This window comes from Paenibacillus sp. 23TSA30-6 (assembly GCF_014858585.1).
Taxonomy (GTDB): domain Bacteria; phylum Bacillota; class Bacilli; order Paenibacillales; family Paenibacillaceae; genus Paenibacillus.
The window spans coordinates 57,672-173,014 of sequence record NZ_SLTL01000005.1 but is presented as its reverse complement, the minus strand read 5'-3'; the positions used below and the strand labels follow the sequence as shown (position 1 = coordinate 173,014).

The 115,343-nt window shown below is 45.4% G+C and carries 113 protein-coding genes, 1 pseudogene and 2 riboswitches (2 of these 116 cut by a window edge); of the genes and pseudogenes, 45 read left to right on the top strand and 69 right to left on the bottom strand.

Annotated features, from left to right (window positions below; all coding sequences use genetic code 11):
• The 10 genes from E0698_RS06685 to E0698_RS06640 all read right to left on the bottom strand — a co-directional run.
• Positions 1–24 carry the 5' end (the start) of a type II toxin-antitoxin system RelE/ParE family toxin gene (locus tag E0698_RS06685; protein WP_044644232.1) on the bottom strand. Its footprint begins 273 nt before the window's first position, so the window shows 24 of its 297 coding nt (coding positions 1–24); the start codon lies at positions 22–24; its stop codon lies beyond the left edge, outside the window.
• Positions 25–408, bottom strand: coding sequence for an AbrB/MazE/SpoVT family DNA-binding domain-containing protein (locus E0698_RS06680; RefSeq protein WP_044644231.1), 384 nt, complete (start codon positions 406–408; stop codon positions 25–27).
• Between the two features lie 115 nt (positions 409–523).
• A complete protein-coding gene (locus E0698_RS06675) occupies positions 524–1,480 on the bottom strand; it encodes a polysaccharide deacetylase family protein (protein ID WP_192511023.1) in 957 nt (318 codons plus the stop codon).
• A 359-nt stretch (positions 1,481–1,839) separates the two neighbouring features.
• Positions 1,840–3,798, bottom strand: a complete 1,959-nt coding sequence (locus tag E0698_RS06670) for an acyltransferase family protein (protein ID WP_192511022.1) — start codon at positions 3,796–3,798, stop codon at positions 1,840–1,842.
• A 272-nt stretch (positions 3,799–4,070) separates the two neighbouring features.
• Positions 4,071–5,420 (bottom strand): sodium-dependent transporter, encoded by a 1,350-nt coding sequence (locus E0698_RS06665; RefSeq protein ID WP_192511021.1) that lies wholly within the window; start codon positions 5,418–5,420, stop codon positions 4,071–4,073.
• A gap of 160 nt (positions 5,421–5,580) precedes the next feature.
• Positions 5,581–8,133: a DUF2339 domain-containing protein gene (locus E0698_RS06660; protein ID WP_192511020.1), complete on the bottom strand. Its 2,553-nt coding sequence runs from the start codon at positions 8,131–8,133 to the stop codon at positions 5,581–5,583.
• A gap of 438 nt (positions 8,134–8,571) precedes the next feature.
• Positions 8,572–8,991: a hypothetical protein gene (locus tag E0698_RS06655; RefSeq protein WP_192511019.1), complete on the bottom strand. Its 420-nt coding sequence runs from the start codon at positions 8,989–8,991 to the stop codon at positions 8,572–8,574.
• Positions 8,992–9,374: 383 nt separating this feature from the next.
• Positions 9,375–9,887 (bottom strand): hypothetical protein, encoded by a 513-nt coding sequence (locus E0698_RS06650; RefSeq protein ID WP_192511018.1) that lies wholly within the window; start codon positions 9,885–9,887, stop codon positions 9,375–9,377.
• Between the two features lie 613 nt (positions 9,888–10,500).
• Positions 10,501–10,680: an aspartyl-phosphate phosphatase Spo0E family protein gene (locus tag E0698_RS06645; protein ID WP_044644219.1), complete on the bottom strand. Its 180-nt coding sequence runs from the start codon at positions 10,678–10,680 to the stop codon at positions 10,501–10,503.
• Positions 10,681–10,909: 229 nt separating this feature from the next.
• Positions 10,910–12,295: a helix-turn-helix domain-containing protein gene (locus tag E0698_RS06640; protein WP_192511017.1), complete on the bottom strand. Its 1,386-nt coding sequence runs from the start codon at positions 12,293–12,295 to the stop codon at positions 10,910–10,912.
• 179 nt (positions 12,296–12,474) lie between these two features.
• On the opposite strand from E0698_RS06640, the gene E0698_RS06635 reads away from it, so the two are divergent.
• The 3 genes and pseudogenes from E0698_RS06635 to serS all read left to right on the top strand — a co-directional run bounded on the left by E0698_RS06635 (position 12,475) and on the right by serS (position 14,988).
• Entirely contained in the window at positions 12,475–12,906 is a 432-nt protein-coding gene (locus tag E0698_RS06635; protein ID WP_192511016.1) for an AbrB/MazE/SpoVT family DNA-binding domain-containing protein, read from the top strand.
• 35 nt (positions 12,907–12,941) lie between these two features.
• Positions 12,942–13,388 (top strand): annotated as a pseudogene (locus E0698_RS06630) (AbrB/MazE/SpoVT family DNA-binding domain-containing protein).
• A 298-nt stretch (positions 13,389–13,686) separates the two neighbouring features.
• Complete coding sequence (serS, locus tag E0698_RS06625) at positions 13,687–14,988, top strand: serine--tRNA ligase (protein ID WP_192511015.1); 1,302 nt, start codon at positions 13,687–13,689, stop codon at positions 14,986–14,988.
• A 100-nt stretch (positions 14,989–15,088) separates the two neighbouring features.
• Here serS and hmpA read toward each other — a convergent pair whose 3' ends face one another.
• Positions 15,089–16,318 (bottom strand): NO-inducible flavohemoprotein, encoded by a 1,230-nt coding sequence (gene hmpA, locus E0698_RS06620; RefSeq protein ID WP_192511014.1) that lies wholly within the window; start codon positions 16,316–16,318, stop codon positions 15,089–15,091.
• Positions 16,319–16,666: 348 nt separating this feature from the next.
• Between hmpA and E0698_RS06615 the strand changes: the two genes are divergently transcribed.
• Complete coding sequence (locus E0698_RS06615) at positions 16,667–18,202, top strand: family 43 glycosylhydrolase (protein ID WP_443146901.1); 1,536 nt, start codon at positions 16,667–16,669, stop codon at positions 18,200–18,202.
• Positions 18,203–18,448: 246 nt separating this feature from the next.
• Here E0698_RS06615 and E0698_RS06610 read toward each other — a convergent pair whose 3' ends face one another.
• Both E0698_RS06610 and E0698_RS06605 read right to left on the bottom strand, forming a co-directional pair.
• On the bottom strand, positions 18,449–20,398 hold the full coding sequence (locus E0698_RS06610; RefSeq protein ID WP_044644214.1) for an oxidoreductase: 1,950 nt from the start codon (positions 20,396–20,398) through the stop codon (positions 18,449–18,451).
• A gap of 56 nt (positions 20,399–20,454) precedes the next feature.
• Positions 20,455–21,711: an L-lactate MFS transporter gene (locus E0698_RS06605; RefSeq protein WP_044644213.1), complete on the bottom strand. Its 1,257-nt coding sequence runs from the start codon at positions 21,709–21,711 to the stop codon at positions 20,455–20,457.
• A gap of 216 nt (positions 21,712–21,927) precedes the next feature.
• Here E0698_RS06605 and E0698_RS06600 point away from each other — a divergent pair, with 216 nt between their 5' ends.
• The gene (locus tag E0698_RS06600) at positions 21,928–22,464 is read left to right on the top strand and encodes a PadR family transcriptional regulator (RefSeq protein WP_044644212.1); all 537 of its coding nucleotides are present in this window, start codon (positions 21,928–21,930) and stop codon (positions 22,462–22,464) included.
• A 98-nt stretch (positions 22,465–22,562) separates the two neighbouring features.
• On the opposite strand, the gene E0698_RS06595 is transcribed toward E0698_RS06600, so the two are convergent.
• From E0698_RS06595 to E0698_RS06570, 6 genes are all read right to left on the bottom strand, one after another.
• On the bottom strand, positions 22,563–23,273 hold the full coding sequence (locus E0698_RS06595) for a GntR family transcriptional regulator (protein ID WP_044644208.1): 711 nt from the start codon (positions 23,271–23,273) through the stop codon (positions 22,563–22,565).
• Positions 23,274–23,475: 202 nt separating this feature from the next.
• Entirely contained in the window at positions 23,476–24,885 is a 1,410-nt protein-coding gene (locus tag E0698_RS06590) for a glycoside hydrolase family 1 protein (RefSeq protein WP_192511066.1), read from the bottom strand.
• Positions 24,886–24,958: 73 nt separating this feature from the next.
• Positions 24,959–26,287 carry a PTS cellobiose transporter subunit IIC gene (gene celB, locus E0698_RS06585; RefSeq protein WP_192511013.1) on the bottom strand — a complete coding sequence of 443 codons (1,329 nt, stop codon included), beginning with the start codon at positions 26,285–26,287 and terminating at the stop codon, positions 24,959–24,961.
• An 85-nt stretch (positions 26,288–26,372) separates the two neighbouring features.
• Positions 26,373–26,705, bottom strand: coding sequence for a PTS lactose/cellobiose transporter subunit IIA (locus E0698_RS06580; protein ID WP_025684654.1), 333 nt, complete (start codon positions 26,703–26,705; stop codon positions 26,373–26,375).
• A complete protein-coding gene (locus E0698_RS06575) occupies positions 26,698–27,015 on the bottom strand; it encodes a PTS sugar transporter subunit IIB (RefSeq protein ID WP_025684653.1) in 318 nt (105 codons plus the stop codon). Before E0698_RS06575 ends, E0698_RS06580 begins: the two co-directional genes overlap by 8 nt.
• 311 nt (positions 27,016–27,326) lie before the next feature.
• Positions 27,327–27,725: a hypothetical protein gene (locus E0698_RS06570; RefSeq protein ID WP_192511012.1), complete on the bottom strand. Its 399-nt coding sequence runs from the start codon at positions 27,723–27,725 to the stop codon at positions 27,327–27,329.
• 156 nt (positions 27,726–27,881) lie between these two features.
• On the opposite strand from E0698_RS06570, the gene E0698_RS06565 reads away from it, so the two are divergent.
• The 5 genes from E0698_RS06565 to E0698_RS06545 all read left to right on the top strand — a co-directional run bounded on the left by E0698_RS06565 (position 27,882) and on the right by E0698_RS06545 (position 31,135).
• The gene (locus E0698_RS06565) at positions 27,882–28,184 is read left to right on the top strand and encodes a LysR substrate-binding domain-containing protein (RefSeq protein WP_238353886.1); all 303 of its coding nucleotides are present in this window, start codon (positions 27,882–27,884) and stop codon (positions 28,182–28,184) included.
• 144 nt (positions 28,185–28,328) lie between these two features.
• On the top strand, positions 28,329–28,880 hold the full coding sequence (locus E0698_RS06560; RefSeq protein ID WP_192511011.1) for a TetR/AcrR family transcriptional regulator: 552 nt from the start codon (positions 28,329–28,331) through the stop codon (positions 28,878–28,880).
• Positions 28,880–29,251, top strand: a complete 372-nt coding sequence (locus E0698_RS06555; protein WP_192511010.1) for a DMT family transporter — start codon at positions 28,880–28,882, stop codon at positions 29,249–29,251. The genes E0698_RS06560 and E0698_RS06555 overlap by 1 nt, the downstream gene beginning before the upstream one ends.
• A gap of 327 nt (positions 29,252–29,578) precedes the next feature.
• A complete protein-coding gene (locus tag E0698_RS06550; RefSeq protein WP_192511009.1) occupies positions 29,579–30,727 on the top strand; it encodes a WXG100 family type VII secretion target in 1,149 nt (382 codons plus the stop codon).
• A 3-nt stretch (positions 30,728–30,730) separates the two neighbouring features.
• Positions 30,731–31,135 (top strand): SMI1/KNR4 family protein, encoded by a 405-nt coding sequence (locus E0698_RS06545; protein ID WP_192511008.1) that lies wholly within the window; start codon positions 30,731–30,733, stop codon positions 31,133–31,135.
• A gap of 99 nt (positions 31,136–31,234) precedes the next feature.
• On the opposite strand, the gene E0698_RS06540 is transcribed toward E0698_RS06545, so the two are convergent.
• The 3 genes from E0698_RS06540 to E0698_RS06530 are packed head-to-tail and all read right to left on the bottom strand — an operon-like array spanning position 31,235 to position 33,833.
• Entirely contained in the window at positions 31,235–31,657 is a 423-nt protein-coding gene (locus tag E0698_RS06540; RefSeq protein WP_192511070.1) for a hypothetical protein, read from the bottom strand.
• Between the two features lie 9 nt (positions 31,658–31,666).
• Positions 31,667–32,233, bottom strand: coding sequence for a hypothetical protein (locus tag E0698_RS06535; RefSeq protein ID WP_192511007.1), 567 nt, complete (start codon positions 32,231–32,233; stop codon positions 31,667–31,669).
• A gap of 13 nt (positions 32,234–32,246) precedes the next feature.
• Positions 32,247–33,833 carry a DUF4153 domain-containing protein gene (locus tag E0698_RS06530; RefSeq protein ID WP_192511006.1) on the bottom strand — a complete coding sequence of 529 codons (1,587 nt, stop codon included), beginning with the start codon at positions 33,831–33,833 and terminating at the stop codon, positions 32,247–32,249.
• A 146-nt stretch (positions 33,834–33,979) separates the two neighbouring features.
• Here E0698_RS06530 and E0698_RS06525 point away from each other — a divergent pair, with 146 nt between their 5' ends.
• Positions 33,980–35,719: an ABC transporter substrate-binding protein gene (locus E0698_RS06525; protein WP_192511005.1), complete on the top strand. Its 1,740-nt coding sequence runs from the start codon at positions 33,980–33,982 to the stop codon at positions 35,717–35,719.
• 206 nt (positions 35,720–35,925) lie between these two features.
• On the opposite strand, the gene E0698_RS06520 is transcribed toward E0698_RS06525, so the two are convergent.
• Both E0698_RS06520 and E0698_RS06515 read right to left on the bottom strand, forming a co-directional pair.
• Positions 35,926–37,326 carry a helix-turn-helix domain-containing protein gene (locus E0698_RS06520; protein WP_192511004.1) on the bottom strand — a complete coding sequence of 467 codons (1,401 nt, stop codon included), beginning with the start codon at positions 37,324–37,326 and terminating at the stop codon, positions 35,926–35,928.
• A 172-nt stretch (positions 37,327–37,498) separates the two neighbouring features.
• Complete coding sequence (locus tag E0698_RS06515; protein ID WP_238353885.1) at positions 37,499–38,629, bottom strand: hypothetical protein; 1,131 nt, start codon at positions 38,627–38,629, stop codon at positions 37,499–37,501.
• Between the two features lie 259 nt (positions 38,630–38,888).
• On the opposite strand from E0698_RS06515, the gene E0698_RS06510 reads away from it, so the two are divergent.
• Positions 38,889–39,143, top strand: a complete 255-nt coding sequence (locus E0698_RS06510; RefSeq protein ID WP_134911902.1) for a DUF6953 family protein — start codon at positions 38,889–38,891, stop codon at positions 39,141–39,143.
• Positions 39,144–39,185: 42 nt separating this feature from the next.
• On the opposite strand, the gene E0698_RS06505 is transcribed toward E0698_RS06510, so the two are convergent.
• A complete protein-coding gene (locus tag E0698_RS06505) occupies positions 39,186–40,151 on the bottom strand; it encodes a WYL domain-containing protein (RefSeq protein WP_192511003.1) in 966 nt (321 codons plus the stop codon).
• A 109-nt stretch (positions 40,152–40,260) separates the two neighbouring features.
• Here E0698_RS06505 and E0698_RS06500 point away from each other — a divergent pair, with 109 nt between their 5' ends.
• Entirely contained in the window at positions 40,261–41,220 is a 960-nt protein-coding gene (locus tag E0698_RS06500; protein ID WP_192511002.1) for a Gfo/Idh/MocA family protein, read from the top strand.
• Positions 41,221–41,282: 62 nt separating this feature from the next.
• Here E0698_RS06500 and E0698_RS06495 read toward each other — a convergent pair whose 3' ends face one another.
• The 16 genes from E0698_RS06495 to E0698_RS06420 all read right to left on the bottom strand — a co-directional run bounded on the left by E0698_RS06495 (position 41,283) and on the right by E0698_RS06420 (position 58,468).
• Entirely contained in the window at positions 41,283–42,299 is a 1,017-nt protein-coding gene (locus E0698_RS06495; RefSeq protein ID WP_192511001.1) for an asparaginase, read from the bottom strand.
• 228 nt (positions 42,300–42,527) lie between these two features.
• On the bottom strand, positions 42,528–43,295 hold the full coding sequence (locus E0698_RS06490) for an amino acid ABC transporter ATP-binding protein (protein ID WP_192511000.1): 768 nt from the start codon (positions 43,293–43,295) through the stop codon (positions 42,528–42,530).
• 4 nt (positions 43,296–43,299) lie between these two features.
• Positions 43,300–44,016, bottom strand: a complete 717-nt coding sequence (locus E0698_RS06485; protein ID WP_192510999.1) for an amino acid ABC transporter permease — start codon at positions 44,014–44,016, stop codon at positions 43,300–43,302.
• A 30-nt stretch (positions 44,017–44,046) separates the two neighbouring features.
• Positions 44,047–44,856 (bottom strand): transporter substrate-binding domain-containing protein, encoded by an 810-nt coding sequence (locus E0698_RS06480; RefSeq protein WP_192510998.1) that lies wholly within the window; start codon positions 44,854–44,856, stop codon positions 44,047–44,049.
• Between the two features lie 140 nt (positions 44,857–44,996).
• Positions 44,997–45,806, bottom strand: a complete 810-nt coding sequence (gene nikE, locus E0698_RS06475) for a nickel import ATP-binding protein NikE (RefSeq protein ID WP_149094334.1) — start codon at positions 45,804–45,806, stop codon at positions 44,997–44,999.
• Positions 45,807–45,844: 38 nt separating this feature from the next.
• The gene (locus tag E0698_RS06470) at positions 45,845–46,675 is read right to left on the bottom strand and encodes an ABC transporter ATP-binding protein (protein ID WP_192510997.1); all 831 of its coding nucleotides are present in this window, start codon (positions 46,673–46,675) and stop codon (positions 45,845–45,847) included.
• A gap of 19 nt (positions 46,676–46,694) precedes the next feature.
• Positions 46,695–47,525, bottom strand: coding sequence for a nickel ABC transporter permease subunit NikC (gene nikC, locus E0698_RS06465; RefSeq protein WP_192510996.1), 831 nt, complete (start codon positions 47,523–47,525; stop codon positions 46,695–46,697).
• Positions 47,525–48,469 carry a nickel ABC transporter permease subunit NikB gene (gene nikB / locus E0698_RS06460; RefSeq protein WP_192510995.1) on the bottom strand — a complete coding sequence of 315 codons (945 nt, stop codon included), beginning with the start codon at positions 48,467–48,469 and terminating at the stop codon, positions 47,525–47,527. Before nikB (E0698_RS06460) ends, nikC (E0698_RS06465) begins: the two co-directional genes overlap by 1 nt.
• Before the next feature lie 46 nt (positions 48,470–48,515).
• On the bottom strand, positions 48,516–50,141 hold the full coding sequence (gene nikA, locus E0698_RS06455; RefSeq protein WP_192510994.1) for a nickel ABC transporter substrate-binding protein: 1,626 nt from the start codon (positions 50,139–50,141) through the stop codon (positions 48,516–48,518).
• A gap of 142 nt (positions 50,142–50,283) precedes the next feature.
• On the bottom strand, positions 50,284–51,060 hold the full coding sequence (locus tag E0698_RS06450; RefSeq protein WP_134911893.1) for an ABC transporter ATP-binding protein: 777 nt from the start codon (positions 51,058–51,060) through the stop codon (positions 50,284–50,286).
• On the bottom strand, positions 51,057–52,085 hold the full coding sequence (locus tag E0698_RS06445) for an ABC transporter ATP-binding protein (RefSeq protein ID WP_238353884.1): 1,029 nt from the start codon (positions 52,083–52,085) through the stop codon (positions 51,057–51,059). The genes E0698_RS06450 and E0698_RS06445 overlap by 4 nt, the downstream gene beginning before the upstream one ends.
• Positions 52,082–52,897 (bottom strand): nickel transporter permease, encoded by an 816-nt coding sequence (gene nikC / locus E0698_RS06440; RefSeq protein WP_134911892.1) that lies wholly within the window; start codon positions 52,895–52,897, stop codon positions 52,082–52,084. The genes E0698_RS06445 and nikC (E0698_RS06440) overlap by 4 nt, the downstream gene beginning before the upstream one ends.
• Before the next feature lie 15 nt (positions 52,898–52,912).
• Complete coding sequence (nikB, locus tag E0698_RS06435) at positions 52,913–53,842, bottom strand: nickel ABC transporter permease (protein ID WP_192510993.1); 930 nt, start codon at positions 53,840–53,842, stop codon at positions 52,913–52,915.
• 15 nt (positions 53,843–53,857) lie between these two features.
• Complete coding sequence (locus E0698_RS06430; RefSeq protein ID WP_192510992.1) at positions 53,858–55,441, bottom strand: ABC transporter substrate-binding protein; 1,584 nt, start codon at positions 55,439–55,441, stop codon at positions 53,858–53,860.
• A 206-nt stretch (positions 55,442–55,647) separates the two neighbouring features.
• Positions 55,648–55,851: riboswitch (cobalamin riboswitch) on the bottom strand.
• Between the two features lie 698 nt (positions 55,852–56,549).
• Positions 56,550–57,857, bottom strand: a complete 1,308-nt coding sequence (locus E0698_RS06425; RefSeq protein ID WP_025686240.1) for a nucleobase:cation symporter-2 family protein — start codon at positions 57,855–57,857, stop codon at positions 56,550–56,552.
• Entirely contained in the window at positions 57,851–58,468 is a 618-nt protein-coding gene (locus E0698_RS06420; RefSeq protein WP_192510991.1) for a xanthine phosphoribosyltransferase, read from the bottom strand. The genes E0698_RS06425 and E0698_RS06420 overlap by 7 nt, the downstream gene beginning before the upstream one ends.
• Positions 58,469–58,626: 158 nt before the next feature.
• Positions 58,627–58,730, bottom strand: a riboswitch (purine riboswitch).
• A gap of 291 nt (positions 58,731–59,021) precedes the next feature.
• On the opposite strand from E0698_RS06420, the gene rhaB reads away from it, so the two are divergent.
• From rhaB to rhaD, 3 genes are read left to right on the top strand one after another with little or no spacing between them, the layout of a single operon-like run.
• Complete coding sequence (gene rhaB, locus E0698_RS06415) at positions 59,022–60,473, top strand: rhamnulokinase (protein WP_192510990.1); 1,452 nt, start codon at positions 59,022–59,024, stop codon at positions 60,471–60,473.
• A 42-nt stretch (positions 60,474–60,515) separates the two neighbouring features.
• The gene (rhaA, locus tag E0698_RS06410; protein WP_149094341.1) at positions 60,516–61,772 is read left to right on the top strand and encodes an L-rhamnose isomerase; all 1,257 of its coding nucleotides are present in this window, start codon (positions 60,516–60,518) and stop codon (positions 61,770–61,772) included.
• A gap of 50 nt (positions 61,773–61,822) precedes the next feature.
• On the top strand, positions 61,823–62,668 hold the full coding sequence (gene rhaD, locus E0698_RS06405; RefSeq protein ID WP_192510989.1) for a rhamnulose-1-phosphate aldolase: 846 nt from the start codon (positions 61,823–61,825) through the stop codon (positions 62,666–62,668).
• 88 nt (positions 62,669–62,756) lie between these two features.
• On the opposite strand, the gene E0698_RS06400 is transcribed toward rhaD, so the two are convergent.
• Entirely contained in the window at positions 62,757–63,734 is a 978-nt protein-coding gene (locus E0698_RS06400; protein ID WP_192510988.1) for an AraC family transcriptional regulator, read from the bottom strand.
• Positions 63,735–63,966: 232 nt separating this feature from the next.
• On the opposite strand from E0698_RS06400, the gene E0698_RS06395 reads away from it, so the two are divergent.
• Positions 63,967–66,582 (top strand): glycosyl hydrolase, encoded by a 2,616-nt coding sequence (locus tag E0698_RS06395; RefSeq protein ID WP_192510987.1) that lies wholly within the window; start codon positions 63,967–63,969, stop codon positions 66,580–66,582.
• A 74-nt stretch (positions 66,583–66,656) separates the two neighbouring features.
• Positions 66,657–68,516: a beta-glucoside-specific PTS transporter subunit IIABC gene (locus tag E0698_RS06390; protein WP_192510986.1), complete on the top strand. Its 1,860-nt coding sequence runs from the start codon at positions 66,657–66,659 to the stop codon at positions 68,514–68,516.
• A 90-nt stretch (positions 68,517–68,606) separates the two neighbouring features.
• Here E0698_RS06390 and E0698_RS06385 read toward each other — a convergent pair whose 3' ends face one another.
• On the bottom strand, positions 68,607–69,800 hold the full coding sequence (locus E0698_RS06385) for an acyl-CoA dehydrogenase family protein (protein WP_192510985.1): 1,194 nt from the start codon (positions 69,798–69,800) through the stop codon (positions 68,607–68,609).
• Between the two features lie 283 nt (positions 69,801–70,083).
• Here E0698_RS06385 and E0698_RS06380 point away from each other — a divergent pair, with 283 nt between their 5' ends.
• Both E0698_RS06380 and E0698_RS06375 read left to right on the top strand, forming a co-directional pair.
• Positions 70,084–70,977: an AraC family transcriptional regulator gene (locus E0698_RS06380; protein ID WP_134911884.1), complete on the top strand. Its 894-nt coding sequence runs from the start codon at positions 70,084–70,086 to the stop codon at positions 70,975–70,977.
• 226 nt (positions 70,978–71,203) lie between these two features.
• Positions 71,204–73,507: a GDYXXLXY domain-containing protein gene (locus E0698_RS06375; protein WP_192511063.1), complete on the top strand. Its 2,304-nt coding sequence runs from the start codon at positions 71,204–71,206 to the stop codon at positions 73,505–73,507.
• A 224-nt stretch (positions 73,508–73,731) separates the two neighbouring features.
• On the opposite strand, the gene mmuM is transcribed toward E0698_RS06375, so the two are convergent.
• The 4 genes from mmuM to rlmN all read right to left on the bottom strand — a co-directional run bounded on the left by mmuM (position 73,732) and on the right by rlmN (position 77,804).
• Positions 73,732–74,679 (bottom strand): homocysteine S-methyltransferase, encoded by a 948-nt coding sequence (gene mmuM / locus E0698_RS06370; protein WP_192510984.1) that lies wholly within the window; start codon positions 74,677–74,679, stop codon positions 73,732–73,734.
• Positions 74,680–74,934: 255 nt separating this feature from the next.
• Entirely contained in the window at positions 74,935–75,867 is a 933-nt protein-coding gene (locus E0698_RS06365; protein WP_192510983.1) for a dihydroorotate dehydrogenase, read from the bottom strand.
• Entirely contained in the window at positions 75,848–76,549 is a 702-nt protein-coding gene (locus tag E0698_RS06360) for a dihydroorotate dehydrogenase electron transfer subunit (RefSeq protein WP_192510982.1), read from the bottom strand. Before E0698_RS06360 ends, E0698_RS06365 begins: the two co-directional genes overlap by 20 nt.
• A 157-nt stretch (positions 76,550–76,706) precedes the next feature.
• Positions 76,707–77,804: a 23S rRNA (adenine(2503)-C(2))-methyltransferase RlmN gene (gene rlmN, locus E0698_RS06355; RefSeq protein WP_192510981.1), complete on the bottom strand. Its 1,098-nt coding sequence runs from the start codon at positions 77,802–77,804 to the stop codon at positions 76,707–76,709.
• A gap of 282 nt (positions 77,805–78,086) precedes the next feature.
• Here rlmN and E0698_RS06350 point away from each other — a divergent pair, with 282 nt between their 5' ends.
• On the top strand, positions 78,087–78,956 hold the full coding sequence (locus E0698_RS06350) for an AraC family transcriptional regulator (RefSeq protein ID WP_192510980.1): 870 nt from the start codon (positions 78,087–78,089) through the stop codon (positions 78,954–78,956).
• A gap of 239 nt (positions 78,957–79,195) precedes the next feature.
• Here the strand turns inward: E0698_RS06350 and E0698_RS06345 are convergent, their stop codons facing one another.
• A complete protein-coding gene (locus E0698_RS06345; RefSeq protein WP_192510979.1) occupies positions 79,196–79,642 on the bottom strand; it encodes an AbrB/MazE/SpoVT family DNA-binding domain-containing protein in 447 nt (148 codons plus the stop codon).
• A gap of 2 nt (positions 79,643–79,644) precedes the next feature.
• Entirely contained in the window at positions 79,645–80,121 is a 477-nt protein-coding gene (locus E0698_RS06340) for an AbrB/MazE/SpoVT family DNA-binding domain-containing protein (protein WP_192510978.1), read from the bottom strand.
• Positions 80,122–80,297: 176 nt separating this feature from the next.
• Between E0698_RS06340 and E0698_RS06335 the strand changes: the two genes are divergently transcribed.
• From E0698_RS06335 to E0698_RS06320, 4 genes are all read left to right on the top strand, one after another.
• Positions 80,298–81,695, top strand: coding sequence for a helix-turn-helix domain-containing protein (locus E0698_RS06335; RefSeq protein WP_192510977.1), 1,398 nt, complete (start codon positions 80,298–80,300; stop codon positions 81,693–81,695).
• 222 nt (positions 81,696–81,917) lie between these two features.
• Positions 81,918–82,247 carry a hypothetical protein gene (locus E0698_RS06330; RefSeq protein WP_192510976.1) on the top strand — a complete coding sequence of 110 codons (330 nt, stop codon included), beginning with the start codon at positions 81,918–81,920 and terminating at the stop codon, positions 82,245–82,247.
• Between the two features lie 645 nt (positions 82,248–82,892).
• On the top strand, positions 82,893–83,729 hold the full coding sequence (locus tag E0698_RS06325) for a DUF4878 domain-containing protein (protein WP_192510975.1): 837 nt from the start codon (positions 82,893–82,895) through the stop codon (positions 83,727–83,729).
• Positions 83,713–84,111 carry a hypothetical protein gene (locus tag E0698_RS06320; protein ID WP_337916175.1) on the top strand — a complete coding sequence of 133 codons (399 nt, stop codon included), beginning with the start codon at positions 83,713–83,715 and terminating at the stop codon, positions 84,109–84,111. Before E0698_RS06325 ends, E0698_RS06320 begins: the two co-directional genes overlap by 17 nt.
• Here E0698_RS06320 and E0698_RS06315 read toward each other — a convergent pair.
• Positions 84,091–84,363, bottom strand: coding sequence for a hypothetical protein (locus E0698_RS06315; protein WP_192510974.1), 273 nt, complete (start codon positions 84,361–84,363; stop codon positions 84,091–84,093). The two genes, E0698_RS06320 and E0698_RS06315, sit on opposite strands and share 21 nt — an antisense overlap.
• A 5-nt stretch (positions 84,364–84,368) precedes the next feature.
• On the bottom strand, positions 84,369–84,662 hold the full coding sequence (locus E0698_RS06310) for a type II toxin-antitoxin system Phd/YefM family antitoxin (protein ID WP_192510973.1): 294 nt from the start codon (positions 84,660–84,662) through the stop codon (positions 84,369–84,371).
• Positions 84,663–84,979: 317 nt separating this feature from the next.
• On the opposite strand from E0698_RS06310, the gene E0698_RS27305 reads away from it, so the two are divergent.
• The 3 genes from E0698_RS27305 to E0698_RS06295 all read left to right on the top strand — a co-directional run bounded on the left by E0698_RS27305 (position 84,980) and on the right by E0698_RS06295 (position 86,694).
• The gene (locus tag E0698_RS27305; RefSeq protein ID WP_192510972.1) at positions 84,980–85,381 is read left to right on the top strand and encodes a MerR family transcriptional regulator; all 402 of its coding nucleotides are present in this window, start codon (positions 84,980–84,982) and stop codon (positions 85,379–85,381) included.
• Positions 85,382–85,393: 12 nt separating this feature from the next.
• Complete coding sequence (locus tag E0698_RS06300; protein ID WP_192510971.1) at positions 85,394–86,245, top strand: SDR family NAD(P)-dependent oxidoreductase; 852 nt, start codon at positions 85,394–85,396, stop codon at positions 86,243–86,245.
• A gap of 92 nt (positions 86,246–86,337) precedes the next feature.
• Positions 86,338–86,694, top strand: coding sequence for a VOC family protein (locus E0698_RS06295; protein WP_149094358.1), 357 nt, complete (start codon positions 86,338–86,340; stop codon positions 86,692–86,694).
• 105 nt (positions 86,695–86,799) lie between these two features.
• Here the strand turns inward: E0698_RS06295 and E0698_RS06290 are convergent, their stop codons facing one another.
• From E0698_RS06290 to E0698_RS06280, 3 genes are all read right to left on the bottom strand, one after another.
• Entirely contained in the window at positions 86,800–87,231 is a 432-nt protein-coding gene (locus tag E0698_RS06290; RefSeq protein ID WP_192510970.1) for an Rrf2 family transcriptional regulator, read from the bottom strand.
• 86 nt (positions 87,232–87,317) lie between these two features.
• On the bottom strand, positions 87,318–87,764 hold the full coding sequence (locus E0698_RS06285) for a GNAT family N-acetyltransferase (RefSeq protein ID WP_192510969.1): 447 nt from the start codon (positions 87,762–87,764) through the stop codon (positions 87,318–87,320).
• A 198-nt stretch (positions 87,765–87,962) separates the two neighbouring features.
• Entirely contained in the window at positions 87,963–88,730 is a 768-nt protein-coding gene (locus tag E0698_RS06280; protein ID WP_238353883.1) for a YheC/YheD family protein, read from the bottom strand.
• Between the two features lie 167 nt (positions 88,731–88,897).
• On the opposite strand from E0698_RS06280, the gene E0698_RS06275 reads away from it, so the two are divergent.
• The 4 genes from E0698_RS06275 to E0698_RS06260 all read left to right on the top strand — a co-directional run bounded on the left by E0698_RS06275 (position 88,898) and on the right by E0698_RS06260 (position 91,498).
• Positions 88,898–89,443 carry a glutathione peroxidase gene (locus E0698_RS06275; RefSeq protein ID WP_192510967.1) on the top strand — a complete coding sequence of 182 codons (546 nt, stop codon included), beginning with the start codon at positions 88,898–88,900 and terminating at the stop codon, positions 89,441–89,443.
• 133 nt (positions 89,444–89,576) lie between these two features.
• Positions 89,577–90,155: a TetR/AcrR family transcriptional regulator gene (locus E0698_RS06270; protein ID WP_192510966.1), complete on the top strand. Its 579-nt coding sequence runs from the start codon at positions 89,577–89,579 to the stop codon at positions 90,153–90,155.
• A gap of 29 nt (positions 90,156–90,184) precedes the next feature.
• Complete coding sequence (locus tag E0698_RS06265; RefSeq protein WP_192510965.1) at positions 90,185–90,925, top strand: SDR family oxidoreductase; 741 nt, start codon at positions 90,185–90,187, stop codon at positions 90,923–90,925.
• Positions 90,926–90,961: 36 nt separating this feature from the next.
• The gene (locus tag E0698_RS06260) at positions 90,962–91,498 is read left to right on the top strand and encodes a Crp/Fnr family transcriptional regulator (RefSeq protein WP_192510964.1); all 537 of its coding nucleotides are present in this window, start codon (positions 90,962–90,964) and stop codon (positions 91,496–91,498) included.
• Here the strand turns inward: E0698_RS06260 and E0698_RS06255 are convergent.
• The 8 genes from E0698_RS06255 to E0698_RS06220 all read right to left on the bottom strand — a co-directional run bounded on the left by E0698_RS06255 (position 91,431) and on the right by E0698_RS06220 (position 98,286).
• Positions 91,431–91,955, bottom strand: coding sequence for a DinB family protein (locus E0698_RS06255; RefSeq protein ID WP_192510963.1), 525 nt, complete (start codon positions 91,953–91,955; stop codon positions 91,431–91,433). The genes E0698_RS06260 and E0698_RS06255 overlap by 68 nt on opposite strands.
• Before the next feature lie 66 nt (positions 91,956–92,021).
• Positions 92,022–92,966 (bottom strand): helix-turn-helix transcriptional regulator, encoded by a 945-nt coding sequence (locus E0698_RS06250; RefSeq protein ID WP_192510962.1) that lies wholly within the window; start codon positions 92,964–92,966, stop codon positions 92,022–92,024.
• A 109-nt stretch (positions 92,967–93,075) separates the two neighbouring features.
• On the bottom strand, positions 93,076–93,432 hold the full coding sequence (locus E0698_RS06245; RefSeq protein ID WP_134911862.1) for a nucleotide excision repair endonuclease: 357 nt from the start codon (positions 93,430–93,432) through the stop codon (positions 93,076–93,078).
• 157 nt (positions 93,433–93,589) lie between these two features.
• Positions 93,590–94,330 (bottom strand): YheC/YheD family protein, encoded by a 741-nt coding sequence (locus E0698_RS06240; protein WP_192510961.1) that lies wholly within the window; start codon positions 94,328–94,330, stop codon positions 93,590–93,592.
• Positions 94,331–94,346: 16 nt separating this feature from the next.
• Complete coding sequence (locus tag E0698_RS06235) at positions 94,347–95,459, bottom strand: 2-aminoethylphosphonate aminotransferase (RefSeq protein WP_192510960.1); 1,113 nt, start codon at positions 95,457–95,459, stop codon at positions 94,347–94,349.
• A complete protein-coding gene (aepY, locus tag E0698_RS06230; protein WP_192510959.1) occupies positions 95,456–96,616 on the bottom strand; it encodes a phosphonopyruvate decarboxylase in 1,161 nt (386 codons plus the stop codon). The genes E0698_RS06235 and aepY overlap by 4 nt, the downstream gene beginning before the upstream one ends.
• Positions 96,616–97,515: a phosphoenolpyruvate mutase gene (gene aepX / locus E0698_RS06225; RefSeq protein ID WP_192510958.1), complete on the bottom strand. Its 900-nt coding sequence runs from the start codon at positions 97,513–97,515 to the stop codon at positions 96,616–96,618. Before aepX ends, aepY begins: the two co-directional genes overlap by 1 nt.
• Before the next feature lie 42 nt (positions 97,516–97,557).
• Positions 97,558–98,286 (bottom strand): YheC/YheD family protein, encoded by a 729-nt coding sequence (locus E0698_RS06220; RefSeq protein ID WP_192510957.1) that lies wholly within the window; start codon positions 98,284–98,286, stop codon positions 97,558–97,560.
• 277 nt (positions 98,287–98,563) lie between these two features.
• On the opposite strand from E0698_RS06220, the gene E0698_RS26655 reads away from it, so the two are divergent.
• From E0698_RS26655 to E0698_RS06210, 4 genes are all read left to right on the top strand, one after another.
• Positions 98,564–98,917 carry a glycoside hydrolase family 55 protein gene (locus tag E0698_RS26655; RefSeq protein WP_238353882.1) on the top strand — a complete coding sequence of 118 codons (354 nt, stop codon included), beginning with the start codon at positions 98,564–98,566 and terminating at the stop codon, positions 98,915–98,917.
• A 2-nt stretch (positions 98,918–98,919) separates the two neighbouring features.
• A complete protein-coding gene (locus E0698_RS26650; protein WP_238353881.1) occupies positions 98,920–99,345 on the top strand; it encodes a hypothetical protein in 426 nt (141 codons plus the stop codon).
• Positions 99,231–99,728 (top strand): right-handed parallel beta-helix repeat-containing protein, encoded by a 498-nt coding sequence (locus tag E0698_RS26645; RefSeq protein ID WP_238353892.1) that lies wholly within the window; start codon positions 99,231–99,233, stop codon positions 99,726–99,728. Before E0698_RS26650 ends, E0698_RS26645 begins: the two co-directional genes overlap by 115 nt.
• A 111-nt stretch (positions 99,729–99,839) precedes the next feature.
• Positions 99,840–100,463, top strand: a complete 624-nt coding sequence (locus tag E0698_RS06210; RefSeq protein WP_134911856.1) for an acetate uptake transporter — start codon at positions 99,840–99,842, stop codon at positions 100,461–100,463.
• 78 nt (positions 100,464–100,541) lie between these two features.
• On the opposite strand, the gene E0698_RS06205 is transcribed toward E0698_RS06210, so the two are convergent.
• A complete protein-coding gene (locus E0698_RS06205) occupies positions 100,542–101,528 on the bottom strand; it encodes an aldo/keto reductase (protein ID WP_192510956.1) in 987 nt (328 codons plus the stop codon).
• A 284-nt stretch (positions 101,529–101,812) separates the two neighbouring features.
• Here E0698_RS06205 and E0698_RS06200 point away from each other — a divergent pair, with 284 nt between their 5' ends.
• Complete coding sequence (locus E0698_RS06200) at positions 101,813–103,351, top strand: FAD-dependent oxidoreductase (protein ID WP_192510955.1); 1,539 nt, start codon at positions 101,813–101,815, stop codon at positions 103,349–103,351.
• A gap of 148 nt (positions 103,352–103,499) precedes the next feature.
• Here E0698_RS06200 and E0698_RS06195 read toward each other — a convergent pair whose 3' ends face one another.
• A complete protein-coding gene (locus E0698_RS06195; RefSeq protein ID WP_044646380.1) occupies positions 103,500–104,129 on the bottom strand; it encodes a YfbR-like 5'-deoxynucleotidase in 630 nt (209 codons plus the stop codon).
• A 170-nt stretch (positions 104,130–104,299) separates the two neighbouring features.
• Here E0698_RS06195 and E0698_RS06190 point away from each other — a divergent pair, with 170 nt between their 5' ends.
• The 5 genes from E0698_RS06190 (at position 104,300) to E0698_RS06170 (ending at position 109,361) form a co-directional block, all read left to right on the top strand.
• Positions 104,300–104,995, top strand: coding sequence for a response regulator transcription factor (locus E0698_RS06190; protein WP_134914533.1), 696 nt, complete (start codon positions 104,300–104,302; stop codon positions 104,993–104,995).
• Complete coding sequence (locus E0698_RS06185; RefSeq protein ID WP_192510954.1) at positions 104,988–105,992, top strand: sensor histidine kinase; 1,005 nt, start codon at positions 104,988–104,990, stop codon at positions 105,990–105,992. Before E0698_RS06190 ends, E0698_RS06185 begins: the two co-directional genes overlap by 8 nt.
• Before the next feature lie 102 nt (positions 105,993–106,094).
• Positions 106,095–106,856: an ABC transporter ATP-binding protein gene (locus E0698_RS06180; RefSeq protein WP_149094368.1), complete on the top strand. Its 762-nt coding sequence runs from the start codon at positions 106,095–106,097 to the stop codon at positions 106,854–106,856.
• Positions 106,846–108,786, top strand: a complete 1,941-nt coding sequence (locus tag E0698_RS06175) for an ABC transporter permease (protein ID WP_192510953.1) — start codon at positions 106,846–106,848, stop codon at positions 108,784–108,786. The genes E0698_RS06180 and E0698_RS06175 overlap by 11 nt, the downstream gene beginning before the upstream one ends.
• Before the next feature lie 179 nt (positions 108,787–108,965).
• The gene (locus E0698_RS06170; RefSeq protein WP_134911849.1) at positions 108,966–109,361 is read left to right on the top strand and encodes a hypothetical protein; all 396 of its coding nucleotides are present in this window, start codon (positions 108,966–108,968) and stop codon (positions 109,359–109,361) included.
• An 85-nt stretch (positions 109,362–109,446) separates the two neighbouring features.
• Here E0698_RS06170 and E0698_RS06165 read toward each other — a convergent pair whose 3' ends face one another.
• From E0698_RS06165 to E0698_RS06150, 4 genes are all read right to left on the bottom strand, one after another.
• The gene (locus tag E0698_RS06165; RefSeq protein WP_238353880.1) at positions 109,447–109,698 is read right to left on the bottom strand and encodes an aldo/keto reductase; all 252 of its coding nucleotides are present in this window, start codon (positions 109,696–109,698) and stop codon (positions 109,447–109,449) included.
• Between the two features lie 377 nt (positions 109,699–110,075).
• Entirely contained in the window at positions 110,076–111,035 is a 960-nt protein-coding gene (locus E0698_RS06160) for a radical SAM protein (protein ID WP_149094371.1), read from the bottom strand.
• Between the two features lie 118 nt (positions 111,036–111,153).
• Positions 111,154–112,362: a spr1629 family repressor/antitoxin gene (locus tag E0698_RS06155; RefSeq protein WP_149094372.1), complete on the bottom strand. Its 1,209-nt coding sequence runs from the start codon at positions 112,360–112,362 to the stop codon at positions 111,154–111,156.
• A 39-nt stretch (positions 112,363–112,401) separates the two neighbouring features.
• The gene (locus tag E0698_RS06150; protein WP_149094373.1) at positions 112,402–113,145 is read right to left on the bottom strand and encodes a spr1630 family ClpXP-sensitive toxin; all 744 of its coding nucleotides are present in this window, start codon (positions 113,143–113,145) and stop codon (positions 112,402–112,404) included.
• A gap of 279 nt (positions 113,146–113,424) precedes the next feature.
• Here E0698_RS06150 and E0698_RS06145 point away from each other — a divergent pair, with 279 nt between their 5' ends.
• Positions 113,425–113,988 (top strand): NAD(P)H-dependent oxidoreductase, encoded by a 564-nt coding sequence (locus tag E0698_RS06145; protein WP_149094374.1) that lies wholly within the window; start codon positions 113,425–113,427, stop codon positions 113,986–113,988.
• 84 nt (positions 113,989–114,072) lie between these two features.
• Here E0698_RS06145 and E0698_RS06140 read toward each other — a convergent pair whose 3' ends face one another.
• A complete protein-coding gene (locus E0698_RS06140) occupies positions 114,073–114,432 on the bottom strand; it encodes a winged helix-turn-helix transcriptional regulator (protein WP_134911845.1) in 360 nt (119 codons plus the stop codon).
• A gap of 263 nt (positions 114,433–114,695) precedes the next feature.
• On the opposite strand from E0698_RS06140, the gene E0698_RS06135 reads away from it, so the two are divergent.
• Positions 114,696–115,172, top strand: coding sequence for a DsrE/DsrF/DrsH-like family protein (locus E0698_RS06135; protein WP_149094375.1), 477 nt, complete (start codon positions 114,696–114,698; stop codon positions 115,170–115,172).
• A gap of 138 nt (positions 115,173–115,310) precedes the next feature.
• Positions 115,311–115,343, top strand: partial view of an aminotransferase class V-fold PLP-dependent enzyme gene (locus E0698_RS06130; RefSeq protein ID WP_192510952.1) — the 5' end (the start) only. The gene runs 1,476 nt beyond the window's last position; 33 of the gene's 1,509 nt are visible here — the first part of the coding sequence; it begins with the start codon at positions 115,311–115,313; its stop codon lies beyond the right edge, outside the window.

The following is a 115,343-nucleotide window of genomic DNA, read 5'->3' as shown; positions in this document are numbered from 1 at the left end:
ACCTAAGTATGTGACTGGAAGCATTTAATCCTCCACCACATCGCCAAATAGTTCATCCGTATCATCATCGCCAGATTTAAAATTACGGGCAGCCTCTCCGGATTCAGCAATTAATGACTTTACAGCCCCGTGAAGCTCAGCCTGTCTTTCACGGAATTTTTGAAGCAGTTCCTGATCCTTGTACCCTTCCTTAATGAGATCAGCTAAGATAAGATCTGAAAAATTGTCATTCGCAGTATTTTCACGTACAGGACGAATAATGATGTTATTTCCTTTGATCCCGAATTCCACTTCATCCTTAATTCCAGCCTGTTCATACAGTTTTTGAGGTATTGTGACTTGGCGTTTTTGCGAGACACGCGCACGTTTCCATTCCACTCGTTCCACCGCCTCATTAGCTATTACCATAGTATACTCCCCCTTTTCCACCCATTCTATTCCGAGAAACAAATTTTCTTTGTTTCTTTACTTCTCTACTTATAGTATAGGTAGTTTTCGAAAAGGAAGCAACCTAAACATATATTCACTTCATAATCTTAAATTCATATCCCTGCTTTTTTAAATATTCTATGATTGTCGGCAAGGCTTTTGCTGTTTCTTCCTTACCATAGGTATCATGCATTAATATCACGGCTTTTTCTCGACCCTTAACAGTCTTTATGAATTGGTTTATGAGTCCGTTCGCTTTCTTGGATCGTCCCTCTGCATCTTTAGTTAATACATTCCAATCCACTTGGTGGTAATCCTTTTTTAGTAAAGCTGCATCTAATGCGCCCATACCCTTGGGATCGTTTTTCTTCCACGTCATATGACCTCCGGGGAATCGGATCGCTCTTGTCGAAAAATCCGGACCCAGAATACTTCTTAAGGTTTGGTTGTTCTTTTCAATATCCTGCATAACGTTGTTCGTACTTACAGCCTTGTGAGGATATAAATACTTATAGTTGTGTGAATACGTATGGTTCCCTATAGCGTGACCTTCTGCAACAATTCTTTTGATGATGTTCTTCGTATGTTCATTCTCATCTGCTTCCTTGCCTACGACAAAAAAGGTTGCCTTAACCTTCTGTTTTTTAAGAATATCCAATATTTGAGGTGTCACAGTCACGGATGGCCCATCATCAAAAGATAAATAAGCTACTTTTTTACCATCGGCTCCATCAGGCATCTGCCCCAGCATTTGTTGGTTTAAATATTTTTCGACAAAGGCTACGTCTTCCACTCCGGCCTCGTCTTTATGTGAAGCTGCTTTACCATTCGATTCGGCAGTCGGTTTACCTGTTGGTTTGGCATTGGATACGGTATCTGTTTTTTTAGCTTGCTCCAGTGTTTGGGCTGGTGGTTTGCTATCTGACACCTTTAGCACAATGAGCGTAATACAACCGATCACGAATAATAAAATAGCAACGAATAGCAATCTTCTTTTGTTTCTCTTCAAGCGATGCTCTCTTGTCCTGCTATGTGTGTAACTCTTTTCCATTAGCTTATGTACCCCCACCACAATTAATATTTCCCGAAATCAGGCATGTTCGTCTAGGTAACCTTACCATAAATAAGTAGAATGAAAATTTAAAAATTGTAGCCAAATAGCAAAGAGTTGTTACCCTTTAGGCTTCAAAAATCACAAGTGGAATTCCCTGAAAATTGTCATATTCCGTCGATCCTTGTCACACCAACAAAAACCCGCTTCACTACCCGATTTCTAAAATTAGGATAGTTATGACGAAAATATAAATAACAATTCATATTTAAGATAGAGGGAACCAACTGAAATAGCTCAATAGAATAAAAAGGAGCCGTGATATTTGCGCATCACAGCTACCTGACAACGATTGCTATTTAAGATTGCTTCGTCAAAGCCTGAGCCAACAAAGATGCATAGGCTTTGGCGCCTTTGGGCTTCAAATGAACTCCGTCATGTTCAAAATACGAGTTTTTGCCCGAGCTGGCTCCGTACCAGTCGATCATCGTAATCCGTGTATCCTGGGACGCAGCTTCTGCAAGATGCCTGTTCACGATGCTCTCCCACGGACGCGGGACACGGGTATTCACGAGGATAATACGCTTCGCATCCTTCAGACTGGCGAGCAAATCGGTCAATTGATCCTTGGTAAAAGCGCCGTTTGTGCCCAGCTCAATAATGACTGTCTTCCCCAGCTGTCCATTCTGTCTCAACTGCTCCAGCACAGCAGGCGCTTCCGCCATCTGTCGTCCGATGCGCCCGTCTACAACAGCGCCTGGAAAAGCTTGCTGAATGTACGCCTGCACATCCAGCATAACAGAATCCCCAATCGCGGTCACACCTGAGCCATCATCTGCTTTGGGCGTAGCTTGTTGAGTCGAAGTATCCGACTGAACCTTAGCCCCATCCGTAGTGCCAGCTTTAGTCTCCGTATTCTTTGGCGTTTGGGCTAGAGCCTGGGCCTTAGTTTCGTCCTGCACGTTGTTGCCCCCGGATAATTGCGGCTTGGCTTTCGGCTCCTTCGAAGCCACAGATACGGTTCCGTGAAGCGGCGGCATCGCCTTCGTCTTCCCGCTTGGATTCTCTTCATTCGCCGCTGCTGCCTGCGTGGTTGCGTCAGTAGACGCCACGTATAGGTGAATGGTGCCTATAAGAACTCCTATAAAAAGCATAGATGCCGCGGTTGCAGGCAACCACCTCCACCGTGCCTGTCTGCGAACCGCTGTACGGATTCCTGCAACCCAGCGACGGAATCCTCCGTGACGGATCGGTTCCTCGATATATTTAAAGGAGAGGGAAGCCAGCAGTACCGTTGCTAATAGTTGTAAAATGATTCGCAGCACATGCACACCCTCGGTATCCACCTGCGGTGTCGTCAGGGTGATAACCGGAACATGCCACAGGTATAGCCCGTAGGAACGGGCACCGATCCAGCGCAGCGGCTTGAGTCCAAGCAGCTTCCCCAGATGGCTCACCGGATGCGCTAACACTGCGACCACAATAGCAGTGACCAAAGCTATGCCCAATAAGCCACCCCGATACAAAGAAGGGTCATATTCATTTGAGGCCCATGCCCAGTGACACAGCAGTAGCAGGCTTACAGCCCCGATGCCGTCCAACAGCAACCGTGCCTTGGCAGATGCTTGCCCTTTCAGCTTGCTACTAGGCCATACCAAGGCAAGCGCGGCACCGATCAGCAGGGCGAATCCACGCGTATCCGTGCCATAATACACCCGGCTGGGATCAGTTCCGGGCACGTAAATTACTGCCATCAGCAACGCAGAGATCAACGCCAGGCAAGTTACCCAGCCTGCGAGCACAATACGCTTGGGCATATATTTCAGCCCAAGCGCCAGCATTAACGGCCACAGGATATAGAATTGTTCCTCCACCGCCAGCGACCACAGATGTCCAAGCGGCGAAGGTGGACCAAAGCTTTCAAAATACGATACCTGATGAAAAATAAACCACCAGTTACTCATATATACCAATGCAGCAGGTACATCTCCGCGCAAGGCCGTAAGCCGTGACGGATCGAAAAGCAACGAGCACAGGACAATGACGGCTACAACCGTCAACATGGCAGGCAGCAGCCTTCTGGCCCGACGCAACCAGAAATCTTTCATTTTAAAACTATGATATGTATCCCACTGACTGACCAGAATATCTGTGATTAAATACCCCGATAACGTAAAAAAAACGCCTACACCCAACAAGCCTCCCGGCAACCAATCCGGATTCAGATGATACACAATGACTGCGATGACCGCCAGCGCTCTTAACCCGTCCAATCCCGGCATATAACGACGTTGTGATGGCAACGGATTAGACTTCATTTCAGCCGCCATCCTTCATGCAAATTCAAGCTCCCTGTCTGTTTCAATGCTCTTCTGCCCTTTCCCTCTCCTGCACATCGTTTTGTGCGATGCTCTGTAGCCTTTTCGTTCATTATATAGAACTTCATATTCGTAATGATTTCATTGAAGTTAAAATTAATGACAATGTTTTTATTATATCACTCCTTTCCACAGTTAGGTAACCACTGATAGGTATACAAAAAAAGGCATCCCTTCCCTTCGGAAGAAAATGCCTTTTTATTGATTTGAGCTTAAAATTTAATGATGCCTGAGGTATGCAGGAATACCAATAACATCAGGACTGGTGCAACATACCGAAGACCAAACAGCCATATGCGGAACCAGAAGGGTTTAAGATTCGCCTGCTCACCCGCAGTCTTCCAGTAGTAGCCTGTGAATATAACAATCAACAAGCCGCCTAATGGCAAGAAGATGTTGGAAGCTGTGAAGTCAACGAAATCGAAGAATGATTTACCGCCAACTTTTAATTCCGGAACCAGTCCCATGGACAATGCAGAAGGGATACCCAGCAACAGGCACAGGACAGATACGACGATAACCGAGCGAACCCGGCTCCAACGGAACCGCTCCATAACATAGGCTACGGGTACTTCCAGCAAGGATACCATAGAACCTAATGCAGCAACCGCCAGCAGTACGAAGAACAAACCGCCGAAGAAAGCGCCGAAAGGCATGGCAGAGAACGCAGCCGGTAAAGCAATAAAGACCAGAGACGGCCCTTGAGCCGGGTTAATACCAAAGGAGAAGGTTGTAGGGAAAATAATCATACCTGCGATAAACGCATAAATTAAATCCCCGCCACCAACTGCCAGCATGGCTCCACCCAGCGATTGGCGACGATCCACATAAGCACCGTACGTGACCATAATCCCCATCCCCAGTGAGAGCGAGAAGAAGGCATGTCCCAAAGCAACCAATGCAGACTCTATACTAAGCTTAGAAAAGTCAGGATTCAGAAAGAAGGATACACCCGCACCAGAGCCTGGCAGCATAAGAGCATTTATCATTAACACGAGCAACAGAATAACCTTGGCAGGAATCAAAATTTTATTGAACTTTTCAATCCCGTTCGATACCCCAAGGGTAACCACGACTGCCGTAAATGCAAAAACGACTAACAGCCAAACCAACGGAGCGTAGCCGGAAGAAAAGGAAGCAAACTGTCCAGCAAAATCCTTATTTGAAAACAAATTTCCGCTAAATGCCTCTACAGCATAATGCAGTGTCCAGCCTCCTACAATGGCATAGAACGATAAAATAACAAACGGCACGATAACAAACATGATGCTCATCTTGCCCCAAATCGGATGACCGCCTACTTTTACCATTGCAGAAGCAGCACTTCCTCGGCCCGCTCGACCAAGCGCCAGCTCAGCCAGCAATACAGGCAAACCAACCAGCAACAGGCAGACAATAAACAACAAGAAAAATGCAGCTCCGCCATACTGTCCAGTAATATATGGGAATTTCCAAATGTTACCTAGTCCTGCCGCACTCCCGATCGCTGCCAATATGAACCCGGCTGACGAGAAGCGTTCATTTTTATCGTTCAGGCTATTCTGCCCCTTGCTCAAATTCATTATATCCCCCTCATTCTCTCTACTTCCGCAAACATTAGCATGCGTACATGAATAATTTTTACTCATTATAGCGTAAGTAGGATGTAAGGTCATACAATATTTTTCACTATTATCAAATTTATTTTCATATTGTCGGATATCTACATAATCCTACAAAAAACTACGTTTCTCCTTCAACATCCTTCTTTATAATGGCCTCTCCCATGCGATTCGATACTTTTTGATAAATATACGAAATCGCCAATAATACCACACCAAAAGAGAAGTAAGCTACGATGGTGCTTCCTGTCGTTAACAGATGCAGGTCATACAGCAGCAGCTTACCTGTCGACAGCAGGGTCAATCCCAGGCCGAATCTGCGAATATAGACTACCCGCTTGAGGAAGCCGTATACGATATACAGAATCGCCAGCAATAGATACACCAGACTGAATGCGAGACCTGCATCCCCCAGACGGAACTGAACTCCGAGGAAGGCAGTAATAATGCCCAGCAAATATACACCCATAATGACCGGATACAACTCTGTGCTTCTATAATGGCGTGTCATCAAAGCGTTCAGGAAATCCCTGCTGCTGAAGAAGACCAATACATTGAAGGCGACAAGCACCACCAACGCTACATAATCAGCAACCGTATTTTGCGCGTAATTTTCATGCAAGGTCGGCACCGCTACGGTAACCAACAATCCCAACGCATAGCCTATGATGTATAGAACCAGGCTGTAGTATTTAATCACCCGATCGTACAGCAGCTTCACCTTAGGCAGGAAATAAGCCAAAATCAGCGATACGCAGGTGTACAGCAATACCTTGTACAAGGTATAGTGTGAAAATCCGTCCGATACGACGATGTCATACCAATGCCCGGCTTCATACAAGAGATAGCAGTACACGTTCACCAAAGCTACATATTTAAACCCTTGCATAATACGCATTTCGTACAAACGATTGGTTTTGAAAGCATCCGGGCGGCTGAATTGAATCGCATAAAAGACGGTAACGATCAGCATACCCAGCGTAATGAGCGTATATTTAAGACCAAAATAGTCCGTCTCAAATCCGGACAGCAGATATATAGGAAAATCGACGAAAAAGAAGGCGCCCAGACACAGTAATAAAATGCCCCAGCCCGCCCGCTCCAATTCCTTCAATCGATAACGGTTTCCATACAACGTCAGGAGAACGGACTCGATTAGCCAGCCCATCGACAGCCATTTCACTCCAAACTGGAACGGAATCATCAGAATGGCGAAGGTCAAGGAGGTGGCATAAAACAATACCTTTGTCTGTTTCTCTTCCGGAATAAATCTGCTGACCCATTGCGCCAAGCCCCCATACACCAGGCAAAAGACGAGTGCCAGCAAGCCTTTGTAATCATCCAGGCCCGCATCGTCGAACAGAGAGTACAGCACGGTACAGCTTACGACTGTGTTCAGAGCCAGCAGGGAGAAATCCAGCCAGGATAGCTTTTCTTTTAATCGGAACGGCACCCAGAGCGTCATCCCGAGGTACATTGCAAATGTAATAACTGCATACAACATGCTTGCAGTCGTGCTATCCGACAACCATACCAGTACAATCATCAGGGGTGTATTCAGCAGAAAGCTGATATATTGCACGACGACCCAGCGTTTGCGGAAGGATACAAGCAGAATCAGCAGGTTCAGCAGGAACAGGTAGCCCATGGCGATGTAAACCGAGTTCCCTTCCAGCCCGTTCGCCGCCATATAGGAAAACAACGGGAGATACCCCCCTACCAATCCAAAAGAACAAATCGTTCGGGATTCATACCTTAACGACAGCAGCACAGCGGTCACCGTCACCAGCACGGATAGACCAATGCCCGTATACATCCCTATAATTTCCAGTAAGAAGTAGCTGTAAAAAATCGACCCGTACAGCACCGAAATACCGCCGCCCAATATTCCGAGCGCAAAGGTCTGCTTCTGTTTGCGGTACAACCACTCGCCGCCGCCCAGCATCAGCGCTCCTAACAGAAAGAAGGCTACGCCCTTCATATTTCCTGTAAACCAGTTGGAATATGAATATTTAAAGGCAGCTCCTACACCTAAAATAATGAGCAAAATCCCCAGCTTGTTGATCCAGTTCAAGCCCAGCTTCATTTCGAACTGATTCTGCTTCATGCGCTTTTGCATCGTTTCTTCGCTGATCTCTTCTTCTTGAAGCTGGTCCAGCCCGTTCGCCGTATGATGAAGCAGATTTTGCTCAGCCTCTTGGAAACGTCGGCGCTGCTCCATGATCCGCTCACGGATCTCCTCCGAGAACTGCCGCAATCTGGCGACGATCTCGTCCTGATCCTCTTTAAGCTCATGAGTGCTTTGCTGAATAAGCTGGTCTACACGATTTTTAGCCCCGTACTCAAAGGCAGTCAATCGGTTCGTCCCTTCTGCTGTTCTGGAAGCAAAATAGGTTTCCAGCTTTTCACGCGAGATGCGGATCATATTGGCCTTCTCGCTCAGCATTTGCTCCGTCAGTGCCGTGCGCAGCTTTCCATTTTCCTGCTCGATATGTTGTACCCGCTCTTCCAGACGAAGGCAGCGGGCCTGAACATCCTCAAATTTCTTCCGTAACACCTCATTCTCCAGAATGACATCCGAGGCTTCATAGTCCGCAATTAACGTCTGATATTCCTTAAGCAGCTTGTTCTGCTCTTGGCGGATCGTATGTAAACGATCTTTAAAATCCTTCATGTTTCCCTCCATCACTGTCCATTTTGGTAATCATTACATTTTACATCAAATTAAAAAAGCATTATAGAGACTATAGCCCATTTTGGACGCTGAATTGAGGCTATTCTTCCAGTTTCATCATCGCAAATGAAGTAGAATGGATATACATAAGAAATAAAGCCTACCTCTTCTCTTCGTAAACATGAAATCGGAATTGAAAGGAGAAATATACATGTATTCAATAAGTGGCACTATAGCCTTGATCGCAAGCATGTCCATGTTTTGGCTTTTATACGATTTGAGAGTCACCCATTCCACAGGATTTAATGATGCTTTTTACTTATTCCCACTGATCTTAATTTTTCTTTGTATTTATTTTTATTGGAAGGATCATGATGAAAAAAGTAAGTCATCCAAAGAAATAAAGTAGAGTGTATAGTTCAGATTTATCTAAGCGTTCTAGATTTCCACAAAAAAAGGAAGAACCCCGTAGGATTCTTCCTTACACAGTAGCAAAGTTCCATCTTTTTTCTTGTAGATGATCCTCTCTTGCGTCTCCTCGTTTGTTGGTTGACCATCCAGGGTTAGCATAGATCTAGTGCCAAATGACCATTCTTTATCAAAAGCAACGATATTGTTTCCCTTCGTGTTCTCCAGGAAATTAAATGGTGCTGGTTGGAGTTCTTGAGACATATCACTGAACAAATCACGGTATTGTTTATAGCTAAGCGATGAACTTTTCTTGGTATCATCCACTTGTACAGTTGGAGAAGGAACATTGGGTTTGCTGCTATCTTGTTGTGCAGAATCGTTACAGCCCGTGACTATGAGTATACACAGGAGAGCAGATGTGAGAAAAATAATTTTTACTTTTTTCATCTTAATAACCTCCTGAATTTAAAACAGACCCTTAAATTGGTATAGTGATTTCGCCACCTTGAACCTGGGTCTGTTTATTCTCCCGATTTAATATTCCTCTGTGAATCACGAAATTTCTAAAGAAAAATCCTACACCTGTTGAACAAATCGCACTAACTTAATATTAAAAAGGCGGCCCCAATGAGGCCGCCTCCTGAATACAATTTACTTGTTATTCTTCCTTAACATAAGTAGCGTCATATGCAATAATTACTTTGGTTTTATCTGTAGCCTCTGGAACATCGTAAACTACTTCATTTTGACTGAAGTGTTTTTACAAACAATCCATCCTTCGTTTTGGTCCTGTCAGGATGATTAAGTTGTTCTACAAAGTAGCCGTTAAGCTATCTGATATCCGCAGGCCGTGAACCGGCAATTCCATTGAATTCCGCATTAACGTTATAATCGCCACCACGCCATTGAAGAGTGTAGCTTCCTGAACGCAAACCGTCTGTGTAACCTTCATCAGTACTTCTCCAAGTAATTGAACTGCCAGGCGAGATTCTTGTTCCAGAGATGTACTCTTTACCTGAATCATTGTGCAATAAACTTACTCTAACTGGATAACTAGAGTTATTTTTCAGAGTAAGTTTAACATGGCCATATCCTCTAGGAACATCAAAGGAACTTTGGACAGTTGCACCTCCTTGTACTCTACTGCCGAAAGTATTTCCGACGTTTTGAGGAGTTACTACATGGTCACCAGTAGTTGTTGTACCAACATCTTGGGTCGCCGTAGTGGATATATTCGCAGAATCAGTTACTTCTGAATCCGCAAAAATTGCACTTGATATGGCAGCAGCCCCCAGCAAACTAACAGATAAGGCTGATGCAATCAATAATTTGTTCTTTTTCATAGATTATTTCTCCAAATAATATTATTTTATAGAAACTTTTATTGCATAGAAACTCACAAAAAAAGCGACTAACAACGCTAATAAACATGTAAGTATGTAATCTTATGTAATCGAGCAAAAAGTAGAGTGAAGAAAATTGCATGTGAAATCACATTATAAATATATTGCATTATTATTATATTTTTTTATCAATGGTAATTATTTCAATAATAATAATATCACACGATTTCTGTTTTTCTACGCAAATGTTCAACAATCCACTATAAATGAATCCCCTCTCCTAGATAGCTAACCTTACAATGCTTTTAACAAGCTTGCATTGCCATTTCCTTTAGGTCAAAGGATAGATTTTATTGGTCATTGGTTGGTTTTTGAAATTAATATGTGCATTAACTCTTACCTTATCACTCCAAATTAATTACATTTTATGACATGTTATTGTATTTTTCTTTTAAAAAAGCCATTATATAGAATGATTATACTAGTTAGATGAGAGGAGGAATAGTTTTGCATAAACGGCATCTGTTTTATTTACTTGAACGAAACCAGGCGTCATGCTAAGGCAAGAAAAACAATGTAGGTGATGTGGCTCTGAAAGCATGAGGATGTTGGGTTATATCAGTTGGGTCAGCTTCTTGGTCTGAAACATACGGTTGTACTGATTAATCAGTTCATCCAAAAACATAGACTGTTCAAGCACACAGGCATGTCCGAAACCATATTGTTTGTACAGATCATGCAATCGTTGCCGGGCATCTTCCAACTGTTGATTTAACGTTTCATCTGTATTCATAGCGCATTCCCTCCTAATGTATCTCATTTTAGGATGGAATGTGGAAATATGAATGGCTATTTTAGCAATCAAAAATCAGCATAATATAACAAAAAAAGACCAGCGGCTAGGCTGGTCAATGGTAATGAAATAGTGCTCGGATCAAGCTGTACCAACGTGGTCTTGCGGTTTGAATGTACCCAGGGTAGGATCTTTAGGCTGAACTGGTAGCACGAGTACCAGTACAAAGCTAATTGCTGCCAAGAGCAAAGCCATCTTTTTGATCATTTTCTTTCCACACCTCCTGGTAAGTAGAATGAAACTGAGCCAATATTTCAGGAGCGGCGTATGCCCTGAAGCAGTCAAATAAACCTGCACAATTGGCAATAAGTAGTACATGATTAATTGTACCAGCTTTTTCTAAAGCGTCTATTAAACATTTGAAACCATATGAATATCTTCCTTTATTAAGGCTGTACTTAGCCATCTTGTACCAAAACCGTGCACGCTGTTGCAGTAAAAATGGATCAACAGAAGATGGTTCCTGATATGCTGCAATTTTAGATTCAAAGCGCTGGAAAATATGATCCACATCTATGTTATAACGATTGGCTGCTTCAATGACGTTTAAGAGTTCGTTAAAAATATGTTTCTCACCAGCTATATATTCAACGTAATCCGGCAGGATACTCACATCTCCCGACATCAGCTTATTTACGTACGTATTAATTTTCACCCATCGCTGAAATTGCCCCATCCAATGGAGTGTGTCCGGGTCAGTTTCCTTAACCCAGCTTAGATCAGCATAGCCTTGAAGATGTACTAATGCCTGCTCATGATCTCCTTTTGCATCACAAGCATGAGCACACATCAATTCGGCGTAAGCTATGTATACAAAAAGCGGCCTACTTAGCTTCTTTTGTGGTTCTTTTTCCTTGCGCTCAGAGTTATGAACCATGCCATAGTATATTATCCCTAGCTGTCCCATCTGCTTTGCATACTTATATACCTTGTCCCACTGGCTCAATGCTCTGTACACATTCGCTAAATCTTTCAGCGCATCTAGCTGATCCATCTCATGCAAGCGATGAACAAACGATTCAAATTTGGCGGCGGCGTCCATATTGCGATTCTGATCCTTTCCTATCGCAATGGTGAACAAGCGATAGTGGCAGATCGCAAGTCGTTCCGAATGCTGCTGTTTTTCGCCCTCGGCGATGTTCTCGTATAGGTAAGCCGCTGCTTCCCGATAATCTTGTTCATAACAATCCTCTGCTAATGCAAAGAGATAAGGAAGATAGCCCAGATTATCCAGCAGCACACTTACTACTTTTTGCAAACAGTCTACGCGCTGAAACTGCACACAGCGGTACAAGAACGGGCTAATTCTTTTCCAGTTCAGCGGTGCATCTATCACACTTTCTTCAATATATCTTTCATAGAAATGGTCTGCTGGTAAATTCATTCCTAACGTAATGCGATCCAATTGGTGCACCGAAATGGTACGATTACCCGTTATAATACCGCTCACCGTACCCGGATTCATGCCAGCAATGTGTCCAAACCCGGTCATGCTCAAGCCTGCTTGTTTTAGGTATCTTTCTAATTCTGCTCTAATCTTAGGTGTGATTTCCATAAATAAACCACCCTTTCAGCGTGAACTTTAATATGATACACATTTTTTTTAAAAATATATTTTGGAAACTTATAATATGATAAAAGTTTTACCTACTCCTGATGGTACCACATTTTGGAATAACAATAAATACTTCTATTTTATTGCTTTTTATCTTGGTAATAGGAGGTCTTTTGGCAATGCCTCATGTAAAAATGACAAAAAACTTAGACCCTACAGGGCGCTTGGTCATTCCCAAGGAAATCCTGTATACATGCGATATTTTTCACGGTCATTCTATTGAATTTTTTGCAGATGAAAAGACGGGTACGCTATTACTACAAAGATACTACGGGCAGTCTTGTCATTTTTGTCTCTCTACTGAAGAATTAAGTGGTTTCAAAGGCTTTCTCATATGTAAAAATTGCAACTATATGCTCAAGACCGTATCTATGCGTGTACAAGCCTTTCAGCCCAAAGAGATCATGGCCCAGCTTCTTTTAGATCTATATGAAAGCCATCCACATGCTACACAACAGCAATATGCTGGCATGTTGGGTATCCCAGAAGCTCGCATAAGCCAGCTCATACAACAAGTGTTCGATCAGGCAAGTGTCCAACTGGAGGAATGAGCTTTGCCAAGACAGATGAAGAAGGAGGACATCATATGAAGAATACAGGTATGACTCGATCTTTAGATCAGTTAGGCCGAATCGTTATTCCTAAAGAAATGCGGATGTCTATGGGTATCGATGTTGGCGATCCTTTAGAATTTTATATGGATATTGAAACGGGTTTTTTAAGTATGCGAAAGTATATCGGGGTCGCCTGTAACCTATGTAATGCTGACGAAGATCTGACCTATTTTAGAAATTCACTTTTATGTAAAAAATGTATACAAGAGATAAAAGGAAATATAGGCGTTAGTCGCACTCCTGCTCCAATGGTTAAGAAACCTGCGTACTAAGGAAAGAGAGTCAACCAATCATCACAACGATTAGTCGAGCGTCTAAGAAAAATGGTACATGAACATCCCCATGCCAAGCAGGGCGAATATGCACAATGGCTTGGCGTGTCGCAAGGCCGTATATCGCAGCTTAAAAAGTTGTTGTAGCTTGATTAACCTGCCAAAAATCCGTATACTAACAAAAAAGCAAACGACATTACGCCCGTGAAGAGCATCCAACTCGGAGGCGTTTACGCCAAGGAACATACATGAGTGTACAAGATGAACATGTATTCCTAAGTAAACCGGACACCCGCCCGTTACAGCGGAGCAAAGTGGATTGGATAGTCATGACATCTGTCATGCTGTCCGGTCAATTTGGGTGGCACCGCGAGATCAAAGCGCTCCTCGTCCCATGTGGATGAGGGCGCTTTTTGTATTTTTATCCGAAAAGGAGTGCGGTGTCATGTTGGATATCAAGTGGATCAGAGAACATCAGGAACGGGTTCAGGCAGTAGCAAATGGAAAAGGAATACAGGTCTCGGTTGCAGAGCTGCTCACCCTGGATAACCGGAGAAAGCAGTTGCTTCAGGAAGTGGAGCAACTCCGTCAGACGCGGAATCAGTGTAGTCAGGATATTGGCGCGCTGATTCATGCCGGGAAGAGCGATCAGGTGGAAGAAACCAAGCGGCGGGTCAAAGAAATTAACGGACAGTTAGACCGTCTGGAAGCCCCGCAGCGGGAAGTGGAGGAGCAGTTTCAACAGCTCATGCTTCTGGTTCCTAATATCGTTTCGCCTGATACACCACGGGGCAGATCGGATGAGGATAATGTAGAACTGGAGCGGGTCGGTACGGTTCCCGATTTGGGATTTGAGCCACGCGATCATATGGCGCTCGGTCAGCTTCACAGCCTGATCGACGTTCCCCGCGGCGTCAAAACAGCCGGAACCCGGAACTACTACCTGACAGGAGCCGGAGTCACGTTGCACCGGGCAGTACAGCAACTTGCTGTGGACCTGCTGACCGAACGGGGCTTTCAACTGCTGGACGTTCCGCTGATGGTACGCGCCGAGGCGATGCACAGCACTGGCTTCTTCCCGCTCGGGGTGGATCAGACGTACCGTATCGCAGGAGAGGATCAATGGCTCGTCGGTACCTCGGAGGTTCCGCTTGTCTCGTATTACAGCGGTGAAATCGTGGACGTTACGGACCCCATCCGGTTGGCAGCCGTGTCGGTATGCTTCCGTAATGAGGTCGGCTCGGCCGGTAGAGATGTACACGGACTGTATCGTGTTCACCAGTTCGCCAAGGTCGAGCAGGTGGTGATCTGCGAAGCCAGTCTGGACGCTTCGGAGCAGATGTTTCAGGAAATTACGCGCAATGCGGAAGACCTGCTTCAACTGCTGGAGCTGCCTTACCGCAAAATGGCCGTCTGTACAGGCGATATGGCGCAAAAAACTTACAAGCAGGTGGATATTGAGACATGGATGCCTAGCCGACAGGCTTACGGCGAGACGCATTCGTCGTCCCAATTGCTTAATTTTCAGGCGCGGCGTTCCAACATCCGCTACCGGGATGTGAACGGCAAGCTGCAATATGCCTACACGCTCAACAATACGGCAGTCGCTTCACCCCGTATTTTGATCCCGCTGCTGGAGAATCATCAGCAAGAGGACGGATCGATCCGTATTCCGGAGGCTTTACGCCAGTATATGCCACATCGTGCAGCATTTCTGCGACCTCCCGGTCAGGACGGAACAATCTGAGGATTACCGACATTTATGTAACACGAGCAGCATTAATATAAACTCCAAACGTGATGATCAACAAAGGCGAAGGAAACTATCCTTCGCCTTTTTAAACTTCTCACTGCGCTTCGGCTTCCCACGCTCTGGCAGGGCCAAAAAATTCATAGTGGATATCCGAAGCAGGGATATTCCACTCCTTCAAAAGAGCATACACCGATTGCATGAATCCCTCAGGGCCGCAAAAGTAATACTGCGCATTACGTTCCGGTATCACGGATTGCAACCAGGCCAGATCCAAACGGCCTTCCTTGTGAAAAGCCTGTGCCAGCCGATCCTGCTCGGTTGGTCTGCTATAACACCACCGAACTGCGGCCTGTGCATGTGTGGCGACCAGCTTTTCCACCTCATTACGCAGAGCATGGTTATCCCCGTTGACTGCTGCATGGACAAAGGTGACAGAGCGATCCGGGGCAGACTTCACCAAGGAAGCCAGCATACTGACCATCGGTGTTAGCCCGACCCCACCGCTGATCAGTACGACAGGTCTGCGATCTGCCCGATCCAGCGTAAAATCACCCGCCGGTGCAGATACCTGAAGCACATCACCCTCTTGCACCTGCTCATGCAGATACACGGATACTTTACCTGCCGGACGGGACCCTACTTCATCCTCGCGCTTTACGGAGATCCGGTAGTGAGGTTGGCCCGGTGCATCCGAAAGACTGTATTGACGAATGTGGGTATTGTGTTCGCCCAGAATTTCCATCTTTAAGCTGATATATTGCCCAGGCTCGAATTCAGGCAGCACCTGTCCATCCTGCGGCACCAGATAAAAGGACGTAATTTGGTCGCTTTCCTTGACCTTTTTCTGCACAACAAAGCTCTTAAAGTCTGACCAGCCTCCCTGCTGCTGTCCAGCCTCCTTGTACATTTCAGCTTCCACGTCTATAAATACATTAGCGATCACACCATAGGCCTCGGCCCATGCGGCGATGATCTCGTCTGTAGCCGCATCCCCCAACACGTCCTTGATCGCAGCGAGCAGATATTTTCCGACGATAGGATAATGCTCAGGCTTAATTCCCAAACTGCGATGCTTGTGTGCAATCTGCCGCACCACCGGAAGGATTTCCTCCAGACGATCAATGTGCTGTGCAGCCGCATATACAGCATTGGCCAGCGCCCCTTGCTGACGTCCTTGCTTCTGGTTAGCGTGATTGAATATATTCAGCAGCTCGGGATGAGCCTCGAACATCATTTGGTAAAAGCGCTTGGTGATCGTAGTTCCATGAACCTCCAAAACAGGTACAGTCGATTTTATCGTTGCAATGGTTTGCTCACTCAGCATCTTTGTATCCCTCTTCTCTCCAAAATAAGATGAACAAAGGGTGTTTCAACATATGCACCCCATTGTTAACCCTCCATTTACAGCCCAGTATACCCACATAAAGTAACCATTTATGTGATTGCAGTCACTTTAAATTTGAAATAATTTGCGAACGTGTCAATGACAAAGCGCACAATCATAAACATTTCAGAATATAATCAATGACCTTCCCCCTTTACGGTTTCACCATTCTAAAAACTTCAATTTATTCCACTTGTAAACGCTTCCAATTAAGGTAAAATTGAAGATGAGGTGCCGGACAAGCCCTTCTGGCCCATCCTATCCGCATTAAGGGAGGCAGATGATATCGTGGAGTTAATCAATAGAAAATGGCTGGGCGCATGGATATGCATCATACTTGCAGTGGTCGGTACAGGGCTTCAACCGAATGCAGCACATGCCAATACGACAGGTGTGACCCATGCAACCTATGGAGTCGAAGCGCTGAATGGTTTGGATACCATTCATGCTGATGCAGCACTATCGCTGAACGCAGCAGCAAGCACTGCCATTACAAATGGAACGGATTGGAAGGATACCGCAGGTAATCCGATTCAGGCGAACAGCGGCAATATTCTAAAAGTAGGCTCTACTTATTATTGGTACGGCGAGCATGCCGAGAACTGGAAATTTGAAAAAGTGAACGTATATACCTCAACCGATCTGAAAAATTGGTCCTTCCGCAGCAGTATTCTCACCAAGGATTCCGCCCCTGAGCTGAATTCCAGCAAAATTGAGCGTCCCAAGGTCATTTATAACAAAGCAACCGGAAAATACGTGCTATGGGCTCATTATGAAAATGGCACCGATTATTCGCTAGGTCGCGTAGCTGTTGCTACCAGCGATACACCAGACGGAACTTTTGCCTATCAAGGCAGCTTCCGCCCGCTGAATTATGAATCCCGCGATATGACCGTATTCACGGATACGGACGGCAGTGGCTACCTCGTTACCGCTTCTCGCAAAAATGGCGGCGCCAACGATACGATGGCGATCTTCAAGCTGACCGACGATTATATGGGCGTGCAATCGTTTGTTGGTTGGATTTTCGAGAATGGTTACCGTGAAGCCCCTGCTGTTGTAAAAAAGAACAACACCTACTATCTGTTTACCTCACAGGCATCCGGCTGGTATCCGAATCAGGGTGCTTATGCAACCGCCAGCTCCATGACGGGAAGCTGGTCTGCTCTTTCACCCTTCGGTGACCCGGCAGCCTACGGCTCGCAGATTCACTCCATCGCCACCATTACAGGCAGTGCAGGAACCAGCTACATCTATATGGGCGATCGTTGGAATCCGCTCAATCTGAGCGACCACAAGTTTATATGGCTACCGCTGACCCTGAATGACTCCAGCAAAACGGCAACGCTGAACTGGTACAGCAGTTGGGATCTGGATGCCGCGACAGGCAACGTGATTCTGCCTTCGCTTGTGAATCACGCGCAAGGCAAAACGGCGACTGCTAACTCAGTCGCATCCGGCTCTCCGGCTTCGCTGGCGAATGACGGCAACGCCCAAACCTCATGGAAGGCCGCATCTGCATCCTGGCCCGCCTGGTGGCAGGTTGATCTGGGCAGCACGAAGACAATCAGCGAAGTGGATATTTCCTGGTTTATGTACAAAGGATCTGAGGCGTATTATAAATATAAAATTGAATACAGCGTGGATGGAACTAACTATTCCACCATTGACCGCACTGGTAATACTTCGTATGGTTTTACCAGCGACAAGGTTAACTTCCAGGCACGCTATGTACGAATTAATCTCGTCAATGCGGTGTTATTTAATAACCCGAACAACTGGTATACCCCGACTGTGCATGAAGTAAGGTTGCTTGGTAACTAACTTTCGCGTCTGGAATATTGCCTTAAACCCTTGAGATCGTAAGACCTTACGGGCAAATTCACCAAAGGCTATGCCATGCTGACCATCCATACAATCTGTAATCTTAAAAAAATATCGCACAACTCTTGCGCAATGTTGTACCCATTGCAGGAGTTGTGCGATTTGTGTTGAACCGCTATGTTCGAGTGCCTCTCTTAAACTTCCAGAAGCGTCCCAGGCCAGGTGGTGACAGTGAGTCGCAGGTCATTAGATATCAAGCGCTGCATGATATCCTTGATAGATTGCAGTCGTGATCGTAGATGCCTTCACACAATCTCCGATTTGTGAAACATAAGGTGCACAATCCATTAACTCATCTACTACGTTTCTTCTTGCTCGTTGTCCAAGCGCACAAATGACTGAAGTACCTGGAACAAGATGTTCTTCACCATTTGAATCAGCGCAAACAACACCTTCTTTTGTAACACATAGCCCTTTAAATCCTAAATGAACTTGAATGTTATTCTTTTCGATTTCTTTTAGCATAATGGGACGATGTCTAATATTAGCATCTGGAGCCAGCTCTGCTCTCATCTCTACCAGATGAACAGTCTTACCTTCCTGGGCAAAGTGAATGGCTGCTTCACAGCCTGCCAGACCGCCTCCCAATACGACTACGCTATCGCTGACTTTGTCCTTCTCCAGGTAGTAGTTATTCACAATAACTACGTTATCACCATTCAATCCAGGAATCGGAGGAACAAGCGGTGCGGAACCAACCGCTATAATTAACGCATCCACATTTTCTTTCTCCGCATACTCTTTAGTAACAGGTGTATTCAAGCGAATCTCAACGCCAGCGTCTTTGGCCAGTTTTCCGAGAGTAACACCTAACTCATACATCTCATATTTAAAAGGAATCGCCTGTTCTCCCCTCAAGATACCACCTATCTCGTCAGACTTCTCACATAGAATGACTTTATGTCCCCGTTTAGCTGCAGTAAGAGCTGCATAAAGTCCGCCTGGGCCTCCGCCGGCTACTAGAACCTTACGTGGATTAGGGGAAGGATATATTTCTGTTCCATCCATTTCACGACCAATTAATGGGTTAACCGTACAGCGTCTTGTGGATGTTTCTGCACGTTCAGCCATACAGGTGAAGCATCTCAGACATTTAATAATGTCCTCGTCGCGGTTACTCATCACCTTTTTTGGAAGCTCTGGATCAGCCAGCAGTGCGCGAGCCATTTCAACAACATCCGCCTGGCCGCTGGCAATGATTTCTTCCATTTGAGCTGGGTCATTTAATCCGCCGACCGTTGCAACCGGAACACTTACATGCTTCTTAATCTCTGCTGCAAGATAAACGTTACTTCCATGAGGCAAGAACATCGAAGGATGTGTGATACCAAAGCCTGTCTGATAAGTTCCAGCAGATACATGGAGCAAATCGACTCTTGATTCGATTAATTTAGCAATTTCTATACCTTCTGTCAGGTCATAGCCGCCTTCAAATAACTCCGAACCACTCATTCTAAACTCGATTGGGAAGCCAGAACCCACCGCTTCACGGACACTGTCCAGAACCTCCTGTGCAAAACGCACCCTGTTTTCCAAAGATCCGCCATACTTGTCTGTTCTGCGGTTGAAATAAGGAGAAAAAAACTGATTAATCAACCATCCATGTCCGCCATGAACCATAATCATTTCATAACCTGCTCTCTTGGCAAGTCCAGCACATCTACCATAAGCTGCTACGATATCATCAATTAGTTCTTGCGAAAGTTCCTTTACTTCTCTGCCGTCCGGGCGTACTCCGGGGCTGGGTCCCCACTGAGCAAGTCCTTGTTTCTTATTTTTGTCAGTCAGATAAGTTCCCGCATACTGTCCAGAATGAGACAATTCCACACTGGCAATTGCCCCGTGACGGCGAATAGCGTCTGCAGTATAGGTAAAACTAGCAAGAGAATCTACTGTCCCCAGATCCAGATGGTACATATGGGAAGCTTCCGTTTCGGGATGAACTACAACTTCACTGACCGTGACTGACGCAGCACCGCCTTTGGCTCTTAATTCATAAAAAGCTGTAGATTTCGGTCCAATAGTGCAGTCAGCTGTAATATCTGTACCTCCCATAGGAGAGCCAAACATTCTATTTCTGAAAGTCACATTTCCAATCGTGATTGGTTTACATAGGTTTGGATATTTTCTTTGCATGATTTCATTCTCCTTATCTGTATTTATTTGCTTTCTTACGTTTAATGGATAGCTTTCTAATTCTTATCCACAGCCATCTTCTGATTTTTTCGGGCAGCCAACTTATATACAAATGTTAGAACAAGTCCTGTTATGCCAAGTACGGCCGCAATGACAAAAGCTCTCTGATAGCTACTGTCTGTGCTGTAAACATGACTCATAATGGATGGGCCAAAGTATCCTGCTGTTGCAAATCCAATAAACATAATTCCATAATTCACACTATTATTTCTCACACCAAACTGATCGGCAGTAAATCCAGGAAATACCCCCATCAGTGCACCAAAGCATAAACCAATAACTGAAATACCAATATAGAATGTCAACACACTACCTTCGCCTGAAAAATAAAGCAATGTGAGTCCTATGACCGAAAAGACAGAAGAAAATGCCAGGGTATTGATTCGACCGATTTTGTCCGAAATATAGCCTGCAACGATTCGTCCGCCCGTGTTAAACAATGCCAATACGGAAACAACTGTCGTAGCGGCTGCCGCAGACATACCAATCATTTTCTGAGCTATAGGAGAAGCTTGTGATGTACACATGAGTCCGGCAAAAGCACCACACATTAATAACAAGATCATGATATAAAACAGAGGGCTTGAGAGCATGCCTTTCCAGTCTTTGTCGTTCTGAATAGAACGGCCAACATTTACAGTCTTGGGTGTCCATCCTGCAGGGACAAAATCAGATGGACATTTCTCAATGAAGAAAGAAGCAGCACATACAATAATAAGAAATGCTATACCGATGATAATGAATGCTGATGTCACACCAGACCTACTGATTAAACTATTGGCAATAGGAGGTATAATAACTGAGCTTATTCCATAAGCAGCCGTTGTTATACCGCCAACTAATCCTCTTTTGTCAGGGAAAAACTTAATAGAGTTGCTAATTGTACATCCGTAAACCATTCCCGTTCCTAGGCCGAGTACGATACCGTAAGCCAATACCAGGTAACCTACAGATGTTGCAAATCCTGATAAAATCATACCGCCTCCAAACAGCAAGCCCCCTACAAAGATCACTTTCTTGGGCCCGAACCGATCATTAATCCAGCCACCTGAAATCATCGTGATAGGACCTACCGAATTTGTAATCGTAAATGCTATAGCCAAATTCCCCGGTGTTAAACTAAGTCCTGTTACGCTACTCAAATATTCTGCCATTGGGGCAGAAAATACACTCCACGCGTAAATTGATCCAATACACAGATTAATAAAGCAGCTTGCAATCAGAATAATCCATCTCTTTTTTGTAAGTTCCACTAAGATCTTCTTCTCCCTCGTTGTTGTATTGTGAAATCATTCACATATTTCGAATTAATATTAACACGCACTTTCGAATATATCAACAGAAACATGTATGTATTTATATGATTTGTAGAACGTGTTTTTGAATATATGTATCAATTTTATTGTGGACTCGCTAAATATGTTATACTTAACCAATAAACGACGAATATGTATAAGGAAGAGAGCCTTATGAGAACTTTAAAATATGCCATCCTAGGCTTGTTAAATAAAGAACCTATGACTGGTTATGATATCGGTAAAGAATTCAGTAGAGATTTAGGCGAGTTTTGGACTGCAAAGCACAGTCAGATCTATCCAGAATTAAAAAAGCTGCTTAATGAGGGACTTATCGTCTACGAAATCCAAATTAGCGGAGAGATTTTAGAAAAAAAATTGTATTCGATTACGGAGGAAGGCAAAGAAGATTTTTTACAATGGTTAAAAAAAGCAGAGCCTATTGAACCGACTCCCAAAGATGTGTTTAGGCTGAGAATGTATTTTTCTAATCATCTGGATGTAACAACCCGATTAGATCTGTTGGAACATCAGCTGCTTCAACATCAAGATAGGCTGGAACATTTACGCAAAAATAAAGAACGCTATGAAACTATTCCTCCTCTTGATAGTGATAACTTTGGCGATTATCTTGTATTAGATGGTGCTATTTTACGCGAGACTGGAATCATACAATGGTTAGAAAATTTTATTTCTTATTGTAAAAAATAGAACGTCTCCTTTTCCCCTAAATGGTTAACCAAAAGAAAGCATAAGGATCCGAGATCTGTAGCTCGAATCCTTATGCTTATTCTTTTATTCTTTACTTATCAACGCATCCGGTTCACTGTGGTAAACACAAATTTGTCGTACCGATGTCGTGAGAAAGAGTATTCAAACGGAATACCCGTATCCAGATATCCCACCTGCTCAATTTCCAAGATTGGATCATCCGCTGCACAGTCCAAATGCTCCCGATCCAGTTCTGTCGACTTGGACGCACGGATTGTACGATGTGAACCGACAATATTAAGGCCCAGCTCCTCCTTAATATGTTTGTACACCGAGCCATACAGCACCTGCTCGGTAATACCGCTTATCAGCTTCGTGGGCATGTACGTGCGCTCGATAACATAGGGCTCGCCCTCTACAACACGCAGACGGATGAGGTGATATACAGGAGAATTGGCATCAATAAATAGATGAGCCGCTACTTCCTCGGATGGAAATTGAACGTCAAAGGCTACGATTTTATTTTTGATTTCTTTTCCGCGCAGGACGTTGGTTAAGCCCAGCATTTCATTCACGACGACGTTAACAGGACCATTGTGAACCGATTTGACGATAAAGGTCCCGTGCCCTCTTTTACGATTCAACAGTCCTTCCATCACCAATGTATCCAATGCCCTCTTAATCGTCATCCGACTCACCTGAAACTCATTTGCCAGCGAGATTTCATCGGGGATCGGATCATCACCGCTATAGGTTTTATCCATAATCCGCTGTTTGACTTCTTGCGCAATCCGCTCGTATTTATTCATCAGTCTACCACCTGTACTAAAAATTGTTTTATGTCAGCATTTTACCAAAACATCGGTATCGCTGGTTCATTTTGTTCTGCAGGCGGGACGTTAAGGTATTACGGTATAAGTAAGTATACCGAACATTACACTTTCTCACCAGCGGCATACGGCATAGTCCATTTTCGGTGATGAAGAAAAAAAGGCGGTCCAGAGGACCACCTTAAAATCCGTTATTTTCGATCACCTGCTTGAACCAGTGCCCACTTTGTTTAACGGATCGTTTACCTCCGTCCTGCAGGTCGACAGATACAAAGCCATAGCGGTTTTTATAGGCGTTCGACCAGGACCAGTTGTCCATAAACGTCCACAGGTGATAGCCTTTCACATTGGAGCCCTCCGAGATCGCTCGTTGAACCCATTTTAGATGCTCACGGATAAAATCAATGCGATAGTCATCGCGGATCATACCCTGTTCATCCCTGAATTTTTCCTCACCCTGAACGCCCATTCCATTTTCTGAAATGAAGCATTCGATGTTACCATAATTTTTTCTGACATTAGTCAAAATGTCGTATATTCCCTTTTCGTAGATTTCCCAGCCCCGCATCTCATTCATCTTGCGACCAGGCATAACGTAATAATCGAAGTAACGTTCGGGCACAAAAGGCGCGTCCGGGTTCGGCAGACTTTCGCGGGCCTTGACTCTGCGCGGCTGATAATAGTTAATGCCCAGCAGGTCAACCTTACCCTGACGTATAATCTCCCGGTCCCCTTCTTCCGTTACTGGTAAAAAATCCTCTTGGCGTAACAGCTCCACGAGCAAAGGATTAAATTCTCCCGTCACAGATGGGTCTAAAAAGGAACGGTTAAAGAACGCATCGCATATTTCAGCAGCCTGCACGTCTGCCGGATGCTGACTACGCGGATAGGTTGGCGTCAGGTTCAAAATAATGCCAATTTTGCCCTTATAGCCTCCCTTTCTGTATGCCTGAATGGCACTGGCGCTCGATAACAGGGTATGATACCCCACCTGTACAGCTTTACGGAAATCCACTTCATTCGGGTAGTGGAAATCGTACAGATAGCCGCCTTCCACCGGGACAATTGGCTCATTATGCGTAAACCATTTGGCTACACGATCCCCGAACAGCTCGAAGCAGGTATTGGCGTAATCCACATAAGCTTCGACCGTATCCCGATTTACCCAGCCTCCCTTTTCCTGCAAGGCCATCGGCAAGTCAAAGTGATACAAATTCACGAACGGCTCAATATCGGCCTGACGCAATTCTTCTATCACTGCATTATAGAATTGAACCGCCTGCTGGTTTATAGCACCTCTTCCCGCCGGAAACAGGCGCGACCAGGAGATGGAAAACCGAAATGAATTATGGCCCAGCTCCTTCATCAGTGCAATATCTTCTTTGTAGCGTGTATAAAAACGGGACGTATCCGCAGGACCGACCCCGTCATAGAAACGGTTCGGCTCCTGCTCAAACCAATAATCCCATATGTTCGGTCCTTTGCCGTCTCCCTCCACGGTTCCTTCTGTCTGGGTAGCCGAAGCTGAGGAACCCCACCAGAAGTCGGATGGAAAAAGGTATGAAACGGTTTGCTTCTCTGTATCTTTCATTTCGGTATGATTCACAGCTCTACTCCTCTCTCTTTTCCAATGAACAAGCTGCTAATCCAGCAGCTCATTCACGTTACATTCCAACAGTTTGATCCTTGCCTGCAATGGCCGCCTGGCTTAGCTCCTCTTCCTGTTCTTTACGAACATTTACCCGGTCGATAATTTTCAGGAAAGGGAACCAGATGATAAAGACGACAACCATATTAAACAGTTGCAGCACTCCGCCCATCAGGGAACCCGTCCCCATCATTCCGCTAAAGAACAATGGCATCGTCCAAGGAACCTGTATCCCATTAGGTGGAGGCACAATTCCGGTAGACATGGCAAAGTAAGTAATCAGCGTAACGATCATGGGTGAAATCACCCAAGGAACAAAAATCAGCGGATTCATCACAATCGGTAGACCGAATATGACGGGTTCGTTAACATTGAACAAGCCCGGTCCAAGGGCCAGCTTACTGACCTGCTTCATTTGCTTGCTCTTAAGGAAGAACAGAATCGAAAGTACCACGGCCAGGGTCATACCTGTACCACCGATACCTACTGTATAAATATCCACAAACTGCTTAGTGATAATATGCGGCAGCTCCAAACCTTTGGAGTACGCTTCATAGTTTTCCAGTGCCAGCGTATTCCAGATCGGGTCCATGACCGAGTTGATAATAATTTGACCATGTAGCCCGAAGAACCATAAAAGCTGAACAAAGAAAACGGCAATCAATGTAGGGATAATGCCACTGCCCAAATGCACCAGCGGTGCCTGAACGGCATGATAAATCAAGTCATGCAGATTATTGTGAAGCGTCAAAGTGACCACTACGTTGATGATTAAAAATATTCCTAGCGTAATACACGCAGGCAGCAATGCGGCAAAAGACTTGGCAACCGCTGGCGGAACCCCTGGTGGCATTTTAATAACAATCTTCTTCTGCGTCACCTTTCGGTAAATCTCAGCCGCGATAAAAGCGACGATCATCCCGAGGAACATGCCCTTGGCCCCGATCCGGTCGACAGGAATGACCCCAGCAATCGTGGCACCGCTTTCTTGAGTCAGTACGAACGGAGTCAGCATCAGGAAGCTGGCCAAAGCGATCATGCCGCCAAATATCGGCTCTACCTTATAACTTCGGGATAGATAATACCCGATCCCGACGACCACAAACATGGTCATGATATTCAGTGTTGCATTAGGCGCAATATTCAGCAGATTCTGAAAAGTCGTCAGATTGCCCTCGCCCATCCACCCTTTTAGAAACGGCAGATTAATAATAACGACGATAATAGAGCCGAAAACCGTTAATGGAAATGACAACATAAATGCATCACGCAATACAGTAAGATAGCGGTTATTGTTCAGTTTACCGGCAATAGGTATTAAAATTTGGCTTAATTTTTCAAACAAAGCCTATTCCTCCCCGCAAAGTAACTTGCATTAGGTTTGTTGTGAAATTCTCATGTCCCTAATTTCACAAATTCTTGTGTACAGATTATAAATTTCTGGATTTGAAAAGCTCTAGCAGCTCTTGAACCAGATCCTTCATAGTGACCGTGGACATGAGATGATCTTCCGCATGCATCAGAAGGAGCGACAAAGGAGTTGGGGTTCCTCCGGCTTCATTCTTCACCATTTGAAAATGGATATCATGCGCAGCCCGCAAATCCTGCTTCGCCTGCTTAATGAGATCGTCTGCACCTTCCGTGTTCTCATTCCGGTATTCGCTCAGTGCTTGAATCACTTTACTGCGAGCGCTTCCACTATGAAGAATGAGTTGGAAACTAATTTGCTCTTCCGTCAGATCGGCTATATTGACTTTATCCATTTTTACGCTCCACCAGCTTCAAAGCCTGTTCATAGACTTTCTTGCCGTCGACCAGTCCGTACGCCATCATGTCGATCACTTCTACATGGATGCCGTATTGAGCAGCTTCCTTTTGCAGCTGTCCTTTAAGAAAGCTCATTTGCGGTCCGATCAATACCGCGTCCGCCTTAGCCATTTCTTCTGCTGCCTGATCCTGACCTACTGCCCAAATTTCAGCCTCGTCTCCAATAGACTTGGCATAATCCTGCATTTTGGTAACCAGCAAACTTGTAGACATACCCGAGCTGCACGCCAGTAAAATATTTTTCATGATTGTTCCTTCCTCTCAAGGTCTAATTGGATGCTAACTACTAGAAACCGCTTACAGCGTAATTATAAATCCGTTTTTTTAATTTGTCTATACATTTAAATTATATGTATAGACTTTTTTTAAAATGACAATTCGCCCAACTTTATTTTCGTAAAATTAACGCGTTGATCTCTTTTCTTTGCATAACCCAGAGACGTACACGGATGACGAAATTACAGGATTATTTTTAAGTACTTGCAAGATATAACTGCAAATTTAGATAGGAGCGGGAGCAAGCGTTGGCTTGCTCCCTTTCTGTTTTTTTGGATAAGTTAGGAAGCGTCATACTTGGAAGCAAATCTTTTTCGATCTTTAACAATTTCGTTCTGATATGCATCTTGATACTCTTTATACTCATCTGTTTTGGTTAGTGCATTGACAATGCTTTCTTCACTAAGCGCTTGGATACTGTTTTTCGAAAAGAAATCAGTATTTACCTCTATGTTAGAATTTGGCCCTGATACTAACAACGAACCATCGGGCTGAGTCGCAGCAGTAAATACGTATGCCTTTCCTTTTTGTGGGAGAGAGTCATCTTCATATAAAAGATATGTGCTCTTATCTTCACTCAGTCCCCCAGATTTTTGAATAGGTATGGAAACATCTTTCTGTAGATTACCTTTTATATTATCAAGCACTTTAATGGAATAATTCGTATAGGGACTTGTCATTCTTCCAGTCTCCTTCCATCACCTGAACATGATTATCATGAGAGATGATGTTCCCGCCAAAATGCCCAAAAACACCGACAAACGGAGGATATCACGGGAACTATACAATCAGCGGAAGTGAGATTCTTTGTGCTTATCGTTTGCCTGCACTGTTTCATGCCTTTCGCACTCAATACCTTGGTATTCGATTCAATTTCTGTCCGATCTCCAATATTTTTATTAACGGAAAAAGGCTACACCTATCGAACTTTATTTGATCGATCCATCGGGAGACGCGGGATAGATGGAATCACAAGCTTGGAGTTTTGTAGTGCAGAAGCGATTAAACACTGTGCCATGACAGGTATGGGCATTGCTTTCCTACGGGACATGGCTGTAAAAGCGGAGCTGGAGCGGGGCGAACTGGTCTCTCTGCCTTGGGAAATGCCGATCTTCAGATCGTTACCCAGATGGGGCTGAAATGATGTGCTTCCAAGGCTTCTTTCTTTTTAACTGATATGTATGAAATACATAGAGCAAACTTGGCAAGTACTAAATCCATAACAATAATTCAATTGAAATAAAACCGTCTGGACGGTATAATAAAAATAGGTGATGATAAAAATGAATACAATCAAAAAAGAATTAAAAAAAGAATTAATTCTTAAAGCTGCTTCAATGATTGTGCATGAACAAGGAGTAGAGAAATTAACTTTAGAAGCCGTTGCTAAGAAGGCGGGAATAAGCAAAGGAGGATTGCTTTACCATTTTCCCAATAAAGATGAACTGATTTTGGGTATGGTAGAGCAACTGTCGAACAGCTTTGTAACAGAATTTCATATGAGAGCAGAAAGTGACATTCATTCCAAGGGAAAATGGACTCGTTCTTATATGGATACGTCGACATTTGGGGATAAGGATGTAAGTGGCCTGTATACTGCTCTCTCTGCAGCACAATTTACTAACCCTCAGATGTTAAAACTGCTTCAGGATGAGTATGCCAATATCCAAAATAAAATCGAAAACGATGAATTGGATCCGGTTCGTTCTACGATGGTCCGATTAGTTATCGATGGTTTGTGGTTTGCGGAAATGTTCGGGTTAGCTCCTCCAAATGAAGAATTTAAGCAAAAGATTATTGAAGAACTAAAGACATATGTAAAGGAGAATGAATAATGGCTTATCTTTTTCTGGTAATTTCCATCGTTGGTGAGCTTGTTGGAACTTCAATGCTTAAGGCTTCAGAAGGTTTTACCAGACTGTATCCAACTCTATTGACTATTGTTGCGTTTGGTATCTCTTTCTTTTTTATCTCTTTAACCCTCAAAACGCTTCCTTTGAATATGACTTACGCAATTTGGTCAGGCGTCGGAGCCGTTGCTACAGTGCTTATCTCTGTACTCATTTGGAAAGAAAAAATCAATACAGGAAGCATTATAGGCATTGCTTTAATTGTTATTGGCGTGGTGGTACTGAACTTATTTGGTGCGGGACACGGAGAGGCAAAAGATACAACAGAAACAACTAGTCCAATCGTTCAAAAATGAGATAAACAGGGGTTCGAAGGAACCTTCAATCAACTCGCCGATTACTTGGCAGAAATTTGATCGGTACAACGTAGTTTGGAAACTTCTTTACTGTGAACGACCCTGTGTGTCTTGATTATCTCAAGATATACAGGGTTTTTTGTACTTAGGACTTTGTTCTCTCTCCGGCTTTGCAACCATGCAGTGACTCCTTTAGGACTAAAGCCTCTAAAGCTATTACAAATATAGTAGTACATAAAAGGCAAATTTAGGATAATTGAAGGATACTCCCACTCCCCTCTTCTGATAATATTATTCCCATCTTATTCTAAAAGAGCGGAGAAACGTATGAGTAGAATCAGGGTTTCACCTGATCAATTACTGCATATATCCAAACAAATTGATCAGGGCAGACAACAATTAGAGAGTATGCGCACCCAGCTTACCCTACAGATCCAGTTTATTCAGTCCTTTTGGGCGGGGGCAACCAAGGAGAAATTCTTCCATGATTTTTATCTGTCACAGCCTATCCTGGATTCAGCTCTAGGAAGTATGACCAAAGCATCCCAAGATCTTATGGCTAGTGCTGAAAAATTCCGACAAGCAGACGCTGAACAAGGGAATACGTCCGGGGCTATTACGGGTATTCCTCCACTTGCGGCTTCCATGGCGATGATGACTACAAAGGGGACAGGACAAAGTAAAGCAGCCTACAACTTTGATGAGTATGAAAAAAAATTAGTAGGGAATATGTGGGTTCTCAGCAAAAATGGACTTACCGACCAGAAAGCAGCCCAAGCCACTCTCGCTTACAATGAAGCGCTCAAAAATGGAGACATCAAAATCGACAACGGATCAGATGATGTGGACATTATTCAGGAGCAGACGAAAGCGGCAATGGAAGGTTATAATCTTTGGACGGGAGAAAAAATACCCAAATGGCAAGCGGCTTTTATTATTATTGGAGGTATAGCGTACAACTTTCAAGGCATTAGAGGTTCCCATGGTGTTAAGCTAAATAGGAATCTAAAGCTACCCTCGCGATCGTTTAGATTGCCAAAAGAGCCGTTTAAAAACTCGGGTAAAGGTATACCAGAAACTCACCCTTCAAAACCAATTATGCCACAGGAAAATGGGGCAGCGGGGGCCAGTAATGGTGCTGACTTCTATAAGCTAAATGGTGGACTGGAAAAAAAAGATTTCATGACAATTCACTCAGAAAAGCATTTATATAATCCTGATGAAATATCGACGAAGAAAAAAACACAGTTCGGAAAAGATATAGATGTCATCAAGTTAAGAGAGGATACTGTTAAGAACCCTGATAATATAAAATACAATGATGAACAAAATACAATTTTGTATAAAAAAGAGTATGGTTTTAATATAAGCACACCAGAAACACCAACAGGAAGTCATCGAGTGTACATTAATCTCAATCCTAAACCTAATAAAACGAATAGAAATTCACAGTTCCCATTTTTTAAAGGAGAATGATATATGCGTAATACTGAAGAACTAGAGAAATACTTAAATATAAAAATTCCTGAATCATATATTAAGTGGTTCTCTGACACAAAAGAATATAGGGATGAACATAATATTATACTAAAAAGCGATCATGGAAAATTTATAATTAAGCAGTGGCTTGATATGAAATATTCAGGCTCAGACAGCATTGGAGAAGTATATATGGACAGCAGGGAACAACTTTTAGATGGTGTTGTTCCCATTGCTTTCACTGAGTTAGATGATTATGTTTGCTTATTTTATAATAAAGGTAGACAGCATGAACCAAGTATAATTTTGTGGGATTATGAATTGGCACTTGAAGAATTAGAAGAAGGATTATTTCACTTAGCAGATGATTTTCATGAGTTTACTAAAATGTTAATTTGCAAGTAATGTTTATTGCGATTTTTCTATTCACGTACGATTAACCTTCAAAAGCCTATTCCAACCTGAATCATGAGTTAGGAATAGGCTTTTGAAGAGAAACTACCCTCACTGCTCATAAATCACATTCCCCTGCTTATCCCGAATTTCTAATCTGATCGCTCCAGTATCACCGTTCGAATGGTTGCTTACCAAAATGTACGATGTTTTGCCAGGATGCATGGTTTGAGTCTGGGTATGCTGATTCGGGAAAATGGCAGTAATCGTTTGGCCTTCTGTACGAATATGCTCATCGTGCAAAAACAAAGCCACATAGGAGTAGCCGTTCCTTCTACCAATCGTCTGCGTGGGTCTATCTACGTCATGGACTAGCGTGTAATCTAATGATTGAGTGTTTTCTGCATTCGCCACTTTCGGAATGATTGTTTCAGGAATAGCTGTATACCTATCCTCAGTAAAATAGTCTGATATCCATACCATTATAGCGATGCCGATGAACAGGATGATCCAATTACGATTCTTTTTAATCATGGTTACCCCTCAAGCCTCGCTCCGCCCGTTCAGCCACTTGAACCAGTGCAACAGATGGCTGAATCGGTATTCATGCTGCGAAGCGTAGGTCCATACTTCTGGCTCTTCACCGGGTTCCTTCCAAACCAGCATGGAAAAGTGGCCTTCCTCCTCATTGGCGACAGACAGGAGTGAAAGGCGATCATCCCCAAATCGGTATGGGGCCGATTCCACCCAATAGTTCCGCATGTCGCTGATCCAACTGCGAAACCGCTCTGTACCTGCGATCCGTAGCACGTCATCCGGCAAGAGCATATGCTCCCCCATGTCCTTCCAGTACCCGGCATAACGGTAGCGTGCTTCCAGCATCGGACTGAGCGGCCGGGCTTTGCCGGGAGCCAGTGTGGGCATACATGTGACGGGAACGACCGGACCGATGCTCTGGATAGCATAAGAGCGGGCCTCCCCCTCACCCAAGCCGAGATACATAGCCTCCGCGAGAAAAGCGTTCCGTCTTCCAACAAACTGATGCTGATACTGTGACATTTCATTTTGTAGCTCCAACACCATACCCTGCACTGCATCTGTTCCGATCATTCCCAAGCACCTCTCATTCCAAAATATAGTCGTGCAGCTTGCGCTGTGCCCGATATTCAGCCCAATTGAACGCAGGCCATGCCGTTTCTTCCCTCGTCATGCTCGTCAGGCGAGCTTGTAAAAATCCATCCATCGCTCCGTGTTCCTTACGGCTAAATTCAATCAGCAGCGGAATAGCATCCGCCGATAGCCCACTCAAATATTCCTTATCGATCACCGAGGTAGTGCGATACCGTTCGAGATTATTTTCAGCAATCCGTACATCAATGCCCACATAATTCACGACGACATAGGCCACCAGAGCGAGCACAATATAATATTTCGCCAGCGGAAGCTGACGGACATGAATACGCACCGCTGCAATGAGCAGCAACAAGCCCAGAAAAATCATAAACGCGTGTACCAGATAACGGGTATACGTATATCCGTAGGCCTCTTCGTACATAACCAGCCGGGTATAGCCCGAATACAGCATTACACCCGAGCAGCCCACGAGTACATACAGCAGGCCGTTGTTCATTTTTAGCAATAGATTTGAGCCGAATTCAGTCCACTTTAACACACTGATCATCAGGACAAAGTTGATACCTGTCACCATAACCAGCTCCCCGAAGCCCCTTCTCGCATATTCTGCATACGAGGTTCCTTCGGGCAGAGCGCCTTCCCATGCACCAAACAGATATCCAAACTGCAACACGACGAACACAACATACACCAGATTCATAACGATCAGCACCGTAGCGGTAATCACAGGATCAAACTTGATCGCGACCGGCTCGTGGTAAGGCACTGCTGATTTGTTAATCATCACTGAAGAGTGACCATCATACTCGGCGGTTTGACCATTCGTGCGCTCGTCTAACCCATGCCATGACTGAACTTCTCTCTCCGTATTACGCGGAGCAGGCTGTACAAATCCCCACAAATAGCAGAAAAAACAGAAGGTAAAAAAACAGGTCCAGATTAGCCGCAGCATTCCGCTACCAAATGACAGCGTGCCGATCCATGAAGGTATACCCGATAACAGTTCCTCGAACATCCCATCCGCTGATGCCAGCAGAGATATAATGATGAACAGCAGCGGCAGGGCGATCAGCAAACCGACTATCACTTTCCCCAATACGCGCTTGCGCTCATCTTTTACATTCCTAAAGGCTGCTGTCTTGAACATCCGAAACGGAGTCACAATATGCCGCAGATTTTGATAAAACAAATGGCTTAACGCCTGCCCGATGATACCGGGTTCCGACCAGCTATGTCTCTTCTCCCCGAGCAGCATCACCATATGTACACTAATCAGAGCAGGTAAAGCCAATGCATTTAGCACATATAGAACTGGATTATCGAACAACACATATGTCAGTGACAGCAGCACAACCACGGCAAACAGCAATCGCCCCATCCACGAGTCAAGCTGGATACGATCCCGGTTATAGACATACATATAGGTATAGAACAGAATGACAAAAATCGGCAGAGACACGCCCAGTGCATGCCCGTAAAACAGATATTGATGAACCAGTGCCAACACAATCGCGGCAGCAAAGGCGGACAGAAACGACGGTTTCGGCAAAGACGTTCCACTCAACTTGTCATGCATGGTAAATACCTCCACAAATATGCTTTATAACCCTTATTGTAGATGATAAAATAAGAAGATAAAGAGAAATTAATCGACGTTAAATTTCCTATTTTATATATACGACTGCACTTTAATCATCCACAGGGGAAACGGAGCAACCATTTATGAAACTTCATGCCCAATTTTTACGGCTTCACTCGCACACTGCTGACGACAGGGACGAGAACCTTACGATAGAGACTACACTGGATGAGCTGGCGGCTATTTTTGACTGTACCCACCGCAACGCCTTGATGATCATCCAGAAAATGGAGCAACATGACTGGATACAGTGGACTCCCCGCCGAGGCAGGGGCCGCCGCTCCAGCCTGCGTTTCCTGATTCAGCCGGAGGACATTGCGGTGCAGTCCATGATGCAGGCTATCGACCGCCACGACATCAAACGCGCGCTAGATGAAATCCGGACCCATTCGCGTTCATCCACGATGCAGGAGCATTTGCAAGGCTGGCTGCTGAACTACTTCGGGCATCATGCAGAGGTTCGCAGCGATCAGCAGCAGATCGACACACTGCGTCTGCCCATTCGCCAGCAGTTGTATACGCTGGACCCACTGTACATGAACTGGCTCGCGGAGTCCTTCGTATCCAGCCATGTCTTTGACGGGCTGGCCCGCCGGGCAAACGAGAGCGGTGAGATTTTACCGGGACTGGCGCACGCTTGGGAAGTAGATGCTACCCGTACGCAATGGACCTTTTTCTTACGTAAGGAAGTGCTGTTCCATAACGGCAAAATACTGACTGCCGAGGATGTCGTCTATACCTTTGAGCGGCTGATTCGCGCGCCAGGACGGAGGCTGTACCATTTTATCGTTCGGCAGATCAAGCAAGTACAGGCGCTAAGTCCGACAATGGTACGTTTCGAACTGAAGGAACCGAACGAGCTGTTTCTCTCCTTCCTGTGTACCAGTCGTGCCGCCATCGTACCCCGTGAGCTGAATCAGGCGGGTGAAGCGGCCTTTGGTATCCGCCCTGTTGGCACAGGGGCTTTCAAGGTCACGGAGATGAACGAGAGCTTATGCATACTGGAGGCATTCGCTCCTTATTTTCAAGGCCGCGCTCATCTCGACCGGGTGGAAATTGTTCAGCTCCCGTGGGCGGCCAAGCCAGAATCGGCGGCAGATACCACAGATACGGCTTCGCCTTTTCATATCATCCACAATCCCATATTGGCCGGGAACACGGATACTGCATGGAGTCAGATTCACTCAGCGGCTTCAGTGCGTAAATTTATCACATGCAATACGCATAAGGATGGGCCGTTACGTAACCCGAAAGTGCGCGCCCGAATTGTCGCGTGCCTGGATCATCGCAGCCTCCCTCCGATGGTGAATGTTGCCGACGATTCGTATGAACCCCCGGCAACATTGCAAATTGCGACCATTCCCGAGTATAGAGCTGATGCAGACCGGGTCGCGGCCCAACTGGAATCGTGCGGGTATACCTGTAACATCGTGGCCGCATCCATGAATGAATTTAAAAGCTCCTCTATCCGTATGGAGTCGGACCTGATCATCTTTTCTCTGTTTCGTGACCGTGATGAGCAATTGCGCCTGTTCGATCTGTATCTCAATGTATCCGGGCATGTCGAGCCGCATAGCCGCGTTGATATCGAAAGACTGCTGCGAGATATTGCACGAGAAGCGGATCATACGGTCAGAGCGCGTCAATTCGAGCATATCGAAACCCGACTTATTCATGAGCACCAGCTCCATATCTTATATGAAAAGCCAGTTCAGACAGCATATCTTCCTTCCGTGCGCGGCGTTTCCTTCAACAGTCAGGGGTGGGTGGATCTGCGTCATGTCTGGTTCCCGCCTGCTCAACCGCAAATATCCAAGCCTTAATGGAAAAGACTTCATTCGCGAGTGTTCCGCCACAATAAAAAAGGTATCCTCTTTTACAAGAGAATACCTTTCATGTGCTACCCAGCCTAATTTAAGCAGAAGTATCCCGGGATGAAAATGACCAGCCACCCATCCCGTGACTGTGAGCTCCGCTAGGATCCTCTACAGGGGGAGCAATGGGTGAAGAATTCAGTATGATAAAAAAATTAAACGCGAGCAGAATAAAAATGATCTTTTTTATCATTAAAGTGATCTACCTCTCTAAGTAAATTTTTATATTCCTCCGTCTCCTCAGGCGAGGCAGTATGCCGGAATTTCTCAAATAAACCTACACATTTAATCGTTACAGGATTACCATTCAGCACCACGGAATAGGACAGGCTTTCCAACAGAAATTTCATACCTTTCGCATAGCGCTTATTATCGAGATCGTAGCAAGCCAGCTCCGCCAGAAAACGCGCATAGAGATCGACTGATACCTGCTCCGTATAGGTGCCCACCTTGGTATGGTGATCCGCAAATGCGGCAATTTGTTTCTCGAAACGTTGCAATACATCGTCCACATTAAATTCATAACGGTTTGCGGCCAGCATGATTTTGAACAATCCCATCAGAATCTCGCCTTCGTTTCTTTCCAGATAGGCCACATACTGTGGAATGACGTCCAGTTTACCGGACATAAGCCGATACAGATATCCGTTAGCCTCAGCCCAGTTGCTACACTGTTCCTTCAAGCGGCGTGCTTCTTCCGTATCCTCCTGCACCCAGCTTAGATCAGCGTATAGGGAGACATATTCCAAAGCCTTTTCGTAATCCCCTCGTTCGTCACAAATACCGGCACGCAGCACGTAAGAATATACAATATACATAAACAAAGGACCCTTTGTTTGCTTGTCACGCTCTTTTTTTCTGTTTTTTCCATATTTTTGTTCATACTGCACTTTAGCCCTGCGACACATTTTATCAGCTAATGCTTCTACTTTATCCCAACGCCGCAGCGAAACATAAGTATTAGCCAAATCTTTTAATGCATCCAGTTGATCCACTTCACCCAATCGATCTACAAAGCTTTCAAAGTGTGTGGCGGCCCATAAATTTTCGTCCTGATCATCACCGACAGCGATGGTAAATAACCGATACTGGCAGAGGGCCAGACGCTCGGAATGTTGATACTTCTCGCTTTCCGAGACATTTTTATAGATGATAGCCGCTGCCGCAAACTTGCCTTCTCTGAACAATTCTTCTGCCGTCTCAAACAAGGCCGGAGCGTAAATCAGATAGTCCATCATGAACTCCACAACTTGTTCCATACAATCCAGCTTGTTCAGCTCTGCACAGCGGTACAAAAATGGGCGAACCCGCCGCCAATTCGGTGCCGTATTCCGTATAAATTCTTCAATGTACAGCTCATAGAGACTTCCCTCTTCAAGCCCCATGCCTGCCGCGATCCGATCCAATAGCAACATCGCAATCGGCCGATTGCCGTTGATAATGGCACTAATCGTTCCTGCGTTAATACCCGTGTTCTCCCCAAACTTACTAATCGTGATTCCTTCACGTCTGATATACTGTTCCAGCTCTGCACGAATCGTGGTTGTTTCCTTCAAATCAGGCACCCCCAGGGATTACTTGTATGTTTACAATTCAAAAAAAGAAAATTCCCGTGAATATTCCCTTAATTATACAAAATAAAACCTACTTCGCCAACTGTATAATTCATTTACTTAAAATATATCTGGACAGAGTCAACCGTTTCCTGAAATCACACGAATCACAAGCTTAACGATATGGATTGGTCAGGTAGTTCTTAGAGTAAGGTCCCTTGTCCTTGAACAAAGCATCGACGAATGATACCGGATCTGTAAGGATGGTACCGCGTCCTAAATCACGATAGCCTTTAAAGCTCCAGCCCCATGGCGCACTCGCTGCGTCTTCTTTGCCGTTATCTCCCTTAAAGGTGCCATAGCTTGACCACAATTGAATAGAAAAATCATTTCTGAGCGGCCACAGCGTATGCTGTAATGCCTTCAAGCCATAATTTATGCGTTTGGACTCGTCAAAATCAGATAAATAATTTTTCCAATAATTTTGATCCTTGCTGTTTAAATTTTGTGGTTGCACACCAGCTCCGCCCCATTCAAAAATGTAGCCACTATTCCCTTTGGCACCCTTGCCGTCATATGCCCGCAGCGCATGTCCCACATCTCCCTGAGGCTCAGTAATCGGTGCGTTATTTTGTGCGCTATAGACACGTACATGCTCACCGCGTTGATCCTTAATCGTCGTAAATCCATAGTCATAGTAGACGGAATCCTGTCCCGGCGAGTAACGGATAGCCTGATTAGAAGGTGAATACATACCCAGCTTGCCGTGGCGCTCTGCCAACAGCAGCTCCAGCTCGCCATTCGGAAACTGTGAGCGATCCACAACGGAGCCGTCTTTTCTGGTCACCCCCGGTTTACGGACGACCAGCAGCATCCCTTCCATGTCATTCTCGTGGTCTCCCAGTCCATCCCCAATCGGTCCGGCGACACCCTCCGGATCATTACGGGCGTAAAACACATCATATCCGATAAAATAATGGGTTTCCGTCTCTGCCAGAGACCAGTATAACCATGGATACAAAGGATTCTTTCCACTGGCGTAATTGTCGATATTCTCCCAGTTGTTTGTTCCGTTCCAGTCACCGTCAAAATCTACCGCTGTCGGAATATCCGTATGAGGCCCGTTGCCGACATCCTGATACAAAACAGGCGACCAGTAACCGGCGATATTCCCTTGCTCTCTGTCACTCATGGCAGCTTCAGCTTCGGGAATTGCCACCGTAGAGATCAGCAGAGTGCTCACCGCTGCAATTATCATTTTGCGGCCCAAGTTTTTTACGGACAAGCCGACAGTTCTTCTCTCCATCTTACACACCCCTTATAACATATAATTCCAATACAGCCTAACAATGATTACTATTCTAAAATATAAAAAACTAAAAACATATAGTTCATAGTATTTATTTCATAGATGTATATTTATGAATGGGGCTACTGCCGACAGATTTGGTAATTTCGTAATTTGCGTATACTATATGGAGAGTGAATGGAAAAACATTTATCTTACCATAGGTCAATATAACTATAATATGGATTATTATGGAACAAGGGAAAGGATACGACACATGGACAAAACAGACAATACCCCTACAACAGAACAGCAAATTGCAGCATGGATGGTCGCACAAATCCGTGAAGTGGGAATCTTGAAACAAGAGGACGCGATTGCATATGTACGCTCTGAGTATGGAGAGCAGTATGTGTTTATAAGTGAGCACGGTCATGTATCTCTCGAAAAGGAAATCAAAAAAGCGTTTCGTAAGCTTCATGGCGGCAAAATCGCCTGGGATCGTGACGGATTCCTCTGGGCCTGGACGTAACAAGCAAAAGCATCTGCCATAGGCAGGTGTTTTTTTGATGATTTATACATATATCTTCTGGAGTTGACTGATTTGCCCTTTCACAAAATGCCGGAGGGTTGCAGGCTCTACGATTTCAACCCGGCCAATCCAATCCATTGCTTCACGACAGGCCGCTTCATAGCTGTACATGTTTACGGTCAGAAGCAAATGGCTTCCTTCCTGTGCGGACTGGAGAATTTCCAGCCTTTTCGCTACGACTCCAGCTTGCGCCTCATTCGTCCGGAGCACAACCGGATAGTATTCTTTCTCTCTGCAAAGCTGCTTAAATGCTGCTTCTTGCTTCATCCAGTGATTTTCCAGCGAAAAATCCACAGGAACCTCAAAGAACTCCGCAGACGGCTTAACCTTAACCGCCATGATTCGCTCGCACTTAAAGGTTCGAATCTCCTGCCCTGCTTCACAAAAGGCAATGAGATACCAATTCCCCTTTTTCACCACAAGTCCATAGGGATGTACATGCCGGGAAGAACGGGTTCCGTCCGCTTTACGGTACTGAATGGTTATTTTATAAGACCCCCACACCGCAGCTCTCACGACCTCAAGGCAGGGAATCGCTACGCGCTCCGTCCACCAGGGCGTATCATCAAAATAAAACCGCGCTTTGGCCTTCCGAATATCCGACTGATAAGAGTGCGGCATGGTCTGTTCCAATTTGAGCAGCGCATTTTTTAGCTTCAAGCCCGATTCCGTTGGCCCGCCCGTATAAATGCCCATACCTGTTAAATACAGCTGAATGACATCACCGCCATTCAACTGTTTAAGGTTCGCCGTATAGCCCTCCATCAAGTAAATTCCGCCCTTCGGGCCAGTTGCGGTAACAATCGGAACCCCGGCTTCAGCCAAAAGGTCGATATCCCTGTAAATTGAGCGTACAGAGGTTTCCAGTGCGGATGCCAATTCCTTGGCCTTCATTCTTCCTCTGGATTCGATACATAATAAAATCGCGATCAAACGATGCAGTCTCACAATCATACCTCCACCATAGATGGTTAATCTGAATTGAACAGATAGTACAAAGATTGTTGACACCCTGTTGGCAATAATAGAAGCGTATCATAAGAAGTAAAGGGGTGTAATGGATGATGAATATTGGAATATTGGAATATTGGGGACGGGATTCGGTACGTATCATGCGTCACTTTTAAACAACCATGCCCAGGTGAACAGAATCGTCGTATACGGAAGAAATGAAACCAAACTGCACAAGCTGAAAAAGGAGCTAAACGTAGAGGTTACACAAAATATAGAGGATATTCTGCTTGATCCATTCGTAGACATCGTTGATATATGCCTGCCCTCTCATGCACACAGGTCACATGCCGTTGATGCGTTGAAGCACGGAAAGCATGTATTTTGTGAAACACCGGTTTGCCTTAATCTCGAAGACGCTCTCCTTATACAACAGGCTGAGCAGCAATATGGTAAAAAGGTTCTCGTCAACCAGTTCATTAAGTTTGATCCTGCCTATACCTTTCTATATGATGCTCACTGTCAACAAAAATACGGGAAACTCATTTCCTTGTCCTTGAAAAGAGAAACGCCTCCCCTATGGGGGGATCTTGGGCTAAGCGCTATCCCTACCCAGTTCATGATTCATGAACTCGATTTACTCACATGGCTGTTGGGACCCTGTGACCCGTGCGCGGTCTGGGGTACAGAGGTTGCTAATCCTGAACAGGCACAGGTTCAGGCCTATTTTCAGCATCAGGATACGTTCACAGAAGTCATCGCTTCTTCCCATATGCCGGGAGGCTACCCGTTCACGGTGGCCTATGAAGCCTATTTTGAGAAAGCCAAGCTCGTATTTCATGAAAGTGACGAAAATGACCTCATACCCACCGCATTATACGAGTACACCGCATCCGGTCAACAAAAGATCAATCTCGAACCCACCAATCCATACGAAAAAAGTCTGGATCACGCACTTGAATGTTTTGGCGGACATTCGGAATGTATGATTCCACTGGAGCAAGCCATACACTCATTAGAAATGGCTATTCAGATTCAAAATAGACTGGGGCAGGCTCAGCGTTAGCCGAGCGCCCCTGTCACCTGTCCTGATTACCTGTTCCTGTTGCGGAAATCAGCCTTCCTTCCTTACAGGGAGGCTGTATCCGTAGGCAAAGAAACCTCATCCGCATAGTTTGTGGCCATAATTTTTGCTACCCCGGCAGGGTCAGTGGTGTGGCCTAACGCCCACATCATTTTAGTTACAAGTGCCTCCGTCGTCATGTCATAACCCGGAATAACACCCTTTTCCAGCACTTTCTGCCCCACCTCGTAAATCGTCAGATCGCCGCCTTCATAAGGACATTGGGTGGTCACGACGATACTCATGCCATCCTTCATTAATTCCTCAATTTTACTAATCAGGCTTCTTTCCTTGAAGGGCACGCCACCCATGCCAAAGCCCTCAATCACGATCCCTTTATAGCCCAAGCCCTGAATGGCATCAAAAATCGCCGGATTCGTCCCCGGAATCAGCCTGAGCAGAAATACTTCTGAAGCATACCCGTCATTGTACGGATGGCGAACGGTACCGCGATTCGCAAATACGCCCTCTGTATAGATCACCTTCCCATCTTCCACGAGGCCGATGTACGGATAGTTAATACTCTCAAAAGCGTTATAGCTGCGCGTTCTGATTTTGGAGCTGCGGCTGCCATTGATGATTTTGCCGTTAAATACGACAAATACCCCCGCTACCTCGCCACAGGCGGTCAAAAACGAGTCGATTACATTTTTTTTGGAATCGCTGTGCTCGGCCAGAATGGACACCTGTGACCCCGTCACCACGACCGGCTTGTCTACGGTTCCCAACATGAAGCTCAAAGCCGAAGCTGTATAAGCCATCGTATCCGTGCCATGGGCAATGACGATGCCATCGTACTGATCGAGAGAACGATGTACCATTCGGGCGATGGAAGCCCAGTCCTCCGGTTGTGTATTCGTGCTATCAATGCTCATCAGATTATGGGCATCAATTTCACAGATTTCCTTCAACTCCGGAATTTCCGCCAAAATATTTTCAGCCGATTGGGTTGGCGTCAGGCCATTTTCCTGATAAGAGGAAGAGATCGTCCCCCCGGTATTAATGAATAGAACCTTTTTCATGTGCCCATGTTCCTTCCCGATTACATCTTCACTTTATTGTTCTTAGAATTTATCATGAATAAGTGTGATAAGCTACTTTGCAATGGTAAAGAAAAGAATTGTTCCACGTGGAATTAACCTCTAGCCTTACCTTTGCCATCTAAAATGAATAAAAGCACGGCAGGCAAGCGCAGGTTTTACTTTCTTCCTGCGACTTGCCTGCCGTGCTTTTTGCTATGGGGGGCACTCTTACAGAGATACGGGTTGCTCCTGTGGTGCTCTCTGTACCAACGCTTTGCCCAGGAACTGCCGTGTCCGTTCTTCCTTCGGATTGGTGAAAAACTGCTCCACCGGGCCTTGCTCCACGATCACACCATGCTCCATCAGCACGACCCGATCCGCGACATCCCTCGCAAAGCCAAGCTCATGCGTGACGATAATCATCGTATTGCCTTCACTCGCTACCTTTTGAATGACCGACAGCACTTCATCCACCAGCTCGGGGTCAAGCGAGGACGTCGGTTCGTCGAACAGCAGCACTTGCGGATTCAGCGCCAAGGCGCGGGCAATTGCCACACGCTGCTGCTGTCCACCCGAAAGCTGGGCAGGGTAGTAGGTCATGCGATCCTTCAACCCGACCTTTTCCAGAATGCCTTCACTGATCTCCCTCGCCTGCTTGCGGTCCAGCTTTTTGACACTGGTCAGGCCGATCATGACATTGTGGAGGGCATTCAGGTTTTTGAACAATTGATATTGTTGGAATACCATCGCCGTTGCCGTACGCAGTCCGAGAATGTCCTTTTTCCCCGCCTTGGCTGCATCCACCTTCACACCGTCGATCTCAATGACACCGCTGGTCGGCTGCTCCAAAAAGTTGATGCTGCGCAGCAATGTGGACTTGCCCGATCCGCTTGGCCCCAGAATAACCACGACTTCTCCCTTGCCTACGGTCAGGTCTATACCCTTCAACACATGATGCTGTCCAAAATGCTTATGAATTTGATGAAGTTGAATCATGCCCTTACTCACTTCTTTCGTAAATTCGAATACGCTTCTCCAGCACGACAAGCCCGCGCTCAATAATGATGCATACCAGCCAGTAGATCAGAGACACCGCAACGTATACCTCAAAAAAGGCCAGCGCACGTGCGCCCATAATTTTGGCCTGTCCCATCATATCGACAACACCAATCATAAAGATAAAAGACGTATCCTTCACCGTACTGATCAGCGTGTTCCCCAAATTGGGCAAAGCCACCGTCAACGCCTGTGGCAGCACAATTTTAAGCATAATCTGTGTTTGGCTCATACCGATGGAATTGGCAGCCTCAAATTGCCCCCGATCCACCGAATTAATCGCCGCTCGGAACGTCTCCGACAGATAACCCCCGAGATTTAGTGAAAATGACAACAATGCGAAAACCTCGGGTGGAATCACGTAGATATTTAATTGCTGTAAGAAACCATATTCGCTCTGAAAATAATATAAAAACTTGGGTATTCCATAATATACGAGAAATAACTGCACAATGAGCGGCGTTCCCCGAATGTACGAGACATACAGCGTAGACAGTTGCGCCAATACAGGCACCTTGTATATCCGAATTAACGCCGTTGCCAACCCGATAATCGTACCCAGCAGCATGGACAAAAATGCAATCCATAGCGTAACGGGGAGATACTCCACGATCCGGGGAAGGCTTTTCAGCATATAATCAAGGTCAAACAGCTTTTCCATATGAACCCCACTTTACCCTTTGCATTGTTGTTACTGAGGGATATATTCCCCGCCTGTCCATTGTTCGGACAGTTTTTTCAACGTTCCGTCCGCTTTCAGTTCTTTAATAATCGGGTCAATTTTCGCTTTCAGCTCTTCGCCCTGCTTATCCTTTTTGAACACCAGATTGATATCATCCGTTTGCACAGGATCACCTGCCGCTTCGACCTGCAAGCCTTCCTTCTTGATCGTTGCTGCCGCCATAACCGGATCATTCACATAAGCATCCACCCGGCCATTTTGCACGTCCTGAAGGTTGTCAGATGAAGTGCCCGTGTCATTGTATTTCAGAATAATTTTGTTGCCGTTCTTCGCATTATACTGCTCCAGTAATTGAGTGTAGGAATCCCCTACGGAAGCAGCTACCTTCTTGCCTTCCAAATCCTTGAGAGAGTGGATATCCGTTCTGCCTTTTTTCACAACAATGACAGATTGAGCCTGGAAATAAGATTCATCCGAGAACAAATACTTTTGCTCACGCTCAGGATTTTTGGCGACTTCATCCGCTACGACCTGAATTTTGTTCGATTCCAGCGCCAGGAAAATTCCGTCCCAGCCGGAAGGCACAAACTCAAACTTATAGCCGTCCAGCTTCTTGTCAATCTCCTTGACCACTTCCACATCGTACCCGGTCAGCTCATTTTTATCATTCGTAAAAGCGAACGGCGGGTAGTCATTTTGTGTGCCAACATAGATCACCTTATCCCCAGACGCCACTTCCTTTGAGGAGCACCCACTCAAGGCTCCGGTCAATAACACGAGAGATAGGCCAATCGCTGCAACAAAAGCAGATTTCTTCATATGTGATATCCCTTCTTAATCCAAGTAATTTAGTATGATTTTATATTATAACGGGTTATTCAAATAATACAACAGCTAAATTTAATTTCAATTACTTATCCATATGTTGCACACAAAAAAGGACCCTTGCGGGTCCGCTGTCATCCATGAAGCGGAAGACGGTCTGCTGGATGTTCAGGCAAAATGGACGAGATCAGCCGTTGCACAGCCGGATGAGTGGATTCAAAAATCCGGTCCTTCTCGTCACAGCGCTCGATCAATCTTCCCTGCTCCATCACAGCAATCCCATCACAGACAGCATAAGCCGCCCGAATATCATGCGTGATGAACAGATACGACAATCCAAACGAAGATTTCAGCTCTCCCAGCAGGGATAAAATGTGCATCTGGTGAACCATATCCAGGCTGCTGACGGACTCATCCAGAACGATGAGCTTCGGTTTGAGCGCAATCGCCCGTGCAATGTTGATCCGCTGTAATTGTCCGCCGCTGAATTGATGCGGATATTTATTCCGATCCTCCGGCTTGAGACCGACCCGTTCCAGCAGGTTTTCGACCGTTCTCTTTTGCTCCTGCACCGATAACCGTTCGTAATTGTCCAGAGGCTCTCCGATAATCTGCCCGGCGGTCATCCGGGGATTTACGGCCGAATAGCAGTCCTGAAATACGACCTGCATATCCCGTCGCAGTCCCCTGCGAACTTGTTGGCTTCCATTATAAATGTCCTGCCCCTGGAACAGCACCTGACCCTCCTGCGGCTTCTCCAGCCCCAGAATGACCTTGCCCAGCGTGCTTTTTCCCGCTCCGCTGGTTCCAAGCAACCCCAGGCAAAATCCGCTCTCTATGGTAAGCGACACGTCCGCCAGCACAGGGGGGCGTGGTTCGGAGCGACCCAGCCATTTGCGCCTTCCATAGCTATGAGTTACTTCCTTCACTTGTAGCACGCGCATTCGCTCCCCTTTTGAAAGTGTAACCGTCCAACAGGCGACTAACCGCCTGCCTGATTTATGCCCCGAAGGGACAACTTGGGTCTGGCATGCAGCAGCATTTTCGTATATTCATGCTGCGGGTGGTCGAACAACTGATGAACCTCCGCCTGCTCAACGATACGTCCCCGCTGCATGACGGCCACTTCATCCGCCATTTGGGAAATGACGCCCAGATCATGCGAAATCAGCAAAATGGAAGTGTCGTATTCCGTACGCAAGCGATCCAACTCTCTAAGCACCTGTAGCTGATTTACCACATCGAGCGCCGTCGTTGGTTCATCCGCAATAACCACTGCTGGTCGCAGGCACATGGAAATAGCGATCATGACCCGTTGCAGCATTCCCCCGCTCAACTGAAACGAATAACACTTCATCAGCTTGGTCGGATCAGGCAGATTCATGTTTTCCAAAGCCGTTATGGCAAGATCACAGGCCTGTCGTTTGGTTAATCCGGTGTGCGTACGGATCGTTTCCATAAACTGAGCTCCGATCGTATACACTGGCGTAAAAGCGCTCATCGGATTTTGCATAATAAACGCGATTTCCTTGCCGCGAATACGCCGCATCTCCTCGGCTGCCATGCCGTTCAGCTCGCGCCCGTTCAGGCGGACACTGCCTTCCACGTCCATCGTCTGGCGATCCAGCAACTGGAGCAGCGCGTTACAGGTCACCGTTTTGCCGCTTCCACTCTCGCCGACAAGACCCAGAACCTGTCCCTTTTTCAGCTCAAAATGGATCGGCTCCAGCAGAGATACCGTCCCTGCATCGGTTTTGAGCTTCACCTGCAAGCGGCTGACCTCCAGCACCTTCGACTTCGCCCCGTCATCCATCGTTGTTCTCACTCCTGTTTTACTGACGTTTGGCAATTCCGTATCGGTCGGACAGCGCTTCTCCCAATAGATTGAAGGCCATCACCACCACCAGAATCATGACGCCCGGATAGATCATTAATTCCGGATGACTGCGGATGTATCCCGTTCCCTCATGAATCATCGCTCCCCATTCAGGAGTCGGCGGTTGGATGCCCAGACCGAGGAATGACAACGCGGAAATATCCATGATCGCCCAGCCCATCTCCAGCGTACCCATGACCACAATCGGCCGCAGCACATTCGGAATGATATGCCGCCGGATAATGGCCCCTGAGGAGGACCCGCTAATCCTTGCAGCAGCTATAAAATTCCGTTCTTTCAGACTGACGACCATGTTGCGGCACATTCTGGCATAATACACCCACTGCACCATCATCAAGGCAAGCAGCACCTGCATGAGGCCCGGCCCAAAAATACCAACAATCCCCAGCACCAGCACCAGATTCGGAAACGCCATAATTCCTTCGCAAAACCGCATCAGCACACTATCGACCCAGCCGCCCAAATAACCTGCAACCGATCCAATCACGACACCAATGCTAAGCGAGGACAGGAAAATTAATGTCGCAAAGCCAAGCGAAATCCGTGCTCCATACAGCAGCCGGGACAGATTACACCGACCCAAATGATCGGTTCCCAGCCAATATTCTTTTGAAGGTCCTTCCAGCTTGTGCAGTAAATTGACTTTAACCGGATCATGGGGAGCCAGCCACGGGGCCAGCACCATAATGATAAAAAGAACCACTAGCACTATAGAGCAGACCACGATCACCTTTTGACCCTTGAACATTGTACGCAACCTTATCATCACTGCTCTGCTCGTCCCTTCGATGAAATTCGGGGGTCCATATACAAATGCACCAGATCAACGAGCAAATTGCATACGATGAACAGGCATGCCGCCAAAAACACATAGCATTGTATGACGGGAATATCCCGGTTAAATATCGCTTCCACAAAGTAACGGCCAAACCCGGGCCATGAAAATACCTGCTCGACAATAATCGTTCCGGTCAGCAGCTTGCCCAGATTCATGCCCATACCCGTAATCAGCGGGGCAATGGCAATTTTGAGCACATGCTTGAGCATAATCACCCGCTCACGAATTCCTCTGGTTCTCGCATACTGGACATATGTTTCCTGAAGCTGCTCCAATACACTGGAGCGCAGCAGGCGCGTATATAGAGCAATCAGAACCAGCGACAGGGTCAACGTAGGCAGCACCAGATGCTGCCAGGTTCCCCTGCCCTCTACAGGCAGCCAGTCCAGCCGAACGGAGAAAAAGAAGATCAACAGATATCCCAGCCAGAATTGGGGAATAGACGCTCCAAAATATGAAATCCCTCGACTGAGCATGTCGATCCAGCCATTTTTACACATCGCCGCCAGCACGCCCAGCGGGATACTCACCACGATAGATAGCACCATACTGCTCAGCGCCAGCTCGACGGTGGCAGGCAGCCGAACCTTCACCTCATCCCACACCGGCTTGTTCGTCAGATATGAAGTACCAAAGTCCAGCCGACTGATTCTTTGCAGCGTCTGTATATACTGCGTCAGCAAAGGCTGATCCAGCCCAAACTCATGTCTTTTCTGCTCCAAAATTTCCGGAGTTGGATAAATATGAGCAGCCGTCAAATAGGCCTCGGCCGGATCAACCGGTGAAATATGAATGAGTGCAAAGGTAACGAGGGTGGCAAAGAGAACAATAGGAATGACCGCTACCATTCGCTTCCCGATATAGCTGATCATGAGTTGTCCTCCTATCCTGTAAACTATCGTTACCCTTCGGTTTCAACTACTTCCCGATTTCAATTCCCTCAAACGGATTTTCATCCCGATTGGCCGGGAATACAAAATTCGTAATCTTTTTCTGATATACTGCGGTTTTCTTAATATACGAAATAGGCACAATGGCAGATTGCTCCTGAAGGGTTTTCAGAATCGAAGCATACAGCTCCTGACGCTTGGTTTCGTCTGTCGATGAGAGGGCTTCGTGTACTTGCTGATCCAGATCCTTCTTCATCGGAAGAGCGCTCAGTACCTCGGAAATCCCAAAGCTCTTCTTGGCAATGACATTAATAAAGGAATGCGGATCATAAGGCGCACCATAGTTGTACCAGAAGTACAGATCAAACTGATTGGATCTAAGGCGTTTGATTTGAACCGTAAGCTCCAGTCCGGTCAGGTTCACTTTGACACCCAGTTCTCCCCATTCCGCCTGAATGGTTTCGGCCATCGCCTTTTGGACCGGATCGGTCTTATCAAAAATCAGCTCAAAATCCAGCTGTTGTCCGTCCTTCTCCCGTACCGTGCCGCCTGCGGGCAGCTTCCAGCCAGCCTCATCCAGCAGCGCTTTGGATTTTTCCACATCATAGTCAACGGGCTGTAAGTCCACATTTGTATACGGATAGTTTTTGGATAAGACAGTATCCGCTTTTTCCTCCAGCCCCGAGGTCACGCCTTCCACCATCGCCTGCTTGTTAAAGCCATGCTGGAGCGCCAGACGTACCCGAAGGTCTGCCAGCTTAGGATTGGACGAATTGAGCAACAAGCTTCTTGTGCCGACAGGCTCAGACAGCTTGGTCACATAATTATTCGTGTCGCGAAGCTGCTTGAAAGCATCCAGACTGATGACGCCCTCTCCGTAAATCAGGTCCAGATCGCCTTTCTCAAAGGCCATTACACGCGTTTCGCCATCGGGAATGATTTTTACGATAATTTTATCCACCTTCGGTGCGGTTCCCCAATAATTCGGGTTACGCTTGAAGGTAGCATATTCGTCTTGTTTGTATTCATCCAGCATCCAAGGTCCGGTACCTACCGGTTTCTTGATGCCTTTGGACGTATCTCCATCATCCGGGAACCCGGCTTCACCCAGAAAACGGAACGGGCGAACGACAGACAAGTCCTGAAGCAACGGATAGTATGGCTCTTTGAGCGTCATGCGGAAGGTGCTGTCATCTACGGCTTCGGTTTTGTCGAGAACACCAACCACCCCAAGCCAACTGTGCGTTTTCTCATTTTTCATAACAGCGTCAAAGTTCTTTTTGACAATAGCTGCATTAAATGGCGTTCCATCCGAAAATTTCACACCTTGGCGCAGCTTGAACGTATATATTTTGCCGTCCTTGGAAATGGTCCAGGATTCAGCCAAAGCAGGCTCCAGCTTGCCTCCTTGCTTGTAGCTGACCAACGGCTCATAAACCATGGATTGTGCAAAAAGTTGGGAAGGATTGTATACGTGAGGATTCATCGTACCAATGTCACGCGGCCACGATAGCGTGATCGACTTTTCATTGGCAGCTCCGTCAGTAGAGGTGGATGCAGGTGTGTTCTCCTGCTTCGCGCAGCCCAAAATAACGGATAATAAGAGGAGTGCCACCAACATAAGGGTGGCAGTCTTGCGGTGTCGAACGGACATCAATGTATTTCCCCTTTTCTATATATGTGATAATGATTATCATAATCATATTTAGAATAGGTACCACATCCTATTTTGTCAACAATATTCGGCAAAGGAAGCCTATATTTATTTTAAATTTGTAGAATATGAAAGACATGGATCATTCCGCCAACGTCTGAAACAGAGTACGCGTGTACTCATGCTGTAACAAGTCTTCATCCCATTCCTTGAGTACTTCCACGATCTCCCCTTGAACCATGACGGCAATCCGATCACAAAACTGACGCGTGGATTGAAGATCATGGGTGATAAAAAGATAGGATAGCTGGCGCTCCACCTGCGCTCTCTTGAGCATGTCCAGCACAGAAGATTGCGTTGTCGTATCCAGATTGGCGACCGATTCGTCGAACAAGATGATATCCGGTTCCACTGCCAGTGCTCTGGCAATACACACCCGCTGCTTTTGCCCGCCGCTTAGCTGCGATGGGTATTTCTCCAGACAGTCCGCAGTCAGCCCCACCGATTCCAGCAAGGATAGGCAAATATTCAGTGCTTGCGCTTTTCGTTCAGGAAAATAGTTGCAGATCGGCTCCTCCAAAATATCTCGGATCGTCATGCGGGGATGCAGCGAGGAAGACGAGTCCTGCGCGACCAGCTGGATTCGTTTGTACAGATGGATATCCTTTATCCTCCCGATGTGAATCGGCTGGTCATCCAGCCAAATCTCACCCGAAGTCAGCGGTTCCAATCTCAGAATACATTTTGCCAGCGTACTCTTGCCGCTTCCGCTTTCACCGACCAATCCCAGACACTCTCCACGTTGCAGTTCCAGACTCACCTGCTTCACAGCCTGTTCGGTATCCTGCGTTTTGGACCAGCCCTTTCTCCGTTTGCGGACAGGATAGGCTTTGGTCACTTGCTTTAATTCCAGTATCATTCGCGTATCCTTCCTTCCGGGCTCATCTCCAGCACACGATCCGCCACACGGCTCACACCCTGACGATCATGAGAAATTAGCAAAATGGTGAGATCGAAGTCCTCTCTCAACTGCTGAAACAATGCCAGAACCTTATCCCGGTTGATAACATCCAGCGCCGTGGTAGGCTCGTCGGCAATAAAAAGGCGCGGACCGGAGCTTAGCATCGCAGCCAGCAGTACCCTTTGACACATCCCTCCGCTTAATTCAAAAGGGTATGAGGACAAAATATGCTCGGGGTCTGCAAACCCGACCTTCCTCAATAAAGAGCACAGATAAGCCTCCTGCGCTTGAGTAACGCGGCCTCTGGCCATCTGTGCAATCCAGCTCAGCATTTGCCGCACCTGGGGCAACAAGCCCTGAGGGGGGGCTTGCTGCGGTGCAGCAAGGGAGGGAGCGGCATCCGCATGCCCCTTCTGGTCGGGTGGCATCCAGCGCCGCCCGTGCAGTCTGAGCGTGTCCGTCAGTTGTGTGCGGACGGTACGGATTGGATTCAACCCGCTCAGCGATTGTTGAATGAGCAGGGCAATGTCCTCGCGACGCAGCCTTTGCCAGCACCGTTCATCGAACGGGACGATATCCTCCCCGTTGTAGTGTATATGCCCCTGCGTAACGCTGATTCCCGGCTCCAACATGCCCGCGATCGCATGCGCGATCAGACTCTTGCCGCATCCGCTCGGCCCGGTTAGAGCCACAATTTCCCCCGGATATACGGAAAAGCTGACATTTCGGAGCAGCGGTTGATTACCGCTTATCGGCATTATTTTCCCATTCGCGCCCGGTTTTCTACCCGCGCCCACACCTGTTGCTGCGCCAATATGTGTACAAGATCTTGCCCCTATCCCTGTTCCCTCGCCTGCTTCTGCACTAGTTTCTGTCCTAACGGATGTTCCTGTGCCTATGCGGCATATCTCCAGATGTTCCACGTGCAACAGTGGCTTGCACCCTGCCATATCCCATTTCATATGCCCTGTCCCATCCTTCATTTCGCCGCCCCCTTTTCCGAAAAACGGTCTCCGAGAAGCTGGCACGCAAGCACAAACAGCATAATCGCCAAACCCGGAAAAATCATGACATGCGGTGCCACCTGAAAATACGACGTCGCATCATGCAGCATCACGCCCCACTCCGGCTTAGGCGGCTGTACACCCAGCCCAAGAAAGGAAAGTCCGGCAACCATAAGCACGACTCGTCCAATGTCCCAGACCGCGTACACAAGCAGCTGTGGCAGTACCTGCGGCAACACATAACGTCTCAGCACGCGCACATGTGAATTACCGGATAAACGGGCATATCGGACATAGTCCTCCTGACAGGCTTTTTGAACAAGGGTGCGAATATACCGAACATATCCCGCCCACCGTACCGCAATAATCGCTAAGGTCATGTTTACAAAGCCCGGACCCAAGATACCCACAATCGCCACCGTCAAAATGATATCGGGAAAAGCCAGCACGCCGTCAATGGCCCGCATGACTAACTGGTCCACACGCCCGCGTACATAGCCAATGAGCAAGCCTATCGGCAAACTGATACACAAGGTGGTCACTGTAATCGCACAAGCAATCAGTACGCTGGTCCGAATCCCGTAAATCAGGCGCGACAGCACATCTCGCCCCAAATGGTCTGTACCCAAAGGATATTCCCGGCTGGGCGGCTCCAAGCGCTTCAGGAGATCGACATTGAGAGGATCATGAGGGGCAACCCATGGAGCAAGTAGCCCGAGCAATACGATCAGGCCCAGCATTACGCCTCCCGTCAGCAAGCTCCCTTTGAAGGACAGCCGCATGTTTTTCATTTTCAACTTCCTCCCCTAACGCAAACGCAACCTCGGATCTACAGCCGCTTGAACCACATCCACCAAACACTGAACACCTACGATTAAAAATGCAGCAAAAATGACATACCCCTGGATCACCGGATAATCCCGCTGCGTAATCGCATCTATAAAATACTTGCCCAAACCCGGCCATGAAAAAATCGTCTCTACAATGACATTACCCGCCAGCATAAATGACAAATTTGTGCCTAACAGCGTAATGATCGGCAAAATCGCATGCCTGAATATCTCAAAAAACAGAATATGCTTGCGGGAAAAGCCTCGGGCCTTCGCCGCCTTCACAAAATTCCGGTCACCCAGCTCCAGCATTTGGGCACGCAGCACACGGGCTTGCACAGCCCCCAAACCTGCCCCAAGGGTCAGCGCTGGCAGTACCAAATGAGTCCAATCCTCACGACCCATGGATGGGAGCCAGCCCAAACGAACGGAAAACAGGTAAATCAGCAGAAAGCCAAGCCAAAAAGAGGGAATGGACGATCCCAGCAGTGCAAACAGCCTTCCCAGACGATCGAGCCAACCACTGGATTTTACTGAGGCGGCCAGTCCCATTCCAAGAGTCAGGACCGTCATGACGGCAAAGCCCGCCGAAGCCAGCTCCACAGTAGCGGGCAGTCTGTTCCACAGTTCGGTTAGCACCGACTCCTTGGATACATAGGAGGTGCCCCAGTGCCCTGTGAACACATCCCGCAGCCAGTTCACATACTGAATATGGAGCGGCTCGCTCAAGCCCAGCTCCTTACGCAGCGCCGTCAACGCCTCCTCAGAGGCAGGCACATTATGCGCGGTGAGCAGAATGGTAGCAGGGTCGCCGGGAGCCAGCCTCATCAGCACAAACGTCAGCGTGGATACAACAAACACAATGATGACCAGTTGCGCCACACGTTCCAGAATAAAACGAATCATAGGGTATGCAGCCCGTTATTCCGCAATATCGGATTGCGCCGTAATGTAGTAATACTCAATCGGATGCGGTGTAAAGCCCTCTACCCCTTTTTTCACTCCAAATACATTATCAGGGTGAACAATAAACGACTGCGGCAAATCGGTATTAATGATATCCAGCGCTTGCAGTGTCACAGCATTACGTTGCGCTGTATCCTTCGCCAGCTTCAAGCTGCCAAGAAGGTTCTCCAGCGGTTTGGAACTATAACGGCTTACATTGGCTTCGCTTTTAGAGGAATAAAACATGTCCATAAAATATTGCGGCTCCCCCGTATGGGCAGTCAGCATGCTGTACATGGCAAAATCCCAATCGTTTTTGGTCAGTGCCTCGTCGATATTTTCCACCTTGCGAATCTTCACCTGGATGCCCTCCTTCAGCAGTTGGCTCTGAATCACCTCAGCCATCACCGAAAGCTCTGGACGTTGAGGAAAGGTCAGCAACGTAACTTCGAACGGCTTGCCTTGCTTGGTCCATGTGCCTTGGGCATCCTTCTTCCAGCCATCCTTAGTCAATAGCTGCTCGGGCGTTCCGTCCAGCGCTTTACGCTCGACCTTACCGAAGGGGAGAATGCTCGGGAATGGGCTGCTTGCCTCCGTACCATAGCCTCTCATGATCGCACTCACAATGGATGCACGTGGTATCAAGCTGTCCACTACTTTGCGGTTCGCGGCATCCTTGAACAGAGACGACTCCATGTTATACACGATCATATGGGTGCGCAAAGAGGGAGCCGACAGCACTTGCAGCTTATCGTTCTTTTTCAATACCTCCGCGTTATCCACCGGAATATCGGTCGCTACATCTACTTCGCCGGATTGCAGCGCCAGCAGGCGCGAATTGCCGTCCGTAATGAACTTCATCGTTGCTTCAGCCAGCCGGGCCTTCTCGCCCCAATATCCGTCATAACGCTCTACGACCAAGGATTGATCCTTGTTGAACGCTTTAATTTTAAAAGCACCTGTCATCGCAGGGTAGCTCTGCTCATCCTTTATAGACGCTACATCCAGCACAATCGTCGATGGATCCGCCAGATTGGACACCAGCGCCGCATTCGGCTGGTTTGTCGTAATTTTCAACACCAGCGGCTCGGTTACGTCAATTGACTTTACATCTAGCAAATCCTTTGCCAGATGGCTTTTCTCAATGGAGCGCAGCAGGGAAGCTTTTACACTTTCCGCGTCCATACTCTTTCCGTTATGAAAAGTGACCTTATCCTGCAAGCTGAACGTCCAGACTGTGGGGCTATCCTGCTTCCATTCCTTGGCCAGCCAAGCCTCAGGCTCCAGCTTTTCATTCAAACGGACAAGTGTCTCGCCTGCGCCAGAACGCATAACATCCCAGCTATTATCGCCATGCGGGTCAACGCCTGACGGCTTCCACGTATACGCCATCACCAGCTTTTTGTCCGTTGTGGACTGTTGTGCGAATGTGTTTTCGCCCTTGTCGGAGCTGTCCGCCGTCTTATTAGTTGTGGAGCATCCCGCAAGAGCCATAACTGCCAGTAGCAGCATCACCCCTGTGCATATGGACCATGAACGCTTTTTACGATTGCTTATCATCCTATTTATCCCCCTCTATCTTGTCATTCACAAATACCTAACGCAAAAAAAGCATCCCGGACCGCCTGATCAGCAGTCAGAAATGCTTTCATTATAAAATGCCAAAGCTCACCTCAAAGCACCTCTAATCATAGAAGGGATCGGATCGGTTTCAGACATTCCGTAAGCAGCACGCCCAACCACCTCCCCAGCATCCCGTGGGTCTGACAGTGATGTTAAAACAGGCAGGTCTCCTGACTTCAGGCGTATCTTTCAGGCCTTCCCGGTTCTTCACAGTTCCAGTGGCTATTCCGAAAGCTACAGCAATTCCCTGCTGATGCCTGTATACAGTGGCGGGTCCGTGTCGGAATCTACCGAACTTCCCTTTTAAGTGAGCACGTACAACAGCCATCTACATGATCTCAACGAAACCCTGTAGATAGAAAGTCCGGCTCACACCTGTTTTCTTCCTTTATTCTTTTTCATTACGATTTAGGACTATCTTATTTTGTTGTTACAGGCTTGTCAACAAATGTCGCATAATAATTTAAATTTGAACGATACGGCGAGAATCAAGGCTATGACTTTGCGTTGCATGCACGCAATGGACGTGATAAAATTAGGTATAGAGATACCCATCGTGTCCGTATACTAAAAAGAGTCTTCGCCGCTACCAACGGCAAAGACTCTTAGGACTTGAAAGGCTGTGGATCACCACGGCGCGCTAAATGCTTAGCTAAACCCACCGTTAGGCGCCTAACCTAATTACGCGGTGGGTTTTCGCTTGTTCCGAAATTTCCGACGTAGCCAGCGATAAAGTTTACGAATACTAAACACCAGGCTTAGTAACGTAACCATCCAACGCAACACATCGTAGCACGACACAAGGTTGACCATCGGCTTCACCCCCTTTCGGGAAGCTGCGCCGTGGTCCGAAAACATCCACCACTATTCAAAATCCATAAGATGGATTATACCACGCCTCTGCCTACCACTCTAGCAAATTCTTCTAATAGAATCTCAAATCCCCATCTTCATACAGGAAGAGGGCTTTATCAATAACTCTATGCCAAAAAGCCGGAAAAAGAGGCTTACGACCTCTCTCCGGCTGTCTTTCTAATCCTAATTATCAAACCTTCTGCGGAACCTCCGACACTGTCACACCTTTGACCGATTCGGCTTGTTTTTTCGTTAAAACGATGTTCAAGACAATCGCCGTGATCGAGCCGGATACGATGCCGTTTTGCAGCAGCATTTTGGCAAAGCTCGGCAGTTGGTCGAACATTTGGGGCAGCACGGCAGAGCCGAGGCCCACCGCAATGCTGCATGCCGCAATCAGCAGATTGCTTTCCTTCCTCAAGTCCACTTCTGACAAAATAGACATGCCCGACGCAGCAACCGAACCGAACATAACGATCATCGCCCCGCCCAGCACAGCATTAGGAATCACTGTCGTCAAGGCAGCCAGCTTAGGCAGCAAACCAAGAACAACCATAATACCACCCGCAGCAAAAATAACGTTCCGCGACTTGACGCGTGTCAGCGAAATCAGACCTACATTTTGCGAGAAAGCCGTGTAAGGAAACGCATTAAAAATACCACCAAGCATAATCGCAAGTCCTTCGGAACGCAGACCATTGACGATTTGCTTCTGCTCCACCTTTTGATCAATCGCCTTGCCTACTGCCAAATAAACGCCCGTAGACTCGACCATGCTGACAATGTTAACGATAATCATCGTACATACTGCCATAATGCTAAACTCAGGCTTACCAAAATAAAACGGCTGCGCAACACTCACCCAAGACGCTTGCGCCACTGGAGCAAAATGCACCATCCCCATCGCATAAGCAACCACCGTACCCGCAAACAGACCGATGAGCACGGAAATCGAGCGTAAAAAGCCTTTTGCCAACCGATTCACAAGCAAAATAACCAGCAAAGTAACTAACGCCAGCAACAAATTACGCGGCTGTCCAAAATCCGCGCTACCCTGACCCCCTGCTACGTTATTCATCGCCACCGGAATGAGGGACAGGCCGATAATCGTAACAACCGAGCCCGTAACCACCGTCGGGAAAAAGCGTAGCAGCTTGCCATACAACGGTGCCGCGAGCACCACGAATATACCTGATAAAATAATGGCTCCGTACGCGGTTGCCAAATTCGAGGTCGACGCAATCGCGATAATCGGACCCACCGCCGTAAACGTACAGCCCAGGATGACAGGCAATCTACTGCCGAAAAACCGCGTGCCCATAATCTGTAATAACGTAGCAATCCCGCAAGTGAACAAATCGGCAGCCACCAGATAGGCCATCTGGGCTGGCGTCAGGTGCAATGCTCCCCCTACAATGAGAGGTACGGCAATCGCTCCAGCGTACATCGCCATCACATGCTGGAAGCCCAGCGCAAATAACTTTTGTTTGCTTAACATCCCACATTCTCCTTAACGGAAGGAATTACCGCACCCGCTTCTTCTATAAAATGAACCTCGCCCGGTGCCATGGAAACGATACGCGCAAGAGAGCGTACGGCGATGCCTCTTTGTTCCAGCAGTCCACGGCCTTCCTGAAAGCTCTTTTCGATCACGCAGCCAACCCCGGCCAGCTCCGCTCCTGCTTCCTTCACAATATCTGTAAGTCCGACCAATGCTGCACCGGTCGCCAGAAAGTCATCCACGATCAGCACATGGTCGCTGGCATCGAGATATTTTTGGGAAATACTTACCTGATAGGTTTCCTGCCGTGTAAACGAGTGAACCTCAGCGAAGTATACCTGCTCGTTCAGCGTGATTGCCTTCTTTTTCTTCGCGTAGATGAACGGAACACCCAATGCAATGGCTGTTGCCATAGCAAACTGAATACCGCTTGCTTCAATCGTAAGCACCTTCGTAATGGGGGCACTGCTAAAAAGACGTGCGAACTCCTTACCAATCTCCAGCGCCAATGCTGTATCCACCTGATGATTCAAAAATGAATCTACCTTTAATACCGTGTCGGATAAAATCTGTCCCTCTTGACGAATACGTTCCTCCAAAACTTTCATGATGCGGGTATCGCTCCTTCTTTACTTTAAAATAGAATAAACCTGCCAAAACCAAAAAAAGGACAGGCTCCCTTGAGTTGTTTCTCAAGTGAAGCCTGTCCCTGGGGTTGTAATCCCTGACGGATGAGCGCACAAATAAATGCCCGCATTTCATCCGAAGCCGATGCGCTATCACTCATAGTCAGACGATTACAGTGGTCGTCCGGTAGAAACTTTTGGGCCATATCCCCAATATTATACGAGTCATATGAAATTGATATCTTGTATACTACACCCTCTGGCGGGCGGTTTCAAGACTATTTTTCATACAGACAGCGGCACTTGAAGAACATTCCATAATTCTAACATCGCAAAACAATTTCCTCCTCCAATTAAAGTACATATATTGTAGAAAACAGATACCGAAACACGTAAAACCATACAAAACAACATTATATTTTATTTATAATTTGAAAAACAAAAATAAAACCATAAATTATATTTCCGTTTGTGTTGACTACAAAGATAAACGGAAGTAGTATTGAATTAGTTAAGAAATAAAAGGAGATTGGTTATGGATAACTATCTTGCTGTTGATATTGGAGCTTCAAGCGGAAGGCTCGTGCACGCAACTCTGCAAGACGGTCTGCTTCACTTGCAAGAGCTTCATCGGTTCAACAACTCCTTTACCGAAAGAGACGGACATGATTACTGGAATGTCGACGATCTGTTGGATGAGATTATTAAAGGACTGCAAAAAGCCAAACAAAAAGGGATTCATGCCTGTATGATCGGCATCGATACATGGGCTGTAGATTATGTACTGCTTAATAAGGAAGGCCATCGCATTCATGAGATATACGCTTACCGGGATGCACGCACCCTTCATGCACCCGACAAGCTGCACCAGCTCATTAGCCGGGAAGATGTATATGAGAAAACAGGCATTCAGGAACTGAACTTTAATACGCTGTATCAACTGTTCGTCCATGACCGGAAACAGCTTGCCCAGGCGAATAAAATATTGATGGTACCCGATTATTTGTACTATCGCCTTACAGGCATCATGGTCAATGAAACGACGAACGCATCTACCATGCAGCTTCTAAATGTGAACACCCGAGAGTTTGATGAGGAGCTGCTGTCCCTGCTCCAGCTTCGGCGTGATCAATTTTTGGAGCTTGCTGAGCCTGGTCAGGTGCTGGGTACTATTTTGCCGGAGCTTGTTCAGAAGCACGATCTTCCAGACTGCCAATTCATCCTCGTGCCTACGCATGATACAGCTTCGGCGGTTGCGGGTGTTCCATCACGACGGGAAGAATCGTGGGCTTATATTAGCAGTGGAACGTGGTCGCTACTGGGTATGGAACGATCTCAAGCCTTGAATACCAAGGCAGCCATGCAGGCGAACTACACCAATGAGTGGGGCGCTTACGGCACATACCGTTTTCTGAAAAACATTATGGGCCTATGGATGATTCAGGAGGTAAGAAAAGAGGGCGATTCCGCTCATAGCTTTGCCGAATTGGCCCAACTGGCTTCGGCAGAAACGCCGTTTGCCAGTCTCGTTCTCTGCAACCTGCCCGCATTTTTAAACCCGGATAGCATGACCCTTGAAATTCAACGGTTTTGCGAGGAAACGGGGCAGCCCATTCCCCGAACTCCGGGTTCGCTCGCCCGCTGTATTTTCGACAGCCTGGCCCTAAGCTACCGGGATGCCTTGTATGAACTACAGCGTTTAACAGACGAAACCATTACCCGACTGCACATTGTCGGCGGAGGCGCTAATAACGAATTGCTGTGTCAGCTAACAGCCGATCTTTTGGGGATTGAGGTTCACGCAGGCCCTTCGGAGTCTACGGCCATCGGTAATATTGTCGTGCAGCTCATCAGCATCGGCGCTCTTGACGATCTCCAAGCTGCTGGCAGCGTCATTGCCCAATCCTTCCCGACCCAGTTATATCAACCGAGGACGGTGGATGGGATTGAAGGGCTTCTGGATCGCTGGGAGAGTCTCAAGAAGTAGACAGCGTCCTCTATTCAGATATCTCGATAAAGGAGTAAACCCATGAATCAAGCCATTGAAGCCAGTTATAACGAAGCAAAAAAGCTGTATGCCCGCCACGGTATTCAGGTGGATGACGTTTTACAGAAACTTTCAGAGATCAAAATATCATTACACTGCTGGCAGGGAGATGATGTTCAGGGCTTCCTATTCAAAGACAAACAGCTTAGCGGGGGCATTGCTGTAACGGGCAGCTACCCGGGTAGAGCAGGTACACCGGATGAATTACGCCAGGATTTAGAGAAAGCCCTGTCGCTCATTCCGGGCCAACACAAGGTCAATCTGCACGCCATCTATGCGGATACTACAGAACAAGTGGATCTGGATCAATTGGAGCCGCGCCATTTTCAGAACTGGGTAGACTGGGCCAAACAGCAGGGATTGGGGCTTGATTTTAACCCCACCTTGTTCTCCCATCCCAAAGCGGAAGACGGCTTCACCCTGAGCCACAAGGACCCGGAAATTCGTAACTTCTGGATCACACACTGCAAAAAATCGCGCAGGATTGCAGAGCATTTTGGAAAAGAACTCGGTCAGCCATGTGTTACCAACCACTGGATGCCGGATGGTTACAAGGATACCCCGATTGACCGCTTGGCTCCAAGAGAGCGGCTGCGGGATTCTCTGGACGAGATTTTCAGCGAAAAAATCAGTGAAGAATACAACATAGACGCAGTTGAAAGCAAGCTGTTCGGCATCGGTTCGGAAAGCTATGTCGTCGGCTCGCATGAGTTCTATATGGGCTACGCGCTGACGCGGGGCAAATCCATTTGTCTCGATTCCGGTCACTTTCATCCGACCGAAGTCATTTCGAATAAACTGTCTTCCGTGCTGATGTTCACCGATCAATTATTGCTCCATGTCAGCAGACCCGTCCGTTGGGACAGCGATCATGTGGTGACCATGGACGACGAATTACTCGACATTGCCCGTGAGCTGGTTCGCGGAGATTTGCTTTCCCGAACACATATCGGCCTTGATTTCTTTGACGGCAGCATTAATCATGTGGCTGCATGGGTCATCGGAACACGCAACACGATCAAAGCGCTGCTTCGCGCTATGCTGGAACCGATTGAAGCATTAAAGCAGGCAGAAGAGGAACGGGACTTTACCACTCGTCTTGCCCTGGTCGAAGAATTTAAATCGTATCCGTTCGGGGCCATCTGGGATTACTATTGCGCTCAAAATAGTGTCCCTGTTCGTGAAGAATGGCTGGCCGAAGCAAAAAACTATGAACAACAGGTACTGCTGAAACGGTAACTACTGCATTGATAATTTATATTTATATCATCCAAAGGGAGAGATCATCCATGACTACTGTGCTGGAGAATCATAAAGAACGAAAATCGGGACTGGATATCCCATTTATTCGCGAGATGGCGGAAATTACGCAAAACATGTGGAAATTCGGCTGGGATGAGCGTAACGGAGGGAATGTCAGTTATATTCTGGATGAAGCAGAGGTAGCCAAATATCTTGATATCCATCATGTTATTCGTACGATCAAACCTGCTTTTCCTGTGAATGAACTGGCAGGCAAATATTTTATTGTCACTGGATCAGGTAAATATTTTAAAAACGTAATCTCTGATCCGGAAGCCAATTTAGGTGTCCTTCGTGTCTCGCAGGATGGCGAGCAATTGGAAGTCTTGTGGGGCCTCAAGCATGACGCGGTACCTACCAGCGAATTGCCGTCTCATTTTATGAGCCATATCGAACGATTGAAGGTGGATCCTAACCATCGTGTTGTGATCCATAATCATGCCACCCATGTCATTGCCATGACCTTCATTCATAGTCTGGACGAAAACCAGTTTACCAAAACACTGTGGGAAATGTGTACCGAATGTATTGTCGTCTTCCCAGACGGGATCGGCGTAATCCCTTGGATGGTACCGGGCTCCAGCGAAATCGGCCGCGAAACGGCAAAAAAAATGAAGGATCATCACGCTGTATTATGGCCTCATCACGGTATTTTCGGAACAGGCAGCTCCATTGATGAAGCGTTTGGCCTGATTGAAACGATTGAAAAAGCGGCGCAAATTTATATGCTCATTGCTAAGCATGATATCCAGCAGCGGATTACGGATCAGGAATTGGCGGATCTGGCTAAAGCCTTTAACGTTATTCCAAAAGAAGGAATCCTGAACATATAAACATAGGCTAACCTCATAGCTCACAACCTAAAAGGCTCCACGGCTTGTCTTAAACCAGCCATGGAGCCTTTGTCATGCCTACGGGATATCACACTTTATGCTGCTCTCTATATTCATTCGGAGTTACGCCGAAATAGTCTTTAAATTTCCGGTAAAAAAAGCTCAGATTATCATAGCCTATATCGGCCGCAATATGATAGACAGGTGTATCCGTATTGGAAAGAAGGAGCGAGGAACGCGTCATTCGGTGGATCAAAATTAATTGTTTAAACGATCGTCCGGTCGATTTTTTAAGCAGCGCACTCAGGTAGTTCGGATGGAAATTAAAGTGCTCTGCTGTAGAAGCAAGCGTACACGTTTGGAAGTTCTCTTCCAGGTAGTGAAGAATCTCAATGACGGATGGATGGGAAGACGATTTGGCATGCTTCTGGTTCGTATCAAATTGGAATACGCGCAATAATTCAGAAAAGATCAAGACCATATAACTGTCGATCATCTCTTCAGAACACAGGGATTGATCATAATATTCACACAGAAGTTCCCGCATAAACAAGCCGAGCTTTCTACTGTTTTCGGAATGAAAAATAATGTATCTGTTGTGCGTCTGATTATCCGAAATTGCATTCACCAGAAAGTCCGTAATCATGCTGCGACTGGACAAGCGGCTTAGAAAAGAAGTTGAGAAATATTCTCTGCTCATTGAAATGTTCACAATAATATCATTCTCGCCTGTCGCCAAAATCGCATGTGGCGCTCCGGTATCTACAATACAAATTTGGCCCTCGGTTAATGTCACCGTCTGATCGTTGATGATCTGTGTACACTGCCCCGAATAGACATAATTCATTTCAATATCATTGTGGATATGCATAGGAACCTCAGCAAATCGACTGTGCTTTGTAATCTTGATTTTGCCGCCCTCCAAATAAAACACAAACACTTTTTGGCCGTTATATTCAATCTGTTTAATGCTGTTGTATTTCTCGGACAGATACGGATGTTCTCGATAGGCTTCCTCACTTGCCGTCAATTTACGCAGCTTGCAATCCAATTCATCATGCTCCATTAACCCCATCACCCCTCCTATTATTATAACCTTAAGTTTGGACAGTCAACAACTTGTATTTCGGTATTAATAACCCTAAATAAAAGCGTTATCATGTGAGTATAGAAAGAGAAGTTATCATTTATATCTAAAATATTACAATACACATAAAAGTACACTATTAAGAATATTATCTTCGGCAAAATAGTAGTATTCCATAAAAAAAATTATCAATATTCCGGGGGGGATATCCATGAAAAAAATAGAAGACGTGCTCGCCGGTCGGCAAGACAACTATATACTTCCTTTCTTTTGGCAGCATGGTGAAGATGAAAGTACGCTGAGAGATTATATGGAAAAAATGCAAAGTACGGGCATTCAAGCTGTATGTATCGAGTCACGGCCGCATCCTGAATTTGTCGGGGACAAATGGTGGCGGGATATGGACATTATTTTAGATGAAGCACGGAAACGGAGCATGAAGGTGTGGATTTTGGATGATTCCCATTTCCCAACCGGATATGCCGTCGGAAAAATCAAAAGTGATTTTCCACATCTGCAAAAAAGCTTTCTGAAAACACATCAACAGGATTTTGCAGGTCCGCTGAAACATGCCAGTTTTCTGGTCAAATGGGCAGCCTCGAACCCGGGGGATCGGATTATCGGTGTCATTGCTGCCAAGAAACAGAACATGGATGAGGTTGACGCGGATACTTTGATTGATATTAGCCAGCATTTGCATGATGGCAAGGTGTACTGGGATTTGCCGGAGGGAGAATGGCGAATCTTTACACTGGTGCAGACTTTTTACGGTGGAGAGAAGGAAACGGAAGGCTACCTGAATCCGATTGTACCGGAAGCGACGCAGATCCTGATTGATACGGTATACGAAGCGCACTGGCAGCATTATGAGGGGGACTTTGGTTCCACTATTGCAGGCTTTTTCTCCGATGAACCCCGTTTTGGGAATATGCATGGTGCGTTCGGTTCCATCGGGAGATTCGATATGGTGCTGCCGTGGCGTGACGATATGCTTGATCTGCTGAAGCCGCAGCTATCTGGAGAGGTTCTTCGTTTGCTACCTTTGCTGTCCGTAGATGGGGGAGCACAGGCTCATAATGTCCGTTATGCATACATGAATCTGGTTAGCCAACTGTATGCCGATAACTTTACCGGCAAGCTTGGCGGATGGTGCCGTTCGCATGGGGTCGAATACATTGGTCATTTGATCGAGGACAACAATGCTCATGCGCGACTTGGCTACGGAACAGGTCATTTTTACCGGGGATTGTGGGAACAGGATATGTCCGGTATTGATGTGGTACTGCATCAAATTATGCCGGGCATGGATCGTGGAACCTTCAAATCCTTTACCTCAAAGGGCTGGGATGGAGAATTTTTTCATTATGGACTGGCGAAAATGGGGGCTTCCCTGGGGCATATAGATCCTAAAAAGAAAGGCCGTACGATGTGCGAAGTATATGGCGCTTATGGCTGGGGAGAAGGACTCAAGCTGATGAAATGGATCACGGACCATATGCTGGTTCGGGGAGTGAACTATTTTGTTCCGCACGCCTTTTCGCCCAAACCGTTCCCTGACCCGGATTGCCCCCCACATTTCTATGCAGACGGGAAAGATCCGCAGTTCAGATACATGCACATTCTGATGCAGTATATGAACCGCATGAGTCACTTGCTGACCGACGGCATCCATATCGCTCAGGCAGCAATCCTGTACCATGCAGAAGCAGAATGGTCAGGGGATTATATGCTGTTCCAAAAGCCGGCACGAGAGCTGACTCAGCATCAAATTGAATTTGATATTGTGCCTGCTGATACGCTGGTTGACGCAACCGTCACAGATGGACAGCTCGTTGTAAACAGCGAACGTTTTGCATGTTTAGTCATTCCTTATGCTGAAGCGCTCCCCTACTCCCTGTTAAACGCATTAGGAGACGGGCTAGATCAAGGACTGCGCGTATTCTTTGTAGGAGGCTTCCCTGAGCGCTCCAGTGAGGGCAGCGGTGCAGGAACAGTGCTGGACAAAATCCGTCAACACCAGAATTCCAGACTGGTTTCATTGGAAACTGTAGCTGAAAAACTGCGTGATGAAGGCATCTATGAAATAAACGTATCGGATCACCAGCCGTATCTGCGCTATTATCACTACCAGCAAGCGGACGGAGATGTGTTCATGTTTTTTAACGAGCACCCCTATGAGTCTATGACTTCATCCATTGATATTCCATTGTCTGGCAACGTATATGTTTATGACGCTTTGGCGAACCAGCTTGTACAGTTGGATTCGGGTGTCCATCCCGCCGGAACGACTCTGTCTCTGACACTGAGTGCATATGAATCCAAAGTTTTTATATTCAACAGCAGGTTGGATGGGAAAATGGTATCCATTTCAACTCCAGCACTCAGCTTGTCCAATGTAACAGCAACGACAATTGAAGGAATTTGGAAGGTGTCCTTTGCCTCCGCGGAGCAATATCCTCACTTTGGCGAACAGATTGAACTGAAAGAGCTGGTTAATTTGGCGACCCCGAACCTGTATCCAGAGTTCGTGGGGACGGTGAGATACCAGATTGATTTTGAGGTCACAGCTATGCCAAAACAAGCGCGATTAGCACTCGGAGACGCATATGAAATTGCTGAGGTCTGGCTGAACGAGCAGTCGCTCGGAAGCCGAATCTGCCCTCCCTATAATTTTGATGTCACAAAAGCACTGGTGACAGGTATAAATACGCTGGTCATTGAGGTGACGAATACACTGGTCAAAAAGCAAGCCGACTTCCTTTCACAGTATCTGTTACAGGAGCCTACTGGCTTGATTGGACCCGTTCAGTTAACGATGCAGCCATGATGTGATGTTCATAACCCTGGCTCTTTCGAGATCGGAAGAGCCAGGCATTAAAGAAGTATGCTGGAGGGGTTAAAATGGATAAGCAGAAATTAGCCAAGGATATCCTGGAGGGCGTCGGCGGCGAGGAAAACGTCGAGAGCGTCGTTCATTGCATGACCCGGTTACGTTTCAAACTGTACGATGAAAGCGTACCCAATAAGGAAAAAATACAGAAATTGAAGGGCGTCAAGGGAGTTACCCTAAATGGCGGACAATATCAGGTCATTATCGGTAACGAAGTAGCCGACGTCTATGAAGAGCTTGTGAAGTCTGCTCAATTGGGTTCAGGGGATAAAAGAGGTTCATCTGCTCCCAAGAAGAAGCAGAATTGGTTCAATAATATTCTGGAGACGATCGCGAGCTGCTTTACACCATTGCTTCCTGCACTGGCTGGAGCCGGGATGGTCAAAGCGCTACTGGCTATTCTCACCACACTCCATGTACTTTCCGAAGACAGTGGTACTTACCAGATATTAAACGTTATCGGAGACGGCATATTTCATTTCTTGCCTATACTGCTTGCCATAAGCGCTGCCAGAAGGTTTAAATCCAACGAATTTATAGCTGCCACGATTGCCGCGGCGATGCTCCATCCCAATTTACTGGATTTAAAAAACGGCGGTGCCAGCACGATTGATTTTCTCGGCCTGAACATCCCTCTGGTGAATTACGCTTCTACGGTCATTCCGATTTTGCTAACCATCTGGTTAACGTCTTATGTCGAAAAATTTGTTTACAAACGTACACCTAATGTACTAAAAATCGTATTAGCACCATTGGTAGTGCTTTTGGTTATGATTCCTCTAGCCCTGTATGCCATCGGACCTGTGGGTACGTATGCAGCTCATGGAGTGACAACTGCCATTAATTTCTTGTTTAATACGTCCGGACTGTTGGCCGGGTTTATTCTGGGTGGCTCCATTCAAGCCCTCGTCATCACAGGCATGCACTACGGACTAATCCCAATCATTGTGCAATCCCTGGCTGTGAATGGCTATGATTATACAATACCGGCAACATTTATGGGGGTTATGGGGCAAGCAGGTGCGATCTTAGGCGTTCTGCTACGCACCAAAAACAAAGAATTGAAATCACTCTCCGGCTCTTCTCTGCTCTCCGCCTTGTTGGGGATTACGGAACCCGGAATTTATGGAGTCACACTGCGACTGAAGAAACCTTTTTATGCAGGCATGATCGGCGGGGCCATTGGTGGAGCTATTCCCGGAGCTGTAGGGGCCAAAGCGATTACGATGGCTCCAAGCGGTTTACAATCCCTGCCTATCTTTGCTGGCCCGACATTTGTTTATGTGATTATTGGTATCGTCGTCAGTTTTACCATCGGGGCCGTTGTATCTTATCTGCTTGGATTTAAAGAGCCTGACAATGCGGAAGACGAAGGTGACAATGAAAAGAATACTTTAGAAGAGATGAAACCGCTATCAGGAGAAAAAGTGCTATACGGTCCTCTGAACGGAAGTATCATTGAATTAAGCGAAGTTAGTGATCCCGGTTTTGCCGCTATGGGTAAGGGATTGGCTATCATTCCAGATCGCGGACGGGTCGTTGCTCCATTTCAGGGTACAGTCGCTACCATAGCTAAAACGAAGCATGCGGTAGCCATTCTTGGGGATCATGGTGTTGAAGTGCTCATTCATGTAGGCGTAGACACTGTGAAGCTGAAGGGTGAATTTTTTACGACGTATGTTCAAGCAGGTGATGAAGTACAGACGGGAGATGTACTGCTGGAGTTTGAAGCGGGCCCGATCAAGGCTGCCGGATACGACACCACCACCTCTATCGTCATTACGAACAGTGATGAGAACACCGAGATTTTGAATAATGCCGGGACAACAGCCGTTGAACGCGCTCCATTTATGACGGTTGTTGCGAAATAACCCGGTATGCTGAGAAACAATAGAAAACAGGACTCCTGTGCTGGTGTGCATAAGGAGCCCTGTTTTCGTTTCGCTACCTATTTTTTTAATTCATGACAGTTCCTTGGATTCGGATGCTTCACGAATGGCCCGATCCGTCAACTGGCTCAGGACAGCGTCCTCCATCGGCGGGTTATGCAGACCGAAGCGCACATTACGGTACATCAGTTGTAGCGGATGGGACAGCGACAGGCTGTGTACCCCGACGATTTTCATCGCCAGATCCACTACAGACAAAGCTGTTTGCACAGCAAACACCTTGGCTGCGCCGAGATCCGGGTTCGCCTGCTCGGGAGGCACCGTGGCATTCGGCTGCCAACGCGCAGCTACGCCATATAACAGGTGCCGGGCGGCTGTCAGCTCCAGCTCGATCTGTCCGAGTTTTTGCCGGATATGCGGCAATTCGATGATCGGGTGCGGCAAGCTATTCGGCTGATAGCTGGAAGCAAATTGAATCGCCTCCTGACGCGCAGCCAGTGCGATCCCCAAATAGACAGCCGGAATATTGAGCAAAAAGAAGCCGGGCTTCGCGTTTTTGCGGGATGGCTGCCGCTGGTGTACCCTTGCGTGCTCGGGAAGCTGTACATCCTTCAGCACAAGATCATGACTGGCTGTCGCCCGCATTCCCACCGTGTTCCAGGTCGGGTTAATGGATACCCCCGGTGCTTCCTTCGGAATCAGGAACTCCGATACGCCTCCGGTTTCAGTATCCGAGGCAGACACGATGAAGTAGTCCAGCGCGGTTGAAAGAGACGTGAACGCCTTGGTCCCGTTGAGGACAAAGCCCTGTTCTGTCCGTTCTGCCAAGGTCTGGGGCTTGCCCCCACGAGTCGGGCTTCCAGTGCCAATCTCCGAATCGGCACGGTTCACCAGCGCCCCCCGTTCGACTACTTCACGGCATAACGCAGCGTATTGTTCCTTCTGCCAAGGACGATCCTCGGACAAGCCGAACAGGATAATATGATGCCAGCCCAAAGCCAACGCCATCGCAGCGTCAACCTGAGCAATTCTTTCCTGGTATAACAGAAATTCAGTCAGGGATGCCCCCTGTCCTCCATATTCGCGGGGAACGGAGAGCGTATGATATCCGATTTCCTTTAGATCGTGAAGCAGGCTTACGTTAAGCTCGTTCGTTTCGTCCGCCTTACGTGCCGTCTCGTGATGGCGCTCCACAATGGTTCCAATCAGCTTTAGCTTGTCCACTTGCTCTTTTGTTGTAGCGAATCCATATTCTAATAAAGACAATGAAGCCCCTCCTTTTGCCTAGAAGCTTATCCGATATAGCCTAAATAAGATTTTCCATAGAGTTTATCATTTAATAGTATCAAGCTTTCAAACGGTGCGTCTATGCCAATTTGTGATTTACTTTCCTCAGCATGTGATCAAATTGACAAAAAAACAGCACCCTCCGGAAATGGTTTTGATTTTATAACCCCAAATTCCAATGAATTAACTTGTAATTATCCATTCCTTTATATACAATAAAATCAAAATCCCCTTATCTCCACCAAAGGAGAGGTGACATGTTGTGAAAAGAGTAAAGAACGAAGATCACTTCGACATCGTGGAAGACCATTATTTCACAGCTACTGAACTGGAAAAATCCAGCGCGATATGGCCAGTCAGGCTCGGTATGGATATTTCCAAGACCAGCTGTCATGTCGGCCCCAAGGCTGTGCCTTATTTCTATTTAATTTTTGTGCTTGACGGTCAGGCTGAGTTTATTTATAAGCAAAAGAAATATCATGTGCAGAAGTCTGACCTATTCTGCTTCTTCCCACATCTTGCACATGAATACTACACGGATCAGGAGAACCCGTTACAAAAGGTATGGATTGCTTTTGAGGGACCCAAATCTCTTGCTTTACTGGAGCGAATCGGGATTAAACCCTGTACGCCTTTTTTGGCCAATGCAGTAAGCGAAGAAGTCATTGGACTCATCTCGAATTTGTTTTCCATTGTAAATGACAGCAGCAGACGTGACAGCGATCTCGCGCGTCTTATTACACTGCACCAGATTTTCGAGGAGCTGTCCCGCAACACATCGGATACAATGCGCAACTATGTATGCTCTGACTATTGGCTACAACAGGGGAAAGATTACATTGATATGCACTATTGTGACCGCATTACGATTGAACAGATTGCCGAGCATGTAGGCGTGGATCGCGCGCATTTTTCACGCAAATTCCATTCCACCTTCCTGATTTCCCCCGCCAAGTATTTGCAAAACCTCAAGATCGATGAGGCCAAAAGATTGCTGGAGCAAACGACTTACAATTTGTCGATCATTGCCCAGTCCATCGGCTACACGGATATGTCCACTTTTTCCAAGGCATTCAAGAAAACGGCTGGAATTCCGCCGCGTGAGCATCGGTTCCGGCATCAAGCCCGGCAAGAGTTCCGTACCGCCAACGCTTAATGCACAGTACCGTATGGCGTAGGTTCCATCACTCTTTACCACCCTGTTATTTAGCATAAAAAGGATAGCACGAGTACGCTGGCATGGAGTTCAGTAGCGATACAGGAGAACAACCCTCTACGGTGGCTCTCCTTTTTTTTATGACCTGATCCTAATTCCTACTTGGTTCTCAGACCTTTCAACGTTATAATAGGCATCAAACCAACAGGAAAGGTACGTGAAACGAATGCTGCGATTCAATGCGATACGTACGGGCTATCTGCTGGGCATCTCACTGGTACTGGCCGCGATTATTTATTTTTTCGCCTCCAATTGGGGTGGACTGGATCGGACGGTCAAAATTGTGCTGGCTGCTGCGCTTATCGTTCTGTTCTATGGCTTGTCCTTTGTATTTGCACGTATACGCGCTATTCCCGGTCAGCAAGTCTTACTGTCGAATATATTTCTGGTGGCTGGCTGTATAGCCTTTGGCATTTCCGTGGCGTTGCTCGGTCAAATATACAATTCCCACGCGGACAGTTACGGGTTGTTCTTGATTTGGTCGGTTCCGGCTCTGCTGTTAAGCTGGATTACCCGCTACAATCCTTTTTATATGCTGTCTTATGTGCTGATTCATCTCGCCTTGTGGCTCTACTTTTACCCTACGATGCAAAGCGTGCCTTACAGCGAACTGGAATCGTTGTCCATTGCCGGAGTGTTCGCACTGGTCAATCTGATGTTGTTTCTATTGACGTTCCTCCCTCGTCTAAACTCTGGACCGCTGAAATATATGAGCTTTATCGTTTTCCATATTGCCGTGCTGACGATGACTAACTCTTTTGCATTGGATGGATATGGTCTCGTTATGAACATACCCTGTATCGCTGTAATCGCTATTGGATTTTATGTGTTTATCAAGGTCCGACTGAGTAAAACGCTGCTCACCTTGAATGCATTGGCGGCCTCCGCTTTTGCTGTCTTTAAATTTATCGAGTTGGCAGAAGCGTACTCTTCATCGCTGTTCTTTGTCTTTGGGTTGATTTTTGTGACGCTGCTGTTGACGGGTAATGTATGGTTTTTCCGTTATTTGAATCGTTTGGGGAAAACACCGCCGGAAGCTGGGGAAATATCCAACGAGAACAAAGGGGATATCGCAAAATCCGATACGGAGACAACGGGCATCAGTACATCAAAGACTGAGACAACCGTTCCCGAAGAACGTAGCAGTGAATGGATCAGCAAAACCGTATCCCGTGTGATCAAAGTGGTTGGAGTGCTGATTGGAAGTATATCCCTGATCGGACTGATTAACATTAGCACGAATGTAAACCACACCGAATATGTACTGTTGGGTGTGTCGTTGCTGCTTATGATTTCGATGATTGTCATTCCGGAATCCAAGCTGGATTCTGTAATACGTTATACCCTGTTGACGATCAGTTTTATTACAGGCTGGGTAGCCATTTTATGGTCAGATATGACGTTGCTTTCGGTATTATTTCTGATCGTTTCCATCGCCGGATGGTTTCGTTCCAAAGGGAAAAGGCAACTCTTTTTCACCTATACCTTTGTAAACCTGAATTTGGCGACCATTCTATTTCAGCAGTTTCAGGAGTGGGATTCTTGGAACTGGTCCTTTGAGTACATTATCCTTTCTCTTTTCTTGGTCAATGCTGTGCTGAATGCAGCAAGTTATTTTATACCCAAGACGGCATCGCGGAAACACCTTCGGGATAGCTCCTTATTTTTCAGCCTGCTGTTTATGTTGTGGGCGACCTTTTTCGAGGATGTCATTCCACACTCTTATGTGCTGATTAACATTCTATATTTCGTTATCGTTACAGGCATGGTCTTTGCTTTCATCCGACTAAAACAAAGATCGGAGGCCATCACAAGCGTAGCGTTCTGGTTTATTTTTATTGGCTTCAAGTACTATGATTTGTTGTGGACGCTACTGTATAAGTCCTTTACGCTGGCACTGCTGGGTGTCATTGCACTCGGAATTACGTGGTGGGCAGATCGGCGGATGGCCCATAGCGGCAAGACAGCGTTTGATGCTGACCACCGCAGCTTTAGCTTTATGCGCTTAAGCCCGCTCCTGATCGCCGTAGTCATCGTACTACAGCTCGGTGTGATCGGCTATCAGACCGTGAGAAGTGAAACCCTGCTTGCCACAGGCGCTTCCATCAAGCTCAAACTAGCCCCTGTAGACCCTCGCTCTCTGTTACAAGGCGATTATGTCATGCTGAATTACGATATCTCTACCCCTTTTTCGCAGGACAATTGGAATCAGGGCAAGGTTAAAGTCGTTCTCACGCCGGGTAGCCAAGGAGTATATATCGCTGATCGACTGTACCAGGATGGTGAAAAGCTTGCCAATCATGAGGTCATTCTGAACGGGCAATGGGATGGTTCGCGTATTCAGTACGGTATTGAGAATTATTTCATCCCTGAGGGAACCGGTCGTAATGTTGAACAGAACGCTCATTATGCCTATATTCGGGTAAGTCAGAACGGGGATGCGTTGCTGGAACGGCTGTCAGACAGCTAACCGGAGATCGTCGAGCTTATCGTACTATCGTGCCAGGTGGGGTGCTGTCCTGCTGTTGTACGTCACTCCTGCATGATGCGAAGACCAAGTCGTCATTACAAAAAACAGGCTGAACCAAGCCCCTCCATTGCTGGAGAGCCACTTGGTTCAGCCTGTTTACTTTTACAGTACAGTCGAAGGACGTCCCTTATGAATTGCCTTCTTCATCCTTCGTTCAGCCCCGCCTATGCGTCTCTCGACCAATTCGCAATCCCTTGGATATCCTCCGGCTGAGTCCGGCAACAACCGCCAATCAGACGGGCTCCTGCTTCATACCATTGGCGAGCACTCTGCCCGAACGTCTCTGTACAACTCGTACCGTGCCATGTCTTGGTAACCGGGTCATATTCCTCTCCCAGATTGGGATACACCACCACAGGCTTATCCGTATAACTGCGCATTTCGTGGATGAGCGATGGAATGTACTGCGGCAAAGTACAATTAATACCTACAGCAGCCACTTGCTCATGTTCATCCAGCCATTCGGCGCACGCGGCGGCAGACTCCCCATTGCTGATGTGCTGCCCATCCTTTGCACTAAAGCTGATCCAGGCATACGTGCCGGGAAATTCCTTTAGCAATCGCGCGATAGCCTTGGCTTCGACCAGACATGGTATTGTTTCACAGGCCAAAATGTCCGCGCCTGCCTCAATGAGAGCCTTCATTCGCGGTCGGTGAAACTCGACAAGCTGTTCCTCGCTCAGCGTATAATCACCGCGATATTCTGAGCCATCCGCCAAAAACGCGCCGTAGGGGCCAACGGAGGCCGCGACTAGCGGCTTGGGGCGATGCTGTTGTTTTGCACCGGCCGTAATATCTGCCCAAAATTCATCCCGTGCCTGTACGGCAATCCGTACTGAGGACTGAATCAACTCCAACGCTTCATTTTCGCTTAAACCCCGTTTGACGTAGCCTTCAAAGGTAGCCTGATAGCTCGCAGTGATCGCGCAGTCTGCACCCGCTTCAAAATAGTCTCTATGCACACGCTTGATAGACTCCGGGTGCTCATGGAGTATTTTAGCCGACCATAAGCTGTCGTTCAGATCATGCCCGTGACGCTCCAGCTCCGTAGCCATTGCGCCATCGAGCACGATCAGCGGAAATTCGTCCAGTATATATTGTATCGGATTCATAGGTTCCTCCTGCTTGTTTCCTCTATTTAACCCACTGATTAAGTTGGAATTAATTCTTTATATTATAGCCTCTATCTGAAATAAAACAATATGCTGAACAAGGAAGAACTAATTCTCCATTTCGTTCATTTTGAATAAGTGAGATATTGCTCACTAGATACACATGGATGTTTCGGTAAAATAAACATAAAACCCCCTTGTCTTGAACAGACAGGGAGGTTCTATGTACTTTCATTATGAAAATGAGGAAGTATTTTATACGATTCCCCGTATCTCATCCAGCGTCTGCACCTTTTCCCGCTGCATCCATTGTTCAAGACCGTAGACCAGCTCGGCCCCTGCGTGCAAGTGGACAAAATTGTACGTTCCCACCTGAATCGCAGCCGCTCCTGCCATCGTAAATTCGATAATATCCTCCACCGAGCTGATGCCCCCCATCCCGATCACCGGAATGGATACTGCCTGCGCCACCTGATGAACCATGCGCAAGGCAATCGGCTTGATCGCCGGGCCAGAAAGACCTGCATACGTATTCGTAAAAACACTGCGTCGCCGACGTATATCAATTTTCATCGCAGAAAATGTATTGATCAGCGAGACACCGTCTGCGCCTTCTTCCTCGCACATGACCGCCATCTGCGTAATATTCTCTGCATTTGGGGACAGCTTCACGACCAGCGGAAGCGCCGTTACATTGCGCACCTGCCGTACCACGTCCCGCGCCACCTCCGTCTGGATGCCAAATTGCATTCCGCCCTGCTTTACGTTGGGACAGGAAATGTTCAGCTCTAGCATATCAACGCCTCTGCGATTCATCGTGCGCCGTTTTTGCGCATTTTCCGTAATCATGGCTACGGCCTGAACGTACTCCTCCAGATTGGAGCCACCCACGTTAGCAATTACAGCCGTATTCCAGCGCGTCATGTCATCCAGCTCATCCTTCAAAAAGGCCGACACACCCGGATTTTCCAGTCCCACACTATTGAGCATACCGGATGCTGTTTCATGTATGCGTGATCCGGTATTGCCAGCCTTCGGATGAAGGGTTAATCCCTTGCCGACGATGCCGCCCAACAGTTCAGGAGAGTAAAATTCCGCATACTCACGTCCGAACCCAAATGTACCGGATGCCATGATGATCGGGTTCTTGAACGGGACGCCCGCAATATTACACGCCATGGAGATCATCAAAATCCACCTCCTCTATCGGGAATACAGGCCCTTCCTTACACACCCTCTTATTACCTCCACGGGTATGCATGGTGCAGCCCAAACACGCGCCAATACCACAGGCCATGTGTCTTTCTGTTGATATATATAAACGGGACGGCGAGCCTGCTGCTTTCACCGCAAGTGCTTGTAGCATCGGAGTCGGCCCACAGGAAAACAGATTCACATAGAGATGGGGATCGACCTTCTCGACGATGCTCCCCCCTACACGAACGTGTACAGAGGCTGCCACAGCATCAAAAGCTTCCACCCCAAAGGCTTGCTGCGCAAACCCCAGATAAACATGTGCATGCGGATAATGCTTTGCAGCCAGCAGCAAGGGAGCCGTGCCCATACCACCGCCGATTAAGGCCAAGCTACCTTCTACCTGAGGAAAGCCATTGCCGAAAGGCCCTTCCAACTGAACCTCCTGCCCCGGCTGCAACCGGGAAAACAAACTTGTCCCTTCTCCCACAACCCGATATAAAAAGGAAATGTCCTCTTCCCCGATATCGTAAATGCTAATAGGTCTAGGTAGCAATGGGTACCCGGTTCTGGTACGCAGCATGTAAAACTGGCCCATTTCCCCTTTAAAGGTTCCCTCTATTTTCATCACATAAATGCCCGGAACGAGCGCCACATTCGAAATTACGTTAGCCATATAACCCCTCCACTAACCACTCACTATAACGTAAAAACAGCCATGATTACGTGACTATTTTCACATTTATAGGCTGAGTTAGGTTTGAGTGCTTTTCTTTCTCCTCCATAATCCAGGCATAAAAAAGCGTACTCCTGTTAAAGAGTACGCTTCTGTATTAACTAATCGCCTCGCGTTCCGGATTGCGACTACCTTTTGCATCCTTGCGGATTTGCTTGCTGCGCAACTGTCCGCAAGCCGCGTCAATGTCGACTCCATGCTCCAGCCGAACACTACAGCTAATGCCTTGTTTTTTCAGAACATCATAGAAGCCCGTAATCGACTCCGACTCACTCCGCTGGTATTGGCTATGCTCATCTACGGGATTGTATGGAATCAGGTTTACATTTGCCAAATTGCGACGGTGGCCCACCAACTCAGCCAACTCCAGCGCATGTTCCTTGGTATCATTAACATCCTTCAGCAAAATATACTCCAGCGTAATCCGACGATTTGTTTTATCCAGATAGTAATCAATCGCCTCCATCAGCTTCTCAATGGGAATCGCCCGATTGATCTTCATGATGCGGGTGCGAGTCTCATTATTCGGCGCATGAAGGGAAATCGCCAGATTGACATGCAGATCGGAATCGGCAAATTCAATAATTTTATCGGCAAGTCCGCTCGTAGAAACCGTAATATGTCGCGGACCAATCGCAAGCCCTTTATGATCCTTAATGACTCGGATAAAGTCGGACAGGTTCACGAAGTTATCAAACGGCTCACCAATCCCCATCACGACGACGTGACTGACCTGGTCGCCCGGACGTTCCTGATCCAGATACAACTGCACCTTCATAATCTGCTCGACGATTTCACCGCTGGACAGGTCACGGCTCTTCTTCAACAGCCCGCTCGCGCAAAAGCTGCACCCGATGTTACAGCCCACCTGCGTTGTCACACATACAGACAGCCCAAACTTGTGCCGCATCAATACTGTTTCAATCAGATTTCCATCCTGGAGACGGAACAAGAATTTGACCGTCCCATCCGCCGACTGCTGCTTTACGTGTTCTTCCAATGTTTCAATCGGAAAATGTTCTGCCAACAGGCGGGTACAATTTTCATGAATCTCCGTCATCGCAGCAAAATCAGTAATTCGTTTCCGGTACAGTGCGTCCCATACCTGCAACGCCCGGGATTTCTTATGTCCACGCTCGATGAGCCATGCTGTCAACTGATCTAGTGTTAATCCATAAATGGATTCTTTTTTCATGTTCGATCCTCTTTTCAAAACGTTAAAATTCGTCTCAGCCATCATTGCATCATAGCATGTTTAAGCAGTCTTCGCTATTTAAACGCTTCTTTCATTGTCCCAAATTTTAATTATGAACACAAGGGGGCAGGCGAAATGTATCCTCTAAAATTTCAGTATGAAATTCCGACTTGAAACAGAGTATCCGTCCCATTAAACTAGGCGACAGAGCCTGTTCAACAAGAGCACGCAAAGACAGGATTACGGACACCGCTAATGATATGATTACAACCAAGGAAGGTGATGCGGTTGGAATGGTTACTTCGGATCAAGAACGCACTGGATCTGATGGAAGAAAGAATGCAGCAGCCGCTGGATATCGACGAAATTGCAAAGGCAGCCTATTCGTCTCCTTTTCATTTTCAACGTATGTTTCATATGCTTACCGGCGTCACGGTAGCCGAATATGTACGTAAACGTCGATTGACCTTGGCTGCACAGGAATTGAGTCTTTCTACCACCAAAGTCTTGGATGTAGCGTTCAAATACGGATATGATTCCCCCGAATCTTTTTCTAAAGCGTTCCGTAAGGTACACGGTATATCTCCCTCTGAGGCCAGAAGCCCTGGGGTGAACCTGAAAGCCTTTCCACGCATTACCTTCCATCTATCGTTGAAGGGAGATCAGGATATGGATTATAAAATCGTAGAGAAAGCGGCCTTTACGGTCATTGGCAAGTCCATCCAAGTCACAACGAAAGACGGTGAAAATTTCCGGGAAATCCCGAAATTCTGGGACGAGCTGAACGCGGATGGTACATCGGATCGGATTCAAGCCTTGGGAACAAGCGAGGATATCCTCGGTATTTGTTTGGATTTCAAGCATGGGGAAGAGAAATTCACGTACCTGATTGCCGCAGAGGGCACCGAAGACGTAGCCGCTTCCAACGGATTGGATGCCAGAACGATTCCGGCTGCAACCTGGGCCGTGTTTACATCCATCGGCCCTTTGCCTCATACGATTCAAAAGGTATGGCAAAGAATTTTTCAGGAATGGTTCCCGGCCAGCAATTATGAGCATTCAGGCGGCCCGGAGCTGGAGGTATATATGATGGGGGACTCGCGGGCTGAGGACTACCGATGCGAGGTATGGATTCCGGTTATGAAAAAGTAAACCCATAACAAAGCTGATAAACATCTATAAGCAAGTGCGAGACAAAAAAACCACCAGGAATAGGTTCGAGAGCCTAGCTATCCGGTGGTTTTTCATACTGTATGAAATTCTCGACGTGTCTGCTACGCAAGCAGGCATTTTTTTGTTGTATACGATTGCTCGGAAAATGATCGAAAATGGATCTCCGGTCAGCTCATGGGCATCCAGGCTTTGTCCAAAATCCTAACGATATCTTATACCTACAATAACTTTTTGAGTTGAGATATACGGCCTTGCGAAACGCCAATCCATTTGGCGTATTCGCTTTGCTTGGCATTGGGATGTTCACACATCAATTCCCTTAGTTTTTCGATCAAGCTTTGTGTCGGCTGATACGTTCGTTTTTCTCTTTGTCTTGGCTCCTTAATCTTGGGCACTGGTATTGTACTAATGCCTATATTCCCCTTCAATTCAGTTATGCAGTTCGTACATAAAAGCTTGCCCTTGAAATAGGTTAGATGTTCAATTGAGCCACACAGCTTACAAGAAGTGCCGACATACTTTTGCAGACCAAAGAAGCTCCCTTCATCATCCACAAGAAATTCAACAGCATCACCAACCTCCAAGTTCATGGTTACGCGCATTTCTTTGGGGATAACGATCCGAAATAACGTATCTAGAGAGCGTATCATACCTGTATTTTTCAATGCTAACCTCTCCTTTTGAGTATGGAAGAATTGATGCCCGGATTGGACTTAATCTCTTTCTCATTATTTTTGTTCTGTGTAATTGTTTGACAAAGATTCCTTAAACGAGCTATTGGTATGCGTAACATATCAGAATATTCCTGTTGTGTCGCATCAGGGTACTTTTCTAGCAAAACCAAAAGTAGTTGGGTCATCACCTCTTTTGGTTGTTGATTCTGTTTATCCTTTTGAGTAGCTATCATTTGACTTTTACATTCATTGCATATGAGAGAATTTTTAAAGGTGCTTAATACTTCGGTTGATTGGCAAAATTTACAGGCTTGGCCGATGTATTTACCTAGTGATATTGTGCTCGCTTCTGCATCCATAAAAATTTCCACTGAATCGCCTGGTCTAATATCAACCGTATATAGTATTTCTTTAGGCATTCCGAATCGTCCTAGCGAGTCTACCTTTCTTGTCATTGCTATATTTCTCATTGACACAACTCCTATTACCAAGATAAAAAGCAATAAAATAGAAGCATTTATTATTATTCCATAAGATGGTACAATTAAGGAAAGGTAAAACCTTTATTATATTATAAGATTTCCAATTAAATTTTTTATAAAAATGAGCATCATATTATAGTTCAAGTTGGAAGGGTGGTTTATTCATGGAAATCACACCTAAGATAAGAGCAGAAATTCAAACATATCTGAAAGAAAAAGGCTTGAGTAAGACTCAATTTGGGCACATCGCAGGCTTGAATCCTGGCACGATAAGTGGCATTGTGACAAGCAACCGTTCTATTTCCGTTTACCAATTGGATCTCATTACTGCGGGCATGAATTTACCACCGGATCATTTTTATGAACGGTATGTTGAAGAGTGCATTGTAGATGAACCGATTAACTGGCGAAGAATTCGCCCCTTCCTGTACCGATGCGTGCAGTTTCATCGGCTGGATTGTTTGCAGCGAGTGGTAAGTGTTTTAATGGATAATTTAGGATATCTTTCCAACATTTTTGAATTGGCCGAAGCTTCTTTCCAAAAAGGGTATCTGGACGCAGCCGCTTACCTGTATGAAAATGTAGCCGAGAGTGAAAAGCAGCAGCATTCGGAACGACTAGCCTTGTCCCATTATCGGTTGTTTCAGATTGCGGTAGGAAAGGACCAAAATCTTAACTTGAATGCAGCGAATAAATTTGAGACGTTTGTCCATCGCTTACATGAAATTGAACAACTGGACGCCTTAAAAGATTTAGCAAACGTGTATAGATCATTAAGCCTGTGGGACAAGGTTTATGAATTCGCATATCAAATGGGTCAATTAGGACAAATTCAATATGACTTGGTTCATAACTCCAAGCGAGAAGGGAGAGAGCCTCAAAAAAGTCCAAGTAAGCCGCTGTTTACCTACATAGCTTATTCTAAGCTGCTGTGTGCTAATGCTTGCGATGCAAAAGGAGATCATGAACAAGCATTAGAACACATTCGCGGTTATGCTGATCTGAGTTGGGCAAAGGAGAATGACCCTGATTCACTTTATTGGAAAAATCAATATCAGCAATGGGCGAAACTCAATACGTACGTAAACAGACTTATGTCTGGAGATGTTAGTGTCCTGCCGGATTACGTGGAGTACATGGCCGGAGAACAAGAGATTTTTGCCGAACTACTAAACGTTATTGAAGCGGCCAACCAATACAATATAGATGTGGACCATATTCTACAGCGTTTTGAGCCCCAAATTGCAGCTTATGAGGAAGTATCCTCTACGGGCACATACTCACAACAATTTCTACCGCTACAGTATGCACGTTTTTGGTACAAAATGGCTAAGTACAACCTAAATAAAGGTAGATATTCATATGGTTTCAAATGTTTAATAGACGCTTTAGAAAAAGCTGGTACAATAAATCATGTACTACTTATTGCCAATTGTGCAGGCTTATTTGACTGCTTCAGGGCATATGCGGCTCCTGAAATATTGGCTCAGTACCATTTTATTTACCAGGAGGTGTGGGCAAGAAATGAAAAAAAGGATGGCTTTAATCTTATTGACAGCTAGCTTCTTGCTGGTGTGCGTAGCACCAGCTCATAATTCAGATTTGGGAATATTCAAACCGCAAGATCACGTTGGTGGAATGTGATCCAAAACTAATTCTTTACTATTGACCAGCTTTTACGGCTGGTCTTTCTTTGTTTCATTTTGGCGAATCCTGAATGAAAAAATGGTGATTCAAATTTTCACATTTCATCCTAAAATAAGACTCATTAGGAGGGAATGTGAATGAATACAGATGGAACTTTGAAGCAGCAATTGGAAGTTGTCTCAATTGGTTTAGCCAATCACAATGATTTCAGTTCATATATACAGGCGATACATACAAAGGAATCTCTATATGGCATCAGAATATCATTAGAGCCACATAACCCACATTGTTCTTCTTTATCTATTTTATGTAGGATGATGCCTTGTTCTGTTGAGGATAATGAGAAAGCGTCCTGCTTTACAATGCCTAATTCCCTCCTTATATCCATCGGTATAACAACTCTTCCCAAGGTATCTACTTTTCTAATCCATCTTGATGTATGCAAAAACAACCCTCCTATCACTTAACGAATATTATTCTATAAAATGTCTTATTTTATAGTTAAATACATTCTCATTCAAAAAATTAACATGTACAAAAATGTAATGTAACTGTTCAATCACAAATCCGTATGTTGGCTGGATTTTCCTGACCATACACCCAGTGATCAGAAGGCAAAGCACTCGCACGATGACCATGCTAAAAAGCAGCTCACCAAATGGAGCTGCTTTTTGTTGTGTCAGATTTCACCACATACAAGAATATTAACCCTATATATTGAATTTTTAATATAGAACAAACAAATGGGCATTGTGGGTGATGAAAGTTATGAAGAAATCAAAATATTACTATGTTTACATAGATACATTTATTGGTTTTATTACTGATCTTTTTGAAAAGTTTTTTTAAATTTTCTTTTTAATTACAGTTATCACCAAAGGTATTCCATATTTTACAAAGAAATGTTAAGGTAACAAGTGATGTTTTTGAATGAAATGTCATTTGTTATATGCGTATGACAAAGGTGGGTGATATTCATGTTTTAGGACAACATGAAACTTATGTGTTTTTGTGAAAGTTGAGGAGTCTATTTGGGTAAAGTTCCAAAACATTAACATGGTGTAGTGTATGACGTAAGGTATTTATGTAAAAAAAGAGAGGATGGAAGATGAATGAAAATTTCGAGTTTTAATGGTAAAATTAAAAAGACAATGTTATTGATTCCTTTGTTTGCGATCTCTGTTTTTCCTGGTTTTGCGGGTGCGGAAAGCGTTTCTAATGAAGAATTAGCCAAACAATCAATAAAAAATTATGTAGAAGCAGCACAATCTGGCGATGCTTCGGAAGCTACCAAATGGGTAATAGATACGAGATTTAAAAGCGAACAGGAACAATTGAAAGAGTATAAGGAATCATTAAGCGATAACCCATTCTCTGATGTCAGCATCAAAAATGTCGTTTCAGATTCTGATGACACCTATACGGCTACGGTTGAATTAACTAGAAAAGATGATGGTTCAATCAATACAGTCACATACCCAATCGTTAAAAAGGACGATAATTGGAAGGTTTTGGTGGGTGGACAAGAGACAAAAAGTAAAAAGGTTGAAAAATTAATCCAGTCTCAATCAGAAGAGAATAGTACCTCGTCTGTCAAACCTCTATCTATTGAGCTTACAAGTTATGGGGATGAATTAGTCAAATCAGGTAATTCCATATATAGTAATAGTCAGTTTAACATGACTGAGGACAGAGCAGGTATTACGGGGTGGCAGCAAATTCCTGGAAGCGTGTCAAAGGCTTCTGTACGGTATAGTATTGTGAAAAAAGGCATTTTTAGTGATGATGCTTACGGGCAGGTATTCCAAACTGGCTTCAATTCTTGGAATGGAGCGGCTTTTTATAATACTATATACACAGGTCGGCAATATTCTGGTGTGTACTTAAAAGTTACAAATGAGGAACTTGGTAATACCGTGCGAGTAAGAGGACATGTATACGGAAATTAAAATTAGCATGCAAGGGGATCTGAAGATAGGAAATAGTTCTTCAGGTCTTCTTGCTAGTTTATTATCTATGGAGGTCACACAAATGGTTTTGTTAAAAGATAGTTCTACTAAAGAAGTAATTAGAGAGCAATACGAACAGTTATGGAGTGAGCTTTTAATTAGAGATGAAGAAGAGGCGGAACTCATTTTGAAAAAAATAGAATATGAGTTACTGCCTACCCGTGAGAAAATCCTAAGACCATTTAAAAATCTTACATGGGAAAAAACCTTGTCCCCATTTAAAACCCATCTTACATGGATTATCCCCCTTTCTGTGATTTCATTCTTACTTTTAGCATATGTCTTATTTATATATATATCTTTATGGATTGAAGATTATTAAAGACGTTTCTGGGAAACCAGAAGCGTCTTTTTTTAGCGTTACTCGCGCCTGGCTTCCGGATCGGTGAGCAGGAGAGCAGGGGGAATAGTCTGCTTCTATAATGATCTTCACCATTCTAATCATCTTGTCTTTTCCATACCGGAATATTAACTCATTCATTACTTTATTGACCTCATCAAGAACTGAACCATCCAGCTGGTTATATTCTTTTTCCGCAGCCTCATGTAAACGAATATCAAACAATTCTTTCATTTAGATTAGGTAGTTCGACGGATATCTTTCCAGGATTTCGCGGATGCTGGGTCCCGATCAAGACTTTCTATACGTTCCACTAATATACGTTCTTCCTCTTGTTGCTCCAATTGAGTTAAACGATCGTACAGTTGTTCAAAAATTTCATATCCCATTAAAACCGAATCAACTGAACCATTATCCGTAATATACTGAGGACGATGTTTAGCCTTTTTACGAAGCTCCCCAAACCTTTTTGAAGCCTCAGAGGACGTAATCATTTGATCAACGTCAAAAGTGGGTTTCATTATTGTTCCCATCCTTTATCTTCTCCTATATTTATATATTATTATTCCGATCATACAATTAAGTAAACCATACAACATTATATATTGCGTATAATCATACGTAATATATAACATCAAATATTACGTATTTTCAATTATACCCCTTTATTTTGTTCTGCTCATTCAAAGTGAGCAAAAGATGAACAACAGTCTGTTCAAAAGGGGAATCTGATGAGAAAGAGCCTTCTCATGATTTTGAGAGGCTCCTTTTTACATAAAACTGCTTGACTTGGTGTGAACACCAAGGTGTAGCATAACGTTAACCCTAACGAAAAGCAGGTGAAAACAGCGTGGGTGAATCCTTTTCTATCAAACAAGTTTCGCAAAAAATCGGATTAACGGAGGATGCCCTTCGGTATTATGAAAAAATCGGACTGCTTCCGCCATCTAAAAGAAATAAGAATGGACACCGTGTGTACAGCATCGAGGATACAGAGGTTATGAAGCTGATCATTTGTCTGAAGAAAACAGGCATGTCGCTGGAAGACATGAAGGCTTATGTCCCTCTCTCCTATAAAGAAGACGTAACAAGCGTTCCGGAAGTGAATGCTCTGTTACAAAGCTATCGTCAAAAAGTGATCGGACAAATAGCCGATTTACAGCGCATTGTGGGATTTATAGATCATAAATTAAACAACCAGCAATCCCTGCTCGATACAGATGCAGCGGCTCATACAACGGATAAAGAATAGGAGAATGCCAGCATGGCTACAACCAAGCATCATAAAACGGCGCTCATTACAGGTGCAAACTCGGGGGTGGGATTGGAGTTAACCCTAAAGCTCCTTTCCGAGGGCTGGCATGTTCTTGCCCTGATCCGCTCTGGATTCCCGAACGACAACGAATCTCGGGTTCAGCACGCATTAAGTACAGGACAATTGAGGATATATAAAGCCGATTTGGCCGATTTTTCGAGCCTCAAAAAGGCACTGGAGCAGATCCAAAAAAGCGAATCTCATATCGATGTCCTTTTTAATAATGCAGGTGTGTCGCTCGGAGAAATGATATTCTCTCCATTAGGGCGCGAAATGCACTTTGAAGTCAATACCGTCGTTCCCTACATCATTTTTATGGAGCTTAAGGAGCTTCTGCGGCAAGGAAACCTGAGAACCGTCATTAACACCTCCTCGAACGCTTCCCTCATCGTAAAACGGTTCGAGGTGGAGCTGCTGGAACGCCCTGCCGAATTCAAAAAGCTTTTCGGTCCCTACGCCTCAAGCAAGCTCGCCCTTTCACTGTGGACCCAAGAGATCGCTCCGGCAGCCACCGCTGAGGGGATCAAGATACGTAGCGTCTGCCCGGGTGCGAATAAAACAACGATGACTTCGAGTTCAGGAATGCCGGGGTATATGATTCCGATTCGGAACCTGATTTTTTCCCACCCCAGCAAAGGAGCCTCTCGTCTATACAAAGCCGCTCTGGGTGAATTCAGCGAACAAACTGGCATTTTTCTGAAGAAGGGAAAAGTCACCCCTTTAATTTTCAATCAGCACAGCTCCCAAGTCCTTAGCAAGGTCGACCAGATTTATAAACAGCAATTCATAGAATTCACTTGACATCGCACCTACGTTGTAACTAATATTGTTATAACAAAATTAGTTACAACGATGCTATAAGGTATTGTACAACTCAACTGGAGGATGAAATTATGAATATTACAGATCATTTTATTCCGGTATTTGCGAGTAATCTGGAGTCGGCTGTAGCCCATTATGAAAAAATCACCGGAAAGCCGGCTGACAGACAATGGGCTATTCCCGACGCCGAGCTTCAATTAGCCACGGTCTATCCCTATGTCATCGTTTCGGGGACCGAGCAAGCTTTGGGGCTTGCCAAAAACCTGCGCTCTGTAGTGTATGTGGACTCCATGATAGAGCTTAAAGCCATTCTGGCCGCAGAAGGCACCCCGATTGTAAGGGATCAGCACGGTCCTGTGGGACCGAGTATTTTTGTAGAACACCCGGATGGCACTTTTATTGAATATGTTGAACCGCAAGGCCAATGACCAAACAATAATACAAGGTAAAATAACAAATCAGCCTGAATTCGGCTTTTGATTAGAACCGGATTCAGGCTGTAAAATGGAGTGTATCAGGGTATCTTCTGCTCATCAGTAGCCCGCTTTTTGCTGAAGTTGGGCAACAATTTGTCCTAACGTGACGGAAGAAAGCCTTCCTTCCAGCGCCAACTGTGCCTGCACCATCTCAGGATGCAGTACCTCTTCAATATGTTTCCCCACCGAGCATTCGGGGTCCGGGTCTTTATGGAACCTGAACAGGTCGCCATCGTCTGATGCTTCAACGGCTTTATAGATATCCAGTAGTGTAATTTGCTCTGCTTCTTTTAATAGAGAAGCCCCACCGACACCTGCTTTGACTTGGATAAATCCGGCTTTTTTTAATTGCGCAATGATTTTGCGTATGATGACAGGATTACTATTGACGCTTTTGGCAATGTAATCGCCTGTACATAACGATGGACGCAAAGCAATCATGGACATGGTATGCACCGCAATTGAAAATCGGCTGCTAATTTGTTTCATCGAATCACCCTCTTTGTTGTAATCAGTATAGTTCCAACAAAACGAGGGCGTCAATGGCTTCACATTAGCTTGCAAGAACCCTTGATTTAGTTAATGGAATAGTTAATCCAATCTGCCTGGACAGCACCCTTTTCTTTAAAGAAACGTTGTGCCCGCTGATTGCTGGGCCCCGTGATCCAGGACATGTACGCATACCCATGCTCTTGTGAGTATCGGCGGCATTCCAAAAACAGTTGCGATTCCACCTCAGTATCTCTGTATGGCTCCATAACAAACAGATCGTTCATGATGGTAATTTTATCTGCTCTCATCGTGCTGAAAGCAAAGTATAATGTAGCGAATCCAATCAGCTCCCCATCCTGCTCTACTACGAACTGTATACCTGCCTGCTTCTCGAAAAGGTTAAAAATCAAATTATGTAGTTTCTCAGCAGCCGGTCTGGGATTCTTATAAAAACCAACAATATACTCATACATTAACTCCGTCAAACCATTCACATCGTTAGGTTCAGCATTTCTTACGATAAATGCCATGTTAACTCCCCCTCTTGCTTACGATTGAATAAATATACTATATAGCGGATTAATATGCAAAGTATTAGAGATAACTAGCACATTTCACTAATGAACTATCATAGCTTGATAAAACAGAACCAGCCTAACACTTCTTTATTTTCGTGCTTCGACTGGTTTTTGATTGATGAGATTCCAATGTGCTTGAGCAACTCTATACTAATGTTTTTTAATCCGACGCTTGTTCTTCAAAATGGTACGGATCATGGTTTGGTTAGGGAGTTGCGTGAACAGCATATGTCCGGGGTGCGGATTGGCCTCGATAATCCAGATCTGACCACTCTTCTCAATAGCCAAATCAATGCCCAACTCGCGAACTGAATGGTTTTGCTCTATCGTGTCGGCAATCATTTTGGAAAGTTCGATGATCTGATCCAGAGTCTGTCTCATTTTCGTTCTGTCATTTTTAAAAACTCTTAAAAGCACTTTGGATATCGGAGCCGCATGTCCCCCTTTCCGGTAATTGGTCACGAATCTGGATGGGGCTGCCACACGCCCGGTTATCCCTGAAATGATCCATTCTGATTCCGGTTTCTGCATGTACACTCTGGCATCAAAAATAGAGCCTTTGTACTTCGCTAACCGAAGTCCTTGCTGTACCAAATAACGGCGATGAGGCCTCCGATGGGTTTTGATCGCTCTTCTCACCGCGTGGGATCTGACAATTCTTCGACTGGAGCCGCAACGAATCTCATACCTCCTCCCCAGCTTTTTGGCCCGTATGATACCAGTCCCTCCGCTTCCATAATTAGGCTTAATGAAAACCGTCCGATATTCGTCCAGCATGCGCAAAGTTCTTGCATTGCTAATCCAACGGGTCTCCGGCAGATAAGAACTTAAAACGGGATGTTGTCGCATTTCCTTGTATTGAATCATCTTTCCAATGGGCACGAGTATCCCTCGATTCTGTTGGGTTTTTGCACGCATTACATGAATATGCATCCATATTCTATCTTGGTAACGGCTAATGTCACAGTTTGCTATGAAAGAGGCGAACCCCCTTCTACCTATAAAGGTCATTCGAATAATATATTAGACCAATAGACACTCTGGATATATGATGTATAAAAAATAATATGAGGAGGGACTTTAATATGTCTATTTATGATTTTCAAGCAACCTCAATTAACGGGAGGCCGATTAAACTGTCAGACTACAGCGGAAAAGTTCTCCTCATCGTAAACACAGCCAGCAAATGTAGCTTTTCCCGTCAATTCGCTGATCTACAGAAGCTCTATGAAAGTCGACGGGAACAAGGTTTTGAAATTCTCGCGTTTCCTTGTAACCAATTCAATGAAAAAGAGCCGGGTAGCAATTCGGAAGTTCAGGGGGTCTGCCAAATTAACCATGGAGTAACATTCACGCTATTTGAGAAAACGGATGTAAGAGGTCCATCTCCTCATCCTTTATTTCAATATCTGACACAACAGGCACCGTTTCAAGGCTTCGATACCCAAACCAAGGACGGTCAATGGATGGAGGACTTCCTGAGGGATAAGTATCCGGAAATATACGCTGGCGACGGGATCAAGTGGAATTTTTCTAAATTCCTGGTCGATCGCGATGGCTATGTAAAAGGAAGGTTTGAAGTAACAACGGAGCCCTGTGCCATTGATCCTGTCATCGAATCGCTATTGTAGTTTTTCTGTTCACTTCTTTGGATTATTTCAGAAAAGAGTATCAAATGACAAATATGTATATTTGTCATTTGATACTCTTTGTGTTATCCTGAATTCAAGGAGGTGACTCACACGGCAACTTAGCCGTGTCTCTATGGAAAAATCCTCAGATATATTAACCAAGGAACAGATTCTCATTGCTACAGAAGACACACTTAGGCGTTTTGGTGTAGCCAAAACCTCCGTGACCGATGTTGCCAAAGTATTGGGAGTAAGTCATGGCACCATTTACCGACACTTTAAAAGTAAAGCTGAGCTCCTTGAAGGCGTGACCGAAAAATGGCTGAATGAAAAGATTGTCGACCCGTTAACGGAGGTGTGTCAGGATTCATCTATGCTGGGAACGCCGCATTTAAAACGATATATACAGACCTTGGTCGAACTCAAGCAGTATTATGCCCGCGATGACGAGGAAATGTTCGAGATGTATACCCGGGTCACCGAACAAGCCGCTGATTTAATCGACCAGCATATCGCCCACATTGTGGATCAGCTCGCTGATATCATTGCACGCGGGGGCATCACATCGGATCACCCAGCCCAACTGGCGCGTACCCTTTTCTATGCCACAGCCCGTTTTCATCACCCCGCTCATGCTTACGAATGGAAGAGTCCTGCGATTGATCAGGAGTTTTCGGATGTGTGGATGCTTTTAGAAAAAGGAATCTCTTAAAAAATATATGGAAAGAAGGCTAAACACATATGACGCATTTGAACGGAAAAACAGCGATTATCACCGGTTCCTCCAGAGGAATTGGACGTGCTATTGCCGAGCAACTGGCTGATCTGGGCGCTAATGTAGTCATCAATTATGCCAGCAGTCCGGACAAAGCTCAGGAAGTCGTGGAGGGCATTATTCAAAAAGGCGGAAAAGCCATAGCGCTCCGCGCTGATCTGGGCAAGATGAGTGATATTGAAGCCTTATTTACACATACGATTGCTGAATTCGGCAAAGTGGATATTCTGGTTAACAATGCCGGATTGATGATCACCAAACCTCTGGCTGAGGTAACCGAGTCCGATTTTGACAAACAATTCGCACTGAATGTAAAAGGGACTTTCTTTGCCTGTCAACAAGCGATGAAATACATGGAAAACTGCGGAAGAATCGTGAACCTGTCTACGTCCGTCATCGGACAAATGTTTCCGACCTATAGCGTATACGCGGGTACGAAAGGCGCGGTGGAGCAATTTACCCGCCAGCTTGCGAAAGAATTCGGGAGTAAACAAATTACGATCAACGCCGTGGCTCCCGGTCCCGTGAACACCGAGCTTTTTCAAGCAGGAAAAACCGAGCAACAGATCGAAGTCATGAAAAAAATGAATGCGATGGGTCGTCTCGGTGAACCGGAAGATATCGCTGATGTGATTGAGTTCCTGGTCAGCGCCAAATCACAGTGGGTTACCGGACAGACAATTCGCGTCAACGGCGGATTCATTTAAAAGCTGGAATACATGAAATGGAGGCTGTTCACGCTCATGATATTACACAAAGGCGAGACCCTGTTCCGGCAAGGGGAATCCGGCCCTCTATATCACTTAAAGAGCGGCCTGTTAAAAATTATCCGAGTCCATGAAGACGGCTCGCAAATTTTAGTTAATGTGATTGTGCCCGATGAAATCATCCCGCATCACTCCCTGATCAGTCCCAATCCTTATTACGGTACAGCAGTGGCGCTGGTAACCTCAGAGGTTGAAGTTCTGTCGCAAAAGGAATGGTATCTCGCGCTGGAGCAAGAGCCGGCGCGATGTCGGGCTGTCGCTTTGCAGCTACAGGATAAATTGCGCATGATGCAGCAACGAATCGACCAGCTTACCGAGGTGTCACCTGCCGAGAAGCTTCGGAAGCTTCAACGCTGGTTCCACTCCTACATCGCACCCGCCACGCTAACAGACGTGCTAACGCAGGAGGAAATCGGCCAGTTCATCGGTCTGCGCCGGGAGACGATTAATCGGCTATTGCGTGCTTCAAGCGCTCCTTCTGCAAAAGATGATGACGATAATGCATCTCGATGAGCGCAAACCACTCTCCAGCATTCAACGCGCCGAATCTGGGATGAGAAACGGTAGACTTCCCTGCTGTTTCCCCAACGTTCGGCTCAATCTCTCTCATTTTGCGGATTACCGCGTTCAATCCCTCTACAATTTCTTCTTTGCCAGTCGGTTGCGGGGGAGTGTACTGCGGGGATGGTGGGACTTGGATACGCATTGGCGGAAAGCCCCCCAGATTAAAAATGGCCATGCCTGCTTCCGTTTTAACCCCTGTCTCCCCATTAGGCTGTAGACAAACATCAACGTTCTTCAGATGCATATAAAGAGCAGAGTTCACCAAATGAAGGTACATTTGTCCAAGTGACCATTCGCCCTCCTGCGGTGTGTACTGCAATTGCTCCAAGCTAAAGTGGTCCAATTCAAGAAGATAGTGTTGTACCGTTTGTTCAAAACGCTGCAATGTTTCGGTTGTTGTATTCATATACTATTAACTGCCCCTCTCCTTCAAGTAGCTTTACTATACAAAAATGCTACTGACAGCCTTATGTCAGTAGCATTTCAACATTTTTTCGACTTCCGATCGTACCCGATCCCGGAGCGATTCAGGCTCCAGCACGACCATATCTGCACCCCACCCGAGTATCCATTGTAGTAATTCCTCTGGCTGCCTGACGCGGAAGAGTACATGCAGTCCATCCGCACGCTCCTCTACAGCCTCCATGTAAAAATTGTTCGCTTCCTTCACTTTATCAGCGATATCCGAACGGGCTAATATACGAACACGTACATGGCGATCATCGGTTTGCTTGTAATCCTGCAAATTAAAATCGATGGGGAACTGAAACCTCTCCTCCAGCACGATAAGCTCGTCCATCCGGGACAAGCGGAAATGGCGAAGTTGCTGCCGCAATTCGCATTGCCCAATCAACATCCACGAACCACGAATCAGCACAAGCCCATAGGGAGCGACCACACGCACACTTTGACGATTCCCGTCAGCCTCAGGCATTCTTTTGGAATAGCCGAACCGTACCTTCCGTTTTCCCAATATAGCGAGACGCAGCGTTTCCAAACAGGTTTTCTCTTTAAGGTTTGCCCCTTCACCCACCGCGAGCAGCCTGATGGTCGTACGCACCCGGGAAACTTCCCTGCGAACACTCTCCGGTAAAATAGCTTCAATCTTTCTGCGAGAAGCCTGCGCCTTGATGCCGTAATCTGCATCAAATTTTTGTTCGACAAAATCTGTCCCGATTAGCAACGCCACGGCTTCTTCCACGCTAAAGCTCACCGGTGGCAAAAAATATCCCTCCATCAGGGAATATCCAATGCCGGGTGCACCTATAATCGGTACACCCGATTCGCTTAGTGCCTGAATATCCCGATAGATGGTTCTCACACTTGTTTCGAATATGGCCGCCAAATCCTCGGCTCGTAAAATATCTTTACGTTGCAATTCTAGCAAGATAGCTAGCAGGCGGTCTGTTTTGTTCATACCACGGCACCCTCCCTGGAAGGATCTAAAATACAGTAATACAAAAGAGCAATAAGAGCAGTACATCACTGCGACTTATTGCTCTTTTTTTCATGCGAAAGTTACTTCATCACTTGAAAAACACTTTTTCGACGTTATATTTAGCCTTTTGTGAATTGATGATGTAGGTTTCATAGATTTCTCGCTCCACCGCATCTTCCACAATACAAACCTCAATAATCGCCACTTCGTTCCGCTTGTCCTTGATTGGTGATACGGTATCTTCAAAATGCTTTTTGATTCTTTGTCTCAGCTTTCTTGCTTTACCAACGAACAGCAATTCCTCCTGCGCGTTGTAGAACATAAAAATACCGCTCTTATCTCTGGGAATCAGGTGGAAATCTGTAAATCCATAAATATGGCTCAGCTCAGGGTTAACCTGTTTGGTAATCGTGATGTCCGGGGTTGGAATCGTTATGTTTATCACTATGTCACTTCCTCATTCTATATAGGTGTAAATACTATCACAAATCCCGATGTAACACCATTCAATAATCCTTGTCCCATGACTAAAACTCCCGACTTAGAAACTGTATGAGAAAAAGATGACTCTGATGAATACAGAGCCACCTTTTCATTTTATGTTATCCGTTTTTGTAATCCGTAATGCGGTAATACATCGTTTTATCCTTCAGCTTACGGAAATGGGACCTTGCCGGATAAAGATTAGCTTCAATAATCCCGATACTTCCTTTCCGGTCTATTCCAATGTCCAGTCCATATATACGGTGTCCCGGAAAAAAAACACTTAATCTCTTCGCGGAACGGATGGAAACACGATCAATATGGGACTCTAATGCACTGGCAGACAAGTGCCGAACAGAAGATTGCTGAATACCGGATTTAAAGCTGAGCAATGTCCCTTTACTCCGTGTATTATTGGATACAATATAGCCTTTGCCTGCAACTTTGATAACCTTTCCTGTGACTACCCATACAGATGAGTTGATTCTCCGTTGAATGATGACTCTCATATCAAAAGGGCGTTTGTGGATGGTCGGACGAGTAATTCTGCGTTGAACCATATAACTGGCGTTCCCGATTTTTCTTCTAATATAATGATACGTATTGGTTCTGCCCCGTACTAAAACTCGTTTATTCTCGTAATGTACGATGTACTTATGGTTTCCTAACCAGGAGACCTGAAAGATCCCCTGTCCACGACTCCCCCACACCGGTTTCACGATAACATGCCCGTACTTGGAGAGAAGTTCCGAAAAATTATACCTGTTCAGGAGCTTCGTTTCGGGGACGTAAGACCTTAGAGACGCATGCCTTCTCAATAACAAATATTTGTACCACTTATCTTTTGCTGCTGGTGCCATGGGGACTCCACCTTTCTCATCCGCATTTTATGCTACTGAGATAGCGTTCAAGCCATTCCAAAAATAACTCCATTTCCTTATACGTGATATCACCTATATTGGCAATCCGGAACGTATTTAGCTTCTCAAGCTTGCCGGGATAAATCATAATACCTTTGCTGTAAAAATAATCATGCATAGATTGAAAATCATAACCTGCACAATGAGGTTCAAGAATGGAAGTAATGATTTTGGAATGATGCTCTTCGGGAATGATATAGGTTAGACCTAAGCGGGCTAACCCGTTAATTAAGGTTTTCCAGGATGTCGTGTACCTTTCGTATCTTTTATCCACCCCCTCCTGCTTTAATTCCTCAATCGCTTGTCTAAGCGCATATAAGGTTTGGACTGGAGGAGTAAACCGCATCTGCCCATGTTCCACAAAATAGTTGTATTGAGCATACAAATTCAAATAATAGCTTCTTGGTTTCTGGCCTTTCAAATTCTCCAATTTGCTTTTTTCGGCGATCACAAACGAAACCCCGGCCATTCCCTGTAAGTTTTTGTTGGAGCTTGTCGCCAGGTAGGCAATGTTCATTTCCTTCAATTGAATTGGAATGGCCGCAAATGAGCTCATGGCATCCACGATCATGTCGATTTGATACCTTTTGCATAATTCTCCGATATCCTTTACCTTGTTAAGCAGGCCCGTTGTCGTCTCGTGATGTACGACGGCCAGATGGGAGACGGTGCGTTCGGAAGATTGGATATACCTTTCTAATTCAGCCAAATCAATAGCATCATCGGGAGGACTTTTGAATTCAAAATAATCCACTCCATAAACCTTCGCTATCTCGCACATCCGTTTTCCATAGGCTCCATTGCTGACAATGATCACCGCATCGTGATTCGGGACCGAGCTTATGATGGATTCCACCGCTGCAGTACCCGATCCACCAAACAATACGGTTGCATAATGATCCGGGTCTGCGACCAGCCGGGTAAGCTCTGTAGAAATATACTCCATGATTTGGCCAAACTCGGCTTCACGAGGACAGATATCCGGAACCACCTGTGACCATTTCACACTTTCTGTAGTCGTTGCCGGACCAGGGGTAAGCAAAATGTTTTTCTTGACGGGAGAACTCATGAACCGCCCACTTCCTTGCCCTTCAAAGGACTGTTATGAATAAAACGCAACAGACGTTCTTTTACTTCGTGAGGCTTCATATGTGGACGAGCAAGCTGATCCTTGGAATCTTTGGATATTTTCAGGCACAAAAATGTAAGTTCTTTATTTAATTTCCATTCTTGTAAAGAGGCTTTCAGTTCCTCGAGACTGTGAACAAGAATCGACTTTGTATACCCGCAGGAAGCGGCAATACCTATAAAATCAATATTATGAGATACCGTACTTTGCCCGCCTGTTGATTCATGGGCGTTATTATCGAGCAGAATATGAACCATATTGGCTGGGTGGTAGTAACCGTTGGTTGCCAGGCTCCCCATACGCATCAACAGAGATCCGTCTCCGTCAATCACGACGATATTTTTGCTTGATTGGCTCAGAGCCAACCCCAGTCCAAAGGAACCGATGCATCCCATAGAACCCACCATGTACAAGTTGTTATCTGCATCTTCAATTTCATAAAGTTCGCGCCCGGTTTTACCGGTTGTTGCGAGCTGTACGGTATTACTGTCTTTCATGGAGTTAATCGCAGCTAATGCATCATACCGTGTAGGCATTTGATGATCCGCATGACCATGCTGCCGGACCTGATTTACATGAATGGAGGTTTGCTGTTTTTGCAATGGTTCTTTGTCAAAAGTCCCTTTCTTAACGACAAAAAAGAACGGGCGATGTCGGGCAATTTGCTCATTAGCCTGGATCAGCTGATTTTGGGCCTCCTCCAAGTCCTTGGAGAGATACTGCCATTCCACATCCATCACATCCAGCATTTGCGTTGTAATCCGGCCCATCAGTTCATGCTGAGGCTCGTCAGGTATCCCCGGTTCTCCGCGCAAGCTGACAAATCCAAGCAGCGGAATATGAAAAGGGTAATTAAGAGAGGTCAATGGCGAAACAGCATTGGTTAGTCCTGAATTTTGCATAAGGACTACCGACTTCTTCCCCCCTATATAAGCTCCGGATGCAATGGCGACCGCATCCCCTTCGTTAGCCGCTGCAACATAATCGCATTCGTTTATCGCATAATTGATCAAGCTTTTCAAGAAGGAGCATGGAACACCGCTGAAAAAGGTAAATCCTAATTTTTTCAGCTCTTCTCCTAACAATTTCGTGTCCATTATACGCGCTCACCCGAATCCGGTTCTGACGATGGAAGGTATTTCTGTTCCGCAGCTTGCAGCTCTTCGACCCCTTGAAGCCGGAATACTTCTTCGAGGGTTGCGACGCTCTTCTCGATATGAACAAGGCTTTCATCCCGATAAATTCGGTCAGATAATTGTTTCATGGCTTGGATGGATGCTCTCAAATTATGGTTTGCCCAAATCACAAGGCTGATCCCCATCTCCTTAAACCTGACGGTTGGAGTCGTATAGTATTTGGTAGGCACGATCACTACCGGCAATCTTCCGGCCCATTCCTTCATGAACGCTTCAATCTCTGCGGCATCCGATCTTTTGCTGTGTATAAATACGGCATCGGCTCCTGCCTTCCGGTACGCCTCTGCCCGCTGCAGCGCCACTTTAAGCCCTTTCCCGGCAATAAATGCCTCTACTCTGGCCACCACCGTAAAGTCCGCGTCCGTTTGCGTATCTTTCATCGCTTTAATTTTCCCGGAAAACTCTTCGATATCAGCCAAAGTCTGCCCTTGACCGTTAATGAAAGAATTCATTTTGGGGAACCGCTTATCTTCGATGCATACCCCCGCTATATGACGCTGCTCCAGTTTCTTCACCAGCCGCCTTGCATTATTGAAGTTGCCGTACCCCGTATCTCCGTCCAGTAAAATCGGGATGGAAGTAGCGTCACTCATGAATTCCAAAACATCCAATACCTGCGTCCAGGAAGCCTCATTGTTGTCCCTGACTCCCATCGCTGCAGAGATGGACAACCCGCTGGCCCAAATTCCTTTAAACCCCGCCTCCTCCACAATTTTGGCTGACAGACCATTATGAGCTTCCATGATAAACTCCAGTTTTTGAGAATTGACCAACTCTCTTAGCTGCTTTGTTTTTTTCATTGAAACTTTCTCCTTCTCCCCTAAAAATAATGTGCAAGGAATCTACTTCCAAATAAGCCTCTTGTTTCTCATGATCGTGTTGATCATAGTAGGATCGGGAAGCTGGGTAAACAGCATATGTCCGGGGTGTGAATTGGCCTCGATAATCAAAATACGGCCTTTTTTATCTATGGCAATATCGACCCCCAATTCGCGAACTGGATGCCGTTTATTAATCGTTTTGGCAATGATGACAGATAGTTTGGATATTTCACGAAAATAGGCATCCGCTTTCGTGCGGTTGTGCTTAAAAAGGCTGAAAAGCACTCGATGCAAGGATACTGCATGCCCTCCTTTAAGATAATTGGTAACATACTTATGAGGTGCCGCGACACGGGCGGCCGTGCCGGAAATCACCCATTTCCCCCCTGGTTTCTGTAGATATATCCTTGTGTCAAAAATCGACCCATGGTACTTGGCTAACCGAAGTCCCTTCTGTACTAAATACATGTGTCTGGATTTCTGGTATGACTTAATTGCTCTCAAGACAAAACGAGATCCAACAATCCTTCGACTTGAGCCCCTACGAACCTCATATCCTTTCTTCAATCTCTTGACCCGGATAATCCCGCTGCCACCACTCCCGTGATTAGGTTTTATGAAGACCGATGAATAGGTATTCAGCATCCGCGAGGTCCTCGAATCCGTAAACCAGTGGGTTTCAGGTAAATGCGGACGCAAAACGGGATGTTGCAACATTTCTTTATGCTTTTTCATTTTTCCAATGGGCACTTGTCATCCCTCTTATCTTTTTGGGTTTTTGCGCATACAGTATGCATATGCATCCAGATCCCCTTCTGCGTGGGCCGCTACCTTTGCTAGAAACCAAGATTCATGTCACAAACGGCATGTCCCAGCTTGTTATAAATACGAAAACCCCTAGGAGACAACCTTTCGGACAGGCTCGGGGTTCGGACCACAGAAAATAGGCTGTCACCAAATCACAAAAGCTCCGCAACCAGGAAGGTAGCGGAGCTTTTATTTCCAGTCAGACAAGGCCAGGCTCAGCTTGTTGCTGGTAGCCGTCATTGCTCTCGTTATTCAAGGCTCTATAGGAGGAAACCCGCATGTGGCCCAAGCAGCCGACAATCAGATTAATGCCAAGGATTTTGGCGTTAAACCCAACTCGAATTCCTCACAATCCAGGGAAATTCAGAATGCGTTAAAGTATTTCTATGATCGTGGTACAGAGGGAACCGTGTACTTCCCGGCAGGTACGTATCTGGTTGACGATTCGATCCGTTTATATGCCGGAGTGAGTATGAACGGGGACGGAATGGGAAAAACCATTTTCAAAAAAAAGGCACCAAAAGCCAATACGTTATTGCGAATCCTGTCCTGCGGGATAGTTCTGAGCGATTAAATGTGAAATTATCCAATCTTACAATTGATGCAGACCGTACGGACCGTGAAGCAAGCGGCGAAAGTCAGGTAGGCGGTATTATTATAGATGTGGCCGTATCGCACTTCACCCTGGATCGAGTGGAGATTCGTGACACGACCATCGGAGCGTTGCTTCGCAGAACCAGAGATTCAGAGATTACCAATAGCCGATTTGACCGGAATAACGGACATGCTATCGCTACCGGACATGAAAGCTATCCGGCAGGTGAGTTCCGTAACGTCAAATTACGAATAACCAGATTACCAACTCGGGTGGAGGCAGTGGGATCAATCTGTCACGCGCAACGTACACGACGGTCACTGGAAATCAAATCATTAATAAAACCCATCAATCTGACGGATATGCTGGCATTCGCATCCCTAACGACGGTGCCAACAATACCGTAACCAATAATGTAATTGAAAATTATCCTCGGGGAATCTTTGTACTGACTGGAGCGACAGGTAACAACGTATACGGGAATACGGTAAAAAATGCATCCCTGCAAGGTCTGCTAGTCCAATCGGATGGCAATACCTTCACAGACAATGAATTTATTCAAACCAATTCTTCGCTTAATCCTGACGCAATCATTCGCCTTTCCAGTGTAAACAACAATAAGGTGATCGGTAACGAGATGACTACGCACTCTGGCTTCTCCAACATAGGAATACGTGTCACTGATTCCAGCTCCAATGAAATTAAAGATAACATCACAGATACTTCGGGCAAATCGATCAGTATTGAGGGGGGAAGTAATAACGTCAATACAGGAAATCGCAATCGGTAGCAGAATTATGTACTATGCTAGTTCCTCTGTTTCCGTTACAATATGTCAGTGTGACTCTGGCATCGGCAGATTGACGCGTACTTGAACATTATTGGAGGCTTCTATTTTTTCATGCAAAACGAATCTCATTCTAACGTAAAAATCGTAACGGCCGATCCGAGCGCGATCGGTCTGTTTGGCTTGGCTATTGTAACGCTTGTGGCTTCATCCCAAAAGCTCGGTCTCACTGAAGGCTTGAGCTTCATCATCCCTTGGGCAATCTTCCTTGGTGCCTTTGCACAGCTGTTTGCCTGCATTCAGGATGCAAAGCATAATAACACCTTTGGCATGACGGCATTCGGCGCTTACGCTTTCTTCTGGTTAGCCGTAGCTAGTAGCTGGATGATCAAAATGGGCGTATTCGGCCCTGAGCTGGCGTCTGCTGTAGACGGTAAACAGCTCGGTTTTGCCTTTGCGGGCTATCTCATCTTCACGCTGTTCATGACCATTGGAGCAATGGAGACGCATAAGGTTCTGTTTTTTATCTTTGTATTGATTGATTTTCTGTTCCTCGGTCTTAGCTTCGATGCATTCGGTGTTGCTCCTGAGGTATTCCATACCATCGCGGCTTATGCTGAAATGGGAATTGGTCTTCTCTCGCTGTACGGTACAGGAGCCGCCGTTCTGAATGCTCACTTTGGCCGTACGTTCCTGCCTGTAGGACGTCCCTTCGGTATTTTCAAACCACGTCCTTAGCTGTATATGTAAGCCCCGCAAAGCCGCCTTTCGCGCCGATCCGCGATAAGGACGGCTTTTTGGGTTATAAAGCTGGAATTATTCGGCTTGCCAATTCGGCATCCGCTCTGCCGCATAACGAAGGCCAGCTGCCATTCCTTTGGGAATGATCGCATTAATATTTTCCATTTCATCTGTAGATAAAGTGATATCGACTGCCCCCGCATTTTCCTCTAAATACGTAACCCGCTTGGTGCCTGGAATCGGTACAATTCCCTCTTGCGCAAGCAGCCATGCCAAGGCCAGTTGAGAAGGCTTGACTCCTTTTTGAGCAGCGAGGTCCTTAATATGCTGTACGAGATCGAGATTTTTCTGGAAATTCTCAGGCTGAAAGCGTGGCACGGTGCGACGGAAATCATCTTCTGCAAAATCATCAAACTTCTGAATTTGCCCGCTCAAAAAGCCGCGTCCCAGTGGACTGTACGCTACAAATTCTATTCCCAACTCCTTGCAAGCGGGTATAACCTCATCTTCCGCTTCCCGGCTCCATAAAGAGTATTCCGTTTGCAGGGCCGTGATTGGGTGAACCTTGTGAGCACGCCGAATGAGTGCAGGAGAAGCTTCGGACAGCCCCAAATAGCGGACTTTTCCCGCCTGAACCAAGTCACTCATCGCGCCGACCGTTTCCTCGATAGGTACATTCGGATCGACACGGTGCTGGTAGTACAAATCAATGACATCTACGCCCAGTCTTTGCAAGCTGCGGTCACATGCCTGTTTTACATATTCAGGACGGCCGTTTACACCCAGAAATGCCCCATCCTCTCCGCGCATAATGGAGAATTTGGTAGCCAATACCACCTCATCCCGGTGGCTCTGCAGGACTTGACTAATCAGTTTTTCATTTTTCCCCACACCGTAGACATCCGCTGTATCCCAGAAGTTGATCCCCAGCTCCAACGCACGATGAAGCGTTTTGATCGACTCCTGATCATTCAACTCGCCATAGTATTCGGACATTCCCATGCAGCCCAGACCCAGTGCAGATACTTGAAGGTCACTTTTACCCAGTTGTTTCTTTTTCAATTTCCATCACTCCTATAAAAAGAATGTCATCGGCCTTTCTAATCACCATCACGTTACATCCTGTATGTTACTACTTAAAGTTAACTTGAAGTCAAGCGTTGCCTCGTTACGCGCTCTATATCAAATTATTCAGGTGAATTTTTGATTTTCAGGAATGGAAGCCAACGTTAAAAAAGCCTGGAAGGTACAGGCCAATTTATCATAATGAGAGTCGTTTAGTGAATATAGAAGCCTACAATGGAAATAATACACATAAAGTGTAATCAAAGGGGTCGGTTGTAATAATGGATCAAAATGAATCTCATACAAAATTTCCGCAATTTCCGGAATCGTATTGGTTAGCTTCAACTGACATCCCCAGTTTTCCCAAGCTTAGTGGGGATATTCAGGTGGACGTTGCCATTGTCGGTGCGGGGATCACCGGTATTACCACTGCTTATTTACTTTCTAAAAAAGGACTAAACGTCGCGGTCGTCGACGCAGGGCGGATACTTCATGGAACAACGGGCCATACTACCGCCAAAATAACCGCCCAGCATGACTTGATCTACAGCGAGTTTCTTTCACATTTTGGCAAGGAAAAAACCCGGCTCTATTACGAAGCCAACCGTGACGCTCTTCAATTCATTAAACAAACGGTAGAGGAGTATAATATCGATTGTCAATTTACAGAAGAAGATGCCTACGTTTATACATGTACAGATACGTATGTGGAGAAAATCGCTGCCGAATATAAAGCCTACGAAGAATTGGGCATCCCGGGAAGTTATGTCGAGCAAACGCCTCTACCGTTTTCAACTAAAGCAGCTATTATGATGAAAAACCAGGCCCAGTTTAATCCGGTTCCTTTCTTAAGGTATTTGGCAAATCAAGTCATCCGTCAGGGCGGGAAAATTTATGAGCAAACCACCGTTGTAGGTGTGGAAAAAGGAAACCCTGCCATCATTAAAACAAACGACGGAAATAAAATTACCTGCAACCATGTCGTGTCCTCCTCGCATTTTCCATTCAATGATCCAAACAGTCTTTATTTTGCGCGATTGCATGCCGAGCGTTCTTATGTACTAGCCGTCAAGACCGACAGAATCTACCCGGGTGGTATGTACCTAAGTGCGGAAACCCCAAAACGTTCGCTTCGCTCGGTGCTGGTAAACGGAGAACCGATGGTCATCGTCGGTGGGGAAGGCCACAAAACGGGCCAAGGAATCTGCACCTTCCAGTACTATGAAGCTTTAGAAAAGTTCGCAGAGCAAACATTTGGATTAAAGGAAATCACTTATCGCTGGTCAGCTCAAGACTTGTATACGCTAGACAAGCTCCCCTATATCGGGCAGGAGCTATCCACCATCCCTAACATCCTGGTTGCTACGGGTTATAGAAAATGGGGGATGACCACAAGTGTGGCGGCAGCTTTATTAAATACGAATCTGATTACCAGAAAGGAAAGCCCGTACCAGGATCTTTTCTCCCCCTCAAGGTTTCATATGGACCCCGACATTAAAACATTCGTGACACAAAATGCAAATGTGGCTAAACACTTGATTGCTGGGAAGTTGGAAATGATTCACAAAAAAGCCGAGGAACTACAGCATGACGAAGGAGCGGTCATCCAGGTAAATAGCAAAAGGGCGGGCGCTTACCGAGATCTACAAGGAGCATTGCACCTAGTGGACACAACTTGCACCCATATGGGCTGCGAAGTCGAGTGGAACGAGGCGGAAAGAACATGGGATTGCCCGTGCCATGGCTCTCGCTATTCCTATCAAGGCGAAGTAATCGAAGGACCGGCCAAAAAATCGCTTGGCAAGGTTGAATTCGAATAGCACCATCAACCCAAGAGAGCAATAAGAACAGTTCAATCACTGTCCCTTATTGCTCTTTTTTTCGTGATTGCATTGCAAGCAGAAATGGACATCATTATGTATGAACAGAAGCGCTTCTGTAGCTTCTGGACGGTAAGGAAATTTTCATTTATAATGCTAAGGCTTCTTCCGTAATCTTTTTAATATCAATGGATGAAGGCGTTTCTTCCTTAACCATATCCGGCAAAATATGTTCCAAAAAATAATCAACACATTTTAATTGGATATTTTTGATTTTCACAAGCGCATTACGATACATGACTATAAATTCTTTTTCAGTATTTCCCCGCTGTAGTTCGGCAAATGCTTCGTACACCTGATCCATCTTGTCAGCAACTTCAAGGATCAAACCTTCTACTGAATTGTCTTTGCCTTCCCGTAACTGTTTGCGGAAAATGGCTTTGAACTCCTCCGGAATATTCTCTTCAATAAAATACTCAATCATACCTTCTTCGACCTGCTGGATTAATAACCGGAGTTCCTTGGAGGAATGCTTAACAGGCGTTTTAATGTCTCCAATAAAAATCTCCCCGTAATCGTGACTGCTTGTGATCTCGTAAAGCTTTTTCCAGTCAATGCTAACCCCGTTTCGCTCTTCAATATCAGCCAGCGTTTTGGCATACTGTACCACTTTCCATGAATGAGCAGATACGCTGTGTTCTTCAAATTTAAACTTGCCTGGACAACGAATAATTCTTTCCAGCTCGTTTAGCGATCGAAAATACGTATGAATCCCCATACTTGCATCCATCCTTTAGTTTATATGATATTTGTGGATATAGATCCTACTATAGGGCTCAACTATTAACAGCAGATTAGCGCAGTATAAAGTGGAGAATTACACATATAGCATACAAACCAATTTTGCTATACACTTTATATAAAAAAGTTAAAAGTGCGGTGAAATCGTTGTTTAAAATCTTACTAATTGAAGATGATGAAACTTTATTTCATGAAGTTAAAGATAGATTAACTCAATGGGCCTATGATGTGTATGGCATCCAGGACTTTAGTAAGGTAATTCAGGAATTCACAATGATAAAGCCTGATCTGGTCGTGATTGATATTCAATTACCGAAATTTGATGGGTTTCATTGGTGTCGAATGATTCGATCCCGCTCTAACGTCCCTATCATCTTCTTATCATCACGTGATCACCCTACGGATATGGTGATGTCGATGCAGCTTGGAGCGGATGATTTTATCCAAAAACCGTTTCATTTTGATGTACTCATTGCAAAATTACAGGCGACACTTCGCCGCGTGTACAATTACAATACAGAACCTGTCTCCCTGAAAACATGGTGTGGAGCCACGGTCGATTACGAAAAAAATGTAGTTGCCAATGAGGCTGGCTCCATCGAATTAACCAAGAACGAAATTTATATTTTAAAGCTTCTAATTGAGCAAAAAAACAAAATTGTCTCCCGGGAGGAATTAATTAAAAGCCTTTGGGATGATGAACGTTTTGTCAGCGACAATACCCTGACCGTCAACTTGAATCGCCTGCGGAAAAAACTGGATGAGCTGGATTTGGGCCGTTTCATTGAAACGAAGGTGGGGCAAGGCTACATGGCTACAGAAGAGGCACATGCCTATGATTAAAAAATATCTTATGGAAAGGCGAAGCTGGATTCTACTTTTTGTATGTCAGCAATTCCTTATCCTGCTCATTGCTTATGTGGATGCAGCAATCCCGTTTATACCGATCCTTTATATTGTCTTCTTATCTATGATGGTATTCTTGGTTTTTTTAATTATCCGCTACCCTAAAGAAACCAAATTCTATAAAACATTAGAAGAATGGGAAAGCCCTCTCGAATTAACGGGTATAGGCGAACCGGAGAGTCCATTTGAGCAAATCATTGAACAAAAAATCACCGACCAGACCGAACGATTACAACAAATCATCTCGCAAAATCAATTGACACTTGAACACGAAAAAGATGAACTATTATCCTGGATTCATGAGGTAAAAACACCTTTGACCGCCATGCATTTGATGATTGAGCGATTGGACGATAAACCCCTAAAGGCTCAACTAACTTATGAATGGTTACGAATTCACTTACTACTGGACCAGCAGCTTCACCAAAAACGCATATCATGTATTGAAAATGATTTGTATGTCGAGCAAGTGAATTTAAAATCTCTGGTTTTTAAAGAGATTAAAACATTACAATCATGGTGCATCCAAAAAGGGATCGGTTTTGATATCCAACTTGAGCAAATGGAAGTGCTGAGTGATGCCAAATGGCTTGCTTTTATCGTTAGGCAGCTCTTAACCAATGCCATCAAATATAGCGATGCCAGTGATATTATCATTCACAGCTATGAACAAAATGATCGAATACGGCTTGAGGTCCAAGACTTTGGTCGCGGTATTGATCCGAAGGATATACCCCGTATTTTCGAGAAAGGTTTTACATCCACGACCCAACATTCTGATCATACTTCAACGGGCATGGGGTTATATTTAACGAAAAAGGCAGCAACGCCTTTGCTCATACATATAGATATGCATTCCAAACCGGACGCCGGTACAACCTTTACTTTAATTTTTCCCAAACAAAATGACTTCGTGAGTATGGTGAGCATGTGACAGAGATGTCACATGCTTTTATGTATTGTTCGCTCAATCAAAGGAAAAGCAGCTTCCCTATTTTTATAATAAAGTTACAAGAACAAAAAGGAGTGCGTCGAAGTGAATATTTTAGAAGCAAATAAAATTCATAAGAGCTACGGCAACAAACTAAATATTCAAGAGGTATTAAAAGGAATTGATATCCATATTGAAGAAGGGGAATTTGTCAGTATTATGGGAGCCTCCGGTTCAGGTAAAACCACTCTGCTCAATGTCCTTTCCTCCATTGATAAGGTAAGCCATGGGTCCATCAAAATTAAAGATATCGAAATGACGAAAATGAAGGAGAAGCAACTGGCTGAATTCCGCAAAAAACATCTGGGCTTTATTTTTCAAGAGTATAACCTGCTGGATACGCTAACCGTGAAGGAGAACATTCTTTTACCTTTATCCATCACCAAAACGCCTAAAAAAGAAGCAAACCGAAGATTTCAGGAAGTAGCTACAGAACTGGGAATTTATGAACTGAAAGATAAGTACCCCAATGAAATTTCGGGCGGACAAAAACAGCGTACATCTGCGGCTAGAGCATTTATTCATGAGCCCAGTATTATTTTTGCTGATGAACCTACGGGTGCGCTGGATTCCAAATCAGCCTCCGATTTATTGAACAAGCTGGGCCAGTTAAACCAGAAGCGCAAGGCAACCATCATTATGGTCACGCACGATCCCGTCGCTGCCAGCCATTGCAGTAGAGTCATTTTTATTAAGGATGGACAAATGTATACACAGCTTCATAAAGGTGAACAAGAAAGACAAAGCTTCTTCCAAGATATCATGAGAACCCAAGGGGTCTTAGGCGGGGTCCAATATGAACATTAATCTGCTCATTCTAAAGAATTTGAAAAAAAACCTAAAAAATTATTACCTTTATGTTTTTGCTCTCATTTTCAGTGTTGCGCTCTATTTCGCTTTTGTCACATTACAATACGATCCCTCCATGGACGAAGTGAAGGGTTCTGTTAAAGGTGCAGCTTCCATACGGGCAGCATCCGTTTTACTGGTCGCTATTGTCTGCATCTTCCTTTTGTATGCTAATAATATATTCATAAAAAGACGCAGCAAAGAAATTGGCCTATTTCAATTGATCGGAATGACTAAAAACAAAATTTTTCGCATCCTAAGTGCTGAAAACTTAATTCTATACTTCAGTTCACTATTCATTGGAATTGGGGTTGGATTTTCCTTTTCCAAATTAGTGATCATGATTTTATTTAAGACGACGGGCGTCGAAGCCATTGCCACTCTATATCTCTCTAACCAAGCACTGACTCAAACACTCATCGTTTTTGGTATCATCTATCTGTTGATCATGCTCATGAATTATTCCTTTATCAAAAGACAGAGTATTTTGTCTTTGTTCAGAGTGACCTCAACCACCGAAGGGAAAATCAAGAAAATATCTATCTATGAGATGATCATCGGGATCATTGGAGTTTCATCTATCGCTGTAGGATACTATGTTTCTTCCAAATTATTTGGTGGAGACTTTACATCCATGAATGAATTATTTATGGCTATGGTGTTTATTTTGGGCTCTGTCATCATCGGAACACTACTTTTTTATAAAGGATCTATCCGCTTTATTTCAAATATCATCAGAAAAAGTAAAGGCGGGTATTTGAACATTAATGAGGTGCTGTCTCTCTCATCCATTATGTTCCGTATGAAATCCAATGCTTTGTTGTTGACCATTATTACAACGGTATCGGCACTTGCCATCGGTTTACTCTCCTTAAGCTATATCGCCTATTATTCTGCGGATAAAGCAGCTGAGAACAATGTGCCTTCCCATTTTTCAATGACGAATATATCGGATGCGGAGAAGTTCAAAAAGATACTGCTTGAGCATGATATCAAGTATCGCGAAAAGAAAATTGAAGTCATTCAAGTCAGTGTGGACACAGCGCAAATCATGGAGACTCCTCTGGAAGGATTAAATATCGGTGCGAATTCCATGACGCTGCCTGTCATAAGCGATCAATCTGTGGAGGGTACGGATGTATCTCCAGGTCAAGCGATTTTAACGGGCTATAATGATCTGTTACAGAAATTTATGTCCTTGAAAAGCTTTGGCCCATTGGATTTGAAGGGGAAAAAGGAAGTCATACATCAACAATATTTGGGTCTAAAAAAGGAATATGTTATTCCCTACTATTTTACAGCCGGGGGACTACCCACTGCCATTGTAGACGAAACCATATTTGAGCGGTTAAAGAAAGATGTAAATCCTGAGATTCAAAAGAAATCATCCTTATATATTGGAATTGATATGATGAATGAAGAACAGATCAAAGAAGCCGATCGTCTCTTTACAGCTGCCAATTTTAATGATCAACAAACATCACGCCTTGAAATGAGCAGCAATCAGAAGCGGAACATGGGAGTGATCATGTTTGTAGTTGGATTTTTAGGACTCACCTTTCTCATTACATCAGGCTGTATCCTTTACTTTAAGCAAATGGATGAGAGCGAAGACGAAAAAGCCAATTATACGGTGTTGAGAAAGTTAGGGTTCACACAAGGGGACCTGCTTAGAGGCATCAAAATAAAACAAATCTTTAACTTCGGCATTCCATTAGTAATCGGCCTATCACACAGCTATTTCGCCGTCCAATCCGGCTGGTTCTTGTTTGGAACAGAAATTTGGATGCCTATGATCATCGTTATGGTACTATACACCGCCTTATATTCCATTTTCGGGATACTATCCATCCTGTATTATAAAAAAGTCATTAAAGCAGCATTATAATCGGTCAAAAGCTCCAGGCGAAAGTACTGGGGCTTTTTCCAAATGATTGAGCATTTTTATTCCTGCGTGTACAATAAAATGACTATCATCGTTACCCCAAAGGGGGAGAGCTTATTTTATTATTACTCATCAATGGCATCAGCATCGTAGCCAATATTATACTTGGTTCCTCTGTAGGCGTGGCAATTTTCATGGGAATCGTTTTTTTCCTGATTGGTTTACCTGAGTTTAAAAAATCGCCAAAGCTCACAAAAGAGGCTGTTAAAGATATCATCTATATTTTTTTGACCCTGTTGATTCTTCTTATATTTGTAGTCATCATTTCCTGGAATATCCGTACTTCAAGTGTCTTGAGTTTTTCCGGTCCGCTCACATCAGAAATGCAGTTTTACTGGGGGAGAAAAGTATTAATCATAGGTTTGTTGGAGGCCGCATGGTTCTTCATAAGTATAAAATGGTTGTTACCTATTGTTTTCGATCGGGTTGATCTCAGTAAGAAACAATCCATTTTTGTGATCAGCGGCATTTTATTAAGTGAGATTTCAGGTATTTATGCCATGCTAGGAGCAAGTTAAAAGAACCCCGCACTTCATGTCTGTGACAGAGAAGCGTGAGGCTTTATCCGTGGGAATATTCCCTTTTCAAGAACAGTATACATGCTTAACGCAAAGGCTCAAATCCTTCTACTTGCTTCAGAATCCGCTCAATTTCCGCGCATGTCTCCGGTTGAAGCATCACCTCGACTGCTTTCACATTTTCTTCGATTTGTGTCGGTTTAGTGGCCCCAATGAGTGCAGCGCTGATACCCGGTTCTCTCAGAATCCAGGCAAGCGCGAGCTGTGACAGGGTGACACCCAAATCCTTCGCCAGCTTATCCAGCTCCTGGACACAGTTTAGAACGGTATCGTTCATGTAACTGCTGATGACATTATTGACGGAGGCATCAGCCCCGCGGCTGCCCGTCGGTAAAGGTTGTCCCGTACGTCAACCAACTGCCCAAACCGATTTCACTGATTTTAAGACCACTGTTGCCTACATTTCTATATTTCATATCTGTTCCTTCTTTCGTAAGAGGATAGCCTTCTTATATTCTAGCATGTAAACCCTTTCACAAAAATATATGAAGTAGAAATCAGGTAGTTGCCTCATTTCACTTTTCCGCATTGTAAATGCTGATGGAATTGTGATCAAATATATAATAAAAAATAGCAAGAATGCTGTAACATCCCTGCTATTTAGCAATAGCCGCTTTTAAGGGCAACCACTCCGTTATTTACATCTTTCCTCTCTCAGATCCCTATTGGAAAAAGCGCATCGTATGCAGGACAAGGCAGTTTGTCGAGAAAATCCTGAAGCGGCTTGGGTTTATGGGTGTAAATGTCTTTTAGAGAGGTTCCGTCGTAAATGTTGCCGATGACCACGGGGTGGCACAGTTCACAGATCAGAATATCACCATTCCCGTGAAGATGAAGCTGCTTTTTACCATCCACGCAGTTTGAAAAGTAAACACCCGGCTGCTCCTTGAAGCCTAAAGCTTCTGCAAAGCGATCCATACAAGTGAAATACAGCACGGTGTCTTCCTTTTTATGTGCGATCAAGTCGTGAACGGAACGGACGAGTGCTTCCTTGGTGGAGATAGCGTTCCAGTTGGTATGATCCATCACGATGCTATTTTGGATTTCATGAATGCGTACACCGAGTTCATATACTTTCTCGCTGATTGCCGGCATGTTGTTCTGCGTCTCGGCAAATAACAAAGTCTCCAGCACCGTTTCCAGCTTGGCTTCGGTACATAACCGAATATTCTGGGCGATTGTCTCATACATGCGAGGATGAACATGATAATATGCCGCATATTTTTCGGGGTCCGTGAAGTTGAAGGAGATATGGATGTTGGAAAGTCCCGCGTCACGCAACCTCTCAATCCGTTCAGGACTGAGCAAGCTGGCATTAGTGTTGAGCTGGGTAGCGATTCCCTTGCTCGAACAGTGAGCCACAATGTCCAGACAATCCTGATACTTCAAGGTCACCTCTCCCCCGGACAGCCGCACGCGCTTTAAGGTGGGAATTTCATCGATGATGCGTATCACTTCTTTACTGCTGATGCATTGTCCATCATTACGCTGGTATGCGCAGCAATAATCGCATTTGAAATTACAATTGGAGGTGACACCAACTTCCAGCCCCTCCAACTCGTAGATACCCGGCTTTTCCAGTTCAAGCGATTTATATTTATTCTCTGTAGTCACTTCCATGACCCTCCCGATCTCAGGCTTGTGTCTTGAATTCCCTTGAGATTATACAGAATCAGGATGGCTGGGAGATATGACTTTGGTAACGGTGAGCGGTAAAAAACCATAGTCATACTTACTTATTTTCATCAGAGAGACGTTTGGATATATTCGTGACATTTTGTAGGCCGGAATCCATGCTTCTCGTCAAATACTTATTAAAAAAGTCAGAATCAATTCCTGTCATATGATAAAAGAAGGATATTTCAGTTTTCCAATCGTTCTCGACCATTTGACGAATGTCCACGAGTCCCCTTTTAGAAACAAGGTCGATAATGGTTTTAATCTTCATTGGTTTTTGAATCGGAATTAGTTCATCGAGCGGTTCAATTTTCAAATAACCTTTTCGATGTAAAGCAGCATAGAAGTTCCGATGATCTTTTGGTTCAAGATTTCCCAAATGAGCTGCCCTGTATCCCAACACTTGCAGCGAAGTCTTCCATTTCTTCTTCAAATCCAAGTAATTGTCTGGATTTGTGATATGGACAACATTTTCCATATCAAATGCGAATTCGTCTTTTGGTAATAAGAATGCCCCAGCAAACATATTCGCTTCATTCTCAATAATTTTGTGTTCTTTTCGATTTAAATTAGTAAACTCAAGGCGATAATGAAGCAGTAAATGGCCCAATTCATGTGCTATATCGAAGTTCCTCCGAACGGCTGATCGTTTCATATTCCCTAATATGATATAAGGTCGATCGTTGCGAGTCCAGAGGCTGTAAGCATCAATGTCTTCACCAATTGCCTTCTCAAACACGAATACTCCACTTTTTTCCACCAGAAACATAAGGTCCTCGTTTGTACCTTGCGCTAGATCAAGTCTTTTTCGTGCCAAATGAGCGACTTTATTGATTTGAGTCGATCTATCGTCATCTGAATGGTTTAGATATTCGATAACTTCGTCCCTTAACCTGATAATCTTCAAGGTAGGAAGGCTAACTTTGGCCGTGATATAGTTAATAAAAGCATCTAAATATTCAACATGCTTCGCTTCTGCCTGCGTCTTCGAGATGACGTTCAAAACTTTTGAACGATAAGCGATATTCATTACGTTTACGTTGGCAGGTGTGATGTTCCGAGCAAGCATGTCTGTAGTATAAAAGTATTTACTTTTCACGTTGAAAATCCGCTTTAACTCGTTCACGATTTGCATTTTAGGAGATGTATACGCGTTCTCGTACTGCCAGACTGCTTGTTCCGTAACACCTAACATTTCGGAGAGCTGTTTTCTCGAATGTCCATGCATGATCCGTAGATTGGTCAAATTTTCACCAATGAACATGCTGCTCCCTCCTTATTTGACTAACACAATCTTGCTTGTCTAGTTGTGCTGCTCTTCTTCCAAGATCCCGATATCGAATGCTGCTGGGTCCATAATATCTTCATTCATTTCTGGTGCAACTACTTCGCGATCCTCTTCCGTTAAATCAGCTCCAGAGATAAAATTTGAGAGATCTTCTATCAGATAAGCAATGTTATTATTTGGATTAGGCAAATAATGCATTATTTCAGATATCTGATAGGCCTCATCGAGTTCATATGTGAGTATATGGAACTCATTATAGGACGATTTGAAGCTTTCAAGCTCATCTTTTACCTGACTCTCTAAAATGAGAAAAGAAAGTTGTTCAGGTTCTTCCCCTGTTTTCGAGGATTGCTGAGTAGGGGAAAACATCAAATCTTTGTTAATTTTTGAAAGTTCATGAAGATAAGTACGACGTGGACCTTTCCTACCATAATTGCTAGGTAGCTTCGCTTGTGAAAAGCAATTCTCATTGAAATAAGCGGCGTTCTTAATAAGAAAGAGAATTTTGGAGTCGCCATGGATGAATTGGAGATAGTCCCACGTTAATCCAGCCTTCGATTTCTTATATGTAAAACCGTGATCAACGCACTCTTCTGCGATCTTGCTTTCGATAAAATTACCCTTGGTCCAGGCAAAAGCTGAGCTGATCTTCATTTTTGCTTTTCGATCTTTACGATGCTCAATATAGTCGCGATATCCATCTACGATAGCATCAACAATCATTTTGTTGTGTTCGGATTTAAATTTGAATTGATCCATATCCACCGCTCCGATTCATAAGTATGAACAATACTTATATTTTAATCGAAATTCGGGCTTAAGAAAATGATTTTTTTTATTTTTTTTAAAGTTTGACTATATATTCTCACCCTGAGAAGAAAATAATATACGGCAAACCGTATCACAAATAGTGGTAATGCGGAGGGTGGAAATAACACTAACCTTTATGTAAGTACCTGTACTAAAAGTGCATACTTACTTATTTGCAGTGCGTACTCTATACTCTAGAAGTAAATCATATTCAAGGAGGGCAAATCATTGAAAACTCTCATTATCGTATCGCACCCAAACATAGAAAATTCCGTGATTAATAAGCGATGGGTAGAAGAACTCAAAAAATATCCTGAAAAGTATACTGTACACGAATTGTATAACATTTACCCTGACGGCAACATTGATGTGGAAAAAGAACAGCAATTAATTGAATCACATCGTAATCTTGTTTTACAGTTCCCGGTCTATTGGTTTAATTGTCCGCCACTTCTTAAAAAGTGGCTTGACGATGTTTTTGCTTATGGTTGGGCATATGGTTCAAATGGAGGGGATAAATTAAAGAATCGTAAAGTCGGCTTGGCTGTATCTGCCGGAATCAAAAAAGAAGATTACAGCGAAGAGGGAAGATACCGCTATACGCTTGAACATTTATTATCTCCTTTTGAAACTACATTGCTATACTGCAATGCGGATTATCGTTCGTTTTTTGCGTTTTATGGTATAGAAAGCGAACCTGGTGAAAATGAGCCTGGCAAAGAAAATGAGCTGGTTACACCCCATTTGGAAAATAGCGCGAAAGATTATTTGAATTTTGTGGACAACCTGTAATAGGTAGCTTTATTAAAGCTACAAAAAAGAAGTATTTCCTTGTTTAGGAGATACTTCTTTTTGAATTAGACTAAATAGATATGCCTACCGCTGTATAGCCTCCAGAGCTGGCGAACTGTTATTCTCTCCCCACTCGCACATCATATTTAACAATGGAATGAGAGAAAGACCGCGTTCAGATAATGAATATTCAACTTTTGGAGGGACTTGGGGAAATTCTTTGCGTATGATCAGGCCATCTGCCTCCAGTTCTTTCAACATGATGCTTAGCGTTTTAAAAGAAATGGTACCGATCCTTCGCTTCAGCTCATTATGCCGCATAACCCTATTTTCAGATAGACAATACAAAATGATCATTTTATATTTACCGCCTATTAAGGACAACGTATATCCGAACCCAGTATCTTTTAGCATCACACCAGTAGGAACACAGCTTTCACTCATAAGTTACACTCTCCTTTGGGTGGGTATAAGACATAAATATGCATACTGTGCATTTTACAGTGTTACTGAAAGGAGGTAAAGTAAGATCGGTTCTTCGCTATACTGCTTGGTTAAAGATGCTTTTAATAAGTTGGCAAAACGATTTGACATTCATTCCTTCTTACGATAGTTGCCCTCCAATTGTGAGCGATATGTGAACTGGGCATACTTCTCATTTCCAAATCCATACTGAATATATCTGTTGGTAATGGAGGCGGAAGGTAGTGGACAAAAAGATGAACCTGCTCATGTTCAGCGGGGATTATGATAAGGCGATGGCTGGACTGATTTTGGCGAATACGGCTCGGGAATTGGACGTGGACGTGACGATGTTTTTTGCGTTCTGGGGACTATTTCTTGTTCGTGATCCTGATAGGATGACGCTTGAGGACAAGACGATTTATGAAAAAATTATGGGCTGGATGACTCCAAAAGGACCTGAGGAGCTGCCGTTGTCCAAAATGAATTTTAGCGGTCTGGGCAAGCTGATGCTGACGGAAATGATCGAAGATAACGAAGCCCCGAAGCTGATTCATTTCTTGAAGGGGGCACGGAAAAAGAACGTCAAATTTTATGCCTGCAAGCTATCGGTGGACATTATGGGTTTTAAACCCGAAGAATTCATACCTGAACTAGAAATTATCGAGGCTAAAACGTATCTCAAAGACGCGCTCGAATCCGATATGCAGCTGTTCATATAAGCTGTAACTCACGCCTTGTCCGACTCTCGGATGAGGCTTTTATTTTGACAAAATGATGACATTCGCCTATTTTTCTTAACCCATTCGGGTCTTCCTACGTACCCTAGAACGACAGAACCACGTGGGAGGCGCCGCAGTATGCTCAAGGCTCGGATCGGAAGCAACAATAGT

Coding starts and splice junctions, on each gene's coding strand:
- E0698_RS06680 (WP_044644231.1), bottom strand. CDS start 408: ATGGTAATAGCTAATGAGGCGGTGGAACGAGTGGAATGGAAACGTGCG.
- E0698_RS06675 (WP_192511023.1), bottom strand. CDS start 1,480: ATGGAAAAGAGTTACACACATAGCAGGACAAGAGAGCATCGCTTGAAG.
- E0698_RS06670 (WP_192511022.1), bottom strand. CDS start 3,798: ATGAAGTCTAATCCGTTGCCATCACAACGTCGTTATATGCCGGGATTG.
- E0698_RS06665 (WP_192511021.1), bottom strand. CDS start 5,420: ATGAATTTGAGCAAGGGGCAGAATAGCCTGAACGATAAAAATGAACGC.
- E0698_RS06660 (WP_192511020.1), bottom strand. CDS start 8,133: ATGAAGGATTTTAAAGATCGTTTACATACGATCCGCCAAGAGCAGAAC.
- E0698_RS06655 (WP_192511019.1), bottom strand. CDS start 8,991: ATGAAAAAAGTAAAAATTATTTTTCTCACATCTGCTCTCCTGTGTATA.
- E0698_RS06650 (WP_192511018.1), bottom strand. CDS start 9,887: ATGAAAAAGAACAAATTATTGATTGCATCAGCCTTATCTGTTAGTTTG.
- E0698_RS06645 (WP_044644219.1), bottom strand. CDS start 10,680: ATGAATACAGATGAAACGTTAAATCAACAGTTGGAAGATGCCCGGCAA.
- E0698_RS06640 (WP_192511017.1), bottom strand. CDS start 12,295: ATGGAAATCACACCTAAGATTAGAGCAGAATTAGAAAGATACCTAAAA.
- E0698_RS06635 (WP_192511016.1), top strand. CDS start 12,475: ATGCCTCATGTAAAAATGACAAAAAACTTAGACCCTACAGGGCGCTTG.
- serS (WP_192511015.1), top strand. CDS start 13,687: ATGTTGGATATCAAGTGGATCAGAGAACATCAGGAACGGGTTCAGGCA.
- hmpA (WP_192511014.1), bottom strand. CDS start 16,318: ATGCTGAGTGAGCAAACCATTGCAACGATAAAATCGACTGTACCTGTT.
- E0698_RS06610 (WP_044644214.1), bottom strand. CDS start 20,398: ATGCAAAGAAAATATCCAAACCTATGTAAACCAATCACGATTGGAAAT.
- E0698_RS06600 (WP_044644212.1), top strand. CDS start 21,928: ATGAGAACTTTAAAATATGCCATCCTAGGCTTGTTAAATAAAGAACCT.
- E0698_RS06595 (WP_044644208.1), bottom strand. CDS start 23,273: ATGAATAAATACGAGCGGATTGCGCAAGAAGTCAAACAGCGGATTATG.
- E0698_RS06590 (WP_192511066.1), bottom strand. CDS start 24,885: ATGAAAGATACAGAGAAGCAAACCGTTTCATACCTTTTTCCATCCGAC.
- E0698_RS06580 (WP_025684654.1), bottom strand. CDS start 26,705: ATGGATAAAGTCAATATAGCCGATCTGACGGAAGAGCAAATTAGTTTC.
- E0698_RS06575 (WP_025684653.1), bottom strand. CDS start 27,015: ATGAAAAATATTTTACTGGCGTGCAGCTCGGGTATGTCTACAAGTTTG.
- E0698_RS06570 (WP_192511012.1), bottom strand. CDS start 27,725: ATGACAAGTCCCTATACGAATTATTCCATTAAAGTGCTTGATAATATA.
- E0698_RS06565 (WP_238353886.1), top strand. CDS start 27,882: ATGCCTTTCGCACTCAATACCTTGGTATTCGATTCAATTTCTGTCCGA.
- E0698_RS06560 (WP_192511011.1), top strand. CDS start 28,329: ATGAATACAATCAAAAAAGAATTAAAAAAAGAATTAATTCTTAAAGCT.
- E0698_RS06555 (WP_192511010.1), top strand. CDS start 28,880: ATGGCTTATCTTTTTCTGGTAATTTCCATCGTTGGTGAGCTTGTTGGA.
- E0698_RS06550 (WP_192511009.1), top strand. CDS start 29,579: ATGAGTAGAATCAGGGTTTCACCTGATCAATTACTGCATATATCCAAA.
- E0698_RS06545 (WP_192511008.1), top strand. CDS start 30,731: ATGCGTAATACTGAAGAACTAGAGAAATACTTAAATATAAAAATTCCT.
- E0698_RS06540 (WP_192511070.1), bottom strand. CDS start 31,657: ATGATTAAAAAGAATCGTAATTGGATCATCCTGTTCATCGGCATCGCT.
- E0698_RS06535 (WP_192511007.1), bottom strand. CDS start 32,233: ATGATCGGAACAGATGCAGTGCAGGGTATGGTGTTGGAGCTACAAAAT.
- E0698_RS06530 (WP_192511006.1), bottom strand. CDS start 33,833: ATGCATGACAAGTTGAGTGGAACGTCTTTGCCGAAACCGTCGTTTCTG.
- E0698_RS06525 (WP_192511005.1), top strand. CDS start 33,980: ATGAAACTTCATGCCCAATTTTTACGGCTTCACTCGCACACTGCTGAC.
- E0698_RS06515 (WP_238353885.1), bottom strand. CDS start 38,629: ATGGAGAGAAGAACTGTCGGCTTGTCCGTAAAAAACTTGGGCCGCAAA.
- E0698_RS06510 (WP_134911902.1), top strand. CDS start 38,889: ATGGACAAAACAGACAATACCCCTACAACAGAACAGCAAATTGCAGCA.
- E0698_RS06500 (WP_192511002.1), top strand. CDS start 40,261: ATGGATGATGAATATTGGAATATTGGAATATTGGGGACGGGATTCGGT.
- E0698_RS06495 (WP_192511001.1), bottom strand. CDS start 42,299: ATGAAAAAGGTTCTATTCATTAATACCGGGGGGACGATCTCTTCCTCT.
- E0698_RS06490 (WP_192511000.1), bottom strand. CDS start 43,295: ATGATTCAACTTCATCAAATTCATAAGCATTTTGGACAGCATCATGTG.
- E0698_RS06485 (WP_192510999.1), bottom strand. CDS start 44,016: ATGGAAAAGCTGTTTGACCTTGATTATATGCTGAAAAGCCTTCCCCGG.
- E0698_RS06480 (WP_192510998.1), bottom strand. CDS start 44,856: ATGAAGAAATCTGCTTTTGTTGCAGCGATTGGCCTATCTCTCGTGTTA.
- nikE (WP_149094334.1), bottom strand. CDS start 45,806: ATGCGCGTGCTACAAGTGAAGGAAGTAACTCATAGCTATGGAAGGCGC.
- E0698_RS06470 (WP_192510997.1), bottom strand. CDS start 46,675: ATGGATGACGGGGCGAAGTCGAAGGTGCTGGAGGTCAGCCGCTTGCAG.
- nikC (WP_192510996.1), bottom strand. CDS start 47,525: ATGATAAGGTTGCGTACAATGTTCAAGGGTCAAAAGGTGATCGTGGTC.
- nikB (WP_192510995.1), bottom strand. CDS start 48,469: ATGATCAGCTATATCGGGAAGCGAATGGTAGCGGTCATTCCTATTGTT.
- nikA (WP_192510994.1), bottom strand. CDS start 50,141: ATGTCCGTTCGACACCGCAAGACTGCCACCCTTATGTTGGTGGCACTC.
- E0698_RS06450 (WP_134911893.1), bottom strand. CDS start 51,060: ATGATACTGGAATTAAAGCAAGTGACCAAAGCCTATCCTGTCCGCAAA.
- E0698_RS06445 (WP_238353884.1), bottom strand. CDS start 52,085: ATGAAGGATGGGACAGGGCATATGAAATGGGATATGGCAGGGTGCAAG.
- nikC (WP_134911892.1), bottom strand. CDS start 52,897: ATGAAAAACATGCGGCTGTCCTTCAAAGGGAGCTTGCTGACGGGAGGC.
- nikB (WP_192510993.1), bottom strand. CDS start 53,842: ATGATTCGTTTTATTCTGGAACGTGTGGCGCAACTGGTCATCATTGTG.
- E0698_RS06430 (WP_192510992.1), bottom strand. CDS start 55,441: ATGATAAGCAATCGTAAAAAGCGTTCATGGTCCATATGCACAGGGGTG.
- E0698_RS06425 (WP_025686240.1), bottom strand. CDS start 57,857: ATGTTAAGCAAACAAAAGTTATTTGCGCTGGGCTTCCAGCATGTGATG.
- E0698_RS06420 (WP_192510991.1), bottom strand. CDS start 58,468: ATGAAAGTTTTGGAGGAACGTATTCGTCAAGAGGGACAGATTTTATCC.
- rhaB (WP_192510990.1), top strand. CDS start 59,022: ATGGATAACTATCTTGCTGTTGATATTGGAGCTTCAAGCGGAAGGCTC.
- rhaA (WP_149094341.1), top strand. CDS start 60,516: ATGAATCAAGCCATTGAAGCCAGTTATAACGAAGCAAAAAAGCTGTAT.
- rhaD (WP_192510989.1), top strand. CDS start 61,823: ATGACTACTGTGCTGGAGAATCATAAAGAACGAAAATCGGGACTGGAT.
- E0698_RS06400 (WP_192510988.1), bottom strand. CDS start 63,734: ATGGAGCATGATGAATTGGATTGCAAGCTGCGTAAATTGACGGCAAGT.
- E0698_RS06395 (WP_192510987.1), top strand. CDS start 63,967: ATGAAAAAAATAGAAGACGTGCTCGCCGGTCGGCAAGACAACTATATA.
- E0698_RS06390 (WP_192510986.1), top strand. CDS start 66,657: ATGGATAAGCAGAAATTAGCCAAGGATATCCTGGAGGGCGTCGGCGGC.
- E0698_RS06375 (WP_192511063.1), top strand. CDS start 71,204: ATGCTGCGATTCAATGCGATACGTACGGGCTATCTGCTGGGCATCTCA.
- mmuM (WP_192510984.1), bottom strand. CDS start 74,679: ATGAATCCGATACAATATATACTGGACGAATTTCCGCTGATCGTGCTC.
- E0698_RS06365 (WP_192510983.1), bottom strand. CDS start 75,867: ATGATCTCCATGGCGTGTAATATTGCGGGCGTCCCGTTCAAGAACCCG.
- E0698_RS06360 (WP_192510982.1), bottom strand. CDS start 76,549: ATGGCTAACGTAATTTCGAATGTGGCGCTCGTTCCGGGCATTTATGTG.
- rlmN (WP_192510981.1), bottom strand. CDS start 77,804: ATGAAAAAAGAATCCATTTATGGATTAACACTAGATCAGTTGACAGCA.
- E0698_RS06350 (WP_192510980.1), top strand. CDS start 78,087: ATGCGGTTGGAATGGTTACTTCGGATCAAGAACGCACTGGATCTGATG.
- E0698_RS06340 (WP_192510978.1), bottom strand. CDS start 80,121: ATGAGAAATATAGCAATGACAAGAAAGGTAGACTCGCTAGGACGATTC.
- E0698_RS06335 (WP_192510977.1), top strand. CDS start 80,298: ATGGAAATCACACCTAAGATAAGAGCAGAAATTCAAACATATCTGAAA.
- E0698_RS06330 (WP_192510976.1), top strand. CDS start 81,918: ATGAATACAGATGGAACTTTGAAGCAGCAATTGGAAGTTGTCTCAATT.
- E0698_RS06325 (WP_192510975.1), top strand. CDS start 82,893: ATGAAAATTTCGAGTTTTAATGGTAAAATTAAAAAGACAATGTTATTG.
- E0698_RS06320 (WP_337916175.1), top strand. CDS start 83,713: ATGTATACGGAAATTAAAATTAGCATGCAAGGGGATCTGAAGATAGGA.
- E0698_RS06315 (WP_192510974.1), bottom strand. CDS start 84,363: ATGAAAGAATTGTTTGATATTCGTTTACATGAGGCTGCGGAAAAAGAA.
- E0698_RS06310 (WP_192510973.1), bottom strand. CDS start 84,662: ATGGGAACAATAATGAAACCCACTTTTGACGTTGATCAAATGATTACG.
- E0698_RS06300 (WP_192510971.1), top strand. CDS start 85,394: ATGGCTACAACCAAGCATCATAAAACGGCGCTCATTACAGGTGCAAAC.
- E0698_RS06295 (WP_149094358.1), top strand. CDS start 86,338: ATGAATATTACAGATCATTTTATTCCGGTATTTGCGAGTAATCTGGAG.
- E0698_RS06290 (WP_192510970.1), bottom strand. CDS start 87,231: ATGAAACAAATTAGCAGCCGATTTTCAATTGCGGTGCATACCATGTCC.
- E0698_RS06285 (WP_192510969.1), bottom strand. CDS start 87,764: ATGGCATTTATCGTAAGAAATGCTGAACCTAACGATGTGAATGGTTTG.
- E0698_RS06280 (WP_238353883.1), bottom strand. CDS start 88,730: ATGCGTGCAAAAACCCAACAGAATCGAGGGATACTCGTGCCCATTGGA.
- E0698_RS06275 (WP_192510967.1), top strand. CDS start 88,898: ATGTCTATTTATGATTTTCAAGCAACCTCAATTAACGGGAGGCCGATT.
- E0698_RS06270 (WP_192510966.1), top strand. CDS start 89,577: ATGGAAAAATCCTCAGATATATTAACCAAGGAACAGATTCTCATTGCT.
- E0698_RS06265 (WP_192510965.1), top strand. CDS start 90,185: ATGACGCATTTGAACGGAAAAACAGCGATTATCACCGGTTCCTCCAGA.
- E0698_RS06260 (WP_192510964.1), top strand. CDS start 90,962: ATGATATTACACAAAGGCGAGACCCTGTTCCGGCAAGGGGAATCCGGC.
- E0698_RS06255 (WP_192510963.1), bottom strand. CDS start 91,955: ATGAATACAACAACCGAAACATTGCAGCGTTTTGAACAAACGGTACAA.
- E0698_RS06250 (WP_192510962.1), bottom strand. CDS start 92,966: ATGAACAAAACAGACCGCCTGCTAGCTATCTTGCTAGAATTGCAACGT.
- E0698_RS06240 (WP_192510961.1), bottom strand. CDS start 94,330: ATGGCACCAGCAGCAAAAGATAAGTGGTACAAATATTTGTTATTGAGA.
- E0698_RS06235 (WP_192510960.1), bottom strand. CDS start 95,459: ATGAGTTCTCCCGTCAAGAAAAACATTTTGCTTACCCCTGGTCCGGCA.
- aepY (WP_192510959.1), bottom strand. CDS start 96,616: ATGGACACGAAATTGTTAGGAGAAGAGCTGAAAAAATTAGGATTTACC.
- aepX (WP_192510958.1), bottom strand. CDS start 97,515: ATGAAAAAAACAAAGCAGCTAAGAGAGTTGGTCAATTCTCAAAAACTG.
- E0698_RS06210 (WP_134911856.1), top strand. CDS start 99,840: ATGCAAAACGAATCTCATTCTAACGTAAAAATCGTAACGGCCGATCCG.
- E0698_RS06200 (WP_192510955.1), top strand. CDS start 101,813: ATGGATCAAAATGAATCTCATACAAAATTTCCGCAATTTCCGGAATCG.
- E0698_RS06195 (WP_044646380.1), bottom strand. CDS start 104,129: ATGGGGATTCATACGTATTTTCGATCGCTAAACGAGCTGGAAAGAATT.
- E0698_RS06185 (WP_192510954.1), top strand. CDS start 104,988: ATGATTAAAAAATATCTTATGGAAAGGCGAAGCTGGATTCTACTTTTT.
- E0698_RS06175 (WP_192510953.1), top strand. CDS start 106,846: ATGAACATTAATCTGCTCATTCTAAAGAATTTGAAAAAAAACCTAAAA.
- E0698_RS06165 (WP_238353880.1), bottom strand. CDS start 109,698: ATGAACGATACCGTTCTAAACTGTGTCCAGGAGCTGGATAAGCTGGCG.
- E0698_RS06155 (WP_149094372.1), bottom strand. CDS start 112,362: ATGTTCATTGGTGAAAATTTGACCAATCTACGGATCATGCATGGACAT.
- E0698_RS06150 (WP_149094373.1), bottom strand. CDS start 113,145: ATGGATCAATTCAAATTTAAATCCGAACACAACAAAATGATTGTTGAT.
- E0698_RS06140 (WP_134911845.1), bottom strand. CDS start 114,432: ATGAGTGAAAGCTGTGTTCCTACTGGTGTGATGCTAAAAGATACTGGG.